Origin of the sequence: Hymenobacter sp. BT18 (assembly GCF_012273015.1) — a bacterium.
GTDB classification, from domain to species: Bacteria; Bacteroidota; Bacteroidia; order Cytophagales; family Hymenobacteraceae; genus Hymenobacter; species Hymenobacter lutimineralis.
Map to the genome: position 1 here is coordinate 1,785,715 of NZ_CP050954.1, position 113,002 is coordinate 1,898,716.

Annotated in this window: 107 protein-coding genes, 4 tRNA genes, 2 pseudogenes and 1 riboswitch (1 of these 114 cut by a window edge); of the genes and pseudogenes, 18 read left to right on the forward strand and 95 right to left on the reverse strand. The window is 57.5% G+C overall.

Annotated elements, in window-relative coordinates:
• The 5 genes from HER32_RS07485 to HER32_RS07505 all read right to left on the reverse strand — a co-directional run.
• Positions 1-2,467 carry the 5' portion of a toxin-antitoxin system YwqK family antitoxin gene (locus tag HER32_RS07485; protein ID WP_168681441.1) on the reverse strand. The gene continues 854 nt to the left of window position 1, outside the view, so the window shows 2,467 of its 3,321 coding nt (coding positions 1-2,467); its start codon is at positions 2,465-2,467; its stop codon lies beyond the left edge, outside the window.
• A gap of 106 nt (positions 2,468-2,573) precedes the next feature.
• The gene (locus tag HER32_RS07490; protein WP_168681442.1) at positions 2,574-3,122 is read right to left on the reverse strand and encodes a PPC domain-containing DNA-binding protein; all 549 of its coding nucleotides are present in this window, start codon (positions 3,120-3,122) and stop codon (positions 2,574-2,576) included.
• 92 nt (positions 3,123-3,214) lie between these two features.
• A complete protein-coding gene (locus tag HER32_RS07495; RefSeq protein WP_168681443.1) occupies positions 3,215-4,438 on the reverse strand; it encodes a hypothetical protein in 1,224 nt (407 codons plus the stop codon).
• Positions 4,435-5,184, reverse strand: a complete 750-nt coding sequence (locus tag HER32_RS07500) for a hypothetical protein (RefSeq protein WP_168681444.1) — start codon at positions 5,182-5,184, stop codon at positions 4,435-4,437. The genes HER32_RS07495 and HER32_RS07500 overlap by 4 nt, the downstream gene beginning before the upstream one ends.
• Before the next feature lie 76 nt (positions 5,185-5,260).
• A complete protein-coding gene (locus tag HER32_RS07505) occupies positions 5,261-5,824 on the reverse strand; it encodes an RNA polymerase sigma factor (protein WP_168681445.1) in 564 nt (187 codons plus the stop codon).
• A gap of 200 nt (positions 5,825-6,024) precedes the next feature.
• On the opposite strand from HER32_RS07505, the gene HER32_RS07510 reads away from it, so the two are divergent.
• Positions 6,025-6,543, forward strand: coding sequence for a hypothetical protein (locus HER32_RS07510; RefSeq protein WP_168681446.1), 519 nt, complete (start codon positions 6,025-6,027; stop codon positions 6,541-6,543).
• A gap of 39 nt (positions 6,544-6,582) precedes the next feature.
• Positions 6,583-8,031 (forward strand): S41 family peptidase, encoded by a 1,449-nt coding sequence (locus tag HER32_RS07515; RefSeq protein ID WP_168681447.1) that lies wholly within the window; start codon positions 6,583-6,585, stop codon positions 8,029-8,031.
• A gap of 122 nt (positions 8,032-8,153) precedes the next feature.
• Here HER32_RS07515 and HER32_RS07520 read toward each other — a convergent pair whose 3' ends face one another.
• The 15 genes from HER32_RS07520 to dapF all read right to left on the reverse strand — a co-directional run bounded on the left by HER32_RS07520 (position 8,154) and on the right by dapF (position 26,076).
• Entirely contained in the window at positions 8,154-9,752 is a 1,599-nt protein-coding gene (locus HER32_RS07520) for an aldehyde dehydrogenase family protein (protein WP_149070972.1), read from the reverse strand.
• A 148-nt stretch (positions 9,753-9,900) separates the two neighbouring features.
• Positions 9,901-11,409 carry a Do family serine endopeptidase gene (locus HER32_RS07525; protein ID WP_232066426.1) on the reverse strand — a complete coding sequence of 503 codons (1,509 nt, stop codon included), beginning with the start codon at positions 11,407-11,409 and terminating at the stop codon, positions 9,901-9,903.
• Positions 11,410-11,607: 198 nt separating this feature from the next.
• Positions 11,608-12,054, reverse strand: a complete 447-nt coding sequence (locus tag HER32_RS07530) for an Hsp20/alpha crystallin family protein (protein ID WP_149070973.1) — start codon at positions 12,052-12,054, stop codon at positions 11,608-11,610.
• A gap of 1,232 nt (positions 12,055-13,286) precedes the next feature.
• The gene (locus HER32_RS07535) at positions 13,287-13,682 is read right to left on the reverse strand and encodes a hypothetical protein (RefSeq protein ID WP_168681448.1); all 396 of its coding nucleotides are present in this window, start codon (positions 13,680-13,682) and stop codon (positions 13,287-13,289) included.
• A gap of 45 nt (positions 13,683-13,727) precedes the next feature.
• A complete protein-coding gene (locus HER32_RS07540) occupies positions 13,728-14,615 on the reverse strand; it encodes a hypothetical protein (RefSeq protein WP_168681449.1) in 888 nt (295 codons plus the stop codon).
• 112 nt (positions 14,616-14,727) lie between these two features.
• Positions 14,728-15,513: a hypothetical protein gene (locus tag HER32_RS07545; protein WP_149069382.1), complete on the reverse strand. Its 786-nt coding sequence runs from the start codon at positions 15,511-15,513 to the stop codon at positions 14,728-14,730.
• Positions 15,506-16,738: a M20 family metallopeptidase gene (locus tag HER32_RS07550; RefSeq protein ID WP_168681450.1), complete on the reverse strand. Its 1,233-nt coding sequence runs from the start codon at positions 16,736-16,738 to the stop codon at positions 15,506-15,508. Before HER32_RS07550 ends, HER32_RS07545 begins: the two co-directional genes overlap by 8 nt.
• 63 nt (positions 16,739-16,801) lie before the next feature.
• The gene (locus tag HER32_RS07555) at positions 16,802-17,197 is read right to left on the reverse strand and encodes a hypothetical protein (RefSeq protein WP_168681451.1); all 396 of its coding nucleotides are present in this window, start codon (positions 17,195-17,197) and stop codon (positions 16,802-16,804) included.
• A 5-nt stretch (positions 17,198-17,202) separates the two neighbouring features.
• Positions 17,203-17,751 carry a sporulation protein gene (locus HER32_RS07560; protein WP_168681452.1) on the reverse strand — a complete coding sequence of 183 codons (549 nt, stop codon included), beginning with the start codon at positions 17,749-17,751 and terminating at the stop codon, positions 17,203-17,205.
• On the reverse strand, positions 17,729-18,415 hold the full coding sequence (gene deoC / locus HER32_RS07565) for a deoxyribose-phosphate aldolase (protein WP_168681453.1): 687 nt from the start codon (positions 18,413-18,415) through the stop codon (positions 17,729-17,731). Before deoC ends, HER32_RS07560 begins: the two co-directional genes overlap by 23 nt.
• A gap of 83 nt (positions 18,416-18,498) precedes the next feature.
• Entirely contained in the window at positions 18,499-21,906 is a 3,408-nt protein-coding gene (gene secA / locus HER32_RS07570; protein ID WP_168681454.1) for a preprotein translocase subunit SecA, read from the reverse strand.
• Positions 21,907-22,142: 236 nt separating this feature from the next.
• Entirely contained in the window at positions 22,143-23,321 is a 1,179-nt protein-coding gene (gene glf / locus HER32_RS20155; protein WP_197748881.1) for a UDP-galactopyranose mutase, read from the reverse strand.
• 54 nt (positions 23,322-23,375) lie between these two features.
• Entirely contained in the window at positions 23,376-24,599 is a 1,224-nt protein-coding gene (locus tag HER32_RS20160; protein WP_197748882.1) for a glycosyltransferase family 1 protein, read from the reverse strand.
• A gap of 121 nt (positions 24,600-24,720) precedes the next feature.
• Positions 24,721-25,278: a GNAT family N-acetyltransferase gene (locus HER32_RS07580; protein ID WP_168681455.1), complete on the reverse strand. Its 558-nt coding sequence runs from the start codon at positions 25,276-25,278 to the stop codon at positions 24,721-24,723.
• Positions 25,279-25,281: 3 nt separating this feature from the next.
• Positions 25,282-26,076: a diaminopimelate epimerase gene (gene dapF / locus HER32_RS07585; protein ID WP_168681456.1), complete on the reverse strand. Its 795-nt coding sequence runs from the start codon at positions 26,074-26,076 to the stop codon at positions 25,282-25,284.
• A 437-nt stretch (positions 26,077-26,513) separates the two neighbouring features.
• Between dapF and HER32_RS07590 the strand changes: the two genes are divergently transcribed.
• The 4 genes from HER32_RS07590 to HER32_RS07605 all read left to right on the forward strand — a co-directional run bounded on the left by HER32_RS07590 (position 26,514) and on the right by HER32_RS07605 (position 30,039).
• Positions 26,514-27,398: a class I SAM-dependent methyltransferase gene (locus HER32_RS07590; RefSeq protein WP_149069391.1), complete on the forward strand. Its 885-nt coding sequence runs from the start codon at positions 26,514-26,516 to the stop codon at positions 27,396-27,398.
• A gap of 105 nt (positions 27,399-27,503) precedes the next feature.
• Entirely contained in the window at positions 27,504-27,929 is a 426-nt protein-coding gene (locus HER32_RS07595) for a GNAT family N-acetyltransferase (protein WP_168681457.1), read from the forward strand.
• Entirely contained in the window at positions 27,926-28,879 is a 954-nt protein-coding gene (locus HER32_RS07600) for a phosphatase (protein ID WP_168681458.1), read from the forward strand. The genes HER32_RS07595 and HER32_RS07600 overlap by 4 nt, the downstream gene beginning before the upstream one ends.
• Before the next feature lie 92 nt (positions 28,880-28,971).
• A complete protein-coding gene (locus HER32_RS07605; protein WP_168681459.1) occupies positions 28,972-30,039 on the forward strand; it encodes an Ldh family oxidoreductase in 1,068 nt (355 codons plus the stop codon).
• Between the two features lie 69 nt (positions 30,040-30,108).
• Here the strand turns inward: HER32_RS07605 and HER32_RS07610 are convergent, their stop codons facing one another.
• Positions 30,109-30,936: a murein L,D-transpeptidase catalytic domain family protein gene (locus HER32_RS07610; RefSeq protein WP_168681460.1), complete on the reverse strand. Its 828-nt coding sequence runs from the start codon at positions 30,934-30,936 to the stop codon at positions 30,109-30,111.
• Between the two features lie 386 nt (positions 30,937-31,322).
• Between HER32_RS07610 and HER32_RS07615 the strand changes: the two genes are divergently transcribed.
• The gene (locus tag HER32_RS07615) at positions 31,323-33,632 is read left to right on the forward strand and encodes a T9SS type A sorting domain-containing protein (protein WP_168681461.1); all 2,310 of its coding nucleotides are present in this window, start codon (positions 31,323-31,325) and stop codon (positions 33,630-33,632) included.
• A gap of 59 nt (positions 33,633-33,691) precedes the next feature.
• Here the strand turns inward: HER32_RS07615 and HER32_RS07620 are convergent, their stop codons facing one another.
• The 7 genes from HER32_RS07620 to HER32_RS07650 form a co-directional block, all read right to left on the reverse strand.
• Complete coding sequence (locus HER32_RS07620; protein WP_168681462.1) at positions 33,692-34,189, reverse strand: SMI1/KNR4 family protein; 498 nt, start codon at positions 34,187-34,189, stop codon at positions 33,692-33,694.
• 18 nt (positions 34,190-34,207) lie between these two features.
• Positions 34,208-35,035, reverse strand: a complete 828-nt coding sequence (locus HER32_RS07625) for a murein L,D-transpeptidase catalytic domain family protein (protein WP_168681463.1) — start codon at positions 35,033-35,035, stop codon at positions 34,208-34,210.
• A gap of 64 nt (positions 35,036-35,099) precedes the next feature.
• Entirely contained in the window at positions 35,100-37,400 is a 2,301-nt protein-coding gene (locus HER32_RS07630) for a TonB-dependent receptor (protein WP_168681464.1), read from the reverse strand.
• A gap of 110 nt (positions 37,401-37,510) precedes the next feature.
• Entirely contained in the window at positions 37,511-37,903 is a 393-nt protein-coding gene (locus HER32_RS07635; RefSeq protein ID WP_149069400.1) for a hypothetical protein, read from the reverse strand.
• A gap of 10 nt (positions 37,904-37,913) precedes the next feature.
• Complete coding sequence (locus HER32_RS07640; RefSeq protein ID WP_232066430.1) at positions 37,914-38,597, reverse strand: HupE/UreJ family protein; 684 nt, start codon at positions 38,595-38,597, stop codon at positions 37,914-37,916.
• A gap of 33 nt (positions 38,598-38,630) precedes the next feature.
• Positions 38,631-39,965 carry a tetratricopeptide repeat protein gene (locus tag HER32_RS07645; protein ID WP_168681465.1) on the reverse strand — a complete coding sequence of 445 codons (1,335 nt, stop codon included), beginning with the start codon at positions 39,963-39,965 and terminating at the stop codon, positions 38,631-38,633.
• A 77-nt stretch (positions 39,966-40,042) separates the two neighbouring features.
• Positions 40,043-42,157 carry a DUF4331 family protein gene (locus HER32_RS07650; protein WP_168681466.1) on the reverse strand — a complete coding sequence of 705 codons (2,115 nt, stop codon included), beginning with the start codon at positions 42,155-42,157 and terminating at the stop codon, positions 40,043-40,045.
• 388 nt (positions 42,158-42,545) lie between these two features.
• Between HER32_RS07650 and hscA the strand changes: the two genes are divergently transcribed.
• The gene (gene hscA, locus HER32_RS07655) at positions 42,546-44,408 is read left to right on the forward strand and encodes a Fe-S protein assembly chaperone HscA (RefSeq protein ID WP_168681467.1); all 1,863 of its coding nucleotides are present in this window, start codon (positions 42,546-42,548) and stop codon (positions 44,406-44,408) included.
• 127 nt (positions 44,409-44,535) lie between these two features.
• Positions 44,536-45,792 (forward strand): anhydro-N-acetylmuramic acid kinase, encoded by a 1,257-nt coding sequence (locus HER32_RS07660; RefSeq protein WP_168681468.1) that lies wholly within the window; start codon positions 44,536-44,538, stop codon positions 45,790-45,792.
• Here HER32_RS07660 and HER32_RS07665 read toward each other — a convergent pair.
• The 57 genes and pseudogenes from HER32_RS07665 to HER32_RS07945 form a co-directional block, all read right to left on the reverse strand.
• Positions 45,789-46,250 carry a hypothetical protein gene (locus tag HER32_RS07665; RefSeq protein ID WP_168681469.1) on the reverse strand — a complete coding sequence of 154 codons (462 nt, stop codon included), beginning with the start codon at positions 46,248-46,250 and terminating at the stop codon, positions 45,789-45,791. The two genes, HER32_RS07660 and HER32_RS07665, sit on opposite strands and share 4 nt — an antisense overlap.
• 149 nt (positions 46,251-46,399) lie before the next feature.
• Positions 46,400-51,136 (reverse strand): CARDB domain-containing protein, encoded by a 4,737-nt coding sequence (locus HER32_RS07670; protein WP_168681470.1) that lies wholly within the window; start codon positions 51,134-51,136, stop codon positions 46,400-46,402.
• A gap of 89 nt (positions 51,137-51,225) precedes the next feature.
• Positions 51,226-51,540, reverse strand: a complete 315-nt coding sequence (locus tag HER32_RS07675) for an FtsB family cell division protein (protein WP_149069407.1) — start codon at positions 51,538-51,540, stop codon at positions 51,226-51,228.
• A gap of 83 nt (positions 51,541-51,623) precedes the next feature.
• Positions 51,624-52,895, reverse strand: a complete 1,272-nt coding sequence (gene eno / locus HER32_RS07680; RefSeq protein WP_168681471.1) for a phosphopyruvate hydratase — start codon at positions 52,893-52,895, stop codon at positions 51,624-51,626.
• Between the two features lie 176 nt (positions 52,896-53,071).
• Positions 53,072-53,854, reverse strand: coding sequence for a LytR/AlgR family response regulator transcription factor (locus HER32_RS07685; protein ID WP_168681472.1), 783 nt, complete (start codon positions 53,852-53,854; stop codon positions 53,072-53,074).
• Positions 53,855-53,869: 15 nt separating this feature from the next.
• Positions 53,870-54,979, reverse strand: a complete 1,110-nt coding sequence (locus HER32_RS07690; protein WP_168681473.1) for a sensor histidine kinase — start codon at positions 54,977-54,979, stop codon at positions 53,870-53,872.
• Positions 54,976-56,283 (reverse strand): erythromycin esterase family protein, encoded by a 1,308-nt coding sequence (locus HER32_RS07695; protein ID WP_168681474.1) that lies wholly within the window; start codon positions 56,281-56,283, stop codon positions 54,976-54,978. Before HER32_RS07695 ends, HER32_RS07690 begins: the two co-directional genes overlap by 4 nt.
• Before the next feature lie 204 nt (positions 56,284-56,487).
• Positions 56,488-57,060 (reverse strand): 50S ribosomal protein L17, encoded by a 573-nt coding sequence (gene rplQ, locus HER32_RS07700; protein WP_149069412.1) that lies wholly within the window; start codon positions 57,058-57,060, stop codon positions 56,488-56,490.
• A 213-nt stretch (positions 57,061-57,273) separates the two neighbouring features.
• Positions 57,274-58,263: a DNA-directed RNA polymerase subunit alpha gene (locus HER32_RS07705; RefSeq protein WP_149069413.1), complete on the reverse strand. Its 990-nt coding sequence runs from the start codon at positions 58,261-58,263 to the stop codon at positions 57,274-57,276.
• Positions 58,264-58,416: 153 nt separating this feature from the next.
• Positions 58,417-59,022 carry a 30S ribosomal protein S4 gene (gene rpsD / locus HER32_RS07710; RefSeq protein ID WP_168681475.1) on the reverse strand — a complete coding sequence of 202 codons (606 nt, stop codon included), beginning with the start codon at positions 59,020-59,022 and terminating at the stop codon, positions 58,417-58,419.
• A gap of 115 nt (positions 59,023-59,137) precedes the next feature.
• Entirely contained in the window at positions 59,138-59,530 is a 393-nt protein-coding gene (gene rpsK, locus HER32_RS07715) for a 30S ribosomal protein S11 (RefSeq protein WP_022822149.1), read from the reverse strand.
• Positions 59,531-59,610: 80 nt separating this feature from the next.
• Positions 59,611-59,988: a 30S ribosomal protein S13 gene (gene rpsM, locus HER32_RS07720; RefSeq protein WP_149069415.1), complete on the reverse strand. Its 378-nt coding sequence runs from the start codon at positions 59,986-59,988 to the stop codon at positions 59,611-59,613.
• 27 nt (positions 59,989-60,015) lie between these two features.
• Positions 60,016-60,132, reverse strand: a complete 117-nt coding sequence (ykgO, locus tag HER32_RS07725) for a type B 50S ribosomal protein L36 (protein WP_034256541.1) — start codon at positions 60,130-60,132, stop codon at positions 60,016-60,018.
• Between the two features lie 68 nt (positions 60,133-60,200).
• A complete protein-coding gene (gene infA, locus HER32_RS07730) occupies positions 60,201-60,419 on the reverse strand; it encodes a translation initiation factor IF-1 (RefSeq protein WP_022822146.1) in 219 nt (72 codons plus the stop codon).
• Positions 60,420-60,423: 4 nt separating this feature from the next.
• The gene (map, locus tag HER32_RS07735; RefSeq protein ID WP_168681476.1) at positions 60,424-61,194 is read right to left on the reverse strand and encodes a type I methionyl aminopeptidase; all 771 of its coding nucleotides are present in this window, start codon (positions 61,192-61,194) and stop codon (positions 60,424-60,426) included.
• 7 nt (positions 61,195-61,201) lie between these two features.
• Positions 61,202-62,518 carry a preprotein translocase subunit SecY gene (gene secY / locus HER32_RS07740; protein WP_149069417.1) on the reverse strand — a complete coding sequence of 439 codons (1,317 nt, stop codon included), beginning with the start codon at positions 62,516-62,518 and terminating at the stop codon, positions 61,202-61,204.
• A 14-nt stretch (positions 62,519-62,532) separates the two neighbouring features.
• On the reverse strand, positions 62,533-62,976 hold the full coding sequence (rplO, locus tag HER32_RS07745; protein WP_149069418.1) for a 50S ribosomal protein L15: 444 nt from the start codon (positions 62,974-62,976) through the stop codon (positions 62,533-62,535).
• Positions 62,977-62,990: 14 nt separating this feature from the next.
• Positions 62,991-63,170: a 50S ribosomal protein L30 gene (gene rpmD, locus HER32_RS07750; RefSeq protein WP_149069419.1), complete on the reverse strand. Its 180-nt coding sequence runs from the start codon at positions 63,168-63,170 to the stop codon at positions 62,991-62,993.
• A 7-nt stretch (positions 63,171-63,177) separates the two neighbouring features.
• The gene (rpsE, locus tag HER32_RS07755; RefSeq protein ID WP_232066431.1) at positions 63,178-63,771 is read right to left on the reverse strand and encodes a 30S ribosomal protein S5; all 594 of its coding nucleotides are present in this window, start codon (positions 63,769-63,771) and stop codon (positions 63,178-63,180) included.
• A gap of 6 nt (positions 63,772-63,777) precedes the next feature.
• Positions 63,778-64,128 (reverse strand): 50S ribosomal protein L18, encoded by a 351-nt coding sequence (rplR, locus tag HER32_RS07760; RefSeq protein WP_168681477.1) that lies wholly within the window; start codon positions 64,126-64,128, stop codon positions 63,778-63,780.
• Between the two features lie 9 nt (positions 64,129-64,137).
• The gene (rplF, locus tag HER32_RS07765) at positions 64,138-64,692 is read right to left on the reverse strand and encodes a 50S ribosomal protein L6 (RefSeq protein ID WP_149069421.1); all 555 of its coding nucleotides are present in this window, start codon (positions 64,690-64,692) and stop codon (positions 64,138-64,140) included.
• 20 nt (positions 64,693-64,712) lie between these two features.
• Positions 64,713-65,111, reverse strand: a complete 399-nt coding sequence (gene rpsH, locus HER32_RS07770) for a 30S ribosomal protein S8 (protein ID WP_149069422.1) — start codon at positions 65,109-65,111, stop codon at positions 64,713-64,715.
• A gap of 197 nt (positions 65,112-65,308) precedes the next feature.
• Entirely contained in the window at positions 65,309-65,578 is a 270-nt protein-coding gene (gene rpsN, locus HER32_RS07775) for a 30S ribosomal protein S14 (RefSeq protein WP_149069423.1), read from the reverse strand.
• A complete protein-coding gene (rplE, locus tag HER32_RS07780) occupies positions 65,571-66,131 on the reverse strand; it encodes a 50S ribosomal protein L5 (protein ID WP_149069424.1) in 561 nt (186 codons plus the stop codon). Before rplE ends, rpsN begins: the two co-directional genes overlap by 8 nt.
• A gap of 29 nt (positions 66,132-66,160) precedes the next feature.
• Positions 66,161-66,409, reverse strand: a pseudogene (gene rplX / locus HER32_RS07785) (50S ribosomal protein L24); the annotation flags it as partial.
• Between the two features lie 3 nt (positions 66,410-66,412).
• Positions 66,413-66,781, reverse strand: coding sequence for a 50S ribosomal protein L14 (rplN, locus tag HER32_RS07790; protein WP_045688459.1), 369 nt, complete (start codon positions 66,779-66,781; stop codon positions 66,413-66,415).
• A 1-nt stretch (position 66,782) separates the two neighbouring features.
• A complete protein-coding gene (gene rpsQ, locus HER32_RS07795; protein WP_168681478.1) occupies positions 66,783-67,073 on the reverse strand; it encodes a 30S ribosomal protein S17 in 291 nt (96 codons plus the stop codon).
• Positions 67,074-67,075: 2 nt separating this feature from the next.
• On the reverse strand, positions 67,076-67,288 hold the full coding sequence (rpmC, locus tag HER32_RS07800) for a 50S ribosomal protein L29 (protein ID WP_149069427.1): 213 nt from the start codon (positions 67,286-67,288) through the stop codon (positions 67,076-67,078).
• A gap of 5 nt (positions 67,289-67,293) precedes the next feature.
• Positions 67,294-67,716, reverse strand: a complete 423-nt coding sequence (gene rplP / locus HER32_RS07805) for a 50S ribosomal protein L16 (protein WP_149069428.1) — start codon at positions 67,714-67,716, stop codon at positions 67,294-67,296.
• Positions 67,717-67,756: 40 nt separating this feature from the next.
• Positions 67,757-68,638, reverse strand: coding sequence for a 30S ribosomal protein S3 (rpsC, locus tag HER32_RS07810; protein WP_168681479.1), 882 nt, complete (start codon positions 68,636-68,638; stop codon positions 67,757-67,759).
• A gap of 95 nt (positions 68,639-68,733) precedes the next feature.
• A pseudogene (rplV, locus tag HER32_RS07815) lies at positions 68,734-69,123 on the reverse strand (50S ribosomal protein L22); the annotation flags it as partial.
• Positions 69,124-69,126: 3 nt separating this feature from the next.
• Positions 69,127-69,405 (reverse strand): 30S ribosomal protein S19, encoded by a 279-nt coding sequence (gene rpsS, locus HER32_RS07820; protein WP_149069431.1) that lies wholly within the window; start codon positions 69,403-69,405, stop codon positions 69,127-69,129.
• A 3-nt stretch (positions 69,406-69,408) separates the two neighbouring features.
• On the reverse strand, positions 69,409-70,236 hold the full coding sequence (gene rplB / locus HER32_RS07825) for a 50S ribosomal protein L2 (RefSeq protein ID WP_149069432.1): 828 nt from the start codon (positions 70,234-70,236) through the stop codon (positions 69,409-69,411).
• A gap of 41 nt (positions 70,237-70,277) precedes the next feature.
• A complete protein-coding gene (gene rplW / locus HER32_RS07830) occupies positions 70,278-70,565 on the reverse strand; it encodes a 50S ribosomal protein L23 (protein ID WP_149069433.1) in 288 nt (95 codons plus the stop codon).
• Positions 70,565-71,203 carry a 50S ribosomal protein L4 gene (gene rplD, locus HER32_RS07835; protein WP_149069434.1) on the reverse strand — a complete coding sequence of 213 codons (639 nt, stop codon included), beginning with the start codon at positions 71,201-71,203 and terminating at the stop codon, positions 70,565-70,567. The genes rplW and rplD overlap by 1 nt, the downstream gene beginning before the upstream one ends.
• 9 nt (positions 71,204-71,212) lie before the next feature.
• Entirely contained in the window at positions 71,213-71,827 is a 615-nt protein-coding gene (rplC, locus tag HER32_RS07840) for a 50S ribosomal protein L3 (protein WP_168681480.1), read from the reverse strand.
• A gap of 267 nt (positions 71,828-72,094) precedes the next feature.
• The gene (locus tag HER32_RS07845; RefSeq protein WP_149069436.1) at positions 72,095-73,375 is read right to left on the reverse strand and encodes an O-antigen ligase family protein; all 1,281 of its coding nucleotides are present in this window, start codon (positions 73,373-73,375) and stop codon (positions 72,095-72,097) included.
• 146 nt (positions 73,376-73,521) lie between these two features.
• Positions 73,522-73,827, reverse strand: coding sequence for a 30S ribosomal protein S10 (gene rpsJ / locus HER32_RS07850; RefSeq protein WP_044016018.1), 306 nt, complete (start codon positions 73,825-73,827; stop codon positions 73,522-73,524).
• A gap of 21 nt (positions 73,828-73,848) precedes the next feature.
• Positions 73,849-75,993: an elongation factor G gene (fusA, locus tag HER32_RS07855; RefSeq protein WP_168681481.1), complete on the reverse strand. Its 2,145-nt coding sequence runs from the start codon at positions 75,991-75,993 to the stop codon at positions 73,849-73,851.
• A gap of 107 nt (positions 75,994-76,100) precedes the next feature.
• On the reverse strand, positions 76,101-76,568 hold the full coding sequence (gene rpsG / locus HER32_RS07860; protein ID WP_149069438.1) for a 30S ribosomal protein S7: 468 nt from the start codon (positions 76,566-76,568) through the stop codon (positions 76,101-76,103).
• A gap of 85 nt (positions 76,569-76,653) precedes the next feature.
• A complete protein-coding gene (rpsL, locus tag HER32_RS07865; RefSeq protein ID WP_054410986.1) occupies positions 76,654-77,082 on the reverse strand; it encodes a 30S ribosomal protein S12 in 429 nt (142 codons plus the stop codon).
• Between the two features lie 215 nt (positions 77,083-77,297).
• Positions 77,298-77,633 carry a DUF3467 domain-containing protein gene (locus tag HER32_RS07870; RefSeq protein ID WP_168681482.1) on the reverse strand — a complete coding sequence of 112 codons (336 nt, stop codon included), beginning with the start codon at positions 77,631-77,633 and terminating at the stop codon, positions 77,298-77,300.
• Between the two features lie 35 nt (positions 77,634-77,668).
• Positions 77,669-77,968: a hypothetical protein gene (locus HER32_RS07875; RefSeq protein ID WP_168681483.1), complete on the reverse strand. Its 300-nt coding sequence runs from the start codon at positions 77,966-77,968 to the stop codon at positions 77,669-77,671.
• Between the two features lie 103 nt (positions 77,969-78,071).
• Positions 78,072-82,418, reverse strand: coding sequence for a DNA-directed RNA polymerase subunit beta' (gene rpoC, locus HER32_RS07880; protein WP_168681484.1), 4,347 nt, complete (start codon positions 82,416-82,418; stop codon positions 78,072-78,074).
• A 323-nt stretch (positions 82,419-82,741) separates the two neighbouring features.
• The gene (gene rpoB / locus HER32_RS07885; protein WP_168681485.1) at positions 82,742-86,608 is read right to left on the reverse strand and encodes a DNA-directed RNA polymerase subunit beta; all 3,867 of its coding nucleotides are present in this window, start codon (positions 86,606-86,608) and stop codon (positions 82,742-82,744) included.
• A gap of 335 nt (positions 86,609-86,943) precedes the next feature.
• The gene (gene rplL / locus HER32_RS07890) at positions 86,944-87,321 is read right to left on the reverse strand and encodes a 50S ribosomal protein L7/L12 (protein WP_149069441.1); all 378 of its coding nucleotides are present in this window, start codon (positions 87,319-87,321) and stop codon (positions 86,944-86,946) included.
• A gap of 64 nt (positions 87,322-87,385) precedes the next feature.
• Entirely contained in the window at positions 87,386-87,940 is a 555-nt protein-coding gene (gene rplJ / locus HER32_RS07895; RefSeq protein WP_149069442.1) for a 50S ribosomal protein L10, read from the reverse strand.
• Between the two features lie 20 nt (positions 87,941-87,960).
• Complete coding sequence (rplA, locus tag HER32_RS07900) at positions 87,961-88,656, reverse strand: 50S ribosomal protein L1 (RefSeq protein WP_149069443.1); 696 nt, start codon at positions 88,654-88,656, stop codon at positions 87,961-87,963.
• Positions 88,657-88,676: 20 nt separating this feature from the next.
• Positions 88,677-89,120, reverse strand: coding sequence for a 50S ribosomal protein L11 (gene rplK, locus HER32_RS07905; RefSeq protein ID WP_149069444.1), 444 nt, complete (start codon positions 89,118-89,120; stop codon positions 88,677-88,679).
• Positions 89,121-89,312: 192 nt separating this feature from the next.
• On the reverse strand, positions 89,313-89,879 hold the full coding sequence (gene nusG, locus HER32_RS07910; protein WP_149069445.1) for a transcription termination/antitermination protein NusG: 567 nt from the start codon (positions 89,877-89,879) through the stop codon (positions 89,313-89,315).
• A gap of 13 nt (positions 89,880-89,892) precedes the next feature.
• Positions 89,893-90,168 (reverse strand): preprotein translocase subunit SecE, encoded by a 276-nt coding sequence (secE, locus tag HER32_RS07915; protein ID WP_232066433.1) that lies wholly within the window; start codon positions 90,166-90,168, stop codon positions 89,893-89,895.
• Positions 90,142-90,212, reverse strand: a tRNA-Trp gene (locus HER32_RS07920). The genes secE and HER32_RS07920 overlap by 27 nt, the downstream gene beginning before the upstream one ends.
• A 117-nt stretch (positions 90,213-90,329) precedes the next feature.
• On the reverse strand, positions 90,330-91,517 hold the full coding sequence (gene tuf / locus HER32_RS07925; protein WP_149069446.1) for an elongation factor Tu: 1,188 nt from the start codon (positions 91,515-91,517) through the stop codon (positions 90,330-90,332).
• A gap of 160 nt (positions 91,518-91,677) precedes the next feature.
• Positions 91,678-91,749 (reverse strand) — tRNA-Thr (locus HER32_RS07930).
• A 68-nt stretch (positions 91,750-91,817) separates the two neighbouring features.
• Positions 91,818-91,890 (reverse strand) — tRNA-Gly (locus tag HER32_RS07935).
• Positions 91,891-91,967: 77 nt separating this feature from the next.
• Positions 91,968-92,047, reverse strand: a tRNA-Tyr gene (locus HER32_RS07940).
• Positions 92,048-92,284: 237 nt separating this feature from the next.
• A complete protein-coding gene (locus tag HER32_RS07945) occupies positions 92,285-94,870 on the reverse strand; it encodes a M1 family aminopeptidase (protein ID WP_149069447.1) in 2,586 nt (861 codons plus the stop codon).
• A gap of 96 nt (positions 94,871-94,966) precedes the next feature.
• Between HER32_RS07945 and HER32_RS07950 the strand changes: the two genes are divergently transcribed.
• The 3 genes from HER32_RS07950 to frr all read left to right on the forward strand — a co-directional run bounded on the left by HER32_RS07950 (position 94,967) and on the right by frr (position 96,968).
• Positions 94,967-95,467 (forward strand): acetyl-CoA carboxylase biotin carboxyl carrier protein subunit, encoded by a 501-nt coding sequence (locus HER32_RS07950; RefSeq protein WP_149069448.1) that lies wholly within the window; start codon positions 94,967-94,969, stop codon positions 95,465-95,467.
• A 55-nt stretch (positions 95,468-95,522) separates the two neighbouring features.
• On the forward strand, positions 95,523-96,293 hold the full coding sequence (gene pyrH, locus HER32_RS07955; protein ID WP_149069449.1) for a UMP kinase: 771 nt from the start codon (positions 95,523-95,525) through the stop codon (positions 96,291-96,293).
• A gap of 111 nt (positions 96,294-96,404) precedes the next feature.
• Complete coding sequence (gene frr / locus HER32_RS07960; RefSeq protein WP_168681486.1) at positions 96,405-96,968, forward strand: ribosome recycling factor; 564 nt, start codon at positions 96,405-96,407, stop codon at positions 96,966-96,968.
• 68 nt (positions 96,969-97,036) lie between these two features.
• Here frr and nadD read toward each other — a convergent pair whose 3' ends face one another.
• From nadD to HER32_RS07995, 7 genes are all read right to left on the reverse strand, one after another.
• A complete protein-coding gene (gene nadD / locus HER32_RS07965; protein WP_149069451.1) occupies positions 97,037-97,624 on the reverse strand; it encodes a nicotinate (nicotinamide) nucleotide adenylyltransferase in 588 nt (195 codons plus the stop codon).
• Positions 97,621-98,205, reverse strand: coding sequence for a guanylate kinase (gene gmk, locus HER32_RS07970; protein ID WP_149069452.1), 585 nt, complete (start codon positions 98,203-98,205; stop codon positions 97,621-97,623). The genes nadD and gmk overlap by 4 nt, the downstream gene beginning before the upstream one ends.
• Before the next feature lie 9 nt (positions 98,206-98,214).
• Complete coding sequence (locus HER32_RS07975; protein ID WP_149069453.1) at positions 98,215-98,499, reverse strand: hypothetical protein; 285 nt, start codon at positions 98,497-98,499, stop codon at positions 98,215-98,217.
• Between the two features lie 20 nt (positions 98,500-98,519).
• A complete protein-coding gene (locus tag HER32_RS07980; protein ID WP_168681487.1) occupies positions 98,520-99,158 on the reverse strand; it encodes a sigma-70 family RNA polymerase sigma factor in 639 nt (212 codons plus the stop codon).
• A gap of 68 nt (positions 99,159-99,226) precedes the next feature.
• Positions 99,227-100,531, reverse strand: coding sequence for an O-antigen ligase family protein (locus tag HER32_RS07985; protein ID WP_168681488.1), 1,305 nt, complete (start codon positions 100,529-100,531; stop codon positions 99,227-99,229).
• On the reverse strand, positions 100,531-101,592 hold the full coding sequence (locus tag HER32_RS07990) for a glycosyltransferase family 9 protein (RefSeq protein WP_168681489.1): 1,062 nt from the start codon (positions 101,590-101,592) through the stop codon (positions 100,531-100,533). The genes HER32_RS07985 and HER32_RS07990 overlap by 1 nt, the downstream gene beginning before the upstream one ends.
• Positions 101,589-102,353 (reverse strand): glycosyltransferase family 2 protein, encoded by a 765-nt coding sequence (locus HER32_RS07995; RefSeq protein WP_168681490.1) that lies wholly within the window; start codon positions 102,351-102,353, stop codon positions 101,589-101,591. Before HER32_RS07995 ends, HER32_RS07990 begins: the two co-directional genes overlap by 4 nt.
• 145 nt (positions 102,354-102,498) lie before the next feature.
• Here HER32_RS07995 and HER32_RS08000 point away from each other — a divergent pair, with 145 nt between their 5' ends.
• Together HER32_RS08000 and HER32_RS08005 are read left to right on the forward strand one after the other, a co-directional pair.
• Entirely contained in the window at positions 102,499-103,293 is a 795-nt protein-coding gene (locus HER32_RS08000; protein WP_168681491.1) for a T9SS type A sorting domain-containing protein, read from the forward strand.
• A gap of 75 nt (positions 103,294-103,368) precedes the next feature.
• Positions 103,369-104,244 carry an SDR family oxidoreductase gene (locus HER32_RS08005; protein ID WP_168681492.1) on the forward strand — a complete coding sequence of 292 codons (876 nt, stop codon included), beginning with the start codon at positions 103,369-103,371 and terminating at the stop codon, positions 104,242-104,244.
• 136 nt (positions 104,245-104,380) lie between these two features.
• Here HER32_RS08005 and ahcY read toward each other — a convergent pair whose 3' ends face one another.
• The gene (gene ahcY / locus HER32_RS08010) at positions 104,381-105,700 is read right to left on the reverse strand and encodes an adenosylhomocysteinase (RefSeq protein WP_149069460.1); all 1,320 of its coding nucleotides are present in this window, start codon (positions 105,698-105,700) and stop codon (positions 104,381-104,383) included.
• A gap of 366 nt (positions 105,701-106,066) precedes the next feature.
• Between ahcY and HER32_RS08015 the strand changes: the two genes are divergently transcribed.
• Both HER32_RS08015 and HER32_RS08020 read left to right on the forward strand, forming a co-directional pair.
• Entirely contained in the window at positions 106,067-106,660 is a 594-nt protein-coding gene (locus tag HER32_RS08015) for a hypothetical protein (protein WP_168681493.1), read from the forward strand.
• 86 nt (positions 106,661-106,746) lie between these two features.
• Complete coding sequence (locus HER32_RS08020; protein WP_232066435.1) at positions 106,747-107,949, forward strand: class I SAM-dependent methyltransferase; 1,203 nt, start codon at positions 106,747-106,749, stop codon at positions 107,947-107,949.
• 31 nt (positions 107,950-107,980) lie between these two features.
• Here HER32_RS08020 and HER32_RS08025 read toward each other — a convergent pair whose 3' ends face one another.
• Entirely contained in the window at positions 107,981-108,580 is a 600-nt protein-coding gene (locus tag HER32_RS08025; RefSeq protein WP_168681494.1) for a DNA-3-methyladenine glycosylase, read from the reverse strand.
• A 53-nt stretch (positions 108,581-108,633) separates the two neighbouring features.
• Positions 108,634-108,862, forward strand: a riboswitch (cobalamin riboswitch).
• 155 nt (positions 108,863-109,017) lie between these two features.
• On the opposite strand from HER32_RS08025, the gene HER32_RS08030 reads away from it, so the two are divergent.
• On the forward strand, positions 109,018-110,973 hold the full coding sequence (locus HER32_RS08030) for a TonB-dependent receptor plug domain-containing protein (protein ID WP_168681495.1): 1,956 nt from the start codon (positions 109,018-109,020) through the stop codon (positions 110,971-110,973).
• 46 nt (positions 110,974-111,019) lie between these two features.
• Entirely contained in the window at positions 111,020-112,117 is a 1,098-nt protein-coding gene (locus tag HER32_RS08035; RefSeq protein ID WP_168681496.1) for a YncE family protein, read from the forward strand.
• A gap of 84 nt (positions 112,118-112,201) precedes the next feature.
• Here the strand turns inward: HER32_RS08035 and HER32_RS08040 are convergent, their stop codons facing one another.
• Positions 112,202-112,471, reverse strand: coding sequence for a hypothetical protein (locus tag HER32_RS08040; protein WP_149069465.1), 270 nt, complete (start codon positions 112,469-112,471; stop codon positions 112,202-112,204).
• Between the last annotated feature and the right edge of the window lie 531 nt (positions 112,472-113,002).

Sequence of the window (113,002 nt, forward strand, 5' to 3'; positions counted from 1 at the left end):
GGTAATGTAACGCGTAGCCCTTGGAATCGGGGCGCAGGACAATGCGGTCCAGCACCTGGCCGGTAGAGTCGAAAGCCACCATCGACTGTAGCCGCCCATTCAGGTTACGGCGCTCTTCCGTGAGCTTGCCCGTGGGCGAATAGCTATGGTCGAACCCCTGGGAGGTACCCTCGTGCAGATTGTATTCCTCGCTGAGTGTGCCATCGGCGTAGAAATCCTGCCACTGGCCTTCCTGCTGGCCGTTGCGGTAGTAGCCGGTGCTCTTGGTCACGCCATCGAGGTAGAACTCCTTGGATGGGCCCTCCAGAGTGCCTTCAACGTATTCCTGACTCGACTCCAACTGGCCATTGCGGTAGAACCCCTCGGAGCGGCCGTGCGCTTTGCCCTCCTGATACTGCCGAACCAGCCGTACGCTGCCGTCGCGGCGCAGCCAGCGCCACTCGCCGCTGCGCTTGCCGTTCAGGTAGGTGCCGGTGTAGGCCACGCTCCCGTTGGGGTAGAGGCCGCGTACGGTGCCGCCGCCTTTCCGGAGCACGGTCCGGCTTAGCTCCTTCCCGGCTTTGTCGAAGTACGTTAGGCTGGTTACCTGGCCGTGGTCGTACTGAAATTCGGCGGCCAGCTTGCCATCGTCTTCGTAATCCTGGTACTGGCCGTGCAGCTGGCCTTCGGCGTCGTAGTTTTCTACTTCGCTCAACTGACCGTTGCGGAAATAGATTTTCCAGGTGCCGGTCTGCTTGCCGTGCTCGTAGGTTCCGGTTTGCGCTACCTTGCCGTTGTCGTGGTACTCGGTGTATTCGCCGTGGAGCTCGTTGAAGTCGTAGCTGCCCTTTTTCTCTGGCTTCTTATCGGCGTAATACACAGTAAACGGCCCCTGCCGGCGACCATCGACGAAGGTATATTCGTATTCCGTCGTACCATCGGGGTAATAGCCGGTTTCCACCCCGTGCTTCTGGTCGTTGCGGAAGCTGCTGCGGGACTCCACTTTGCCGTCGGGGTAAAACGACTCCAGGGGGCCATTCAGCTGACCATCCTTGTAGAGGCGGGCTTCCCGCACGGCTCCGCAGTAGTAGTGCACCTTGGCCGGACCTTCGGGTTTACCAGCCAGGTAAGACCCACTCACCGATAGGGTTCCATTCTCGTGGTAGTCGCGGTATTCGCCCGTGAACAGGCCCTGGGCATCGTAGTTAACTGCTTTTTCGAGCGTCCCATCGGCGTAATAAAAGCGCCAGGGGCCGTTTTTCTCGTGGCTGGCATTAAAGCTTCCTTCCCCGGTAACGGCGCCCCCCTCGCCCACCAGCAGCCAGGCGCCGGTGGGCTTCATGGCTCGGTCGACCACGGTACCGGGTCCCAGACCGAATAACACGCCCTCGTTGGTGAACCAACCGGACATTTGCGCCGGGTAACCCTGGCGGCTCACCGGCTGCTGCTCCCGGAGCTTAAGTAAGGCCGGCTGCACCGCTGCAATCATCTTGTCCACCTTGCTTTTGTTGGACTTCACCCACTTGCGCCCGCCCGCGTCGCCGGCCGATGACAGAATCAGATAAGTGAAAGCCGTGCGCGTTTCGGGGTTGCGCAAGGTCTCCACCATGGGGGAATACATGCGCAACCAAAAGTCAGCGGGCGTGGCGGAAGCCGCCGGGTACTTTTCCACCAGCAACTGTAGCTGCTTTACCACGTTAGCATCAAACTTGACGGGCGTGGTATAGTCCTTACGCAGGGCAATTTTAGCGTCCAGCAGCTGATCCAGCTCCTCAAAGTCGGCGTTGGGGAAGGTAGCCGGCAGCTTTTCCTTTTCTTCGTATTGCGTAGTATGGGAAGCCAGCTGCTCCAGCAGCACCAGCACCTGGTTGCTCTGGGCCCCACCCGGCTCAATGGCCAGGTAGGTAGCCAGGCTGAGCATAGCGTGGGCCGTTTGCTGCTGGCGGGCGGCCAGCTGCCCCAGCAGCAGGTGGCTGCCCGCGTGCATGGGCCGGAGCGTGAGGCTGCGCTGCAGGCTGGCGAAGGCCGCTTCGGGCTGGTTGGCGGCGTTTTGCGTAATGGCCTGATTGTACCACAGCAGCTGGCTGAACGGGTACTGCTGCAAACCGCGCTGGTAGGTTTTCAGGGCAACATCCCGGCCCAGCTCCTCCTCCTGCGCCGAAGCTAGGGTATTGAAAGTCTGGGGTTCCTGATGGCCCAGCAGGATGGCCCGCTCACTGGCGGCAATGGCTTCCTTGTACTGCTTGTTGGCGTAGTAAGAAAGCGCCAGCTCGGCCTGCACCAGAGCGTAGCTCGTGTCGCTGGATGGCACGGCCAGGTAGCTACTGATGGCGGTGGCATACTTGCCTTCATCATGCAGAGCAACACCCTGTTTCAGGGCTTGGGTGGAGCTGACCAGCGGGGCCGGCCCGGTGGCCTGGCCTAACCCAACATGACTGGTGCTCAGCAATGCCCCGAGCAGCACTCCACCAACAGTAATCCGACGCATGATAGTAGGGGTAGCAAAAAACGAATAATAGCCCGCCAAACCAGCGGCCGGGCAGCTTTACAATAGTACCAACTTGCCCGCAAAGGCCCGCGCCGCTTTGGAGCGGCTACTCAGTATTTTTCCGTTTGCCGGTTTTTGGTGCCCGCCGCGGATAAATGGAGAGCTCCTGGTAGGTAGATACGGGGTCGGTTTCGCGGCGGAACTCCAACTCCGGCAGCTCCCCGATAACCAGCTCTGCCGTGGTATACACTTTGTTTCCTTCCAGCAGATGCCCCCCGGTCATCTGCCCCGTAGAGTCGGCCACGGCCAGGTGCAGGTGGCTACCGCTTACCGCCAGCGTGCCCACCAGTGAAACGATTTCGAAATGGCCCTGACGGGTACTGGCCCCCGTTTGGTTAGCGAGACGCAGGCTTACGGTGGTCAGGCTGCCTACGCAGGTCAGCACCGCCGCGGCCCGCAGCTGGTGCTGCTCCACAAACCGCTGAAGCGCAAGGCGTAAATCGTCGCCGGGGTGCAGGCGCAGAGCATAGGTACGCAGGGAGGAAGCGGGAGCAGGCATAGCTACTGGGGCAGGCGTTTGGGCAAGTGCCCCGGTGCTACCCAGCAGTAGCCCACTCAGCAGCCAGGCTGCTGGCTTGCGAAAATAATGAGGCATATGCACAAAGATAACGGCGGGGCTGGGGCATAAGCTACCAACAAAAAGCCGGCTTTGCAGGCCGGCTTTCAGAGTCAAAAGAAAGATACAGGCTACTTGTTGAAGCTCACGTTGGTGTAGCGGGCTTTGATATTGACGCTGCCCGCCTGCCGGGGCGTAGTCCGGCCGTACTGGCCTTGCAAATCACTAGATGCTGAGCTGGACTCCTCAGACCGCACCGTTACTAAGCGCTTGTCTACCAGCAGCTTCCCAAACTGAGTATTTACATCGAAGTTGAAGCCGGTGCCATCGGGGAAATTAAGCAGGATAGTGCTGTAGCCTCCATCCAGGTTAATCTGCCGGAAGTTGGGGCTAGTATTACGCACCTCAAAGGCCGGGCAGTGCTGCACCTTCATATCCAGCCGCTCACTCACCTTGTCTACGCTAAAGCGCCCAAAGCCAGAAGTGCCACTCAGGTTGCGCACGGTGCCCAGGGCCACGTCGCCGTACTTGCTGTGTACCGTGAGGTCCTGCACCGTGCCAATATCAATATCCGAGTAGTTGTTGCGCAGCTCCACTACGTCGCCGGCGTCGAGGCGCAGCTTGGCGTAGCTGGCATCGAGGATGGCGCGGCGCACGTATTCCAGCGTGGCCGAGCCATTCTTGACGTGCACAGCAGTGCTGCTGCCCTCCAGGCGGCCGGCCCGCAGCGTCCCGTATTCCATGCTCAGGTCCACGGGGGCGGTCAGGTCGCCGGTGATGCTTACGTCGCCGAAGGTATTGGCAATGGCCAGCGCCTGGTTTTTGGGCACCCACACGGTGTAGTTCACCTCAAACAGCCGCTGCCGGCTGGCGCACCCGCCGGGTATAGCCCCAAACTTCGACCGCACGCTGATGCCGCCGTTCGTGGCCGGGTCGTTTTCCAGGAGCGTCACCTGAATCATTTCCTGGAGCTGCTGCGCTTTTTCTTCGCTGTCGGCCCGCGTGATGATGTCTACATCCGTGCGGATTTCTTTGCGCGTCCACACGTTCACCTGCACCCGGCCGTAGCGGGTGTTCAGCAGATAGGGGTGCGTTAGCGGGGCCCGAAAGGAGCGGCTCAGCTTGCGGCTTTTTTCAATGGTCGGTGCGCCGGGCTCCGCCTGCGGGCCCTGGGTGGTGGTTTGGGTAGGCTCCTGCTCCGTAGGGGGCTGCCGGTAAAAGTCAGCAGCCGGGGCGGGCAGCACCGAGCCGATGGTTCCCTGATTTTGGGCATAGCCCGGGGCACTAAAGCCCAGCAGCCCAGCCAGTGCCAGTCCCAGCGGCCCGCGGCGCAGCCAAATAGCGGCGAGGTTCATCGGTTATCGGCGTAGAGGGTGGGGGTTTCCTGCGAGTCGTTTATCCGTTCGCGGGTGCGCAGCTGCTGATTGAGGATATCCAGGCGAATCTGCAGGTTCCGGTTCATGGCATCTAGCACCATGTTGGGGTCAGGGTTCCGGGCCAGTTCGCCTTTCAGCTCGTGGTAGGTTGAGTCGAGGCTGGCCAGCTCCCGGCTCCAGTCGGCGGGGCTGTTGGCTACGCTGGCTTCCTGCTCCAACTGGTGCAGCTCGGCCTGGCGCTCCAGGATCTGGGCGGCATAGTAAGCTTCCATCCGCTGCACGGCGCGGGCAATTTCCAGGCGGGGGGAGTCGACGGCGGCCGTGGCTATGGCTGTAGGCTGCCCGCCGGTATAAAAGCTCAGCGCATCGTTGGGCGTTGTCGTTTCAGTTTGCACGGCCCAGGGAGCCAGCGTGGCCTTCTTCCAGGCGGGCGCCGAGGGCGTAGCGGCGGGCCACAAATACCCCAGGCCCAACAACAACAGCAGGGCCACCGCCGCCGCCATGCCGTAGCGGGCCACGGGCAACTGGCGCCCGGGGGCTACGGCCAGTTGGGGCACCTCCAGTTCGGGCAGCAGGCGCAAAACAGGTTCTTCGTCCTCCGCAACTGCCGGGCCAGCCAGCTTTTGCTCAATGCTGGCCCAGAGGTCGGAGCTAGGCTCAAAGGCGTCGAACTCGCCCCGGTGGCGGTCAACAAAGTCTTCGAGTCCGGTTGGTTTCTTTTGCATACAGGTGGTTATTCGCACATTCCAACTTGGGGCCGTTATACGGCCGGCCGGGGCAGGCCGCACAACGCCCGGTGAATTACATTCCGTGTTGCCGGGCCAGCTCCAGCAGCTTCTTACGTGCCCGGCTGTACTGCGATTTCGAGGTAGACTCGGTGATATTGAGAATACCAGCAATTTCGGCGTGGTCGTAGCCTTCCAGCAGGTATAGGGTCAGCACTACCCGGTAGCCGTCGGGCAGCTCCTGCACGCAACGCCGGACGATGTCGGCCCGCCAGCCGGTGGTATCGGTATCCAAGCCTATGGTGGCTTCTTCCGTGCCGATGCCATCGTGCTGCTCGGCCAGGGGCACCAGCTGCAGGCGCCGGTTGCGCAGGCAGTTGATGCTTTTGTTGATGACAATGCGCTTCAGCCAGGAGCCGAAGGACGAGTCGCCCTTGTACGTGTGCAGCTCCCGGAAGGCGCTCAGAAAGGCCTCCTGCAGCACATCTTCGGCCTCGGCATAGTCGCCGGTAATGCGCAGGGAGGCATTAAACATGGCGCGGGAATAGCGCTTGTAGATTTCGGCCTGCGCGCGCCGGTCACCCAGTCGGCACCGCTCCACGAGCGGCGCGTTGATGTCGGTATAGGCTACTGCTTCCATGCGGTATCGGGTTGGCGGAAGTGGAAACGGGTAAAAGGTAAATATCCGACTTTTCGGGCGAAGCTCCCAGCGCGGGCAGGCAAGCAGGGCAAAGACAAGGCACTAGCCCTAGGGTTGCACCGTGCTAGTACAGCTTGGCGGGGCCTTGCTAGCTTTGTTGGGCCGCCTTCATCCCCGATTCCTTAAGTATTTTCGGCGCCATGAAGTTTCGACTGTTTTGCCTTTGTGCTTTGGTCCTTTCGGCCTGCAAGTCCAACGATTCATCTCCGACCATTGACTTCGGCCCGTATGGCGGCATCTCCATGCGCGACGTTAATAACTCTTCCATGTCGACCCCAGACCCCACCGACTGGACGCTGGACGGCCGGTGGAATGCGCAGGAGCGCAGCCTTTTCCACGATCTGGGCATTGACCTGAACGCTACCGCTACCGGCACCGTCCCCTATATGAGTGCTTACCCCAACCCTGCTACTACGCAGACTACCTTTCATTACGGCACGCCAGTGGCCGTTACCTGCAGCTTTGTGGTGGTAGATGAAAAGTACGCCGTGGTAGCACCGCGCCAGGATTTTACAACGCCCAGCCGCAGTTTTTCCACTCAGTTGGATATCAGCGGCAGCGCGTTCCGGCAAGGCCAGCGCTACCGCTTCTACTATGTGTTCCGCAATGGCTCCGCGCTTTATTATAAAGGCCACGGGGACATTCAAATTGGTATGTAACACGCCGCTTTTCCTAGCCCCAACTTCTCTATTACCCGTATGAAGCACGCTTGCTGGTTCCTGCTTTGTCTTCTACTGGCAGCCCCGGCGGTCCGGGGCCAGTCCTGCGCCTGTCCCCAGAGCCTGACGCGCCTGAGCGAGCTGCTCAAGCGCAACTATGCCGGCTACGCCGACAAGCTCACGCCCCGCACCGCAGCCGCACACCAGCAGCTCTTCGAACAGCTGCAGGCCCAGGCCGCCCGGGCAACCGGGGAAGCGGCCTGCGTAGCGGTGCTGAAAAAGTACCTGCGCTTCTGGGCCGACGACCACCTCTACCTCACGGGCGCGGCGGCCGCGCCCGGTGCCGCGCCGCCGGCCGTTTATCCGCTCGACAAGCCCCGAGCTCAAGCCTATTTTGAAGCCAACCAAACCAGACTCCATCCCGTGGAAGGCTTCTGGACCATCGATGATGCCTACCAGCTGGCCATTGTGCGCCGCCCGACTAAACCGCGCAACACGTTTGTGGGCGTGGTGATGGAGGTAAAGAACCCGGCCTGGAAACCCGGCATGGTGAAGCTGACACTCCGCCCCGCGGGGGGTGGCTACTACGACCTGCGCTACACGGCCGGCGACTTTAGCACCGACTCTACCCAGGCTGTGCTACAGGCCAACGTGCTCGACGTTTTCCGCGTCGGGCAGCTGCAGAAAACCTACCCGACGGCCCCGCCCCCATCTGCTGCTGTCCGCTACGTGTCGCCCTTCCCCCAATCAGCCGTGGAATTCCGGTTTCCCGATGACAGTACGGCAGTGCTAATGCTGCAGAGCTTCGACGTTGCCAACAAAACCCTTGTGGATAGCATGCTCACCCACCACCAGGCAGCCCTGCGGGCGCGGCCCAACTGGATTATTGACGTGCGCCACAACGCCGGTGGGGGCACCAGCACATACGCGGGGCTACTCCCTTACCTAGCCACGGGCCCCATCGTGCGCAGCGGCAGCCGCTACCGTCTCTCCCCCGACAACGTGCGCAACTACGAAGGCCTGCTTGCCCTACCCCTGCCCCCACCCGTCAAGGCGTTCTTCGACCGCATGGTTGCGCAGGGCAAGGCCCAGCCCGATACCTGGGCCGAAGAGTCCGGTGACACGCTCCGGTTTGCCACGGTTCAGCCCAATCCCAGGCGCGTGGCCATCCTCGCCAACCGGCAAACGTTCAGCTCGGCCGAAATTCTGCTGCTCGATGCCCGCCAAAGCCGGAAAGTGACCTTATTCGGGGAAAATTCGGGTGGCGTGGTGGACTATGGCGACGGCACCCGCCACGCCCTGTCCTGCGACGGACTGGAAGTATCCATTCCCGTTAGGCGCAGTAACTATCTTGATTCGGTGCGCTACGACGGCGCGGGCATAGCCCCCGACGTGCGCATTCCCGCCACGGAGCGGGACTGGCAGGGATTCGTGCGCCGGTACTGGCACAACATGCCGGGCGCGCGCCCACGGGCTCCTAAACGCTGAGCCAAAACGCCGTTTGGGTGGCGCACAAAAAAGCCCGCGGCCAGCCGCGGGCTTTTTTGTGCGCCACCCAAACGGCGCTTTTCATGTACTCCGACCAACAATGGCGCCCTACATGGCCCCGGCTACACGTCGAATTTAATACCCTGGGCCAGCGGCAGCTGGGTGCTGTAGTTGATGGTGTTGGTCTGGCGGCGCATGTACACGCGCCAGGCATCGGAGCCGGATTCGCGGCCGCCGCCGGTTTCCTTCTCACCACCAAAGGCTCCGCCGATTTCAGCCCCGCTGGTGCCGATGTTCACGTTGGCAATGCCGCAGTCGGACCCGGCGTGGCTGAGGAAGGCCTCGGCTTCGCGCATGTTCACCGTGAAGATGCTCGACGACAGGCCCTGGCGCACGCCATTCTGCGTGTCGATGGCGTTTTCTACGCCGCCGCTGTACTTAATCAGGTACAGAATGGGGGCGAAGGTTTCTTCCTGCACGGTGTGGTATTCGTTGCGGGCTTCTACAATAGCGGGCTTCACGTAGGTACCGGTTTCGTAGCCGGGGCCCGTCAGCACTTCGCCGCCGATGAGCAGCTGGCCACCTTCGGCCTGCACTTCTTCCAGCGCTTTCCGGAAGCTCTGTACGGCGTCCTGGTCAATGAGCGGCCCAACCAGCGTACCTTCCTGCAGCGGGTGGCCGATGGGCAGGTTGGGGTATATTTTGAGCAAACGAGCCTTCACGTCCTCAAAAATCGACTCGTGAATGATGAGACGGCGGGTGGTGGTGCAGCGCTGCCCGGCCGTGCCTACGGCCCCAAACACGATGCCCGGAATGGCAATGCCCAGATCGGCGTGCTCGGTGAGGATGATGGCGTTGTTGCCACCCAGCTCCAGCAGCGCGCGACCCAGACGGGCACCCACCACTTCGCCTACCTTCTTGCCCATGCGGGTGCTGCCCGTGGCCGATACCAGCGGCACGCGCGTGTCAGCCGCCATTTTGGCCCCGATTTCGGCGTCGCCGATGATGAGGTTGAAGATGCCTTCCGGCAGCTCGTTTTCACGGAGTACGTCGCGCAGGATGTGCTGCACGGCTACGGCCGTAAGCGGCGTTTTTTCGGAGGGCTTCCAGATGCAGGTGTCGCCGCACACGGCGGCCAGCATGGCGTTCCAGCTCCACACAGCCACCGGGAAGTTAAAGGCCGAGATGATGCCTACTACGCCCAGCGGGTGGTACTGCTCGTACATGCGGTGCGCAGGCCGCTCGGAGTGCATAGTGAAGCCGTGGAGCTGGCGCGAGAGGCCCACCGCGAAGTCGCAGATATCAATCATTTCCTGCACTTCGCCGAGGCCTTCCTGCAGGATTTTGCCCATTTCGTAGCTCACCAGCTTGCCCAGCGAGTCTTTGTACTCGCGCAGCTTGTTGCCAATCTGGCGCACAATTTCGCCGCGCTTGGGAGCTGGCACCAGCCGCCAGGTTTTAAAGGCTTCCTGGGCTTTCAGCACTACCTGCTCGTAGTCGTCGGTTGTGGCCAGGGCTACGGTCCCGATGGTGCGGCCATCGGCGGTGGAGGTGATGGTGCGGGTGCGGCCGTTTGCGGCGCCGCCCCAGCTCAGGCCGGTGCTCCAGGCAGCGTTGTGGGCTTCAATGCCCAGCTCGCGCAGTACCTGCCGAATGCCGTGGTGGTCGTGGTCCTGCACGTCGGTGCCGGTGGCGGCAGCTTCTTCGAGGGCTTGTTTCATGGGGTGGGAAAGGGATAGGAGTGTTGCAGGCCGGCTGAGCGGGGATTACAAAGAAATCGGGTGATTGTGCAGCCGGGCTTAGGTGGGCAAAGCTACAAAAAAGCCCCCGCCGGACAGGCGGAGGCTTTGAAAATCATCTTGCGCCCGATTACTCGGCCTGGCCGATGGGATAATAGGCTTTCCGCCCGTCGGGGTAGATTCCTTCTACCAAAGCACCCTGGTTGTTTTTGGCCTCTTCGAGGTAGCGTTTCACATCCTGGGGCTTGCTTACCTTGTTCTTGTCGATGCGGGTGATGATGAACCCGTCGCCAATACCGGTTTCGCGGAAGTTAGAGCCGCGCACTCCCGAGATTTTAGCGCCACCTTCCAAGTCAAGCTTGTTCATTTCCTGGCGGCTAAGAGGCATAAACTTGGCCCCTTCGTACTCAATGGAAGCAGAGGTTTCTTCCCGCACCACATCGGTCGTTCCGGTAGCGTTGCGCAGGGTAGCAGAAGCCGTACGCTCTTTCTCATCCCGCAAGTAAGTCACTTTGATTTTGTCGCCGGGGCGGAAACGAGCCACTTGCTCCTGCAGCTGGGAAGACGTGTTCACCTTCACGCCGTTGATTTCGGTGATGATGTCGCCTTCTTTCAGGCCAGCATCGGCAGCGGCGCTGCTTTTGTTCAGGCCCATAATGTATACCCCATTCAGGGTGCTGAGCTTTTTCTCCGAAGCCAGCGTAGCATCTACCTCACGGATGTTTACCCCCAACAGGGCCCGCTGTACTACTTTGTACTTCAGTAGGTCGTCTACCACCTTGCTCACAATGGAGCTTGGCACGGCAAACGAATACCCTTCAAACGAGCCAGACCGCGAAGCAATGGCGGAGTTGATACCAATCAGGTCACCTTTCAGGTTGACCAGGGCCCCACCCGAGTTGCCGGGGTTTACGACGGCATCGGTCTGCAGGAACGACTCCACGCCCATACGGTCCTCACGCTGCAGGATGTTAATGTTGCGGCCCTTAGCGGAGATGATGCCCGCCGTAACGGTTGAGTTTAGGTTGAACGGGTTGCCCACGGCCAGTACCCACTCCCCTACTTTCACGTCGTCGGAGTTGCCATAGCGCACGAAAGGCAGGTTATCGGCCTTCACTTTGAGCAAGGCAAGGTCGGTGGTTGGGTCGGCACCTACCAGCTCCGCCTGGTACTTGCGCTTGTCGTCCAGCACTACCTCAATCTTGTCGGCCTTATCAATCACGTGATTATTCGTGACGATATAGCCATTGGCGGCGATGATAACCCCGGAGCCAGAGCCCATCTGCGGGCCCTGGGAACGGCCGCGCCCCTGGTACTGGTCCAGGTCGTCGCCGAAGAACTGCCGCAGGAACGGGTCCATGCGGATCTGGTCGTTCTGGCTCACTTTGGGGGCGTATTCCGTCATCACGTGCACCACGGCGGGGGTTACGCTGGTAGCCGCCGCCACAAAGTTCAGCCCCTCGGGTACCACGTACTCGGAGCTGCGCAGCTCGCTGGTGTAGCGCACGTTCGGATCAGCTGCCAGGGCCTGGGGGGAGTTCGTCCGTTCGGGCTCCAGGAGCTTATACCCGCCCACGGCCACCGACCCGCCCAGAACGGCGGAAGCCATGAGGCCGAGCATCATTTGTTTGGCTTGCATGGGTTGAAAACTGAGTTTGTTTTATGGAAGAAAAGGAGGTCTAAGATACACATTCCCGCATGAATGCTACATGAACAGCTGCCGCGGCTTTGTAACGTAAGAGGCCGGCTACCTGGTATAAGGTTGCCTACCTATAACCCGTATTTAGCAAAAAAGGCACCAACCAGTAGTGCCTTTTTTGCTAATACTTCAAAAAACCTAGCGCACCTCAATGGTTTGCTTAGTGGTTTTGGCGCTGTCGAAGGGCAATACTACGCGCAGGATGCCGTCGGCCAGCTGGGCATCAATGGCGGCTACGTTCACGGTTTCGGGCAAGCGGAACGTGCGTGAGAACGTGCCGTACCGCGTTTCGATGCGACGCAGCTGCGGGGCGCCTTCCCCTTCCGTAGCCGGCGCTTTCCGCTCCCCACTGATTTCCAGACGGCCTTCCTGAAAGTCTACTTTGAGGTCTTCTTTCGCTACGCCCGGCAAAGCGAGGTGCAGCTCAAAGCCTTGGGCAGTTTCCAGCACGTCGGCCTGCGGGACGAAGGAGGCAGACGGCTTGGCGGCGGGCTGCACACTATCGCGCAGTACTTCGCTGAGCATAGAGTTGAAGGCGCGGGAAGGACGCAGAGCGGGCAGGTTGTTATACAGAATCGTGGCCATGGTGTGGTACGAGAAAAGTTAGGTTATACATGGAAGCATTGAACTGCTCCCTAGCTAGCTTTTTATCGAATTCTATACCAAGGCTGTGCGCGGCAATAACAAGCGCCATTATGGCACCAACGCCAGTATAAATGACAAACAAGAGCCCAAATTTGAATCAATCATAAACATAATACATTGTCTCAAAGCACATTAATAGAAGTACGCAGCTGTGACATAATGTCACAGCTGCGTATCAGTGTCAGCCTATACCCGGTGCCGAACCAAGAACTAACCATTAACGCGTGTTTGGAATTTTGCACCAGCGCCATTTCCCTACTGCTTTATCTGGCGCCCGCCTGCCGAAGCATCTCCACTGCTTCGGTGAAAAGCCTCACACCAAACAGTGGAGATACTGCGGCTGCGCTTAGCAGGACGTTCTAAAAGTAGGCTTTTACAAAAATCAGACATACTCTCAGCAAACAGATAACCGCGCGTGAGACACGTGCCCGTGTGGTGCTATTCGCAGAGCTACTCAGAATCGCGCGAAACCCTTGTGCGCACCTTTTTGAGGAGCATCTTAACAAAGGGAAACACAATTCCTAGAGGTATAGAATATATAAAATATTTGTAATAGTTATCACCAGTTAGATTATCATAGAATATTAACAAAAATGACGTGAATACCAAAGAGAATAATATCGTATTGAATAATAATAAATACAATTTTTCGTCGGTATTTTTTTCTATATAAATTAAACCAGGAATTAGAAAAATGGAAAGAAAAAAAATAATAACAATAATATAAACAGAAGTATAAATGAAGTTAGATAAAAAATTCATTTCATCCACATAAAACTTTAATTTCAAAAACAATGAGCATACGAAGCACCAAAGCACTGCAGAAGAACATAGTACTAGCAGATTTTTTGAAAATTCTTTCATCTCAAGGGCATGTAAGCGTTGAAAGCGGAATTTTATTGTTAATCGCATACATTACTGGGGCATAGTACGGCCTATTCCGAATACTTGGTCGAACTATTGCTTTTACCCCGCTTGCATTCAAACTATTTGCTATCCTATTCATAGTACCATTCCACAAGGCATCTCCTTTAGCAAATTGCAAATATTCACCATTATTGGCTATTTTGACTATATACCCCAGCACAGCATCTAACTCGCCCGTTATTCTATCAGCTCCTTGAGTATAGAATTCGTAGGTACCATCAGCGTTTTTACGGCACCCAAATGTTCTATTTTCCAGTTACGGGATGTTGATAATTATATGGATCTTGGATTGTGGTAAAGGTCCAATAAGCATCGTTTACAGTAGTGTTGTATTCACTGACAATGACTGAACCTCTATCCATGGGGATGCCAATTGACAGTATAGACCCTATAGGATTATTCGCCCATAAGAAAGCATTGTTAGCCGGCGCATAAGGATGAGGCTGGAACACTGTACCGGTATATGTATTCAAATTAGTTCTTACCTCATTCATAAACTGCACCGGCGTCATCATCCGCCCATTTACAATAGGCAGCTTATCCATTTTAACAGAAAATCTATCCAGATTAATTGCCTGACCGCCAGCATTTATTAAATCCTGAACTTTCCAATCAATAATATTTCTGTCAATAGTTGACATAGCCCTCAATTTATCATATACTATCTGAGGAGGGTATAGAGTAATCTATTTTTTCCAAGTATCGTTAAGACCAGGGCAAGGACCGAAAAACGCTGTTCGGTTTGCCATCAATTCAACATAAAGATATTCGCGGTAAGTTGCTACAGGGTCGGGCGCGGGCTGTGACGGAACTCCAGGATTATAAGGATTGGGATTGTATGGATCAGAGGGATATGGATTATATGAACTGGTAGGTGTACATACAGGCTCGATTATCGTTTGAACCTGCGTCCAATGACCGCATATAAACGTATCCTCTGGGTAGTAGCACCCATCCACTCCTGATGTCTGAATATAGTTTGAACCTGTGCCACACGTGCTTTCGTTAGTCCAGTAGCACGTCCAGTTATTTACACAACCAGCTGTTAAGGCTTTTTCTGTATTTTTAACCCTATCTTTTTTTTTACCATTTTCAATTATCTCCACATATAGCTTATCAGTATGTAGCTCTTTAATTAGACGTGTGCCAGAGTATGGCTTACCTTTAATGTACCCTTTCGCATCCAAAAAAGTCTGTACGCTAAATTCCATTGGCGAAACCATTTTAACTGCCAGGAATTTATTGGTTCTGATGAAATTTACTGGCTGCCCTTGCTTCTCTGCTTTGAGAGGAATGTAATAGAATAGTACGGAATCGGGGTAAAGCTTAGCGTACCCTTTATTCCAGACCGGGCGCCAATGAATCCCTAGCGCAGTTGCGTCCTGAATCTTATCATGAAGAGCTGATTCATCAAAAGTTGTCCTAATCAACTCAATTGCTTGGTCATTTTTTGCCTGCTTCGCCAAGCTCAGAGCTTTGTTTACTTGAACATATTGTTCCTGCTCAAATACTTTCTTTTCACAGCTTACTAAGCCTAATAGCAGCACACTGTACGCAAACAGTTTTTTTACCATTTTTTCTATATTTAATAAAATTCGTTACAAATAAACGTTGGGACTGCAACTTATGCAAATGAATACAGCCTAAGCTCTAAAAAAATGTATTTCCCTTAATATCAACCTCTTACTAGTGCTGCGTGGGAAGCTGGCGCCGCTCGAAAACCCGGATTCCCTGGAAAACGGTAAGCCGCAAGTCTAAGCCCAGCACGGGCGTGCGAAAATTGCGGGGGCCGCCGGGAATGGGGTTACCCTCCTCGTCGGTCTGGCCCAATACCAGTTGGTAGGCAGTAGCATAGCCGGCCCAGGGCGTCAAGTCGAGCCAGTCGGTCAGGCGCAGGCCTACTTCGCCGCGCGCCAGGCCAAAATCAATGAAGCGTTCCTTGGGCTCGTCTTCCGCCCGCTGCAGGCGCAGGTAGGCGGTCATTTCGTAGGACAGGCGCGGGCGGATGCGCACACTCCGGCCAATCTGAAAAGCCCGTTCCACGTCGAGACGCAGGCGGGTGCTGGCCCGGTTCTGGTCCGCGGCTTCCGCAAACCGGTACTCCGCGCTCAGGCGCTGGCCCACGGTGAAGCCACCCAGGTCGCCGCGGTGGCGCAGAAACCCTTCCGGGGTGAAGGCGCCGGCATCTTCCACGCGCTGGTAGCGCGCCGTGCCGCCGAGGCTCCACTGAGAATTCCAGAAATGCTCGTAGCCTACCTGCAGCTGTTTGCCATAGAATCCCGCCGGGTTAGCAATGGCGGCATCGGTGGTACGCTGGCCGCGTAAGCCTACAAACGCGTAGTCGCCGCTTTGGAGGGCATATTCTACCTGAGCTTCGGGCCAGAGCTCCAGCTCGTAGCGAATGTGCTTCTGCGCCTGGGCGGTGCCGGCAGCCAGCAGCGTGGTAGCTCCAAGTACAATAGATTTATGCATGGGCGGCTTCGGAATGAGTGACGGTGACGGGTTCCAGCGAGGCTAGCTCCTTTAGGGCCAGCCAGGCCATCAGCCCCGGTCCTACCTCCAGGGCGTGGGCGTCCACGTCGAAGGTAGGTGTGTGCACGGAGGAGGCGTGGCGGCCATCGGCCGCCCGGGTACCCAACCGGTAGAAACAGGCACTGGTGGCTTGGGAGAAATAGGCGAAATCCTCGGCCGCCATCCACTGGTCGAGCTCAATAACGTTTTCCGCGCCCAGATATTCTTCTGCCGCCGCGCGGACGCGGGCCGTGAGCTGGGGCTCGTTTTCCAGGTAGGGGTAGCCCCGGCGGATTTCCAGCTCACAAACGGCCCCCATAGAGTCGGCCAGCCCCTCGCATAGGCGGCGCAGGTGCTGGTGGGCCTCCTCCCGCCACTGCTCATTGAGCGTGCGGAAAGTGCCTTCGATATACACCTCGTTGGGAATGACGTTGGTGGCGCCGTTGGCAATAACCTTCCCAAACGACAGCACAGAAGGCAGCTTCGGATTGGCCCGCCGGCTCACCAGCTGCTGCGCGGCCACAATAAGGTGAGCAGCCACCAGCACCGGGTCGAGGTTCATTTCGGGCATGGCGCCGTGGCCGCCTTTGCCACGCACCGTCAGGTACAACTCGTCGGTGCTGGCCATGTACCGGCCGGGCCGGATGCCAATCTGCCCAGCCGGCAACATCGGGAATACGTGCTGGCCCAGTACGCTGGCGGGCGCCGGGTTTTCCAATACCCCTTCCTGAATCATGAGGGAAGCACCGCCGGGCAGCAATTCCTCGCCGGGCTGAAAGATAAGCTTCACGGTTCCCTCAAACTCGTCGCGCAGCTGGGTGAGCAGGCGCGCCACGCCCAGCAGCGACGAAGTATGCACATCGTGGCCGCAGGCGTGCATGACGCCGGGGTTGGTTGATTTGTAGGACACCTCGTTCTGCTCCTGAATGGGCAGGGCGTCCATGTCGGCGCGCAGGGCTACCACGCGGCTGCCCGGGTTGCGGCCTTCAACCAGTGCCACGACTCCGGTTGTGGCCATGGGCTGCGGATCGAGCCCGAGGCGGCGCAGCTGCTCCGTAACGAAGGCGGCGGTGTTGAACTCCTGAAACGACAGCTCCGGGTGCGCGTGCAGATGCTGACGCAGGGCTACAGTTTCGGCGGCGGCTTCGGCAGCCAGCTCTTTCAGGCGAGGAAGAAGGTGTTGCATAACAATGCAAGGTAAGAAGCGGGCCCACTTGCGCATACCTGCCACCTAAAAAAGCAGCGGTGCTTACTCGAATAATACGCTCAGGTGAGGCTTGACAGTGAGCAACATGGGACGCCCCAGGATGTTCGGACTGAAGGCAGCCTCCAATTGCTCCTCGGTAGCCAACAGGCGGCTTACCACCAGACAATCGGCAAATTCCAGGTACTCGCCTCGCTTATCATTGTTGTAGCGAATCCGACCGCGCACGGCTACCGTCATATCCAGCAGAATGGCTTTGGTCAGGGTGTCGAACAACGTCAGGTCTACCATGCCGTGCTCCGGCCACAACGACACCCGCAGTTGTAGTGCGCCCTGCTGCACCCGGTAGCGGAAGCTGCCGTTCTCGCCAGCGGTGGGTATACCTTCCAGCCCTTGCAACAAGTCCAGCTCATCCCACTGCAATTGCCGCAACGTAGACATCGCGCTTAGAAAGCGGTTTTGTTTAGAAGCACCTGCGCTGGTTGTAGCTCAGCTTTGGGAGCCAGTGGCCGAATACGTAGCATGGCGGCTTCGGCTTCCAACCGGGTAAGGTAGTCGCCAATCCAGAGGCGGTAGAGGGGCTGCTTGAAAGTAATGTAGTCCGTTTCTTCAGGGTAACGGCTGATAACTTCGCGGCGGATGCTCATGGCCTGCTCCCGCTCCATGCCCACGTAGGCTAGGATGCGGAAGCCCTGGGCATATTTCACGTTTTGATTGGTGAAGGCCTGGTCGCGGAGGCGCTGCTCCACTTGGGCATTTACGTGGTTTACCGGCGCCACGGTAGCAGCGGCTTTCGGAGGCAAGGCTGCGGCGGGTTTGGGGGCGTTGAACACGGGCCGGTAGCGGCTTAAGTCCTCCGCGGGCAACGCAGTGGTGGTAGCCTGGCGGGTCGTGTCAGGTACGGTGGTAGAAGCAGCCGGTGCCGAAGCAGCGCAGGCCCCTAACGAGAAAAGAACAGAAAGCAACAGCACGTTACGAAGTAGCAGAAGTTTCATCGGCAGGAAGCAGCAAAGCTATACTATTGGAAGAGCCCAACCGGTCGGCCCCGGCGGCTACTAAGGCCAGGGCCGCCTCGCGTGTGCGGATGCCGCCCGAGGCTTTAATACGGATATGCGCCGGCAGGTGGCGGCGCATCAGCTCAATATCGGCGACGGAAGCACCCCGATTGGCAAAACCCGTGGAGGTTTTCACGAAGTCGGCCCCAGCTTCGGTACACAGCTGGCAGGCCTGAATGATTTCTTCCTCCGTCAGCAGGGCCGTTTCAATAATCACCTTCAGGATAGCCTGCTTGAAGTGACACAGCTCCGCCAACTCCCCTACTTCATCCTCTACCTCACTCAGCCGGCCAGATTTAAAGGCGGCCACATTCAATACCATATCCACTTCCTTGGCCCCGTCGTTTAGGGCTTGGTGGGCTTCAAAGAACTTCACTTTCGCGAGTTGATAGCCTAGCGGAAAACCCACTACAGTACACACGGGCACCCCGGAGCCATGCAGTTCTTCTACGGCCTGACGGACGTAGCAAGGCGGCACACACACCGAGGCAAACTTATACTGGGCCGCTTCGGCGCAAAGCTGGGCAATCTGTTCCCGGGTGGCGTCGGGGCGGAGTAGGGTATGATCGATGCGAGCGGCTAAGTCGGGGGCAGCAGTGGGCATACGCAGCACGGAAAGGGTGGGGAAACAGCAGTGGCAGGCGAAACTCACCTGCCACTGGCTAATACTACAAAGACGCGGGAAGTTTAGTCGATGATGACGGCGCGGTTATTCACCACGTCTTCCTCCACGCTCTTGTATTTCACATCACGCACGATGCGGCCGTCCATGTACTGCACGCTCACCCGGTCGTTGCGGTTGGCTACTTTCTGGGAGCGGGCGGGCGTTTGCTTTTCTAGCACCTGAGGCTGCTGCCCGGCCTGCTCCAGGTCCTCGGGGCCAGCGCCCAGCGAAGCCGACGAAACCTCTTTTTCGGCGCGCAGCTTGGGCTGGGGTGCAGCCTGCGGGATTTCGTCTTCCACATAGAACTCGGGCTCCTCGATACCAGCGTCGCCGGCCTGCATGGGAATATCGGCGCGGAACAGGAAGTGTACCGTTTCCTCGTTCACTTTCGCAATCATGCGCTTGAACAGCTCAAACGACTCGAACTTGTAAATCAGCAGCGGGTCTTTCTGCTCGTACACAGCGTTCTGCACCACCTGCTTCAGGTCGTCCATGGCGCGCAGGTGCTTGGTCCAGGCTTCGTCGATAACGGCAAGCGTCACCACCTTCTCCATGCCCCGGATGAGCTCCTGGCCGTTGGTGGCCTGAGCGCGGCGCAGGTTCACTACCGACTGTACTTGCTTGCGCCCGTCGGTGAAGGGCACGGCAATGTTTTCGAAAGGCGCGTTTTGGGCAATCAGGTCGTTGATGAGCGGCATAGAATGCTCACCAATGACGTTGCTCTTGTCCTCGTAGTAGCCGAGTGCCTCGTCGTAGAGCTTCTGCGTGAGCTGGGGCGCCGGCATGCTGCTCAGCTCCTGGGCCGTGAGGTGGGTATCGTAGCTGAACAAGCGGATAACGGCCAGCTTGAAGTCCTCGAAGTCGTTGGAGGATTTGTGGGCCGCTACGATGTCTTCGCAGACGTCGTAAATCATGTTCCACACGTCCAGCTCCAGCCGCTCGCCAAACAGGGCATTGCGGCGGCGCTTGTACACCACTTCGCGCTGGGCGTTCATTACGTCGTCGTACTCCAGCAGGCGCTTGCGGATGCCGAAGTTGTTTTCCTCGACCTTCTTCTGGGCGCGCTCAATAGAGCTCGTAATCATGGAGTGCTGGATTACTTCCCCTTCTTCCAGACCCATCCGGTCCATCAGCTTGGCAATACGCTCCGAGCCGAACAGACGCATCAGGTTGTCTTCCAAGCTCACGAAGAACTGCGAAGAACCCGGGTCGCCCTGGCGGCCGGCGCGGCCCCGCAGCTGCCGGTCTACGCGGCGGCTTTCGTGGCGCTCCGTGCCAATGATGGCCAGTCCGCCCGATTCTTTGGCGGTGCCGCGCAGCTTGATGTCGGTACCACGACCAGCCATGTTGGTGGCAATGGTCACGGTGCCGGGGTGACCAGCAGCGGCCACAATCTCGGCTTCGCGCTGGTTTTGCTTAGCGTTCAGGACCTGATGCGGGATGTTGCGCAGCTTGAGCATACGGCTCACCAGCTCCGAAATTTCCACCGACGTGGTACCTACCAGCACCGGACGGCCGGCTTTCACCAGCGTCTGGATTTCCTCGGCCACGGCGTTATACTTCTCGCGCACCGTCTTATATACCTTATCGTGCTCGTCCTTGCGCGAAATGCCGCGGTTAGTCGGAATCACGACTACGTCGAGCTTGTAGATTTCCCAGAACTCGCCGGCTTCCGTTTCGGCCGTACCCGTCATGCCGCCCAGCTTGTGGTACATGCGGAAGTAGTTCTGCAGCGTTACGGTAGCGTAGGTCTGGGTGGCGTCTTCCACGCGCACGTTTTCCTTGGCTTCAATAGCCTGGTGCAGTCCGTCGGAATAGCGGCGGCCTTCCATCACACGACCGGTCTGCTCATCCACGATTTTTACCTTGCCGTCATCGGTCAGGATGTACTGGTCGTCGCGCTCAAACAGGGTGTAGGCTTTCAGCAGCTGGTTCACGGTGTGCACCCGCTCCGATTTCTCCTGGTAGTCGTTGATGACCTTTTCCTTCTGGTGCAGCTTATCTTCTTCCGAAATGACGGCGCTTTTCTCAATGGCCGCAATTTCAGACCCAATGTCGGGCATGATGAACAGGTGCGGGTCTTCGCCCTGGGCCGTAATCAGGTCAATGCCTTTTTCAGTCAGCTCAATCTGGTTGTTCTTCTCGTCAATTGTGAAGAACAGGGGCTTGTCGGCCTCCGGCATCTGACGGGAGTTATCCTGCATGTAGTAGTTTTCTACTTTCTGCAGCACGGCGCGCATGCCAGTTTCCGAGAGGAACTTGATGAGCGGCTTGCTCTTGGGCAGGCCGCGGTAGGCGCGGAACAGCATCAGGCCACCCTCCCCTTCTTTGGGGCCGTCGTTGCCTTCTTTAATAAGCTTGCGCGCCTGCACCAGGTAATCCTGTACCTGCTTTTTCTGCTCGTTCACCAGCCGCTCGATGCGGGGCTTCAGGATATGAAACTCATGTACGTCGCCGCGGGGCACCGGGCCCGAGATGATGAGCGGGGTACGGGCGTCATCGATCAGTACGGAGTCCACTTCGTCGACCATGGCGTAGTGGTGCTTGCGCTGCACTAGCTCCCCGGTTTCGCGGGCCATGTTGTCGCGCAGGTAGTCGAAGCCGAATTCGTTGTTGGTGCCGTAGGTGATGTCGGCCAGGTAGGCTTTGCGGCGGGCATCGGTGTTGGGCTGGTGCTTGTCGATGCAGTCAACGGTGATGCCGTGGAACTCGAACAAGGGGGCATTCCACTCGGAGTCACGCTTAGCCAGGTAGTCGTTCACCGTTACCAGGTGCACGCCGCGGCGGGCCAGGGCGTTGAGGAAGGCGGGTAGGGTTGATACCAGCGTCTTACCCTCGCCGGTTGCCATTTCAGCAATTTTGCCCTGGTGCAGCACCACGCCGCCAATCAGCTGCACGTCGTAGTGTACCATGTCCCAGGTGATTTCAGCCCCGCCGGCCAGCCATTTGTTGCTCCAGATAGCCTGGTCGCCCTGAATGGTCACGTTGCTCTTGCGGCGGGCAATTTCCCGGTCAAAATCCGTAGCGGTAACTACCAGCTGGCCGTTTTCCTTGTAGCGGCGGGCGGTTTCCTTCACCGTGGCGAAGGCGGCAGGCAGCACCTCCATCAGCACCACTTCCAGGTCCTTGTTGCGCTGCTTTTCGAGGGTATCAATCTGGTCGAAGATTTTCTCCTTCTCCACAATGTCCAGATTGGGCTCGTCGGTGATGCGCTGGTGCAAGGCGCCCAACTGGTCGTCAATGCCCTTTAGCCGTTCGTCAATGCGGGCACGCACGTCGGCAGAGTGTTGGCGGAGCTGGTCGTCGGTAAGCGGTGCCAGTTTGGCATATTCGGCGTTGATGAGTGCCACATACGGCAGAATCTCTTTCAAATCCCGCTCGGACTTAGAACCGAACACTTTGGCAACTGCCTTCCCTATGAAATCAAACATGCTGGTAGATATTGACTGAAAACGCCGCAGCGTAACTCAAATTTACGGCGTTTTTCGGGAATCCCTTGAAACGACGAAACCCCAACACCTCAAAGAGTGTGCGGGGTTTCGTTTGAACAGACACATTGGCAATCGAAGAAATGGTTAGCCAATGAAATAGCGGATTTTATGCGCAGTCGGCGCTATTCACGCAGACTGCGCATTCTGCACCTCAAACGCTCTGTTTCACCACTTCACTACTCCTTAGCCGGAGTCCGGGGCAGAATTTTCTCCATGATGGAAGCAGAGCCCGTAATGGGCGGCGTCGTAGCGGCCTTTTCGATGGGCTTGTCGGTGAGCTTTTTGTAGAGGGTCAGGGCCTGCGCTACTACCTGGTCCATGTTGTAGTACTTGTAGGTAGCAAGGCGGCCTACGAAGTGAACATTGGGCGTTTCATCGGCCAGCTTCTTGTACTTGTTGTACAGATCAGCATTTTCCAGACGAGGTACGGGGTAGTACGGGTCACCTTCAGCTTTCGGGTATTCATACACCAGCGCCGTTTTGGGGTGCTTCTGGCCGGTGAGGGCCTTGAACTCGGTGATGCGCGTGTACAGGTTGTCGTTGGGGTAGTTCACGACCGGCGCGGCGAGCTGCTGCTCCACGTTCAGGGTTTCGTGCTTGAACTCCAGGGAGCGGTAAGGCAGCTTGCCGAATTTGAAGTCGAAATACTCATCTACCGGGCCCGTGAAAATCATTTCCTTGAAGGGAATGAAGTCTACTACGTCGTGGTAGTCGGTATTCAGCATAATGCTGATGTTGGGGTGGTCGAGCATCCGCTCGAACATGCGGGTATAACCGTGCAGCGGCATAGCCTGGTACGTGTCGGTGAAGTACCGGTCGTCGCGGTTGGTGCGGGTGGGCACGCGCGAGGTCACCGACTTGTCCAGCTCCGAGGGGTCCATGCCCCACTGCTTGCGGGTGTAGTTCTTGAAGAACTTCTCGTACAGTTCGCGCCCTACTTTGCTTACTACCACGTCTTCCGACGTTTTGATAACCGGCACCTGCTCAGCCACCGACTCAAAGAACTGCTCAACCTCAAAGGAGTTCAGCGACAGGCCATAGAGCCTGTTGATGGTATCGAGGTTGATGGGCATGGGCACCAACTGGCCATCTACCGAGGCCAATACGCGGTGTTCGTAAGGGCGCCAGTCGGTGAAGTTGGATAAGTACTCGAATACGTCCTTCGAGTTGGTGTGAAAGATGTGCGGCCCGTACTTATGTACCAGAATACCTTCCTCATTGTAATGGTCGTAAGCGTTGCCGGCAATGTGGTTGCGCTTATCAATAATGAGTACTTTTTTGTTGCTGCGAGTGGCCAGCCGCTCGGCTAGGACGCTACCGGCAAACCCGGCTCCGACGATGAGATAATCAAACATATGCTAGGGCTTGGGTTGTGGGAAACAGGTCGTTATCAGGTACTAGTACGCAGGTTAGGCCGGCTTGTTGGCAAGGCGCTGCGTCATCAGGTCCACCATTTGCTGCCAAGTGAGGTCCCAGCTGATGGTTTTCAGGTATTCATCGGTGCGGTGGCGCCAGTCGGTATCGGTGTTTTGCGCCAGGGCCCGCTCAATGGCGGTACCGAACGCCTCAGCCGTAGCAGCTATCTGCACTAAGTCCAAGTCGCCGTAGGGCCGTACCACGTCGCGGATGGGCGTGCTTACCACGGGCTTGCCAGCGGCCAGGTACTCCGGTGTTTTGGTCGGCGAAATGAATTTTGTGCTTTCGTTATCGGCGAAAAGCAAGGTGGCCACGTCCCAGCCGCGCAGGTAAGCGGGCAGTTCCTGGTAGTCTTTGCCACCGAGGTAGTGGATATTTTCCGTGCGGGGCAGCAGGGCCGGGTCAATCTTGACCACAGGCCCGATGATAACGAACTGCCACTCGGGATGGGCCGCAGCCAACTCCCCCAGCAGGGCAATATCCAGTCGCTCATCTACCACCCCAAAAAAGCCAATGCGCGGGTGCGCAATACCGGCCTGGTCGGCGGGCTCGGGCATTTCCTGACGGGCCTGCCCGAAGTGGTCTTTATCGATGGAACTGGGGAAGGGATGCGCGTCGGCGTGCTGCAGGCTTTTGGCTTCGTAGAGCGTGTGGCCGCCCGTGAACACCAGATCGGCTTTTCGGAACAGCTCCTGCTCACGCTCCCGCAAGGCCGGAGGCGCAAACTTGAAGGCCGCCAGTTCGTCCATGCAGTCGTACACGGTAAGCACTGGTGCCAGATGACGCGACTTGGCCAGGGCCATGGGCGTGTAGTACCAGAAGATATACTTGTTGAGGCTGGTATCGGCGAAAAAGCGCGTCAGTACGTCGGCCTGGGCTGCATCGGCGGCATCTTCCTGCCCCCGCAGGCGCTGGGGCAAGTGGGCCACCACCACTTTCACGCCGTTTTGCCGGTCTTTTACCTCAATATGCGGCTCAATCAGGTCGTCGTTGTGGAAGAAGGGCTCCTCCACGTAGAAAACCCGGCCCACCTGCGCAAAGCGCGACAACAGGTGCTGGGGGCGCTGCCACACAAAATCCCAGTGCAGGTGCGCGAAACAAACTAAATCGGGAAGGGCAGTAGGTGTAGTACTCGTAGAATTCAGCGCGGATTGGTTGGGCGTTGGCGTCGGGTGAGAGGCGCGCACGGGCGCTTCGACCGAGGTCGTGGATGGCATACAGACGATGATAAAAAGTGAACTGCCGCCCGGACTCCCTGGAATACTACAACACGTTCCGGTAAGCCTTCTAGCTTACGCCCAATTCACTTAAAAGGATACGTTGCGGGAGTTGAAATTTTTAACCCGCCCTTAATCCGCCTGAAACAAGCTCATCTATACTGGAAAACACATATTGGTATTCTACAACATCCTGCCAACCATCCGCCATATGGAGCCATTGACGGCGCACTCCTACCCGTGAAAATCCTATTTTCTCAAACAGCTGCTGACTTGCCCGGTTCCGGGTAGCCACCGAGCAGTAGAGCTGGTGCAGGCGTAGCGTATGCCGGGCATAGGGCAGTAGCAGCTGCAAGGCCGCGTGGGCGTAGCCGTGGCGCCGTGCGGCCGCCAGCACCGTGATGCCCACGCCGGCCCGCTGGTGCAGGGGGCTGAAGTCAAACAAATCGACGGTGCCGACCGCCTGGCCCGTGGCCTGGCTACCAATGACCAGCCGCAGCTGGCGTACCTGATGAAAATCGGCGCCGGCGTGCTCTAGGTACTGGCGTAGCAAGTGGCGCGACACGGGCGCCAGCGTATCGGACACGCCCCACAGGTCGGCGTCGTTTTCCAGGGCGTACAGAAAGTCCAGGTCTTCGGCTTCGAGGGCCCGCAGGAACACCACGTCGTTGCCCAGCATACGCTAAATAGTTACGGTGCCCTCAAACACGCGGGTGGCGGGGCCGCTGAGGTACACCTGCGTGAAAGAGCCATCGGGCCGGGTTTCGAAGGTCACGCGCAGGTCGCCGCCCGGGGTGCGCAGGTGCACGGGGCTGCTGGCCCCGCGCCGCGAAGCCGCCAACGCTACGGCCGTGACGCCAGTACCGCAGGAGAAGGTCTCGTTCTCCACGCCCCGCTCATAGGTGCGCACCTGCCAGGGCTGATCGGGAGCGGTAGGCGCTTCTACGAAGTTGACGTTGGTGCCCCGTTCCCGAAACCGGTCATTGTAACGGATGGCGCGGCCTTCGGCAAACACGTTCAGCTCGGCCAGGGTGCTGGCGGGCAGAAAGCGGACCAGGTGGGGGGAGCCGGTATCCAGAAAAACATCTTCTTCCACGGCCTGCTGCCCCAGCACATCCTGCATGCGCAGGTGCACGGTGCCATCGGCCTGGTCGATGCGCGCTTCGTGCGGACCATCGACGGCCAGAAAGGTGGTGGCCTCCCCTATCACGCCCAGCTGTTGGGCAAATGCCACGGTGCAGCGCCCCCCGTTACCGCACATGGAGCCCAGGTACCCATCGGCGTTGAAGTACACCATCTCAAAGTCGTAGCCATCGAGCAGGCGCAGTAAAATGAGCCCATCAGCTCCAATGCCCAGGCGCCGATCGCAGAGGCGGCGTACCAAGGCGTGGTCTTCGGCGGGAAACTGCCGGGCGCGGTCGTCCACCATCACGAAGTCGTTGCCGGTGCCCTGGTATTTATAGAAGTGAAGCGTCATGACGGGGTTGGTTACTGCCAGGGAAGAGCTTGCGTCCAGCAGCGCGCCGGCTCCCTGGGTTGATTTCGGCCGGTCAGCAAAAGTACACCAGGATGCGCTACCCGCACGGTTTCAGGTGAGGCAGGCTGCCGGGCACGGGCGGCAGCTTCCAAAGATACCCCACTGACCTCGGAGGTCAACCAGACCTTCTTTGAAGCCTTCCGTTGGTCCTCGGAAGACCACCCGATGTCCCCCAAGGACCAACGGAGGGCTTCGGGGGACAACCCGATGTTGCCCGAACCTATCCGTCGGTCATCCGGAAACAACCAGATGTCCTCCGAGGACAACCCGATGCCCCGGGAGGACATCTAGTTGTCCTCCGAGGGTAACTTGAGGTCCTGCGGGGACAACCAGCCAATACGGTGGCGTCCGTTCTTCCCTTCGTTACCTTTGCGGGCATGTACTCCTTCCTGACCACCAGCCCCTGGGCCGATTACGAACTGCTGGACGCCGGCAACTTTGAAAAGCTGGAGCGCTTCGGCCGCTACGTGCTGGCCCGCCCCGAGCCCCAGGCCGTGTGGGACCCCAAGCTGCCGGCCAGCGAGTGGCAGCGGGCCCACGCCTCCTTCACCCGCGAAAAAGGCAGCCAGGAACGGGGCCAATGGAAGCTAAAGCCTGGTATGCCCGAGCAGTGGGTAATTGGCTACGAGCGGCCCGACGGCCTGAAGCTGAAGTTCCGGCTGGGGCTGTCCTCGTTTAAGCACGTGGGCTTGTTTCCCGAGCAGGACCCCAACTGGCAGTTCATCTACGAGCAAACGCGCCAGCGCCGGGCAGCCGTACCCCGGGTACTCAACCTGTTTGCCTACACCGGCGCCGCCACCCTAGCCGCCCGCGCCGCCGGGGCCGACGTGACGCACCTCGACTCCGTAAAACAGGTGAACTTCTGGGCCCGCGACAACATGGAAGCCAGTTCCCTCGACGGGGTGCGCTGGCTGGTAGAAGATGCCTGGAAATACGTGCAGCGCGAGGTAAAGCGCGGCAACAAGTACCAGGGGCTGATTCTGGATCCGCCCGCCTATGGCCGTGGCCCGAATGGCGAAAAGTGGCAGCTGGAAGACCAGCTCAATGAAATGCTCAAGCTCTGCCAGCAGCTGCTCGACCCCGAGGACCACTTTTTCCTCATCAACCTCTACTCCCTGGGTTTCTCGGCCCTGATCCTGGACAACCTCGTGACGGACATCTTCCCGAAAACCCACCTCACCCGCGAAATCGGGGAAATCTACCTGCACGACCAAGCTGCCCGCAAGCTACCCCTGGGCACGTTCTGCCGGTTCGCCAACTAATTCCTGACTTACTCTTGCCTGCAATAGTAAGCTGTTCGCCGGTCCTTGTGTAGCCTTATGTCGCTTTTCTCCATTATAACTCGTGTGCGGTTACCCTCAGAGCCCTTGCCTTGGAAGCTTCTGCTCTTAGCCGACCCAGCTGAGGAACTCGTGCATAGCTACATTCAGGAGAGCCAAGTATACCTAGCAGAATCGGGCAATACCGTTGTGGGTATATGCGTGGTGCAGCCGCAGACCCATGTCCGGGCCGAAATACGCAACCTCGCCGTGGCCCCCAACTGTCAAGGCCGGGGCGTAGGCAAAGCTCTGCTCAAGTATGCAGAAGAACAGGCTCAGCAGCAAGGTATCTGTACTTTGCGGGTGTGTACCGGCAACAGCAGTCTAGGGCCATTGGCTTTGTATCAGAAGTCAGGTTTTGCTATGGTGGATTTACAGCGCCATTTCTTTACTCAGCAGTATCCCGAGCCCATCTGGGAAGATGGAATTCTCTGCCAACATTTACTGGTGCTCGAAAAAGACCTATCCGCATGAACGCACCCCGCCACCGCCGCCTGGCCCTGATTGACATGGGCACCAACACCTTTCACCTGCTGATTGTGGAGCTGCCCGAGCCCCGTCACCAGGAACCGGTGGTTCTGCTGCGTACCAAAGTCGGCGTGAAGCTGGGCGAGGGCGGCATCAGCCGCGGCGAAATTGCCCCGGAGCCATACGCCCGGGCATTGCATACGCTGGCCGCTTTCCAGGAAGAAATTGAGCTGCACCAGGTAACCGAAGTGCGTGCTACGGCCACCAGCGCCATGCGCGTAGCCCGCAACGGCCCGGAGCTGGTGCAGGAAATCTTCGAGCAAACCGGCATCCGGGTAGAAGTTATTCCTGGGGACCGGGAGGCCGAGCTCATTGCCAAAGGCATCCGGCAGGCCGTGCCCCTGGGCCCGGCCACGCATTTGCTCATGGATATTGGCGGCGGCTCGGTCGAATTCATCCTGGCCAACGCCGACTCGATTTTCTGGAAGCAGAGCTTTGAAATTGGGGCCCAACGGCTGTTGGACAAGTTTTTCCACCACGACCCGCTTACTGAGGCCGACATCCAAGCCGAAAAAGCCTACTTGGCCGATGTACTGACGCCCTTGAGTGCCGCAATAGCCACGCACGCACCCGTTGCCCTGGTAGGCGCCAGTGGCACCTTCGATACCCTCTGCGACCTGCAGGCGGCTCGCAACGGCCAGCCCGAACTGGTGGGCAAAGCGGCCCCTGCCACGACTATTTCCGGCGCCAGCTTCCGCGCCAGCTACGAGCAGCTCACCTCCCTCGACCACGCCGGCCGCCTGGCCTTGCCCGGCATGACGCCCCTGCGCGCCGACATGATTGTGGTGGCCTGCGTGCTCATCGATTTCGTGCTCGACACTTACCAGCTGTCCGGCATTACGGCTTCCTCCTACGCGCTGAAGGAAGGGCTGCTGGCCGAGCTGCTGGAAGGGTAGTATGGCAGCAAAAACCAACTCCGCTCAGCAGGGTACCCCTTCCCGCCTACCCTGCGCCTGACAGTCTCCTCTTTTGAGCCAACGCCCTTCTCATGACCACTACCTTTTCCTACACGCACCTTTTCTCTTTCACCGAGGCCGTTTTTCGTAGCATGGGCTGCCCGGAGGCCGATGCTACCCTGGCTACCGAAACCCTGCTCTCGGCCGATTTGCGCGGCATCGACTCGCACGGGGTGGCCCGGCTGATTGGGTACGTACGCTTGTGGGAAGCCGGCCGCATCAACCCCACGCCCCGGGTAGGCGTCACCTACGAAACGCCCAGCACGGCCGTAGTAGACGGGGACGGGGGGCTGGGCCTAGTAGTGGGCCCCAAAGCCATGGATGTGGCCCTTGAAAAAGCCCGGCAGGTAGGCACGGGCTGGGTATCGGTGAAAAACTCCAACCACTTCGGCATCGCCGGCTACCACGCCATGAAGGCCCTGGCCCACGACATGATTGGCCTGGCCATGACCAACGCCTCGCCCCTGGTAGCCCCTACGTATTCGCTGGAGCGGCTGCTGGGCACCAACCCCATTGCCGTGGCCGTACCCGCCGGCGAGCAGCCCGACTTTGTGCTGGATATGGCCACAACAACAGCTGCCAATGGCAAGCTCGAAATAGCCCAGCGCAAGCAGCTGCCCATTCCCGAAGGCTGGGCCCAAGACGCCACCGGCGCCGGCTCCTCTGACGCCAATGCTGTGAAGAATGGCGGGGCGCTACTCCCGCTGGGCGGAGCCACCGGCTCGCACAAGGGCTATGGCCTGGGCGCCGTGGTCGATATTTTTTCGGCAGTGCTGAGCGGAGCCAACTACGGGCCCTGGGTGCCCCCGTTTGTAGCCTTCCTGCAGCCCTCGGCCAACCCGGTAGGCCAAGGTCTCGGCCACTTTTTCGGGGCTATGCGCGTCGACGCCTTCCGCCCTGCCGACGAGTTCAAGGCCCACATGGATAACTGGATTACTACTTTCCGGGGTGCCCAGGCTGTGCCGGGCCAGCAGGTACTCATTCCCGGCGACCCGGAGCGTGAAACCTCCGCACAACGGTTGCTCGACGGCATTCCGCTGCTGGAGCCCGTGGTGCGCGACCTGGAAATGCTCGGCGCCAAGTTTGGGGTGAAATTGTAGTCCTGCTGGTTGCACAAAAAAGGCCCGGCCGCAGAATGCGGCCGGGCCTTTTGCTTTTCAAGCAACTGACTATACCAGGGCGCCCGTCTGGAAATAGGTTTGCAGCGCTATATCCTGGTTCAGGTACTTGGATGAATACTGTGCGTCGGCCCCGTTCAGGAACAGACAGGTGCCACCCGTTATGGTGCTGATGATTTCGTTGTACTGGTCCATGGGCAGGGCGGGGCAACCCAGGCTGCGGCCCAGACGGCCAAACTGGTTAATGAAGTCTTGGCTTACGTACTCGGCGCCGTGCATCACCACGGAGCGGCTCATGGCATTGTCGTTATAGCCTTCATCCACGCCTTCCAGCTTGAGCGAGCGGCCATGCTTGCCCTGGTACTCGCCCTGAGTTACGTAGAATCCCAGGCTGCTCATGTTCGACTCATTCTCGTTGGAGAAGCTGGTGGCCAGGTTCTCACCGGAGTTGTGGCCGTGAGCCACTAGCGTGTTGAACAGGATTTGCTTGGTGGCTAGATCCAGCACCCACAGGCGCTTTTCGGTGGATGGCTTTTCGAAATCAATAACCGTCAGGAGGTGCTTGTCTTCGCTCAGGCGGCCATCGTGGCGCAGGTTCAGGTAGCCCATCAGTGCCTTCTGAAAAACCTCGTAGCGCAAGCCGGCTGCCTCCGCTCCCAGCTCAGTAAATAACTGGTGAGCGGTGCTGTTGAAGGCCGAAGTGCGCAGCTCTGTAGCCGTGGGCACCCGATACTCGGCCCCGGTGGCTTTGGCCGAGCCCATAGGCGTGGCCAGGGGTGTAGCCAAAAACAGAGAAGCAACGAACGGCAGGATACGACGAGCCGCCCGACGTGCCCGGCGCTTCAGGCGGTTGCGGCGAATTACACTCGGCTTTTCCATAGGTAAGGACTGATTAGTGCAGGGATTAAAACAGCAGCACAAGTAAAAAAGTGCCTGCCGACTTGCTTTATACGCAAACGCCCACCAGAAGATCTAACCTTTAAAGATGAGCGAACAGCTTTCTTGGCCTGCTCTGTACGGAAGCACTTGTCTTGTCTTCCATGAACGTGAGTAACTACTCACTTGCCCGGAATAACAACATTATGTCATACAGCCATTATGCTATATACACTCTCTATATTTAGTGTCGCAATAGTTAAATACTCCCTGCCTATTGCGAATTTTCGCTCTTTTACCATTTTTCATCACCCAAATTCCCCTTACCTTTCATGCACACTTCTATTAAATGGTTACAAAAACTTGTTCTGGCAGGCGCCGCATTGTGTGTGTTGGGCAGTCAACCGGCCCACGCGCAAAAAGTAGTGCTACAGGGCTTCTGGTGGGACTACTGGAACACCAATTACCCGAACGGCTGGGCTAACTACATTGCCGACCTGGCGCCCCGCCTGAAGGCAATGGGCATCGACGCCGTGTGGATGCCACCTACCATTAAAAATGGTAACCAAGGCAATGGCTATTCGCCCTTCGACAACTACGACCTGGGCGACAAATACCAGAAAGGTTTTGTGGCCACCCGCGTGGGTAATAAGGATGAGTTGCTGCGGGGCGTCGCTATTCTGCACGCAAACGGCATTGATGTAGTGCAGGATGTTGTGCTGAACCACAACGATGGAGCCGGCTCGGCTACCGGCGCGGGCGGGCAGGACCCGGCTGCCTGGGAAGACTACACCACCAGCAAGTACAAGAACTTCCGCTATGTGAGCTACAATAAGCCAGCTACTGACGAAAGCGCCGCCAACTACCTGGCCCGCGACGGGCGCTTTTCGAAAAACTGGCCCAACTTCACGCCTAACGTAGGCAACAACTCTACCAGCGGTGATGAAAACGCTGTGCTCTTCGGGCCCGACATCAGCTACTACTCGGGCTCCTACGGCCAAAGCTCCAATGCCACCTTCAACCCGGTTCAGGGCTCTGACTACATGCGCAATAAGCAGCGCGAATGGCTGATTTGGTACAAAAAGCAGGTAGGCTTTGATGGAGTGCGCCTGGATGCGGTGAAGCACTTTCCAGCCTTTGCCATGGAAGATTTCCTTTATAACCTACAAAGCAACGCTGGCTGGGCCAATGGCGGTGCCACTATGTTTGCCGTGGGCGAATGGGTAGGCGGCTCCAGCCAGCTGGACCAGTGGTGTACCAACGTGCAGGACCGGGCCGGTACCTTTGACTTCTCGCTGCGCAACGGCCTCTACAACATTGTGAGTGGCGGCGGCAACTTCGATATCGGCTCCTTGCCCGGCTACCAGCAAGGCCGCCGCGTGGTGCTTATCAACGGTACGTATGTTCACCGCACCGTGCCCTTCGTGAATAACCACGACACCTTTCGCCCCCAGGTGAGCAGCACCGGTAACTATATCGGCTGGAACACCGGCTCGGAGCTGGCCCCGCACATCGACCCCTTCGACCCGCGCTTGTCGGCCGTGTATGCCGCGGCCCTGGCCGTGGACGGCTCCCCCCAGATTTTCTTTGAAGACCTGTTCAACATCGGCAACACTGGCAAGCGCTACTCACACTCGCCCAAAAGCACCACCGACCTACCCGTGCGCGGCGACCTGGAAAACCTGATCTGGTGCCATCAGAACCTGCAGTTTAAGCAAGGCGCTTACAAAGTGCGCTGGCAGGCCGCCGACCACCTTGTGATTGAGCGTAGCACCAAAGCCATTATCGGCATCAACGACAGCTGGAGCGCCTGGCAGAACAATACCGTGAGCTGTGACTTTGCGCCGGGCACCGTGCTGAAAGACTACTCCGGCGCCAACGGCACCGCTACCGTAACGGTGAGCAGCTCGCAAACGGTAGCCATCAACACGCCCCCCTGCAACGGCACGGCCAACGGTGGCCGCCGCGGCTACTCCGTGTGGGCGCCCGTGAATGCGGCTACCGGCTACAACCTGGTAGGCCGCGCCACCACCCAGGAATGGGAGCTGGCCAACGACCTGGGCGACTCGCACGCTTCTTCCCTAAAGCAGGGTGGGCAGTTACCCGCCGCCTCCACGGCTTATCGTACAGCAGGCCGCATCTATTCGGATGCCGGCAAAACCGTTACCTATACCCTGTTCCCTACCGACGCTACCCGCAGCCTCACCGTGGAGCTGGTGAACGGTAGCGGCACGATTCTGACTAGTCGTACCGGCACTGGCAACCTCACGGGCACCTACACGCCTACGGCTGCGGGCTGGATTACGCTGCGCGCCAAAAATGCCAGCACCGCCAACCCTGCCCAGCGTGCTTTTGTGAAGGTGACCTACACGGCCCCAACGGCGGTAGTGGGCTCCATGACGGCCCGGGGTGGCGCTACCGTAACGGACGTTACCGCCGAAGCCGCGCTGAGCGACGCCCTACACGTGTACCCCAACCCCACCGCCGCCAACCGCATCGACGTGGTGGTAGAGTCGGTAGGACAGCGCACGGCTACTCTGCGCCTCTACGATCTGACCGGCCGCCTCGTGCATCAGCAAACCACCCGCCTCTACCCCGGCACCAACGAGCTGCGCCTGAGCGTGGAAAGCCTGCCAGCTGGCGTGTACCAGCTTTCTTCGCCCGAGCTGAACCGCAGCAGCAAGGTGATGGTGCGGTAGTTTCCGATTGAGTTCATTTGTAAAAAAGAGCCGCTGGAGTTTCCAGTGGCTCTTTTTCGTTACTGCGAAAGTTTTTTCAGTCTTTTCCGCCAGCTGTACAACCCTTCCACTTCCTCTCCTTCGAAAACGCCTTCACGTAAGAACTTATTAATGAATTCGTACAAGGAGTCGGTCAGAACAACCGGCTCCTCGGTATGGTGGTTGGAGTTTACAATGACGTAGCGCGCAGAATTCCCTTCATCGAGAACTACTTCCCATACGTCGCTAAAAATCATGTAGTCAGCAACAGGAAAGTGTCGTTTGGTGTTGGAGCTGGTAGCAGCAGGCACTTCAAGTTCCACCAGTATATCGGCCATTGAAAGAACCCGGAACAGTCCATCGTTCGTCCAAAAGCCCGGGCACTGCGCATAGAAAGCTCGTATTTCCTCGGGCAGACGCCTGTTCAGCCTTGCTTCTACCTCAGCTATGCAGCTTTGGGTTTCATTGAGGTGAAACTCTACATCAAGCCGTTTGCGGGCATCCTGTATTTGCTGAAGTAGCGCTGGCAATGAAAACATCGAAAAGCAGAAAAGAGCCTACATCCACCCCCGTGCTGCTAGCCTCTCGGCAGCCGAAGCACCATCCAGCCAATTGGATTCCAGGCCAGGGCCGCTGAGCAGCAGGCAGCTGCCATCGGCCACGGCGGAAATGATGGCGCGGTACTGCTCGGGAGGCAGGGCGGGGCAGCCGCGACTGTTGCCGGCTTGTCCGTGCCGTTCCAAGTGGCGGCGGCTTACGTAGTCGGCGGCGTGCAGCACCACGTAGCGGCGAAGGGCATTGTCGTTCTGGCCCGCATCAAGACCACGCAGGCGGCGGGAGAGGCCGTGCTTGCCTTCGTAGGTGTCCTGCGTAGCATAAAAGCCCAGGGCCGTGCACGCCGATTTGATGGTGTTGGAAAACCTACGGGCCCGTAGGTGGCCCGAGCCGCGCCCGTGCGCCACGGGGCTGTGCTGCAACACTTCGGCCTTGCGTAGATCTATCACCCACAAGCGTTTTTCCGAGGACGGCAAATCCATGTCGGCCACGGCCAGCACCCCGGCCCGGCGCACCCGCCCGGCCTTGCGCAGGTTGAGGTAGCCTATGCAGGCCCGTTCCAGCACGGCCGGACGTAGCGTTGCCGCCGCCGGCCCCAGGCGCTTATGCAAAACCTGCACAGTTCGCCGCAACGAATCGGGGACGGCAGCCAGGGGTGCTAGGGGCGTCAGCTGCAGGGAGTCTGGCACCAGCACCGTTGCCGCCGGCCTGGGTGGCAGCGGCCCAGCCCGCAGCTCCTGACGCGCAACCTCCGGCGACTGACAAGCGGCTGAAAGGAACAGCAGCCCTAGAAGTAGCCCCAGGCGCCCAGCCCACGCAGCAGAAATCAAGGATTCGAAAAGCAGCACGGCCTAAAGTTCGCAGTTACGGGCCGAATGCAAGCCAACAAGCAGGTTAGAAAAATACGCTGGCGTTCAGCTTCACGAAAAACGGCGTGCCCGGCGTGAAATGTAATTCCGACACTGGCTCGGATTCCGTGCGCAGCTGGCTTTCCGTATCGAACTGGGCTTGGTTCCATGCCACATTCAGCAGGTTTTCGGCGCTGGCTCCCACCTGAAAGCGGGGGCGGGTATAGCTGAGTACCGCATCAAGCAGAAAGTACCCGCGGGCGCGTACTGAGTTGGTTTCGTTGGCAGCCCGGTCGTTGAGGTGCCGATAGCGCAAGCTGCCACTTAGTCCGCCAGAGCGCTGGTAGGTAAGTCCTCCAATACTGGTAAAGCCGGGGGCCAGCGGAATGTAGTTCTCCCCTTTTGGCAGGCCAACGGCCCGGCCGTGGTTGTAATTTAGGTCTACATCGGCGTAAAGGCGTTGGCTAAGCTGGTAGCGCACCGACATATCGGTACCGAAGCGGCGGGTGGGGCCGGCACTTTCCGTCACACCTTCATCACCCACGTACACCAGCTCGTCCTGCAAGTGCAGGGCCCAAAGGGCTATGTTCACCACCAGTGCCGGACGAGGCTTGAACGTGCTACCCACCTCGTAGCCAATGGCCCGTGGCAGCACCTGCGCCGTGCGGTTGGTCACCACGGCCCGGGCATCGTTGGAGTGGAATCCGAAACCGGAGCGCGCAAACAGCTGTACCGTGGGCTTCAGGTCGTAGTAGAAGTTCAGCTTGGGGCTCATGCGCGCTTTACCGGCTCGGCCCGACAGCGCGGCGTCCCGGTCCTCGTGAAACGCAAACCGGAAGTAGTCGAGCCGCAGGCCGGCATTCACCGTTAGCCGGTCATTTAGCAGCAGGTTTTCCTCTACGAAGGCATTGAAGTTCTGCTCGTACACCCGCCCGCTCACGATGGTATCGGTGGTGGTGCGGCGCACGGCGTGGCGCAAAGCCAGGTTTATATCATCGATACGGGTACCAATGCCGGCCAGGGTGCGCAACGTGCGAGCCCCCAGCGCGGTGCTCCGCTCGTAGGTGCCCAGGTAGCCGTACAGGTTGCGGGCCTCGGTCTGGCGGATTCCGTCGCCCTGCGTGGGGTTTTCCTTGAAGAAAGTGAAGTTGGAAAACAGATTGAACTGGTAGCGCGAGTAGTACACCTGCTGCTTGAGCACGGCGTCGTGCGGCAGGGCCACCGTAAGCATGACGTTGGCATTAGCCCGGCTGGTGCTGCCCCCTTCGGAGTCGTCGATGCTGCCGTAGCGCGAAATAAGGCCGCTTTTCACGGCCCGCTCCGGCACCTGCCCCGAGGCATCCCACCGGGAGGCGAAGTGGGAGCCGCTCACCATCAGCGAGGTGCGCTCAGAAAGCAAACCGGTGTATTTTGCTAGCCCATTAAAGCGGTTCAGGTGCTGCTTGGCGTCGAAGTAGGAATTGGTGAAGTAGTATTCGCCGGCAACGTAGGCGCTTTCGGTGCGCTTGCTCAGCAGGTGCTTATCCTTCGGCAGCACATTCAGCAACAGTAATGCCCGCCGCGTATCAAACTGGCCTACTTCCACTTTTGCCTGGCTGCGCTCCAAGGACGTTTTGGTGGTAAACTCTCCCGCGCCGGCCGTGGCAAAATCCCCGAACCGGGCCGAGTAGGGACCTTTGTAGACTTTCAGCTGATCAACGGTTTCGGGAATGACAAAGTGGAAATCGGCGTAGCCCTGGCCGTGGGCGTGGCTTACCATATTCACCGGCAGCCCGTCAATGCTCACATTAAAGTCGGTGCCGTGGTCGATGTCGAAGCCGCGCAGGAAAATTTGTTCCGCCTTGCCCCCACCCGCGTGCTGGGCAATGAATAAGCCGGGCACCAGCGGCAGCAAGTCCTGGGCTGAGTTGAGCGGCCGCAAAGCCCGGTCAATGTGCGAAATGGCCGCCATACTCTGGTTAGGGTCCTGCTGCTGCGCTACCGTCACCTCGCCAATATTAAGCGGCACACTTGGCAGCGTGAATAGAGCCGCTGTGGTTTCGCCGGGCTGCACGGTTAGTTGCTGAGTATGGGGCCGGTAGCCTAGCGCGCCTACTCGCACGGTATGTGAGCCCGGGGCCACGGCTGCTAACCGAAAGCGCCCCAGCGCATCAGTTGTCGAGCCACTCGGCTGCCCATCGAGCCACACACCGGCACCGTTGAGCGGCTGACGGGAGGCAGAATCGGTAGCGGTAGCTAGGATAGTGCCCGCAAGGCCCGGAGTTGGCGTTTGGGCCTGCGCCTGCCAGCAGCAAAAAAGGCACAGAAAGGCAATACGCAGCGGGAAGCTTCGTAAAGAAAGATACATACGAAATAGGGTACTGAGGCTGCATCCCAGCCGCATGACCGGACGGACAACCTCAAGGTTGGGAATAAGACAACGCTGCAACCGGGCTCTACTGAGCGGTTGCGGGTCACTTATCCCCGGCGGGGAGGCGCAAACAGAACGGTGCGCACGCCCGCGGGCACTGCTGCGGCAGGCCAGCATGTAAGGTTTTCTGGCTGCTGGAAGGCCATAAGCGGAGCATCTGGTCGGACTACCGCCGCCAGCAGGTGGGTATCCAAGCCGTGCAGCAAGCTCAGCAAGTGCAGGGGCGAGTCCTGACCGGTGCGCGGGTGCCAGGCGCGCTGATTACCGTTGCAACGCTCAAAACAGTCGAGGCGCAGGTAGTTTTCCTGCTGGCACATGGCGCTGTGGTGATATGGGTGCGCTATCTGCTCCCGCAACAGGCTGTCGGGCCGGTGCACGAGGCCGGCCCCTACCATCAGCAGGTAATTGAGTAGTAGTAATAGCACTAGCCAGGAGCGCATGCAGCAGAAATCAGGCAGTAAAGAAAATCCGTTCCACCGTCCAGTAAGCGGCAATCAGCCCGATGACGACGGAAGCCGGAATAACAATGCGCTGCTTGTACCAGGGCTTGCCCGCAAACCAGCGCCCAACAAGCGCATAGAGCAGTAAAATGACCGTGACCTGACCTAACTCCACTCCCACATTAAACGCCAGTAACGACTCGAGGAAAGAGGTACGAGGCAGCCCCACCGAGGACAGAGCGCTGGCGAAACCCATACCGTGGATAAGACCAAAGCCAAAGACCACAGCCAGCCGCCACGGGTTAAGCCGCTCGGTAATGATGTTTTCAAGCGCCACGAAAAGTATGGAAAGAGCAATAACCGGCTCGACAATGGATGCTGGCGGTGAAATAAACCCATACATCGACAAGCCCAGCGTGATGGAATGGGCCACGGTGAAGGCAGTAGCCTGCCAGAGCACCGAGCGCAGCTTAGGCTCCAGCAAGTACAAGCTCACCACAAACAGGATGTGGTCGAGCCCCAGGGGCAAGATGTGTTTGTAGCCTTCCAGCAGGTAGGTCGATAGCACGTCGGTGCGCGACAGTTTGCTCAGGTCCTGGTCGAGCACGTGCGCCTTAGCCACCTGAGGCAGCAGCCACAGCAGCAAGCCTACCAAAGCCGGCCACCAACGACGAGCAACAGAAAGTCGGTGCATCGCGAGAGTTTCGAAGAGAGTAAGTGGCCTGGCTTAGCGCACGGCCAACAGCTTGCGGCCTTCGTCGGCCAAATCGGCTTCTAGGTACGGGTTAATAGCCAGCGCCTGCTTAATAAGTGCCTGCCCGGCGGAGTCCTGCCCCGTTTTGAGGGCAATGAGGCCGGCGCGGCACAGTTGGGTGGGGTTTTGCGAGTTGGTGCGGCGGGCTTTTTTCATGTATTGCGCGGCGGCGGCATACTCTCCCCGCTTGTAATGCACCCAAGCCATAGTTTCGCACACGTCAATGTTATCGGGCCGGCGCTTGTACTCTATTTGGGCGTGCTTTAGCGCCTTATCCAGCTCATTGGTTTTGAGGTAGGCAAAAGCCAGCTCCCGGTCCACGTAGTGACCTACGTTTTCGTCGGCTTCGGCTGCTTCGGCGCTGGCATCCAGCTGCCGAATGGCGTCACGGGCAGCAGCCTGAGCTTTCTGCGGCTCGCCGTTCAGGCGGTATAGGTCGGTTAGCTCATCCGTGAAAGCATAGTCGGCCACAAGGGTGCGGGCTTTTTCCAGCTGCTTAATAGCAGCCGGGTAGTGCTGGCGGGCCCGCTCCACGCGGCCCAGCCCAGCCAGCGCGTAGGCGTAGGATGGCCGGTACTGCAACGACTGTTGGTAGTTGTTTTCGGCTTGCTCGAGGTTGCCGGTGATTTCGTACAAATGGCCCAGCGTCACGCGGGCCCATTCGGTTTGCTCCATGCCCGGCACGCCGGCCCGCACGGCCATTTGCATAGCTTCTACAGCGCCCGGTAGGTCCCCGTGGATTTCGCGCAGGTAAGACACGCGGGAATAAGCCGTCAGGTCGGGGCGAATCTGGTTCATTTTATCGGCCATGCGCACGGCAGCGGCGTAGCTGCCCAGCTCTACGTTGGCATCGCAGAGTAGCCCGTACACAAAGCCACTGTGCGGATTCACTGCTTGAGCGCGCCGCGCCAGCTCTAGGCCTTCGGAAAAATGGTGCTGGGTGAGGCTAAGGGACGCCTTGCAGCACAGGGCTTCGAAATTGTCGGGCTCAGCGCGTAAGACCCGATCCAGCAGTTGCACAGCTGCGGCATCGTAGTAGGCATGCTCGCCGGTGACACGGCCTTCCTGCATGAACGCCTGGGCGAGCTGTAGCTGGGCCTCGTGGTCATTGGGCTGCTGCCGCAGACGCGCTTGCAAACCTGCTACGGCCTTGCGGGTGTTCAGCCACTCGCCCCCGGCGGCCATGGCACCTTGCCGAATCTTAAGCTGCGGAAGCGGAGCCGTTGGCCGGCGGAGTAGCAAGGCACCTACCGTCGCGATAAAGCCTACGACCAGCAAGGCGTATAAAATGCGTCGAGGTGTTGTCATATGATGAGGTAATGTGGGCACAATGCACACGTCCGGCCGCCTTGCAGCGACCGGACGGTTACATCGTTAATAAACGCTTACTCTTTGTTTTTCAGCAGCTTCACCGACTGCAGCATCGTACGCCCCGTGGAGAGGCGGGCAATATACAAGCCGCTGGCCATGCCGGCGGGAGCCTTCCATTCAAACTCGTACGTACCGGGCTTCACTACTTTGTCGCGCACCGGCGTAGCTATTACGCGGCCGTTGATGTCCACAATGGTGATAGTGATGGGCATACGCTGCGTAATGCGGTAGCTGAACGTAGTCTGCCCTACGAACGGATTGGGGTAGTTCTGCGACAATTCCGCCAGCTGAGGCTGCAGGCCCAGGCCCGATCCGCCACGTTGCGACGTTACGGTAGGCTGCGCTTTGGTGCCCGACCAAGGAGTTTGCTGGTAGGGGAACGTAGCTTTCAGCGTGGTATCGTTCTTTTCTACGCCCGTTGTGAAGGTTAGCACGTTTTGCAGCTGCTGGGTTACGGGGTTCGTAGCGGCGGCGTCAAAGTCGTCGTACCAGAGGCCCACGGCGGCCAGTACGGCTCCGCTCACGGCTTGCAGCTCAATCCGCACTACGTCATCTTCTAAGCGGCGCCCGTTCGGGAAACCGTCCATGTTTGGAATGGCCTGGAGCGTGGCGTTGGCGTTATAGCGCGGGTCCGTCAAACCCAGTACAGCAGCAGCCAGCAGTCCTTCGGAGCTGAAGTCGGCCGATTTACGGTCGGTAACGGGCACGGCCATGTTCAGGCGCAGCATGTCGCCGACTACGGGCAGGAAGTTATTGATGAACGGCTTACCCGCCGTGAGGGGGTTGCCGCCCGTTTTGCCGGTAGCCAGCTGATACGGAATCAGGTTAGGCACGCCGGTCACGAAAATCGGCAATATGTCTACGGAACGCGGATTGTTGGCCTGTAGCAGGATCGGACCAAAGGTGGCATCGGCAAACACGGTTCCGGCGCGCTGGGCCGGCGTCAGCACCGACAGGCCATCGGCACCGTTGCGGAAGTCGAAGCCCGCAGCCGGCAAGCCGGGGCGGCCGGCCAACGACTTCGACTGAATGCGCAGCTTCATAAAGCCGGGCACTGCTTCGCCGTAGTACGTCTGGCCGGCGGGCTTGGGCGCAGCTGGTGCTTTCGGCGCGTCGTCGGCCATGTACAGCGCCAGCTCGGGGTTCACGAAGTTGGCGTTGAAGGCCGCGTTTTCGTTGTAGGGCGTACGGGCGTTAAACTCGTCCTTGTTACCGATGGGGTTAACCACCTCGTTGGTAAGCGGCATGCCCAGGCGCGAAACCTGTACCCAGTCGCCGCTGTGCTCCTGCGTGCCATCGGTTTTCAGGGTGCGAATAGCGCGGCGGCTAGCCGAAGCCCACACCCCAATCACGAAGTCACCGTCGAGAATGTTGGCGGCTTTATCCACGGTTTTGCCATCCTTCTGCAACTCCGAAATCGGGATTTGCAGCGCAATGGTGTTGACGTTCTTATGATACAGTCCGTCGCGGGCATTCTCGGGACGCAGGCCACCCAGGTCTTCAATAGCTCCAATGTCTACGAAAAATGGGTCATCAACGGGGCCGCAGAACACTTTGCTGCCGCCGGCTGTCTCAATGGCGCCGTTCATCAGCGACTCGTAGCTGGCAGCAGCCAGCCCGGCGGCGCCCGTAATGGCGCGGGGGCCTACGTTGTAAGGCGGTACGGTACCTGCGCTAACCAGCGTGGTAGTGGCGCCGCCCTTGATGCGCTCCAGCTTGTAGGTGGTCTTCAGGTTTTCCTTCTTCAGCCGGATGTTGAAGTGCGTAGTCGGGTCTTCGTTGGTCCTGGTAAAGGTAAAGCGGTACGTAATGTCGTCGCCCGTGGTCGTAGCGTCGTTTTTGATGTGGATTTCGTACCGGATGTCTTCCCCGAAGTGGTAGTAGTTGGGTCCGCCCTGCGGCAGCTGGAAGGGAATAAAGTTGGCAATGATGGTTACCAGCTCATCGTTGCTGGGGTCGCGAAAGGCGTACACATCGGTGTTGTCGGCCAGCGGGTCATCCGCAATGAGCGGCGCTTCCCGGTGGCTGGATGCCTCTAGCGGTGTTGTCTGGCTACTCCAGACCGCCAGTCCGGCGGCTCCCAGCGCAGCCAGCGCTACCGATAGAATCGGACGAGTAAATTTCTTCATGCGGAATGATGGGGGTTAAGTGAAAGGATATAGAATAGCCACGTAGCACCCTGAAAGGCAGAAATGCCGGTGGAAAAGAAGCTCAGAAGAGTTGCAGTAGAAAAAACGCCGCTTGAATTAAGACGGACGCAGGCAGCTGGCTAGTAATCAGCTGAAAATAAGAAAGGTAAATCAGTCGGAGGCGGGAACCGTAGACCACATACGGGATAGTGAGCTCGACCGGATTGATTTATTTAAAGTTATTTCAGTACATAATTCCGGCTAACCTCGTCTGTGCGGCCCCCGCGCATTCTTCGCTACTTTTGTAGCCTCCCAAACGGTTTGCCACGCAGGCTGTTCTAGTACTATTTCGCCCCTTGCGCGCCCTCGCGGCGCTTCTTTTTTTGCTATGGCTAAAGTTGCAATCAACCTCTCTACCGGCAGTATTCAGCAGGAAGAAATCATCGTCGGTATCGACCTGGGCACCACCAACTCGCTGGTAGCCTACATTCACCCCGATGGCCGCCACCCCATAGCCATCAACGACCAGGGCCGCGGCACCATCGTGCCCTCGGTAGTGCACTTTCCAGCCGGCGGCGAAACGCCCATTGTGGGCACTGAGGCCAAGGAGTACTTGCTTACCGACCCGCAAAACACCATCTACTCGGTAAAGCGCCTGTTAGGTAAGTCGTATAAGGACCTGGGCCAGCATGCCCGCGACCTAGGCTATAAGGTTATCGACGACAACTCCGAGGGACTGGTGAAAATCCGGGTGGGCGAGAAGTTCTACTCCCCCATCGAGCTGTCGGCCGAAATTCTGAAGGAGTTGCGCGCCCGCGCCGAGCATGCCCTGAAAACGCCCGTCAACAAAGCCGTGATTACGGTGCCGGCCTACTTCAACGATTCCCAGCGCCAAGCCACCCGCGACGCAGGCCGCCTGGCCGGGCTGGAAGTGCTGCGCATCGTGAACGAGCCCACCGCGGCAGCTTTGGCCTACGGCATCGGCCTCGACCCCGAGGAAGAGAAAACCGTGGCCGTGTACGACCTCGGCGGCGGCACCTTCGATATCAGCATCCTGCACCTGCACCAGGGCATTTTCGAGGTGCTCAGCACCAACGGCGACACCTACCTCGGGGGCGACGACCTCGACCGCGCCATTATCAACCACTGGACCCAGCAGCACAACCTAGCCACCACGCTGGCCGACAACGGCCCGCTGCAGCAGGAGCTGCGCCTGCTGGCCGAAGCCGCCAAGCGTTACCTCAGCCAGCACGACGACTTTGGAGCCAACTTCCACGATAACCTGGTGCTGCGCCTCACGCGCCCGGAGTTTGAGGAGCTGATTCGGCCGCTGGTGGAGCGCACGATTGATTCCTGCCGCATCGCCCTGGCCGATGCCAAGCTGCAGGTCCAGGACCTGACGGCCGTGCTACTCGTGGGGGGTTCTACCCGCGTGCCGCTGGTGTACAACGCCGTTTCCGAGTTTTTCAGGCAGCCGGCCAACAACTCCCTGAACCCCGACGAAGTAGTAGCCTTGGGCGCCGCCATTCAGGCCGACATCCTGGGAGGCAACCGCCGCGACGTGCTGCTCCTGGACGTGACGCCCCTCACACTGGGCATTGAAACCCTGGGCGGGCTCATGGACCCCATCATTCCACGCAACTCCAAAATACCCACGAAGGCCGGCCGCCAGTATACCACCTCCGTGGATGGGCAGGTGAACCTGAAGATTTCGGTGTACCAGGGAGAACGGGACTTGGTGAAGGAAAACCGCAAGCTGGCCGAGTTCGACCTGCGCGGTATCCCGGCCATGCCCGCCGGCCTGCCCAAAGTCGACGTCAACTTTATCCTGAATGCCGATGGTATTCTGAAGGTGGAAGCCATAGAGTTGCGCTCCAACACCCGGCAGGCCGTGGAAATCAAGCCCCAGTACGGCCTCACCGACGAGCAGGTGGAGCAGATGCTCATGGACTCGATGACGCACGCCCGGGAGGATATTGCGGCCCGCATGGTGATTGAGGCCCGCACTGTAGCGGAGCAGATGCTCTACCAAGTGGAGCGTTTCGTGGCGAAAAACGGCCAGCACCTCACCGCCGAGGAAATCACGCAGACGACAGCCGGCGTGGCTCAGCTCAAAGCGGCCCTTACCACTCAGGAGAAAGACGTTATTCTAAAGGCCGTAGATGAGCTAGAGGAGCTGACGCGCCCCTTCGCCGAGCGGGTGATGAACATTTCCATCAGCCAAGCCATGGCCGGAAAGAAGATAGACTAGCCGAACAGGGCTTGTCTGTTTGCCCTCCAGAAACTTCTTCAGGAAGTCATCCTGAACCGAACGAAGGACCTATGCACAGCTGCACAACCTTTGCGTGGATGTAGCAAGGTCCTTCGCTCCGTTCAGGATGACATTCTTTGACTTTTGCGCCCATACGTTCACCAAAGCACGTAAGCCCTTGAACCCGCACGTTGCCCGTCTCTACCAGCTTGCCCAGCAGCCCAGCCGCCGCGTGGTGGGGCTGATGTCGGGCACCTCGTTGGATGGGCTGGATGTGGCGTTGTGCTGCCTGCATGGGCACGGCACCAGCACCAAGCTGGAATTGGAGCAGTTTGCTACCGTACCCTACTCTGATGCGGTGCGTCGCCGCATCCGGCAGGTGTTTGCGCAGCCCCAGGTGAGCCTGGAGTATCTTACCCTCCTGCATCCGTGGATAGGTCAGTTACACGCCGATATGGTCCTGGACTGCCTGCGCGCCTGGCAGGTGCCACCCGAGGCGGTAGACCTGCTCGCCAGCCACGGCCAAACCGTATTTCACGCCCCGCACCACCAGCACCAGCAGCCCGACTTTGCGGGGCGCAGCGCTACTCTGCAGCTCGGCGATGGAGACCAGCTGGCCGTGCGCACGGGCATCATTACGGTCAGTGACTTTCGGCAAAAGCACGTAGCCGCGGGCGGCGAAGGGGCTCCACTGGCCACGTACGGCGACTATCTGCTGCTAAGTAGCTCGACGGAAGCCCGCGTCCTGCTCAACCTGGGGGGCATTGCCAACTTCACTTTTCTGCCCCGTCTTGGGGATGCTTCGCTCCTACCCTTCAGCACCGATGCCGGGCCGGGCAATACGCTGCTGGATGCCACGGTTCGACAACGTTTGCCGGAGTTGGCTTATGACGAAGGTGGAAAGCTGGCCGCAGCCGGAAAGGTACACGCCGGGCTTTTGGCCCATTTGCTAAACGCCTCCTTTTTTACGGCTCCGGTTCCCAAAACCACCGGCCCCGAGCTATTCAGCGCTGCTTATGTGCGCCAGGCGCAGGAGCGTACCCAGACGCAGCACTTACCTCTGGAAGATCTGCTGGCTACGCTCACGGAAGTAAGTGCGGCCGGCGTAGCCCTTGCGCTGGAACAAACTTGCGGGAAGCAGCCCGCCCTGGCTATCTACGCTAGTGGAGGCGGCGTGCACAACGCGGCGCTGCTGGCCGCCTTGCAGCGCCGCTTACCAGCCTGCACCTTCGCTACTACCAGCTCGCTGGGGGTGCCGCCCGATGCCAAAGAAGCTATTCTGTTTGCGCTACTCGCTAACGAGACGGTAGCAGGCACCCCGCTGGCGGTTCCGCTGGCGGGCATTCCAGCCGTGCTCTGCGGCAAGATTTCCTTGCCAGCCTAAGGAACAAGCGGCAGGCTTGGCTGATGCGCAGCAGCTGGCACCGGGGTAAAATACAGTATCCGCGTAGCTACCGAGTCGCGAAACGAAACATCCAGCTGCACGTGCGGGGCTCCGGCCAGCGTATCACTTTTGAAGGTGAAAGCGCAAAAGGGCCGAATAGTATTTCCCTCGCCCAGGCGCAAGCCCAATTTGTACAGCGCAAAGTCGGGCCCGAACTGCTGGCCCTGCGCGTACACGGGTTGCATGGCCGCCGCAAACTGCACGGGCGTCAGGCGCTGGGCTACTCCCGCCTCCAGGAAACCGTAGGCCGTTGGGTAGTCGGCCCGCAGGACCGCCAACAGAAACTGCCGGGCCACTTGTACCTGAGACAGGGGCTTGGGCTCCGCTCGCGAATCTGGCTGCAGCAGTGTGCTACTCAACAGCCCCAGGGTAGTCAGCAGCAACTTGGGAAGGCGCATAGATTTGGGAAGGTCAGATTAGGTGCCCTTCCAACACTACTGTTGCTAAAATAACTCAGTCATCCGCAAAGAAAAACCGGCGGCACCCAGCTGGCCGGAGCCTGAACTGGATACCGCCGGTTGTACACCTGGCGAAGAAGGCAAGTTTATTACTCGACGACCACGCGCTTCACTACGTGCAGGTTGTTGCCGGTGATGTGCAGCAGGTACACGCCTTGGCTCAGCTCACGCGTGGAGAAGGTAGCCACGCCGGTTCTACCCGGCAGGGTGCGTTGCTCCAGGCGCTGTCCAATGCTGTTGAACAGCGTGAGCGTAGCCTCCTCGGCCGAAGCCGTGGCGCCCTGCAGCGAAACCCGGAAGTAGCCCGCCGAAGCCGGATTCGGATACACTCCAATGGTTAAGCCGGCGGTCTGCTCCTGCTGGGCCGTGGCCACGGTTACCGTGAAGGCTACCCGGGCCAGGTTGTTGGTGGTGCTGCTTTCCGCTACCGTATTATCCGGGTTGAGCACTACCAGCAAATAGTAGTTGCCCGCCGTGGTGGTGGCTGGCACCGTCACCGTCAGCTGCTGCTGGCTGGAAGCTCCGCTGGCCAGGGTAGTGCCTGCGGCGCCGCCCAGACTGATATCCGCGGCATCAAAGTTTTCATCAGCCGACAGGTACACGGCGAAGGGCGTGCTGCTGGCTGAACCCGTGCCGGCGTTGGTGAACGTGCTGCTCACCGTAAGGGAGCTGCCGGCCGCCCCCGCCGAAGCCGACAGCGTGGTGGATGAAGCCAGGAAAGTGAGGTCCGGCATGAGGGTTACCACCGGGTCAGTAACCGCCAGCGCAACGGTAGCTACGTTGTTGGTTTCATTGCTTTCCGTCACCGCGCTCTGCGCATCGGCCACGAACAGCACGTAGTAGCCGCCCGCCACGGTAGCGGCCGGGATGGTGAGCGTCGCCGTACGGGTAGCACTGGCATTGGCACCCAAGGCACCACCTGTTGTCTGGCCCAGGCTTACGTCGGTGGCGTCCAGCGTGGTGTTTTTGGAGAGGTAGTAGCCCACGGTACTGGCCGATGCAGCTGCATTGCCGGAGTTGCTGATTTGCACGCTGGATGATACGGTGCTGCCCTTTACAACCGTTGCGGCCTGCAACGTAGCTGAGGCCAGGGAAAGGTCAGCCACTGCTGGAGCGGTAACCGCCAAGCTAGCCGAGGCTACGTTGTTGGTTTCGTCGCCTTCCGTTACGCTGCTCTGAGGGTCGGCCACAAACAGGACGTAGTAGCTGCCGGCCGCTGTGGTGGCCGGAATCGTGAGGGAGTTGGTGCGCGTATCGGAAGCCGCTGCGGCCAGACTGGCACCCGTCACGGTTTTCAGCAACACGTCGTTGCCATCCCAAGTCGTGTTGGCTGAGAGGTAGTAGCCGATGGTGCTGCTGGCGGCCGAAGCCGAGCCTTGGTTTTTGATGCTGACCGAAGTCGTAACAGTATTGCCCGTTACAACCGTGCTGCTGCCCAGGGTAGCCGAAGCCAGAGTTAGGTCAGCCTGGGTGGCTTTCACCGTCAGGGCCACGCTCAATACGTTGTCGGTTTCGTTGCTTTCCATGATGGTGCCCTGCGCATCGGCCACAAACAGCACGTAGTAGCTGCCGGCCGTAGTAGCCGCTGGAATACTGAACGAGCCCGTGCGCGTAGCGCTGCCCGAAGCCGCCAGGGTTCCGCCCGTGGTTTGGCCCATGCTCACGTCAGCGGCATCGTAGACAGCATCTTTGGACAGATAGTAGCCCACGGTGCTGGCCGTGGCACTGGCCGTGCCCGTATTCTTGATGGTAACGCTGCTGGTAAGCGCCGCCCCGGGCAGCCCGGAGGCAGCCGACAGCGTAGCCGACGCCAGCTCCAGGTTGGGCTGGGGCCGGGTTACCTTCAGGCTCACCGACGTCACGTTGTTGGTTTCGTTGGTTTCCGTGACCTGCTCCGAGGGGTCAGCCACGAAGAGCACATAGTACGAGCCCGCAGCCGTGCCCGACGGAATAGCCAGCGTAGCACTCCGGGTAGCCGATGCACCGGCAGCCAGAGAAGCGCCCGTAGTCGTAGCCAAGGGCACGTCACTGGTGCTGAAAACGTTGTCGGTGGACAGGTAGTAGCCCACGGTGCTGGCACTGGCGCTGGCTTTGCCCGAGTTCGTCACCTTCACCGAGGCCGACAATGAGCTACCTGCATTAATGCTGGTGCTGCCCAACGTGGCGGCGGAAAGAGCCAGGTCAGGGTTTTCGGTGGCGCCGATGCAGGAAACCGTCGCTTCGAAGCCCGTGGAAACGTAGTAGTCGGTGCTGAAGACCACCGTGATGGCCCCGGTGCTGTTGGTGGCTTTGAGGGTACCCGGCGCTACGTTGTAGTAGGTGTAGGAGCCCAGCAGCGGCGACGAGGTGTCGGGGCCGTCGTAGATGTACAGGTAGGAGTAGTAGTTCAGCGAAAACTGCGTGAAATCCAGTTGCACTTTGGCCCCGGCGGTCGATGGGTAGATAGTCAGCGTGCCGCTGGTATAGGACGCGTAGTTTTCCGTGCCGCCGTTGTCGTAGATCTTGGTGCCGCAGGTGGTAACGCTCGTTTTCCCGGAGGTGGGCACCACTGTACCATTGAAGGGCTCCGCTACGGTGAAGCTGATGGCCGTGGTGTTGTTCTGCTCGTTGGTTTCGGATACCGCGTTGGTGGCATCGGCTACCAGCAGGACGTAATAGGCCCCCGGCGTGGTGGTGCTGGGAATGGTGGTGCTGAAGGAGCGGTACGAGTAGTCGTAGGCCGAGAGGTAGCCGCCGGTGGAAGTGGTCAGCAGCTCATCGTTGTTGTCTAGGGTGACATCTTTGGAGAGGTACACCTGCGCGTTGCTGGAAGCCGAGTACGTATTGCCGCTGTTGTACACGTAGAACGAGGAGGTTACGCTGCCGCCGGCCGCCACCGAAGTGCGTGACAGCGAAGCCGAGTAGATCGACAGGTCGATGCCCGGCGTGATAACGGTGAGGGCATAAGAGGCTACGTTATTCTGCTCGTTGCTTTCGCTCAGGGAGTTTTCGTAGTCGGCCACAAACAGGATGTAGTACGAGCCGGCGGCCGTGGTCGATGGAATCTGCACGGTTGTGTAGGGGTATGCGTAGTTGCCCGCGCTGATACCGCTCACCGAACTCGACTGCAGCAGTACATCGTTGCCGTCGAGGGAAGTGTTCTTGGAAAGGTAGAAGCCTACTTTCGAAGCGCTGGCCGTAGAGTTGCCCAGGTTGTACACGTAGGCCGAAACCGACACGCTGCTGCCACTGGCTACCGAGGTAGTGCCCAAGGATGGGTATTGCACGTTCAGGTCCACGTAGGGGTCCTCAATCTTCAGCGTGAGGCTGGCCACGTTATTCGTCTCGTTGGACTCGGTTACCTTGTCCTGGTAGTCGGCGGCAATGAGAAGATAGTAGGTGCCCGAGGCCGTGGTAGCCGGAATCGTGAGATAGGCACCGCGGTAGCTGCTTACGTTAGCCGCCAGCGAAGAGCCGGTCACCGAATTCAGGAGCACATCTTTGGAATCCAGCTTGTTATCCGTCGACAAATAAAAGCCCACGCTGGAAGTACCCGCCGTGGTATTGCCCTGGTTGTAGATGTAGGTCGCCGCCGAAATGGTAGTGCCGGCCGTAGTAGTCGAAGTGCTGATCTGCGACTGGGTCGGAACCAGGTCGATGCTGGCTTTGGCCACCGTAATAGCCACGGCCGTTACGTTGTTGTCTTCATTGGATTCCTCCACCAGTCCCTGGTAGTCGGCGGCAAACAGCACGTAGTAAGATCCCGGCGTAACCGAGGTCGGAATGTTGGTGTAGGCGTTGGCGTAGTTGGAGTAGCCCGCGTACAAGCTGCTGCCGTAGGTAGAGGTCAGCAGCTGGTCGTTGCCATCGAGCTTATTGTCGGAAGACAGGTAGTAGCCGATGCTACTGGAGCTGGAGGCAGTGTTGCCGTTGTTCTTGATGTACGAAGTCAGGCTGATGGCATTACCAGGGGCCGTAGAAATAGGCGACACGCTGGCCTGGAGCATAACCAGGTCTACGGAAGCGGGTATCACGTTCAGCGAGACGCTGGCAATGTTGTTCTCCTCGTTGCTTTCCGCTACGCTATTCAGGTAGTCGCCCACAAACAGCATGTAGTAACTGCCCGTGGTAGTGGTGGCCGGAATCTGCACGGAGGCCTCGCGGTAGCTGGAGCTGCCCACGGCCAGGCTGCTGCCGGTCGAGTTGCCCACCAGAATGTCGCTGTCGTCCAACTTAGAGTCGGCAGATAGGTAGTAGCCCACCGAGCTGCTGGTGGCCGTGGTACCCGTCAGGTTGTAGATAGACGACGTCACGTACACGTTGTTGCCCGCTACCACCGACAGCGGCTGCACGGAGGCTCCCTGCACCGCCAGGTCTGGCTTGGGCACCGTGGTCACGCAGCTGATGCTGGCGGCAAACCCCGAGTAGCTGTAGTAGCTGGTGGCAAAGCGCACCGTCAGGGCCCCCGTGCTGTTGGTGGCGTACACCGTGCCGGGGTTCGCCGAGTTGGTGAACGTGCCAATCACCGCGCCCGAGGTAGAGTTGCCATCGTAGATGGTTATCTCATCGTAGTAGTAGGTGGAGACGGAGCTGAACTCCAGCTTGATTTTGCTGCCGCTGGTACCCGGGTTGATGGTGATGACCCCATTGGCATACGCCGTATAGTTGCCATTAGCGCCACCATCGTCGTAGAGGGTGCCTTCGCACGTGGTAATGGAAGCCGTGCCCGAGGCCGGAATGTTGTAGTTCTGCGCGGTAGCCGTGGAGCTAAACCAGGTACATGCCAGCAGCAGCACACTAAGGGCAGCCCATTTAGGGCAGGTAAATAAACGGTACAGTTTCATCATAGAAGCAGTAAAAGGGCAAAACAAGCGGGGATAATACACGCACCGCCCCCCTCCGCGGCGGCAAACCAGGCGGCCAATAAGAGTGGATTTTATTCTTCGGTCTGAGGAACAAGCAGGAAGACGTCCTCACCGGGGCGCTTCATAATGTACTTCTCCCGGGCAAACTTTTCCAGTAGCTCCGGGCTGCTCAGCAGCTCTGCGCGGTCTTTTTTCACTTTCTCAATTTCACTTAGATAGTATTCTTTTTCCGTGTTCAGTTCCCGCCACTTGGCGTACACTTCATACTGCTTGATAAAGTCGTTGGCATCGAACAGGAACATCCAGCCCAGGAACAAGGCCCCGGCCAGGAAATAAAAGCTCCGCAGGAAACCGGGCACGCGCTCCAGCATCGTATTCAAATACATAGAAGTCAAAGGTAAAGCAAAGGAGCCGATCTGTACAGATCGGCTCCTTAAAATTTTACAACTCTGAAGTAAAATTACTGCTACTACATTTTGCGACCGGGGAAGTACGCTACTTCGCCCAGTTCCTCCTCAATGCGGAGCAGCTGGTTGTACTTAGCCATGCGGTCGGAGCGGGAAGCCGAGCCGGTTTTGATCTGGCCGGTATTCAGGGCCACGGCCAGGTCGGCAATGGTGTTGTCTTCCGTCTCGCCCGAGCGGTGGCTCATGATGCTCTTGTAGCCGTTGCGGCGGCCCAGGTTGATGGCGTCGATGGTTTCCGACAACGTACCAATCTGATTTACCTTGATGAGAATGGCGTTGGCAATCTGCTCATCAATGCCGCGCTGCAGGCGGTTTACGTTGGTCACGAACAAGTCGTCACCCACCAGCTGCGTGGTGCTGCTGATGCTGTTGGTCAGGTTTTTCCAGCCCGTCCAGTCGTCCTCGTCCATGCCATCTTCGATGCTGATGATGGGGTACTTCTTGGTCCAGTCGGTCCAGTAGCTTACCATTTCCGAGGAAGTGAGCTTGTCGCCGGTGCTCTTCTTGAAGTGGTAGTGACCATCGGAGTAGAATTCGGAAGCCGCCGCATCCATGGCAATCATCACGTCGTCGCCGGGCTTGTAGCCCGCCGTTTCAATGGCTTGCAGTACTACCTTAATGGCGTCTTCGTTGGATTTGATGTTGGGAGCAAAGCCGCCTTCGTCGCCTACGTTGGTGCTCAGACCTTGCTTTTTGAGCACGTTCTTCAGGTGGTGGAAGATTTCCGTGCCCCAGCGCAGCGCCTCGGCAAACGTGGGGGCGCCCACGGGCATGATCATAAACTCCTGGAAGTCGATGCTGTTGTCGGCGTGGGAGCCGCCGTTCAGGATGTTCATCATGGGTACGGGCAGCGTGGTGGCATTCACGCCGCCCACGTAGCGGTACAGGGGCATGCCGGCTTCGGCAGCGGCAGCGCGGGCAGCAGCCAGCGAAACTCCCAGAATGGCGTTGGCACCCAGGTTGGCTTTGTTTGGCGTGCCGTCCAGCTCCAGCATGATTTTGTCGAGCAGGCCCTGCTCAAACACCGAGAAGCCCACCAGCTCTTCGGCAATTTTGCTGTTCACATTCTCTACCGCCTTCAGCACGCCCTTGCCCATGTACTTGGCTTTGTCGTCGTCGCGCAGCTCCACGGCTTCGTGCTTGCCGGTGCTGGCACCCGAGGGCACCGCGGCGCGGCCTACCGTACCACTTTCGGTAGTCACATCTACCTCCACGGTGGGATTACCGCGTGAATCAAAAATCTGACGGGCGTGGATTTCGGTGATAATGCTCATGAGAAAAAGGTTGGGTTGATAAGTGAATGCGCTTGGGCCGCCCGGGCTTCCGGCCCACAGGCCAAGTTGCTGAGTTGCGGCAGCAAGGTACTCAATTGGTACTTTTAGCCCAGCCCTAAATCAGCATATGCTAAGGCAGCACCGAAAAAAGCGTGTGCAAGCGTAGCCGCCTGCCCCTACCCTTCCAGCCACCGGCGGAACTCGGGCGTCTGGGCGGCGCTGGTGGTCAGGATTACTTCGTTTTTGCCGCGCAGCTTCACGGCCAGCCGGTTGTTGAAATACGGCTCGACTTTCTCCACAAAGGCAATGTTGACCAGCTCAGAGCGGTTTAGGCGCCCGAAGTGCGCGGGGTTCAACTGCCGCTCTACTTCCGTGAGAGTGCCGCTGAGCGGGTAGCGGGTACCTGCCGCATCCACGGCGAAGGTTACGCCTTCGTCGGCCTGCACGTAGGCTATGTCCTCGATCTGCAGAATGAAGAGGCCGTTGCGCATCCGCACGGAGAAGCGCTGTTTGTACGTGGGCTGGTTGCTTTGGCGCAGAGCTTGGCTTAGCTCACGCACCACTTCTGGGCTGAGCGCCGGGGTGGCCGGCTGGGCAAAGCTGCCTTGCAGTAAGTGGTACTTGGCCAAGGCTTCCTGAAACTGTTCGTAGGTGAAGGGCTTGAGCAGGTAGGCAATGCCATTGCCCCGGAAGGCGGGCAGCAGGAATTGGTCGTAAGCCGTGGTGAAGATGATGGGGCACGTAACGCGAAACCGCTCATAGAGCGAAAACACGTTGCCGTCGAGCAGCTCGATATCCGAGAAAAGCAAATCCGGCATGGGGTTAGCCTGGAGCCACTCCAAGGCTTTCGCCACACTGCGCACAATGGGCGGAGCAGTAGCGCACAGACCGGCCTGCTGCAGGAACTGCACTGTTTGCCGGGCGGCTGGCTCTTCGTCTTCCAGAATCAGTATGGTCATCGGCTCTTCTTCCGCTTAGGCAGCATGGTAGACCTGAGCAGCAGCCACCAGCGGCACGGCCACGGCGAAGGTAGTGGCTGTAGCCGTTACCGTGATTTCCCGATTACCCAGCAGCCGGTACCGCTCGCGCAGGTTAGCTAGGCCGGTGCCAGTCGAGTCAACCGGCGTCAGCTTGGGGCGGCGCGAGTGGGTGACGGCCAAGGTGGTTTCCGTAACGCTGATAGTAATCAGTAGGGGCTCATCGTCGTTGCCGGCATTGTGCTTGATGGCGTTTTCAACCAGCAGCTGCAGCGTGCCCGGAACGATTAGCAGCCGGTCTAGGTCAATGCCTTCGGGGAACGTCTGCCGGAAGTCGTAAGCCGTACCAAAGCGGTGCCGGAGCAGGTAGATGTATTCCTCCACGAAACGCAGCTCCTCCGTCAGCGGCACGAAGTCCTCGTCCTTGTAGCGAATGAGAAAGCGGTAGAGGGCCGCAAAACGATTGAGGAACTCGTTGGCCTCGGCTGGGTCGTGCTGGATAAGAGCGCGCAGCACGTTGAGGTTGTTGAAGAGGAAATGTGGGTCGAGTTGGGCTTTGAGGTTGCGCAGCTCACTTTCCGTCTGGGCCTGGCGCACCTGCAGGAGCTTTTGCTGCAGGTCGAAGTAGCGCTTGGCCGTGAGCAGTACCGCCAGTAGCCCGTAGCTTTTGGCATGGGCCACCGCCCCCAGCACAATGCGCATGCCCGACAAATCGATGCGGTGCCCGAGCAGGCTGCCGTACACAATCAGGTACAATCCTCCACTTACCAGCAAGAACACCGGCACCTGCCCCAGCCGCGACCAGTGCTTGCGTTCCAGAAAAAGCGGCAGAAACTGACTGACGATTACCGCTACCGTGACGGTATCGAACAACACTGTTACCAAGACTACCGGCAGGGCCCGCCACCCGCTCCACCCGGTATCCGATACGTACTGGAGCAGTAGCACGGGCGCTACCACGGCCCAATAGGCCAGAACCAGCCGGGCATCGGAGCGCGTGAGGCAGTGCTTGAGCAGAAACGAGGTCATGGTGCGAATGTAAGGCAAGCGGCGGGCCGGACAAGTACGCTTTTCGGCTACTAGGTGCCGGGATTGGAGCGTGCTCACGGCTGCAGGGCCTGCACAGCGGCCGAGTTGCGCACCAGAATCAGGTATTGCACATAAGCCGTGGCCGGCAGCTCCGGCCGAAAGTGAATCTGCTGCCCCTTGGGTACGCCCGCGGCGTAGCTTACCCGAATAGGCTGTTGGTTGGTCACGGCCGTGGGGGCGTTCAACTGAAACACGGTAGTACTACCTGGTTGGGTTTGCGCTTTCAGTTCGGGCATACCATCGATGAGCGTGAGCGGGCCATCGTGGTTGAACTTGTCGAATTGAACATAGCGCGGGGCCGGACCAGCCGAGGGCAAGAAGTTGCCCGGCAGCAGCATCTGGCAATCGGCAAATACGCACATCAACGACACCACCTTGTCGTGCACCGGCAGGGTGCTCTGGCGCACCAGCCCGGCAAACAAGGTAGCGCCGCTTTGCAGGGGACTTTGCAGCACGTGCGCCAGTCCCCAGAAGCCGTACAGCTTCTGTCCGGCCAAGTGCTGAGCCTCATACAGAGCCTGAAAGTTGGCGAAGATATTCTTTTCCCGCACCAGCATGTTGCTGCGGTTCTGCGTAGCGCCTACCAGCAGGTGCCGTACCTCCTCATACCGCTGGCCAAGCGTGGCGCGGTGGTGGGCTTCCGGCTGCTGCAGGGCAAGTAAGGTACGCTGAGCCACGCCCGCCAGCACAGCTCCACCTGGCGGCGGTTGCCGAAGCAGCACCGTTACCGAGTCCAGCTGGGTGCGCAAGTCCGGTGCTAACCCTTTTTGTGGCAGCAGCGCTGTAAGGTAATCCGCTGCCAAAGGCAAATCCTGGAGCTGGTCAAGCCCCAGAAAACGAATCTGGCGCTTTTTTGGCAGTGTCTGGTTCCAGCTGCGCAGCTGCTGGAATTTTGCCTTTAGCGCCTGGTTGGCCCACTGCGAGGTTTCGGCGTTCCAACTGCGGAAGATCAGGTCCAGCGTAGCCTCTTGCCCTGTGCGCAGGTATTCGTTCAGGTAGTAGGCTTTAGCGCAGTCCACTTCAGCCACGTAGGTTCGTACGCCGGCCCGCTCGTTCAGGTGCTTGAGCAGGGCCAGGTCTATTTCTTGGGGGCGTTGTACCCCATGGGCTTCACCCAGCAGAAACAGCTCGTTCTGATAGAAGGCCTCGTCGAAAGCCGGAAACGCCTCTTTTCTCCCCAGCTGTATAGCCGATGCGGGTACACCCACGAAGCGCGCCGCAGATGGCACGGCTTCGGCCGATTGCGCGTGGGTTTGCGTGGCCCCCCACCAGAAGGTAGCGGCACAAAGCAGGGTTTTCAGAGAAAAGGCGTTGGTAGTCATTGTAGCGAAAGGAGTAGCGTGAAAGAATGACTCAAAGCACGCCGTTTAGGCCCCTCCTCCCGCTGCCTATCCTACCAAGCCGCTAAAACTCCTGGTGAACTGTAGGAAAAATCCATCGAACAACCGTGCGACCTGGGCAAGAAAAAAGGGACGCACCTTGCGGTACGTCCCTTTTCGGGTTGTAAGCTCAGCTTACGAAACCAACTACTCGGCGGCTTTCTCCTCGCGGGTTTCGCCTTCTTTCAGGGTTTCCGTAGCCGTGTCTTCCGGAGCCGATACCTCGGTAGCAGCAGCGGCAACTGGAGCAGCCTCAGCAGCCGGAGCGGCTACTTCAGCACCAGCGGCTTTCTTCTTGCCACGCGAACGACGGGTAGTCGTTTTGGCCTCGCCGGCCGACTTGGCTTCCAGTAGGGTTTCGTTGTAGTCAACCAGCTCGATTACGCACATTTCGGCGTTGTCGCCCAAACGGGAGTCGCTCAGCTTAATAATGCGGGTATAGCCACCGGGGCGGTTCGCAATTTTGCCAGCTACAACGTCGAACAGCTCCTTGATGGACTCTTTGTTCTGCAGCGTAGCGAATACGGTACGACGTGAGTGCGTTGTGTCGCTCTTCGACTTGGTCAGCAGGGGCTCGATAAACTTGCGCAGTGCTTTGGCTTTAGCTACCGTGGTGGTGATACGCTTGCTCACGATCAGCGACGATGCCATGTTGGAGAGCATCGCGTTGCGGTGAGAGGCCGTGCGGCCGAGGTGGTTGATGGTTTTACCGTGACGCATAAAAAAAAGAAAGTGTAGGCTTGCGAGCAACGACCACGGCGGAAAGCAAGTGCAGCTCTCTCATTAGAACCGTTGTTCCTTGGGCCTACTAGTGAAAAAAGGAAACGTGAAAATTGAGTTTACTATTCGGAAGGCGTTAAATGAAAAATGTGCTGATGTAGTCACTGTGCTTTTCACACATCTGACACATTCAGCACATTTTCACATTAACACCTATTCTTCGTCGAGCTTGTACTTGCCCAGGTCCATCCCGAAGGTCAGACCTTTTTCCTCTACGAGGTTTTCCAGCTCGGTCAGCGACTTCTTACCGAAGTTGCGGAACTTCATCATGTCTGCCATATCCAGCTGCACCAAGTCACCAAGGGTTTTGATGTCGGCCGCTTTCAGGCAGTTGTAAGCGCGCACGCTCAGGTCCATGTCCGCCAGCGGCGTTTTCAGGACTTTGCGCATGTGCAGGGTTTCTTCATCTACCGTCTCCTCTTCCTCGGCTTTGGCCGTTTCGAAGGTCATGGTGCTGTCGGAGAACAGCATGAAGTGTTGAATCAGGATATGAGCGGCACCTTTCAGTGCGTCCTCGGGGTGAATAGAGCCGTCCGTGTGAATCTCGATGAGGAGCTTCTCGTAGTCGGTCTTTTGCTCTACCCGGGTGTTTTCGATGCTGTACTTCACGTTCTTGATAGGCGTGAAGATGGCGTCGATGGCAATCTGACCAAATACCTGATCGGCGGGCTTGTTTTCCTCAGCGGGAACGTAGCCACGGCCTTTCTGAATGGTGAACTCAAACTCCAGCTCGGTAGCGGGGTCTACGTTGCAGATCACCAAATCCGGGTTCAGCACCTGGAAACCGTTGGTAAACTTGCTGATGTCGCCGGCCGTGAAGGTTTCTTGGTTTTTGATCCGAACCGTGATTTTGTCCTCGATAGCGTCGCTCACCTTTTTGAAGCGGACCTGCTTCAGGTTGAGGATGATTTCGGACATGTCCTCAATCACACCTTCGATGGTCATGAACTCGTGCAGTACGCTGCTGGTCCGAACCGACGTAATAGCGTAGCCCTCCAGCGACGACAGCAGGATACGGCGCAATGCGTTGCCGATCGTGACGCCGTAGCCTTTCTCAAGCGGTTTAAATTCAAACGTTCCGTAGAAGTCGTCGGATTTCTCCATCACTACCTTCTCCGGCATTTGAAAAGCTAAGATTGACATAAGTGGGGCGTTTTTTAGTATTGAGCAATGGGTATTAAGTAGAAAGCGCCTCTAGTTAGCTGCTTCGTACTCAATACCCAAACTCAGTTCCAATTTGTAACAAGGAAAAAAATCGAAGCAACAGCAGGCCCAGCCGAAGCCGGGCCGCCAAGATTACTTCGAGTACAACTCGACGATGAGCTGCTCCGTGATTTTCTCCGGAATCAGGTCACGCGAGGGGGCGCTGATGAACTTGCCCACCATTTCCTTGCCGTCCCACTCCAGCCACGAGAAAGCACGGGCGTTGCGGGCGCTGAGGCTGGTCGTAATGGCTTCCAGCGACTTCGATTTTTCACGTACGGCAACAACGTCGCCGGCACGCAGCTTGTAGGAAGCAATGTTTACTACTTCACCGTTCACCGTGATGTGCTTGTGCAGGACGAGCTGACGAGCAGCCCGGCGCGTGGGCGCAATGCCCAAACGGTACACCGTGTTGTCGAGGCGCGACTCCAGCAAAGCCAGCAGGTTGTCACCGGTGATGCCGGGCAGCGTAGCCGCTTTGTGGAACAGGTTCTCGAACTGCTTTTCTAGGACGCCGTACATGTACTTCACTTTCTGCTTCTCCATCAGCTGGACAGCGTACTCGCTTTGCTTCTTACGACGACCACGGCCATGCTGGCCGGGGGGGTATGCTTTCTTGGTGAGTGCCTTGCTTGGGCCGAAGATCGGCTCATTGAAGCGACGGGCAATCTTGGTTTTAGGACCAGTATAACGTGCCATTTCGGGGTTGTTGTGTGTTGAGGGGGTTGAACCGCGTGCATTGGATAACTAGTGCAGCCCTGCGGGCCAGAACCATCTTCCAATACCGCTGGCCAATGAAGGCCAGTTCGCTAAATCAAACGCGACGACGTTTGGGAGGACGGCAGCCGTTGTGGGGCAGCGGCGTCACGTCCTTAATGGTCGTTACCTCAATACCCACGTTACCCAGCGTGCGGATAGCCGATTCACGGCCAGCACCCGGACCCTTTACGAACACCTCGGCTTTGCGCATGCCCAGGTCGTGAGCTACTTTGCCGCAATCCGTGGCAGCCATCTGAGCTGCGTAGGGGGTGTTCTTTTTAGAACCCCGGAAGCCCATCTTACCAGCCGACGCCCAGGAAATAACCTGGCCGTTGTTGTTGGTGATGGAGATGATGATGTTGTTGAACGAGGCTTTGATGTGTACCTGGCCTACGGGCTCAACAACAACAACGCGCTTCTTGGCTTTGTCTTTTCTTTTTTGTGCCATTTGGTTATCGCGAAAAACTGCGGAAGGTGTTGAAGCCGGCTATCCAGTCCGGAAAGCCGGGCTTCGATTCCCGCTACAGATTATTTAGTAGCCTTCTTCTTGCCAGCAACGGTCTTGCGCTTGCCCTTGCGGGTACGCGAGTTGTTCTTGGTACGCTGACCACGAACCGGCAGACCTTTGCGGTGACGCAGACCCCGGTAGCAACCGATGTCCATCAGGCGCTTAATGTTCAGCTGCACTTCTGAGCGCAGCACACCTTCGGTTTTGAACTCAGCAGCAATGATGCTACGAATTTCACCAGCCTCAGCTTCCGTCCAGTCTTTCACCTTCTTGTTCAGGTCGATGCCTGCTTTGGTAAGGATCTGCTGGGCCGAAGGACGACCGATGCCGAAAATGTAGGTCAGCGCGATTTCACCGCGCTTGTTGTCTGGGATATCTACCCCTGCAATACGAGCCATGTGCTTTTTTAAAAAAGTCTGGTGCTACTACCCTTGACGCTGTTTGTAGCGGGGGTTCTTTTTGTTGATGACGTAAAGCTTGCCTTTGCGGCGAATTACCTTACAGTCGGCGCTGCGCTTCTTAACGGACGCTTTGACTTTCATGTGGATGGAGTTGTTAGGAGCTTAGGGTCTTGGGGTCTTGGTACAGGAACCGAAGTCCCTAAGACCCGCTACTTGTAACGGTACACAATTCGTCCCTTCGACAAGTCGTAGGGCGACATTTCCAGCTTTACCTTATCTCCCGGCAGGATCTTGATGTAGTGCATCCGCATCTTGCCCGAAATGTGGGCAATCAACTGGTGACCGTTCTCCAGCTCCACTCGGAACATGGCGTTGGAAAGGGCTTCCAGGATGACTCCGTCCTGCTCAATGGAAGTTTGTTTGGCCATAAGGCTACTGTAAGGCTTTTTCTATGTATTCGAAGGAGGTAAGAATTTCCGCCTTGTCTTTTCTGACTACCACGGTATGCTCGAAGTGCGCCGAAGGCTTGAGGTCTTTGGTGCGGATGGTCCAACCATCTTTCTCCTGAACCACACTCTTGGTACCAAGGTTTACCATAGGCTCAATGGCTAGCACCAAACCCGTTTGCAGCTTCAATCCCGAACCACGTTTTCCATAGTTGGGTACTTCCGGCCGCTCGTGCAGCTTCTGGCCGATACCATGACCAACCAACTCCCGAACTACACCGTACCCACGCTTTTCCACGTGATTTTGAATAGCAAAGCTGACGTCGCCCATCCGGTTACCCGCCACTGCCTGCTCGATACCGAGGTACAGTGACTTCTTGGTTTCTTCGAGCAGCTCCAGTACCTCTGGCGCCACCTCCCCTACTGGGTAAGTATAGGCGCTATCGGCGTGGTAGCCATTCAGCAGTACGCCGCAGTCTACCGAGATGATATCCCCGCTTTTCAGGGTGTAGTCACTTGGGAAACCGTGCACCACCACCGAGTTGGGCGAGATGCAAAGGCTGAAGGGGAAATCATTGTAGCCTTTAAACGAAGGCTGCCCGCCATGATCCCTGATGAACTCTTCCGCGCGAAGGTCTAGTTCCCGCGTAGTCACTCCTTCCCGGATCATGCCCGCGACTTCGCCGTGAGCCTGAGCCAGCACCTTCGCGCTGGCTCGCATTAGTTCAATTTCTTCCTCGGTCTTGTAGAAGATCATGACCGAATTAGGATGCCATAGCAATTGGCGTCGAACGCCCCCGCACTTTACCCGACTTCATCATGCCGTCGTAGTGACGCATCAGCAGGTAGCTCTGTACCTGGTTAAGCGTATCCAGTACCACGCCTACCATAATGATGAGCGAAGTTCCGCCGTAAAAAGCTGAGAACGGACGCGTCACCCCGAATAGCAGGGCAATAGCCGGGAAGATGGCAATCAGGGCCAGGGCCAGCGCCCCGGGCAGGGTAATACGGGTGAGTACCTCATCAATGTATTCGGAAGTATCAGCTCCAGGCTTGACGCCGGGAACGAAACCGCCGCTGCGCTTCAGGTCGTCGGCAATCTGGTTGGGGTTCACGCTGATGGCCGTATAGAAATACGTGAACAACAGAATGAGCGTCCCGAATACTAAGTTGTACTCCCAGGAAGTGTAATCCGAGAACTTAACGCCAATGGTGTTGGCTAGGTCGCTGTCGTTCTGCCATACCGAGGCCACAATGGCAGGCACAAACATGAGCGACTGGGCAAAAATGATTGGCATCACCCCCGCTGCGTTCACCTTCATAGGGATGAACTGACGCTGGGAGTTAAGCTGAGCGGTACCGCCTATCTGCTTGGCATATTGCACTGGAATCTGGCGCACAGCCTGAGTCAATACAATCACCGCCATGACTACGAAGAAGAGCACCACCAGTTCCAACAGGAAAATGAGTGCGCCATTCAATCCTTTAGCAGCTGCTTCACCGATAATGGCGCCGGGAAAACGTGATACAATCCCGATCATGATGATCATGGAAATACCGTTGCCGATGCCTTTATCAGTAATTTTCTCACCAAGCCACATGCAGAACAGCGTACCAGCGGTGATGATAATCATCGATGATACCGTGAACAGCACGCCCGGATTGATAATGGCATCAGCATTAATGGTAGCAATAAAGCCGACCGACTGAGCCAGAACAATGGGAATGGTGAGAATACGGGTGTACTGGTTGATTTTCTTGCGTCCCGACTCACCCTCTTTCTGCAGCTTCTGGAAGTACGGCACCGCAATCGTCAGCAGTTGCAATACAATGGAAGCCGAGATATAGGGCATGATGCCCAGTGCAAAAATCGATGCGTTGCTGAAAGCGCCCCCGAGGAGCGTATCCAGAATACCGAAAATGCCTGCGGCGCCTTGTTTCAGACGGGTAGCATCAACTCCGGGCAGCACCACGAAGGAGCCTAGCCGATAGATGGCAATGAAAAAAAGCGTATTGAAGATCCGCGTACGCAGATCTTCAATCGCAAAAATGTTCTTTATCGTTTCGATAAACTTTTTCATCGCCGATTATGACTTTACAGCGTCACAGCTTTACCACCGGCTTTCTCAATGGCTTCTACAGCCGATTTTGAGAAGGCGTGGGCGTGTACTTCCACCGCCGTAGCAATTTCGCCACGACCCAGAATTTTAATCTTGGCGTTTTTCGAGGCCAGACCAGCATTTACGAAGAAAGCCGAATCCAAGGTAGTAACGCCACCCTCAGTGAGGCTAGCCAGTACGTCCAAGTTGATGGCTTTGTACTCCACGCGGTTCAGGCTCTTGAAGCCGAACTTAGGCACGCGGCGCTGCAGGGGCATCTGGCCACCTTCGAAGCCGGACTTTTTGGAGTAGCCCGAGCGGGACTTGGCACCTTTATGACCGCGCGTTGAAGTGCCGCCACGGCCGGAACCCGTACCACGGCCTACACGCTTCTCATTGCGGGTAGCACCAACGGCGGGTTTGAGATTGCTGAGATTCATGATCGAGATACTTCCTACAGTTCGGTTACTTCCAACAGGTGTTTCACGGCGTTTACCATGCCAGCAACCTGAGGCGTGTTCTCCACGCTCTTGGTGCTACCCATTTTGCCGAGGCCAAGGGCCTTCACCGTGCGTTTCTGACGCTCTGGGCGGTCGATAACGCTTTTCACGAGTTTAATTTGGATCTGCGCCATCTGACTCTTAACCGTTAAATACTTGGGCGAGTGTGATACCGCGAGCCTGTGCAATTTGCATGGGGTCACGCATTTTCAGCAGCGCGTCGAAGGTTGCCTTCACCACGTTGTGGGGGTTAGACGAGCCTTTCGACTTGGCCAGTACATCTTTGATGCCGGCGCTTTCGAACACAGCACGCATAGCACCACCAGCAATTACGCCGGTACCGGCAGCAGCTGGCTGAACCAGTACGAAACCACCGGAGTACTTGCCTTCCATCACGTGAGGAACAGTGTGCTTGTACAGCGGCACTTTCACCAAGTTCTTCTTCGCGTCGTCAATGCCTTTAGCAATGGCGTCCGTTACTTCGTTGGCTTTGCCGAGGCCGTAGCCTACGGTGCCGTTGCCGTCACCTACTACCACGATGGCGGAGAAGCTGAAGCGACGACCGCCCTTTACTACTTTCGCTACGCGGTTGATAGCAACCACTTTTTCTTTCAGATCGGACTCGGCCGCGCGGGGAGCCTGGTCACGGTTACCGCCTCGGTCGTTTCCACCACCACGACGGTCGTTGCCGCCCCGGTCATTACCGCCACCACGGTTGTTGTTGAATTCTGCCATGATGCGTTAGAAATTAAGGCCGCCTTCGCGGGCACCTTCTGCCAATGATTTTACACGGCCGTGGTAGAGGTAACCCGAACGGTCAAATACCACTTTCGTAATGCCTTTTTCCTGAGCACGGGCGGCAAGCTCTTTGCCGACTGCGGCGGCGAGGGCGACTCCGTTGCCCCCTTCCACCGAAACGTGCTTCGAGGAAGCAGCTGCCAGCGTGCGGCCGATGGTGTCGTCAATAATCTGAGCGTAGATGCCCGTATTGCTGCGAAACACCGACAAACGCGGGCGCTCGGACGTGCCAGCCACCTTAGTGCGGATGATGCGCTGGATCCGTTTTCTTCTAGTTGCTTTATCGAAAGCCATGGTGTGATGTTATTTCGAAGCCGTTTTACCAGCCTTACGACGAATCTGCTCGCCCACGAAGCGTACGCCTTTGCCTTTGTAAGGCTCAACTTTACGCAGGGAACGAATTTTAGCAGCTACTTGACCCAGCAGTTGCTTATCGATGCTGGTGAGGGTAACGATAGGGTTCTTACCCTTTTCAGTTACCGCCGTTGCAGTTACCTCTTTCGGCAGTGCCAGGAAGATGTTGTGCGAATAGCCCAGCGCAAGTTCCAGGGTGTTACCAGCCATCGAGGCTTTGTAACCTACACCTACCAGCTCCAGCTTCTCTTCCAGACCGTTGCTAACGCCGCTGATGGCGTTGTTCAGCAGCGAGCGGTAGAGACCGTGCATAGCCTTGTGGCGCTTCTGTTCCGTCGGACGGGAAACAACCAGCTGGCCGTCTTCCTGGGCCACGATGATGTCGCGGTCCACCGGAACCACCAAAGTGCCTTTCGGGCCCTTTACGGTTACCGTATTTTCGTTGCTCACTTCAACCTGCACGTTGGCGGGCAGGCTGATGGGCAGTTTACCAATGCGTGACATAGTCTCGTTTTCCTTTCAGATTAGTAGACGTAGCACAGCACTTCGCCGCCCACGTTTTCGGCTTTCGCCTCTTTCTCCGTCATCACGCCCTTGGACGTCGACAGAATTGCAATACCCAAGCCGCTCAGTACGCGGGGCAGGTTTTCTACGTGAGCATACGTGCGCAGACCAGGCGAGCTGATGCGCTCCAACTTGGTGATGGCAGGAGCCTTGGTAGTGGGGTTGTACTTCAGCGCGATTTTGATCGTGCCTTGTACTGCGGCATCATCAAAACGGTAGCTCTGAATGTACCCTTTTTTGTAGAGCACTTTCGTGATTTCCTTTTTGATGTTGCTGGCCGGAATCTCTACTACCCGGTGGTTTGCCTTGATGGCATTGCGTACCCGGGTCAGGTAGTCGGCAATTGGATCTGTATTCATTGAGAATGTAGAAAAGAAGCTCCTAATTCTAGGGGCCGCAAAGATAGGAAAATTTCGCCGCCACAGAAAGGGGCGACGAAATTTTCGGTTAAGACTACTCGGCTCGGCTTATGAAGGCTCGGCCAATGGTTTCTTTTGGCAACCTGCCATGTAATGTTGTCTTGCTCAAAAAACGAAGGAAGACAACAGCAGTGGTACTACCAGCTAGACTTGGTCACGCCAGGAATCTTGCCGGCCAGCGCCATTTCGCGGAAGCGCACCCGGCTGATGCCGAACTTGCGCATATAGCCACGGGGGCGGCCGTCAATTTTGTCGCGGTTGTGCAAACGCACGGGCGAAGCATTGCGGGGCAGTTTGTCCAGACCTTCGTAGTCGCCAGCCGCTTTCAGGGCCTTGCGCTTCTCGGCATAACGGGCTACGACAGCAACGCGCTTCCGCTCCCGGGCTTTCATCGATTCCTTAGCCATTGTTTTGTTTCTTGGCGTTAGCGAACGGCATTCCGAAGGCGCGCAGCAGCTCGTAGCTCTGTTCGTCGTTTTCGGCCGTCGTTACGAAGGTAATATCCATACCGGCAATCGACTTGATTTTGTCAATCGAAATTTCCGGGAAGATGATTTGCTCCTTGATGCCTAGGGTATAGTTACCACGGCCATCGAAGCCTTTGTCGTTGATGCCTTTGAAGTCACGCACGCGGGGCAGCGCTACAGTCAGCAGACGGTCGAGGAACTCGTACATCTGATTGCCGCGGAGCGTTACACGCGCACCGATAGGCATGCCTTCACGCAGTTTGAAGTTCGACACTGAGCGCTTGGCGATGGTAGGAACGGCTTTCTGACCGGTGATGATGGTCAGCTCGTCCACTCCGTTGTCGACCAGCTTCTTGTCGGCTACGGCTGCGCCGATACCGCGGTTGATGCAGATCTTGGTGATGCGTGGTACCTGCATGATGCTCTTGAACTGGAATTTCTCCTGGAGCGCCGGTACTACTTCTTTTTGGTATTTCTCTTTGAGTCGAGCCATTGTGGTAGGGCAGGTTAGCGGTTGGTCGATTCCACCGCCTTCACGTTGCTCACGTGAATGCCGGCTTCAATCTTCGTAATGCCGCCCTGGGGGTTCTTTGCACTGGGTTTGTTGTGCTTAGTCACCAGGTTCAGGCCTTCCACGATAACACGCTGCGTCGAGCGGTTCACCGATTTGATAACACCGGTTTTGCCTTTCTCGTCACCAGCAATTACCAGAACGGTATCACCGGTTTTCACATGCAGTTTCGCGGGCGTTGCTTTCGTTTTCGTTGCCATTGCTTAGAGAACTTCAGGGGCCAGCGAAACAATCTTCATGAACTGCTTCTCGCGCAGTTCGCGGGCCACGGGGCCGAAGATGCGGGTACCGCGGGGCTCGTCGTTGTTGTTGAGCAGTACGGCTGCGTTGTCGTCGAAGCGGATATAAGAACCGTCCTTGCGGCGGATTTCTTTCTTCGTGCGCACTACTACAGCTTTCGATACAGCGCCTTTTTTGGCGTTGCCAGACGGAATAGCCGACTTGATGGCTACTACGATCTTGTCGCCTACGCTGGCGTATTTCTTGCCCGTGCCACCGAGGACACGGATGCAGAGAACTTCTTTGGCGCCGCTGTTATCAGCGACGGTCAGACGGGATTCTTGCTGTATCATCTTACTTGGCGCGTTCTACGATTTCTACCAATCTCCAGCGTTTGTTCTTGCTCAGCGGACGGGTCGACATGATGCGAACCGTATCCCCTTCGCCACATTCGTTGTTCTCGTCGTGGGCCATGAATTTGGTCGACTTGGTAACGAACTTGCCGTAGATCGGGTGTTTCATTTTGCTTTCCACAACTACCGTGATGGATTTGTCCATCTTGGAGGAGGAAACGCGCCCGATGATTTCTTTGCGCAGGTTCCGCTCGGGGGCGGTAGTTGCCTGCTGTTCTTCGTTGCTTGCCATCGTTAGTTAGCAGGGTTAGTAGTCTGCTCGTTCTCGCGACGCTTCAACTCGGTCAGCAGACGGGCAACATTCTTGCGGCTTTGCTTCAGACGGATCGGGTTTTCCAGGGGCGAAATAGCGTGCGCGAAGCGCAGGCTCTGGCCATTGGTCTGTTCGGTCTTGATCTGGTTTTTCAGGTCCTCAACGGAGAGGGCACGGATATCAGCGTTCTTCATCTTGATTATGCTTCTTGAAAGTCGCGACGAACAACAAATTGCGTACGTACCGGCAGTTTTTGCGCGGCCAGACGCAGCGACTCCTGCGCCACCTCCAGGGTAACTCCATCCGATTCAAACATGATGGTGCCGGGCTTCACTACGGCTACCCAGTACTCGGGGGAACCTTTACCCTTACCCATCCGCACTTCGGCTGGTTTCTTGGTGATTGGCTTATCGGGGAAAATCCGGATCCACACTTGGCCTTCACGCTTCATTGCGCGGGTCATGGCGATACGGGCCGCTTCGATCTGTCGTGCCGTGATCCAAGCCGTTTCGAGCGACTTGATGGCAAACGAACCGAAGTCAATGGAGCTGCCGCGGTAGGCTAGGCCATGCACGCGACCCTTTTGCATCTTGCGATACTTGGTCCTTTTCGGCTGTAACATGAGTTATTCTTGAATTGAGATTCGAGAGAAAGGAAAAGGACTAGCGACGAGGGCCGCCACCTTGACCGCCACGATTCTGGCCACCGGGGCCACCACCGCTGCGGCGCTGTCCGCCGCCGGCACCCTGACCACCGCGGTTGTCACCGCCACGGCCTTCGCCACCCCGGTCATTCCGGTCGCGACGTGGGCCACGGTCGCCGCCACGGTCGCCACGCTCACCACGCGGGCCACGGTCGTTACCACCACGGGTATCGTTGCCTTGGTTAGCAGGAACTTGGTTGGGCGACAAATCGGGCTTGCCGAATACCTCACCGCGCATGATCCATACCTTGATACCAATTTTGCCATATACCGTCTGAGCTTCAGACAGCGCATAGTCGATATCGGCACGCAGCGTGTGCAGCGGAGTGCGGCCTTCCTTGTATTGCTCGGAGCGAGCAATTTCAGCACCACCTAAACGGCCACCGCACTGAATTTTGATGCCTTCGGCACCAACGCGGATAGCTGCCTGGATGCTCATCTTCATAGCGCGGCGGAACGAGATACGCGCCTGCAGCTGCTGGGCAATGCTCTCCCCTACCAGCTTGGCGTCGAGTTCCGGACGCTTAATTTCGAAGATGTTGATCTGAACGTCTTTGCCGGTAATCTGCTTCAGTTCGTCCTTGATCTTATCAACTTCCTGACCGCCTTTACCGATTACCACCCCCGGGCGAGCCGTGTTGATGGTAATGGTGATACGCTTCAGGGTACGCTCAATCACGATGCGGCTAATGCCACCTTTCGGGATACGAGCCATGATGTATTTGCGGATTTTCTCGTCCTCCACCAGCTTGTCGGCAAAATCCTTGCCGCCGTACCAGTTCGAGTCCCATCCTTTGATGACGCCCAGACGGAAGCCAACCGGATTTACTTTCTGTCCCATAGTGCTTATGCGGTGGCTTCTGCCGTGGTTTCAGTGGATTTCTTGGCCGAGCTGCGACGAGTGGTTTTCTTCGGAGCGGCGGCGTTATCGGCAGACTTGGTTTCGGCAGCCTGCTGAGCGGCAGCTTTGCTACCGAGCGGTTCTACTTTCGAATCCAGAATCAGCGTCACGTGGTTGCTGCGCTTGCGGATGCGGTGGCCACGGCCCTGGGGGGCGGGGCGCAGACGCTTCAGCTGGCGGCCTTCATCCACGAAAATCTCTTTGATGTAGAGGTTAGCATCTTCGATACGCTCGTCCTCGTTCTTCTGCTGCCAGTTGGCCAAAGCCGACAGGAGCAGTTTCTCGACGCGGGCAGCACCAGAGTTTGCCTCGAATTTCAGCAGGCCCAAAGCACGGGTCACTTTCTGACCGCGTACCAGGTTGGCCACCAAGCGCATTTTGCGCGGCGAGGTGGGCACATTACGGAGTTTAGCTACTGCTTCCATCGATTAGCGCTTGCCTTTATCTTTCTTGGCAATGTGACCACGGAAGTTGCGGGTGGGAGCAAACTCACCGAGTTTGTGTCCTACCATGTTTTCCGTCACATAAACCGGGATGAACTTATTGCCGTTGTGAACGGCGAAGGTGTGGCCAACGAAGTCAGGCGAAATCATCGAGCGGCGAGACCAAGTCTTCACCACCGACTTTTTGCCGGAGTCTTCCATTGCCGAAACTTTCTTCTCGAGCCGGAAGTCAATGTACGGCCCTTTTTTTAGCGAACGTGCCATTGCTTACTTCTTGCCTTTACGGTTAACGATGAGCTGCTCAGAGTACTTGTTCTTGTTGCGCGTCTTCTGACCCTTAGCGAAGATGCCGTTACGGCTGCGTGGGTGACCACCCGACGAACGACCTTCACCACCACCCATGGGGTGATCTACAGGGTTCATAGCTACACCACGTACGCGTGGACGACGGCCCAACCAACGGTTACGACCGGCTTTGCCGAGACGTACGTTCATGTGGTCACCGTTCGAAACAGTTCCTACGGTAGCCATGCAGGTAACGAGTACCATGCGCATCTCACCGGAAGGCAGTTTCAGGGTAGCATACCGATCTTCACGAGCCACCAACTGGGCGTACGTGCCGGCCGAACGAGCCATAGCAGCGCCGCTGCCGGGAATCAGTTCGATGTTGTGCACGATGGTACCCAGGGGGATTTCGCGCAACGGAAGGGCGTTGCCTACTTCCGGAGCTGCACCTGTACCCGACACCACGGTAGCGCCTACCTCAACACCCGCGGGGGCGATGATGTAACGCTTCTCACCGTCGGCATAGTTCAGCAGGGCAATGCGCGCCGTCCGATTCGGATCGTATTCAATCGTCTTCACGGTAGCTGGAACACCAGCCTTATCCCGCTTGAAGTCGATAACACGATATTTTTGTTTGTGACCACCACCGATGTAACGGTTGGTCATTTTACCCGCACCATTGCGGCCACCGGATTTTTTCAGGGGTGCCAACAGCGACTTCTCCGGCTCCGACGTCGTAATCTCGTCGAAGGCCGGGGCGATGCGGAAGCGCTGACCCGGTGATGTTGGTCTTAGTTTTTTGAGTGCCATTACGCTAGCTTAGAAATGCTCTATTGCAGGAAGGCGAAGCCTTAGATGCCGTTGTAGAAGTCGATAACGTCGCCTTCCTTCACGGTAACAATGGCTTTTTTGCCATGTGCCCGGCGGCCTGCTACGGCGCCGGTCTTCGTGAACTTGGACTTGAGCTTACCGTTGGTGCGGATCGTGCTGATGCCCGTTACCGTCACGCCGTACAGCTGCTCGATGTCCTTTTTGATCTGAACCTTATTGGCTGTGCGCTCTACTTGGAAAACGTACTGCCCTTTTTCGTTCAGGCCCGTGGCCTTCTCGGTCACGATGGGTTTTTTCAGCGTGCTCATTATTCAGCGGAGGTATAGAGTTGTTCCAGAGCCGTGAGACCAGCCTCCGACAGCAGCAGCGTGTCGGTGTTCAGCAGGTCGTGCGTGTTCAGCGCCACCGGCGTTGCCACTTTCACTTTCTGCACGTTGCGAGCCGACAGAACCACGTTCTTATCAACTTCGCCCGTTACCAGCAGGGTCTTCTTGCCGTTGTTCAGCTTCAGACCAGCCAGGATGTTCACAAACTCTTTGGTTTTGGGAGCGTCCAGCAGAATGTTTTCCACCAGCGCGATTTTGCCATCCTGAGCCAGCGTCGACAGAGCCGACAGACGGGCCAAACGCTTGGTCTTTTTGTTCAGCTTGAAGCCGTAGTCACGGGGCTGAGGACCGAATACCCGGCCACCACCAATGAAAACAGGCGACTTCATGCTACCAGCGCGGGCACCGCCCGTACCTTTCTGCTTTTTCAGCTTCTTGGTAGTGCCGCTTACTTCGTTCCGCTCCTTCGACTTGTGCGTGCCTTGGCGCTGGTTGGCCAAGTACTGCTTTACGTCGAGGTACATTACGTGCTCGTTGGGCTCGATGCCGAAAATGGCATCCGACAGCGTTACCTTACGGCCGGTGTCCTCACCCTTGATATTTAATACTGACAGTTCCATCTCTCGGGGTTATTTTTCAAGTACCACGTAAGAGTTCCGGGAGCCGGGAACCGAACCGCTTACTACGATTAGGTTTTTGTCGGCTACTACGCGCAGCACCTTTAGGTTCTGAATTTTCACCCGGTCGCCGCCCATACGACCCGCCATGCGCATTCCTTTGAATACGCGTGAGGGCCAGGAGCAGGCACCGATAGAACCGGGGTGACGCAGACGGTTGTGCTGACCGTGGGTCTGCCCGCCTACACCAGCGAAGTTGTAACGCTTCACTACGCCCTGGAAACCTTTGCCCTTGGAGGTACCTACCACGTCAACGAATTCGCCTTCCTCAAAGAGGGTAGCGTTGATTTCGCTGCCAGCTGCGTATACCTCGTCGGTGCGGAACTCAACGAGTTTGTGTTTGGGCGTAGTGCCCGCTTTGGCGAAGTGCCCAGCCAGGGGCTTGTTGGTGTTCTTGGCTTTTTTCTCGCCGTAGCCGAGTTGGATGGCTGCGTAGCCGTCCGTTTCGATGGTCTTAACCTGCGTCACTACGCACGGACCCGCCTCGATGAGCGTGCAGGGAATGTTCTTCCCGTCCGGAGTGAAGAGGCTTGTCATACCGATTTTTTTACCGATGATGCCAGGCATTCGTTTGGGGTTTATAAAATGACACAGCGAAAACGCCCGAACGGCGTTTTCGGAATGGGAGTGCAAAGCTAGGGAATTGTTGGCGCATTTTCCAACCCCTTTCTAAAATATTTTCAGGGAGTTAGCAATAGTCACCTATGTGTTCTAGTCGTTCAGTGTCAGGCTATTTCTCGCAACGGACGGCATCATTTGGTATTCGGTTACCTAAGCTACGAGCCTCCTCCGTTGCCTATCGGGTATTCCAATAGTACAATCTGTTAATGGGAGCTAGCGAGGCCGCCACTGTTGCTCCGGCTCGACTGGCATCTCCTGCCCGTTTAAAGCCAGTAATATAAACAGCAGGGCAAATGTGAGCCCAACCTGAGCTTCCAGGGTGTACTCCACTAGGAAGGATAAGGTGATGATCAGGTACTGGGCTAACAGCAACGGCGAATAATGGGGCCAGATGCGAATACCCGGGAAATAGAAGAACAGCGTAAACAACAGTACGCCCAGCCCACCATAGGCAACTAGGTAATAGAGAAACTGATTGTGCGGTAAGATATATGCCTCCTCGGAGATAGAGGGGAACTGCTGGCGGTACTGTTGGGCAATGGCCGGCTTCATGTTGGCCCGGCCAACGCCAAGCACTGGATGCTCTTCAAAGATTTCCAAGGCTACCTTATAGGAATAAAACCGCCCTACCAGGGAGTAATTATTGGCCGAGGTACTTTGCCGTACGCGCCCCACGTCGTCCTGGGTATTAAGAAACTTGTTGCGAAAGGTTGGAAAGACCCCGTAGCTCACCATAGGGGTAAGCAGCATCAGGGAAGCAATGAGCCCGGCGAGCCGCACATTACGCCGCCATAGCAGCAACCAGCCAATGGCAACACCCGCCAGTGCATACAGCGTTAGCAAGCCGCTGCGCACGGCCAGCATATGCTGATACAAAACCAGGAAGGCAATAATCACCAGCAAATACCGACGCCACGGCCCGTCTACCACCTTCCGTCCTACAAGTACCGTTGCGGCTGCTACCGCATACGTCACCATTAAACTAAACCGGATATGGTCCGGAGCCGTTGGCATGATTTGCGACTCTAGGTACCGCTGGTTGATTTCGACGAAATGACTTAGATAATAACCCGCACTGCCCAGAGCAGACAAAGTGACGAGTGTGATAAAAAACACGTTCAACCTCACTAGGTAACGTCCCGGCAGACCAGGCAACCACAGAAACGCAAGGGGAAGCACTAGGAAAGGCAACTGCAGCGTGACGCCCCGCCAGAACTCAGCGGCATTCCCAACCTGTGTTTGTAGTCCGGATAATAGTACTAAGCCAAATACCCCTAACAGGCTGTAGTAAACGGCCGAGAACTTGCTACGATAGGTAGCAGAGCAAGTAAGCCGGTAGAAAAGCGCCACAATAAAAAGAGCAACGATGCCAATGCTCGTCAGGACGCGAAAAAAATTCACCGTGAATAGCCCAACCATAATGATTCCGCAGCTCAGCGCAGCTAGCCGCAACAGCACAGTAGAGTCTTTTAAATAACCAGGCAAAAAACGCATATGCACTTGAAGAGCCGGAAGCAGGTGCGTGGCGTTGCATGCTTCGACGAAGAGGGTATTGAGACTGCTAAGTTGAGGATAAAAAAAGAACACCCCGCAGAGGTGGCTCTACGGGGTGTTCCTTACTTAATCAAAGAAACCAGTCCTCAGACTTTGATTTCAACGTCTACGCCACTAGGCAGCTCAAGCTTCATCAGGGCATCTACCGTCTTCGACGAAGTCGAGTAGATATCCACGAGGCGCTTGTAGGTGCAGAGCTGGAACTGCTCACGCGACTTCTTGTTCACGTGGGGCGAACGAAGTACGGTGAACTTCTCCTTAATGGTCGGCAATGGAATCGGACCGCTTACGATAGCGCCCGTAGCCTTCACCGCCTTCACGATCTTCTCCGACGATTTGTCCACCAGGTTGTGGTCGTAGGATTTGAGTTTGATGCGAATTTTCTGGTTCATGTCTGTTGAATGAAAGCGGTATTAGCGAATGGCGTTACCCTTTTGCTTGGCGATGATAGCTTCCGCAAGGTTGTTGGGCACCTGATCGTAGTGCGAGAACGTCAGCGAGGCGGAAGCGCGACCCGAAGAGATGGTACGCAGCGACGTTACGTAACCAAACAGTTCCGACAGCGGAACGTCAGCTTTGATAACGTTAGCGCCACCTTTCGTGTCCATGCCCTTCATGATGCCGCGGCGACGGTTCAGGTCACCCGTTACGGAACCCGTGTACTCGTCCGGCGAAACTACCTCTACGGCCATAATAGGCTCGAGCAGTTTCGGACCGGCCAGCTTACCAGCTTCGCGGAAACCACCGCGGGCAGCCAGTTCGAACGACAGCGCGTCCGAGTCAACATCGTGGTACGAGCCGAAGAACAGACGCACGCGCATGCCTTCGATGGGGAAGCCCGCCAGCGGACCGTTCTTCATGGCTTCTTCGAAACCTTTCTGAACCGGCGCGATGAATTCGCGGGGGATAACACCACCCGTGATGTCGTTTACGAACTCCAGACCGGGTTTCTCCGGATCGACCAGTTTGGGGCCGAGTTCGAATACGATGTCACCGAATTTACCACGGCCACCCGTCTGCTTCTTGTAGGTTTCGCGGTGTTCAACCGTTTTGGTCAATACCTCCTTGTACGCAACCTGTGGAGCACCCTGGTTGATTTCCACCTTGAACTCCCGACGCATACGGTCGATGATGATTTCAAGGTGAAGCTCGCCCATGCCTTTCAGTACGGTCTGGCCCGTCTCAGGATCAGTCTGTACCACCAGCGTGGGGTCTTCTTCCACGAGTTTGGCAATAGCCATACCCATCTTATCCACGTCGGCCTGAGTTTTGGGCTCAATGGCGTAACCGATTACCGGCTCAGGGAACGACATCGACTCGAGTACGATGCGCGACTTTTCGTCGGTCAGCGTGTCACCGGTCTTGATGTCTTTGAAACCCACACCGGCGGCAATGTCACCAGCCTGGATTTTGTCGATCGGGTTCTGCTTGTTGGAGTGCATCTGCATGAGACGCGAGATACGCTCCTTCTTGTTCGTGCGGTTGTTGTGCACGTACGAGCCAGCGTCCAGCACGCCGCTGTAGCAGCGGAAGAAGCACAGACGGCCCACGAAGGGGTCAGTAGCAATTTTGAACGCCAGGGCCGTGAAAGGCTCGGCATTGTCGGGGTGACGCTCGATTTCCTCGCCGGTATCGGGGTTGGTACCGATGATGGCGGGCATGTCCAGCGGCGAAGGCAGGTAGGCCATTACGCCGTCCAGCATCGACTGCACACCTTTGTTCTTGAAGGCCGAACCGCACATTACGGGCGAGAACTTCATGTCGATAACCGCTTTGCGGATTACCACCATCATTTCTTCGCGGGTGATGCTCTCCGGATCTTCGAAAAACTTCTCCATCAGCGTGTCGTCGTACTCGGCTACGCTTTCGATGAGCTTCTCGCGCCACTCGGCTACCGTTTCCACCAGATCCTCGGGAACCGGGATTTCGTGGTACGATTTGCCTTGGGTAGCGTCGTCCCATACAATGGCTTTGCCCGTCAGTAGGTCAACTACGCCTTTGAAGGTGTCTTCGGCGCCAATCGGGATTTGCAGCGGCACGGGGTTAGCGCCCAGTTTCTCCTTAATCTCGTTAACCGCCTTGAAGAAGTCGGCACCGGCACGGTCCATCTTGTTGACGAAGCAGATGCGGGGCACCTTGTACTTGTCAGCCTGGCGCCATACAGTTTCCGACTGGGGCTCTACGCCCGAAACAGCGCAGAACAACGCAACAGCACCGTCGAGTACGCGCAGCGAGCGTTCAACTTCTACCGTGAAGTCAACGTGGCCGGGAGTATCGATGAGGTTGATTTTGTACTGCTTGGTTTCCGGCGTCGGGTCGCCGTTGGCGTCGGTCGGGTAGTTCCAGAAAGTGGTAGTAGCAGCCGACGTGATGGTGATACCACGCTCCTGCTCCTGCTCCATCCAGTCCATCGTAGCAGCACCTTCGTGCACTTCCCCGATTTTGTGGGTCTTACCGGTATAGTAGAGAATGCGCTCCGAGGTCGTGGTCTTACCGGCGTCGATGTGCGCCATAATCCCAATGTTCCGGAGGTATTGCAGGTCTTTATTAACAGCCATGATTTTTGTTGGGGTCTTAGGGTCTTAGGGTCTTAGGGTCTTGGTTGTCGTTCGGTTTGTACCAGAACAAAACCAAGACCCCAAGACCCTAAAACCCCAACAACTGATTAGAAGCGGAAGTGCGAGAAGGCCTTGTTAGCTTCGGCCATCCGGTGCGTGTCGTCCTTTTTCTTCACGGCAGCACCTTCACCTTTGGCAGCGGCAATGATTTCGCCAGCCAGCTTGTCTTTCATGGTTTTCTCACCACGACGACGCGCGTATTGAATCAGCCACTTCGAACCAACGGCGATGCGACGGTCGGCGCGAACTTCAATCGGCACCTGGAAGGTAGCACCACCTACGCGGCGGCTCTTCACTTCTACGGTCGGCATTACGTTGTTGAGGGCTTTGCGCCACATCTCCAGGCCGCTTTCCTTGGTGCGCTGCTCAACCAGTTCGCAGGCATCGTAGAAAATTCCGTAGGCCAGGTTTTTCTTCCCGTCGTACATCATGTAGTTGACGAAACGGGTTACCAGCGTCTCCTTAAACTTGGGGTCGGGCAGGAGGATGCGCTTTTTCGGTTTTGACTTTCTCATGGGTTCAGATGTGAGTAGGTAGTAGCCACGAGTGGGATAAGAACCATATGCTATCCAGCACTTCGGGCTACCACACTCGTATCAATTACTTTTTCTTGCCGGGTGCGGGTTTGCCGCCTTTACCCGTAGCCACGGGCTGACCGGGCTTCGGACGCTTGGCGCCATATTTCGAGCGACGCTGCAGACGGCCGTTTACGCCGGCGGTGTCCAGGGCGCCCCGGATGATGTGGTAGCGTACGCCGGGAAGGTCCTTTACGCGGCCGCCACGAATCAGCACGATGCTGTGCTCCTGCAGGTTGTGGCCTTCACCAGGGATGTAGGCGTTAACTTCTTTGCCGTTGGTGAGACGCACGCGGGCCACTTTGCGCATAGCCGAGTTCGGCTTCTTAGGCGTGGTAGTGTACACACGGGTGCAAACGCCACGGCGCTGCGGGCACGAGTCAAGAGCCGGCGACTTCGACTTGGTCGTCAGCTTCTCGCGGCCTTTTCGTACTAACTGGTTGATGGTAGGCATTTACGGAATGGTTTGTCTAGGGGGGTTCACTCCCAAAAAATTAGGCTTGCAAAGGTATCGACTTGCTTTTGAAATAGCAAACAGGTTGAAATAGTTAATTTTAGGATTTCAGCACAGCGCAGCTACAGCCCGTAAACCGCCCTGTTTTCGCTTGCTGACAGCAACAAAAAAGGCTTCTGCACCCAGCAGAAGCCCTTCCCATTGGTACGTTCAGGCTAAGCCTCCCCTACCGCTCCGCCGAAGCCCATCGGGTAGCTCGGCGAATCATTCTGCACTTTCACCGGCCCGAACGTCTGCTCGAACCGCTCAATGTTTTCCTGCAACGCCGACAGCAGCCGCTTGGCGTGCTCCGGCGTAAGGATGACGCGGGACTTTACCTTGGCCTTCGGCAGCCCGGGCATCAGCCGGATAAAGTCGATGACGAACTCGCTGCTGCTGTGCGCAATCATGGCCAAGTTGGCGTACTCGCCCTCGGCAATAGCTTCCGACAGTTCAATGTTGATGGCGTTCGGGTCCTGGGGTATGTTGGGGTCGGTTGGTTGCTGGGCCATGTTGACTTAGGTTGAGGACTTACCAAAGAAGCAAGTCATTTTTTGTGTGAAAGATATTCGGTGAATAAACCGATTACGAATGGAACAAACAGAAAGGCAGTCACCATGCTGAACTCATTACCATCATTCTTAATACGTAGCAACGCAACAATTACAAACAAAAAGGCCAGCACTAGCGCGAGCATCCGTCTGTAAAAAAACTGACTTCTCACAAAAACAAAGAAGATAATCAGCCCTACATATAAGCTAAAAGCCAAAATACCCATTCCAAATAGAAAGGGCAGTGCATTGCTGATAGCTTCTTGTACAGTTAACTCATTTAATAATATCGTCATAAGCATGGGTTAAGCAGGGTATTTATAGTAACAGTTTCAAAGCTAAAAGGCAAAGCCGGCCGAATTGCTTCGACCGGCTTTGCCTTTACTTACACCTTAACGCTTACACCGACTCGCGGCGGGCGGCGCGGGCGGGACGCTTAGCCGGAGCTACCACGTCGTCGGCTTTGGGCGCTTGCAGCGCTTCCAGCTCGTCCTTCGAGCCCACAATCTGACGCGTGTACTCGCGCAGACCCGTACCAGCCGGGATGAGGTGACCTACGATTACGTTCTCCTTCAAGCCCAGCAGTTCGTCGGCCTTGCCACGGATGGCAGCTTCCGACAGCACCTTGGTCGTTTCCTGGAAGGAAGCGGCCGAGATGAACGACTGCGTACCCAGCGAAGCCTGCGTGATACCCTGCAGCGTGGGACGAGATACGGCCGGCTGAGCGTCGCGTACTTCTACCAGTTGCAGGTCGCGGCGGCGCAGGCTGCTATTCTCGTCGCGCAGGCGACGAGCCGTTACAATCTGGCCGGGCTTCAGGTTCGTGGAGTCGCCCGCGTTGGTTACCACCTTCATGTCGATGATGGTATCGTTTTCCTCCATGAAGATAATCTTGTCGATTACCTGGTGCTCCAAGAAGGTCGTATCACCGGCGTCGAGGATAACCACTTTCTGCATCATCTGGCGAACGACCACCTCGATGTGCTTATCGTTGATTTTTACCCCCTGCAGGCGGTACACTTCCTGAATCTCGTTCACGAGGTATTCCTGCACGGCGCCCGGACCCTGAATGCTCAGGATGTCGGACGGGGTGATGGCACCATCGGAAAGCGGCGAACCCGCGCGGATGAAGTCGTTGTCCTGCACCAGAATGTGCTTGGACAGCGGTACCATGTATTTTTTCTTCACGCCGTCTTTCGACTCCACGAAGATTTCACGGTTACCACGCTTCACCGTACCGTAGGTTACTACACCGTCGATTTCGGCCACAACGGCCGGGTTCGAGGGGTTACGGGCTTCGAAGAGCTCCGTAACGCGGGGCAGACCACCGGTGATGTCGCGGGTTTTGCCCACGGCACGCGGAATCTTAGCCAGGATCTGACCAGCCTTGATTTTCTCCCCATTCTCCACGTTCAAGTGCGAGCCAACCGGGATAGAGTAGGCCTTGTGACCTTCCATGTCGCCTTTCTTGCCAGGACGAATGATGATGGCCGGGTTCTGGTCCTTAGCCTTCGATTCGATAATCACTTTCTCGCGGTGACCAGTCTGTTCGTCTGACTCCTCGCGGTAGGTGATGCCTTCGGTGATGGCGTCGTACTGAACGGTACCATCGAACTCGGCCAGGATAACGGCGTTGTACGGGTCCCAGTTGTTCAGCTCGGTGCCTTTCTCTACCTCCTGGCCTTCTTCAACCAGCAGGAACGAGCCGTAAGGAACGTGGTTGGAGATGAACACCTTGCCGGTGCCTTTCTCCACGATGCGGATTTCGCCCGAGCGACCCATTACCACTTTCACTGGCTCCCCGTCGGGGTTGGCAGTTTCTACGGTCCGGATGTCTTCGAACTCTACCACACCGGCGAACTTGGCCTTCAGGCTGGCTTCTACGGCAATGTTAGAGGCCGTACCACCTACGTGGAAAGTACGCAGCGTGAGCTGGGTGCCGGGTTCACCGATGGACTGGGCAGCAATTACGCCGACAGCCTCACCTTTCTGCACCATGCGGCCCGATGACAGGTTACGGCCGTAGCACTTGCCGCAAATACCACGCTTGGATTCGCAAGTCAGTACCGAGCGGATTTCCACCGATTCGATGCTAGTAGCATCAATACGGCGGGTAACCTCTTCCGTGATTTCATCACCCGCAGTGAGGATGATTTCGTCGGTCAGGGGGTCGATGATATCGTGTACCGCTACGCGGCCCAGGATACGCTCGGCCAGCGGCTCTACTACGTCCTCGTTATCCTTCAGGGCGAAGGTTTCGATGCCACGCAGGGTACCGCAGTCCACTTCGTTTACGATTACGTCCTGCGATACGTCTACCAGACGACGGGTCAGGTAGCCGGCGTCAGCCGTTTTTAGAGCCGTGTCGGCCAGACCTTTACGAGCACCGTGGGTTGAGATGAAGTACTCGATTACGTCGAGGCCTTCTTTGAAGTTCGACAGAATCGGGTTTTCGATAATCTCGCCTACCGAACCCTGCAGCGACTTCTGCGGCTTAGCCATCAGACCCCGCATACCGCCGAGCTGACGAATCTGCTCGCGCGAACCACGGGCGCCGGAGTGCATCATCATGTAAATCGAGTTGAAGCCCTGGTTCTCCTTTTCGAGGCGACCCATGAGGGTTTCAGTGATTTGGTTGTTGATGCGAGTCCAGATGTCGATAACCTGGTTGTACCGTTCGTTGTCGGTAATCAGACCCATCTGGTAGTTCTGCGTTACGGCAGCTACGTCGGCTTGAGCCTGCGCAATAAGGGCGTCTTTCTCTTTCGGGATGTTGATGTCACCCAGACCCATCGACAGACCACCTTTGTAAGCCGACTGGAAGCCCAGCGTCTTGATGTCGTCGAGGAACTGCGCGGTGCGGGCCATGCCGGTCCGCTTAAACACCATCGAAATGATTTGCTGCAGCTTTTTCTTGGTCAGCAGCTCATCTACGAAACCTACTTCGGCGGGCACCAGCTGATTGAACAGCACGCGGCCGGCAACCGTCTCAATAATCTTCGTTACGAGGTTGTCGTCTTCGTCCCGAACCTGCGTGCGCACCTTAATGTAAGCGTGCTTCGACAGAATGCCTTCGTTGATGGCAATAACTACTTCCTCATCGGAGTAGAACATCATGCCCTCCCCGTCGATTTTCTCGTCTTCGGTGCTGCGCTTGCCTTTGGTCACGTAGTACAGCCCGAGTACCATGTCCTGCGACGGTACCGCGATGGGCGCGCCGTTGGCGGGGTTCAGGATGTTGTGCGAAGCCAGCATGAGCATAGAGGCTTCCAGGATAGCGGCCGGTCCCAGGGGAACGTGCACAGCCATCTGGTCACCGTCAAAGTCAGCGTTGAAGGCCGTACAAACCAGCGGGTGCAACTGGATAGCCTTACCCTCGATGAGGCGGGGCTGGAACGCCTGGATACCCAAGCGGTGCAGGGTTGGAGCCCGGTTCAGGAGCACTGGGTGGCCTTTCAGCACGTTCTCCAGGATGTCCCATACTACGGCGTCCTTGCGGTCGACAATCTTCTTGGCCGACTTCACCGTCTTCACGATGCCGCGCTCGATGAGCTTGCGGATGATGAACGGCTTGAACAACTCGGCCGCCATGTTCTTGGGCAGACCGCACTCGTGCAGCTTCAGCTCAGGACCAACGACGATTACCGAACGACCCGAATAGTCAACACGCTTACCGAGCAGGTTCTGACGGAAGCGGCCCTGCTTGCCTTTCAGCATATCGGACAGCGACTTCAGAGCGCGGTTGCCTTCAGCGCGCACGGCATTCACCTTACGCGAGTTGTCGAACAGCGAATCCACGGCTTCCTGCAGCATGCGCTTCTCATTCCGCAAAATCACCTCGGGAGCCTTGATTTCGATCAGGCGCTTGAGGCGGTTGTTGCGGATGATAACGCGACGGTACAGGTCGTTCAAGTCGGACGTGGCGAAACGGCCACCATCCAGCGGAACGAGGGGACGCAACTCCGGGGGAATAACGGGCACCATGCGGATAACCATCCACTCGGGCTTGTTTTCCACGCGGGTAGCGGCGTCGCGGAAGGCTTCTACTACGCGAAGCCGCTTCAGAGCCTCAGCCTTACGCTGCTGCGAAGTTTCGTGGGCGGCAGAGTCCCGCAGCGAGTACGACAGCTCGTCCAGGTTGATGCGCTCCAACAGGAGTTGCAAGGCATCAGCACCCATGCGGGCAATGAACTTGTTGGGGTCCTCGTTCGGCAGCATCTGATTCTCACGGGGGAGCTTGTCGATGATGTCGAGGTATTCGTCTTCGGTGAGGAAGTCGAGCTGCTGCACGCCTTCTTCACCCAGCACGCCCGGCTGTACGACTACATACCGCTCGTAATAAATGATTTGGTCGAGCTTCTTGGTGGGCAGGCCCAGCAAGTAGCCGATTTTATTGGGCAGGGACTTGAAGTACCAGATGTGCGCTACGGGCACCACCAGTTCGATGTGGCCCATCCGCTCCCGGCGTACTTTCTTCTCGGTCACCTCCACGCCGCAACGGTCGCAGATAATGCCTTTGTAGCGAATCCGCTTGTATTTGCCGCAGTGGCATTCCCAGTCCTTCACGGGACCGAAAATCCGCTCGCAAAACAGGCCGCCCATCTCGGGCTTGTACGTCCGGTAGTTGATCGTCTCGGGCTTTACTACTTCACCGTTCGACCGCTCCAGAATGGATTCGGGGGAGGCCAGCGAAATGGTAACTTTCGAGAAGTCCTGTACCAGTTTCTTGTTTTTTGCAAACGCCATGTAGGGTAGCTGTTGTTAGCTGGTGGCTTTTATCTGTTGGTTGGTTCCGCCAGTCTTAAGAATGGTCGGAAAGAACAAAACAGGTTGACTCTGCGAAAAGTGCTCTGCGGGTCGGATAGGTACGCCGCGCAGTAGTTTTCCGCCAGGTCGGGTACTTGAGGTTGCGGCCAATTACTATCGGAGGTTGAGGCCGTTCTGACCTTATCTCGGAACGACGCCGGCAGTAAGTGTTATCGGTTTCCCGAACCGCGGGTACTCTATATAATAAGTCTTGAAAGAGGTGGCTGCCGATACTTGCGCACCAGCAGCCACCCCTTCAAACCTTAGTCAAGCGTGATTTCCAGGGCCAGACCGCGCAACTCGTGGATGAGTACGTTGAATGACTCGGGGATATTGGGCTTGGGCAGTACGTCGCCTTTTACAATGGCTTCGTACGCTTTGGCCCGACCTACCACGTCATCCGACTTCACGGTGAGGATTTCCTGCAGCACGTTGGAAGCACCGAAGGCTTCCAGCGCCCACACTTCCATTTCCCCGAAGCGCTGACCACCGAACTGCGCCTTACCACCCAGCGGCTGCTGCGTAATGAGCGAGTACGGCCCGATGGAACGAGCGTGCATCTTGTCGTCAACCAAGTGACCGAGCTTGAGCATGTAAATCACGCCCACGGTTACCGGCTGGTCGAAGCGCTGACCCGTCAGACCATCGTGCAGGTAAGCACGGCCGAAGTGCGGCAGCCCGGCTTCCGTCAGTTCGCGGGATACTTCCTCTTCGGTAGCACCGTCGAAAATCGGGGTAGCGTAGGTGCGGCCCAGCTTCAGGCCAGCCCAGCCCAGTACGGTCTCGTAAATCTGACCGATGTTCATCCGGCTTGGTACCCCCAGCGGGTTAAGCACGATGTCCATCGGGGTGCCGTCGGGCAGGAAGGGCATGTCCTCATCGCGCACGATGCGGGCCACTACCCCTTTGTTACCGTGACGACCAGCCATCTTGTCACCCACCTTCAGCTTGCGCTTCTTGGCGATGTACACTTTGGCCAGCTGCACGATACCAGCGGGCAGTTCGTCCCCTACTTCCAGCGTGAACCGGTCGCGCTTGAAGCGGGCCGTGATGGTGTTACGCTTCTTGGCGTAGTTTTTCACCAGCTCGGTTACCATGCTGTTCACGCGGGCATCGGCCGTCCAGCCTTCCAGCACGAGGTCCTTAAACATGTTCACCTCTTCGGGAACCGCGTAGTTGCTCTCGTCCTTGTAGGGGTTCTTGTCGGGGAACAGGTTTTCGGCAATGTTCTTCTTGCCGAATTTTACGCCCTTCGAGATGATTTCGTCGCCGAACTTGTGCTTCACGCCCTGGGAGGTTTTGCCTTCCAACAGCTGCACCAGCTTGTCGATCATAACGGCTTTGATGCCGCGCAGCTCGCGAGCGTACGAATCCTTCAGCTCTTCGACTTCCTTCTTCGACTTGGCCCGCAGGTTTTTGTCTTTCTTCGGACGCGAGAACAGCTTAGTGCCGATAACTACCCCGTTCAGGGAAGGTGGCGCCTTAAGGGAGGCATCCTTCACGTCGCCGGCTTTGTCGCCGAAGATGGCGCGGAGCAGCTTCTCCTCCGGGGTCGGGTCGGTTTCGCCCTTAGGCGTAATCTTACCGATCAGGATGTCGCCTTCGCGAACCTCCGCGCCCAGGCGGATGATGCCGTTGTCGTCGAGGTTACGCACAGCTTCTTCGCTTACGTTCGGAATTTCCGAAGTCAGCTCTTCTTCGCCGCGCTTGGTCTCGCGAACTTCCAGCTCAAACTCCTCAATGTGAATCGAGGTGAAGATGTCGTCGCGAACTACCTTCTCCGAAATAACGATGGCGTCCTCGAAGTTGTAGCCCTGCCACGGCATGAAGGCCACCTGCATGTTGCGGCCCAGGGCCAGTTCACCTTTGTTCGTGCCGTAGCCTTCGCAGAGGGGCTGTCCTTTGGTCACCCGCTCACCCTTCTTCACGAGGGGCGTCAGGTTTATACAGGTATCCTGGTTGGTGCGACGGAACTTGATCAGGTCGTACGAAATCTTCTCAGCGTCGAAGCTTACGAGGATATCATCTTCCGTCAGGTCGTACTTCACCACGATGCGGTTAGCATCTACGTAGTCAATTACGCCGTCGCCCTCGGCCACTACCAGCGTACGGGAGTCAATAGCCACGCGGCCTTCCAGACCGGTGCCCACTATGGGAGCTTCGGCTTTCAGCAGCGGTACGGCCTGACGTTGCATGTTCGAGCCCATCAGAGCGCGGTTAGCATCGTCGTGCTCCAGGAACGGAATCAGCGAAGCTGCCACCGACACAATCTGGTTCGGGGCCACGTCCATGTAGCTGTACTCTGTGGGGCCTACTACGGGGAAGTCACCTTCGAAGCGGCCTTTTACTAGGTCGTTGATGAAGTTGCCCTGCTCATCAATGCGGGCGTTGGCCTGCGCAATGTGGTGGGTATCCTCTTCTTCGGCCGTCAGGTACTTCACGTTCTCCGTGGTGTCTACCTTACCGTTTTCCACGGTGCGGTAGGGAGTTTCGATGAAGCCCATGGAGTTCACGCGGGCGTGCACGCACAGCGACGAAATCAGACCGATGTTCGGTCCTTCCGGCGTTTCGATGGTGCAGAGGCGGCCGTAGTGCGTGTAATGAACGTCACGTACTTCGAAACCAGCTCGCTCGCGCGACAGACCTCCCGGCCCGAGCGCCGATACGCGACGCTTGTGCGTCACCTCGGCCAGCGGGTTGGTTTGGTCCATGAACTGCGACAACTGGTTGGTGCCGAAGAACGAGTTGATTACCGACGACAGCGTGCGGGCGTTGATCAGGTCAACGGGCTTAAAGTCCTCGTTGTCGCGCACGTTCATGCGCTCCTTGATGGTACGCGCCATCCGGGCCAGGCCCACGCCGAACTGAGCGTACAACTGCTCCCCTACCGTACGCACGCGGCGGTTACTCAAGTGGTCAATGTCATCGACAATGGCCTTCGAGTTGATCAGACCGATCAGGTACTTCACGATGAGCACGATGTCCTCGTTCGTGAGTACGCGGGCGTCCCAACCGGTGTCGATGCCGAGCTTCTTGTTGATGCGGTAACGGCCTACGTCGCCGAGGTCGTAACGCTTATCCGAGAAAAACAGCTTTTGGATGATGTCACGGGCAGTTTCTTCGTCGGGCGCTTCGGTATTCCGCAGCTGACGGTAGATTTGCTCTACAGCTTCCTTCTCCGAGTTGGAGTTGTCCTTCTGCAGCGTGTTGTAGATGATGGCGAAGTCGGCGATGTTGACGTTTTCGCGGTGCAGGATAACCGACTTGGCTCCGGCATTCAGGATGGTGTCAATATCTTCTTCCTCGATGGTCGAGTCGCGCTCCAGGAGCACCTCATTCCGGTCGATGGAAACTACCTCGCCGGTATCCTCGTCAACGAAGTCTTCCGTCCAGGTGCGCAGCACCCGGGCAGCCAGCTTGCGGCCTACGGCTTTCTTCAGGATTTTCTTGTCGGCTTTCACCTCTTCCGACAGCCCGAACAGGTCGAGAATGTCTTTGTCGGTGCCGTAGCCGATGGCACGCAGCAGCGTGGTAACCGGGAATTTCTTCTTCCGGTCGATATAGGCGTACATCACGTTGTTTACGTCCGTGGCAAATTCAATCCACGAGCCTTTGAACGGAATAATACGCGCCGAATACAGCTTGGTACCGTTGGTGTGCTTGCTCTGGGCAAAGAACACGCCCGGCGAGCGGTGCAGCTGCGACACAATAACGCGCTCCGCACCGTTGATAACGAAGGAGCCTTTTTCGGTCATGTAGGGAATATTTCCCAGGAACACTTCCTGCTCAATCGTTTCGAAATCCTCGTTGTCCGAGTCGTTGCAGACCAGGCGCAACTTAGCTTTCAGTGGTACGGAGTACGTCAGGCCCCGGTCGATGCACTCGTCTACGGAGTACTTCGGCGGATCCACGTGGTAATCCATGAAGGTCAGCACGAAGTTTTCGCGCGAGTCCGAAATCGGAAAGTTCTCGGCAAACACTTTGAAAAGGCCCTCATCGGTCCGGTTCTCGGCAGCCGTTTCCAACTGGAAGAAGTCCATGAACGAGCGAACCTGCACGTCCAGGAAATCCGGGTACTCAATAACCTTTTTAATCTTGGCGAAGTTGATCCGCTCGTCAGCAGCTTGCAATTTTTGCAGGCCTGTCTGTGCTTTCGGTGTAGCCAATGTATGTGGGGTTAGGAAATGGACACTGAGAGAATCCAACCCAGCGTAGCGGTAAAACCGTTACCTTGGGCCTGTCAGGAAGCTGCTGCGGGCCACCCTCGCGTGAGCGGAGCGGCTACCCTTCCGGGCGCACGAAAGCGCAAAGCATAACCTTGCGCTTCTGGCAGCCGTAGGCACAAAAAGCCGCAAAGCGGCGTGCAAACGAACTTCCTTGCTGGTTGTTGCCTACAAACAGGAAAAGACCTGGCTTAGTTGCCAGGCCTCTCCATATTTGCTGGTGTCAGAGCAGGCAGCAGAAATTACTTAACTTCTACTTCAGCGCCGGCTTCTTCCAGTTGCTTCTTCAGGCCTTCAGCCTCGTCTTTGGTTACACCTTCTTTCAAAGGCTTAGGAGCACCGTCAACGAGTTCTTTGGCTTCTTTCAGGCCCAGACCGGTCAGGTCTTTCACCAGTTTCACAACAGCCAGTTTAGCAGCGCCAGCCGACTTCAGGATTACGTCGAACGAAGTCTTCTCCTCGGGAGCTTCAGCAGCTGCGCCACCGCCACCAGCTACCATTACGGGAGCAGCAGCAGCAGGCTCAATGCCATACTCGTCTTTCAGGATACCAGCCAGTTCGTTTACTTCTTTTACCGTCAGGCTAACGAGCTGCTCGGCGAATGCTTTCAAATCTGCCATTTCTGTAGATTGTTAAAAAGGGGGGTTGTTGAAGGAAATTGAAAGGGAAAAAGATGAGCAGCGGTTAGCCTGCAACCTCTTCTTTTTCGGAAAGTGTTTTGAGGATACCAGCCAGCTTGTTGCCACCGCTCGACAGAGCAGAAATAACATTCTTCGCAGGCGACTGAAGCAGACCGATAACATCACCGATGAGTTCGTTCTTGCCTTTCAGCGTGCTCAGCGTCTCCAGCTGAGTAGAACCCAGGTAGATGCTGGCGTCGATGTAAGCACCTTTCAGAACGGGCTTGGGCTCTACGCCACGCGCATAGTTCTGCGACTTGTAGAAGTCTTTCAGGAGCTTGGCCGGAGCATTGCCCGACTCGCGCGAGAACAGCACGCCCGACTGGCCTTTCAGCGCCGCGTCCATCTCCGCCGTGTCGCCACCGAGGGTATCGAGGGCTTTGCGGATGAACGTGTTTTTGTAGACTTTGAACTCCAGGCCGCGGTTAAAGCACAGGCGACGGAATTCGTTGATTTTCGCCACTGACATCCCCGAAGCATCGGTGATGTAGAACGCGTTGTGCGATTGGAACTTCTCGCTCAACTCGTCGACGAGGGCTTGTTTTTCTTCCCGGATCATATCGTCGTGTTGATTAAAACTTAGGCGGAAGTTACTTGCGTGTCAACCGGTACAGCAGGCGACATCGTGCTCGAAAGCGTGATGCTCTTGATGTAGGTGCCTTTTGCCGACGAAGGCTTCAGACGGTTCAGCGTCTGGATTACTTCGATGGCGTTTTCGGCCAGCTTCTGCGGGTCGAACGACACTTTACCAACCGAGCAGTGGATGATACCGGTTTTGTCAACTTTAAAGTCGATTTTACCAGCTTTCACTTCCTGCACAGCCTTGGCTACGTCGGTGGTTACGGTGCCCGACTTAGGGTTTGGCATCAGGCCCCGGGGACCCAATACGCGGCCCAAGCGGCCTACCTTAGCCATTACAGCCGGCATCGTGATGATAACGTCGATGTCCGTCCAGCCTTTCTCGATTTTCGAGATGTAGTCGTCTAGACCAACAAAGTCAGCGCCAGCAGCAGTAGCCTCAGCTTCTTTGTCGGGGGTTACGAGGGCCAGAACACGAACCGTTTTGCCGGTACCGTGGGGCAGCGTAGCTACGCCACGCACCATTTGGTCGGCTTTGCGGGGGTCTACACCCAAACGAACGTCGATATCAACCGAGGCATCGAACTTGGTGTAGGTGATGTCCTTTACCACAGTAGCGGCCTCTACGAGGTTACGCACCTGGGTCAGGTCGTGCTTAGCAAGGGCTTCCTTGCGCTTTTTGCTTACTTGTGCCATCTGATTCTTCTCCGTTAAGATTATTCAGCGAAAGGAGAATCTCCCTTGATGGTGATACCCATGCTGCGGGCCGTACCAGCTACCAGCTTCATGGCCGACTCGATTTTGAACGCGTTCAAATCGGGCATTTTCACTTCGGCAATAGTGCGGATCTGGTCCCACGTTACCGACCCTACCTTGTTCCGGTTAGGCTCTTTCGAACCGCTCTGAATTTTAGCGGCTTCCTTCAGCATTACCGGCGCTGGGGGGGTCTTCACCACGAAGTCAAACGACTTATCGGTGTACATGGTGATGAGAACAGGACAAACTTGGCCGGCCTTATCTTGGGTGCGCGCATTGAACTGCTTGCAGAACTCCATGATGTTAAGGCCTTTGCTACCAAGTGCAGGTCCAACCGGCGGCGCGGGGTTCGCGGCGCCTCCCTTTATCTGAAGCTTCAGATAACCTCTAATTTCCTTGGCCATTTGGATTGAAAGGCTGCGGACGACACGACGTAACTCGTATCCTCCTCAGATGAATGTATTTGCTCCTGGTGGAAGCCCCGCTGGCCCGGAGCGAATGGCCTGCGACGATATTGAAAAGAGAACTTAGAAATCAGAGCTTAGAACTTAGAGGCGTGGGCTGCTAAGTTCTAAGCTCTCCTGATCTAAGCTCTGTTATGACTCTTTCTCGACCTGGGTATAGCTGAGCTCCATGGGAGTGCTACGACCGAAGATCTTGACAATGACGTTTAGCTTCTTGCGCTCTTCGAAAACTTCCGAAACAGTGCCCGACATACCGGCAAATCCACCATCCACAATTTTCACCAGCTCGCCAGCCACGAAAGGCGTTTCCAGCGTTGCGGTCTGCTCTTCGGCTTCATCCACGATGCCGAGGATACGGTTTACTTCCGAAATGTGCAGCGGAACTGGTTTGGTGTTCTGGTTAGCCGCTTTGCCTTCTTTGTCACTCAGGAAGCCGATAACACCCGGGGTACTGGTGATGATGTGGTCAACTTCGCCGTGGGTCAAATCGGCGTGAATGATGATGTAACCGGGATACAGGTTCCGCTCACGCACGCGCTTCTTGCCGTTGCGCATTTCGAATACCTTCTCTACCGGAATCAGCACCTGCGGTACCAAGTCGGAAAGACCGTGACGCCCAATCTCAGTTTCGAGGTAGGTCTTAGCCTTTTTTTCCTGCCCGCTGACCGAACGGACAACGTACCATTTCAACTCTCCCATCAGTAATTAACGCTTAGCGGAAAGAGTTATAGAATGCTTCCAGCCCGGTCTTGAAGATGATGTCCATGATGCCAACGACAGCCGCAAATACCAGCGAACCGATGAGCACTAGGCCAGCACTCTTCTGTAGCTCTTCGAAAGACGGCCACGTTACCTTGTAGCGCATCTCCTCGGTCGTCTCGCGGAAATAGTTCGTCAGCTTGCTCATGATGTCGCCGATTTGGCTGGTGGTACTTTTGGTGCTGCCGCAGCAGCTTACTTGCACGGGCGGAGAGATTCGAACTCCCATCAAAGGTTTTGGAGACCTCTATTCTACCCTTGAACTACGCCCGTGGATGCGTCTCAAAACAGCCTGTAGCCGGATTGGGACTGCAAATGTACTGAACTGCTTGGACAAAACAAATCCGCCCCCGAAAAAATCGAGGGCGGATTGTATTGATCTAGTGGAAACTAGTCGAGGATTTCAGTAACCTGACCAGCACCTACGGTACGACCACCTTCGCGGATAGCGAAACGCAGGCCTTTTTCCATAGCTACTTTGTTGATCAACTCCACCGTGATGGTGATGTTGTCGCCAGGCATTACCATTTCAACACCTTCGGGCAGGGTGATGATACCCGTTACGTCGGTGGTGCGCAGGTAGAACTGCGGACGGTAGTTGTTGAAGAACGGCGTGTGACGGCCACCTTCTTCTTTCGACAGTACGTACACCTCAGCTTTGAACTTTTTGTGAGGCGTTACCGAGCCGGGCTTGCAGATAACCATACCACGACGGATGGCTTCTTTTTCAATACCACGAAGCAGCAGACCTACGTTGTCGCCAGCTTCGCCACGGTCGAGGATCTTGCGGAACATCTCAACACCGGTTACGGTCGACTTCAGACCTTCAGCACCCATGCCGAGGATGTCAACTTGCTCACCCGAGTTGATGATACCACGCTCGATACGGCCGGTAGCAACCGTTCCACGACCCGTGATAGAGAATACGTCCTCTACGGGCATCAGGAAGGGCAGGTCGGTCAGACGAGCAGGAATTGGAATGTAGCTATCAACAGCAGCCATCAGCTCCTCAATCTTGGGAACCCAGTTGGCGTCGCCGTTCAGGCCACCCAGTGCCGAGCCTTGGATTACGGGGATGTTGTCACCGTCGAAGTCATAGAACGACAGCAGCTCACGGATTTCCATTTCCACCAGCTCGAGGAGCTCGGGGTCATCTACCATGTCTACTTTGTTCATGAACACCACCAGCTGAGGAACACCTACCTGGCGAGCGAGCAGGATGTGCTCACGCGTCTGGGGCATTGGGCCGTCGGTAGCAGCTACTACGAGGATAGCGCCGTCCATCTGAGCAGCACCCGTTACCATGTTCTTCACATAGTCAGCGTGACCAGGGCAGTCAACGTGAGCGTAGTGACGGTTTTCGGTAGCGTACTCTACGTGAGCGGTGTTGATAGTGATACCACGCTCTTTTTCCTCAGGAGCATTGTCGATCGAGGAGAAGTCGCGCTTGGCGGCCAGACCTTTGTTCGCCAGTACCGTGGTGATAGCAGCGGTCAGGGTGGTTTTGCCGTGGTCGACGTGCCCGATCGTACCGATGTTCACGTGCGGCTTGGAACGATCAAAATTTTCTTTGGCCATTGTAAAGGAGATTAAAGGAACTTTGTGGTGAGGAGGAAAACGCGACTTGCTTATACTGAAAGAAAGCGAAACGCAGCTCCGCTTAGTGGGGACTGCACGTCGCTTTTCTTTTCAGACTGTCCAAACAGTGCAGCCGCGCTGCGCCGTCGGGTAATACGTGAGCCATTTATGGGATTTGAACCCATGACCTCTTCCTTACCAAGGAAGTGCTCTACCACTGAGCTAAAACGGCTTATTAGGTGCATGCAAAGTTACAACGAAAGTCGGACAGATTATGTGCTGCTTTCTTTAGCTGTACTGAGCGGGAGACGAGGTTCGAACCCGCGACCTGCAGCTTGGAAGGCTGCCGCTCTACCAACTGAGCTACTCCCGCATGAAGACTAAGTTTCCTAATAAAGGCCAAACTGCTATAAAGCCTTGGCTGTTGCCAGATAACTTGGTCTCAAACTGTGGGGGCGAAAGGACTCGAACCTTTGAACCCGAAGGAGGTGAGTTACAGTCACCCGCAATTGCCGCTATGCGACGCCCCCAGTTTGCGTGGTTTCTGCCGGCTGCAGAAACTATTTCTCCTCCCCTGCTTAGCCGCTATAAGTGGTAGGCCTTGGAAAGGAGTTGCAAAATTAATGGCTTTCAGATGCAAGTCAAGCCATACCGACTAATTGCTGCAATATTTTTTCCCGTCAGACTTCCTGTTTAGGGGTATTCCGCTACGTCTCAATTGCTTAGGCACAGCAGTTATTTTGAAGGAAATTCTTCCTATCGAAATGTTACAGCAAGTTGTACATGCCTTTCAGCCCTTCGTCTTTTTCCTTGGCCCGAATATCCTGTAACACTGTTTTTAGCTCCTGGCTACGCTCGGCCAGGGCACTCAAGCCTTTGTATGCGCCCAGACGCACCAAGTAGGAAGGAGCGTTTCGAGCCAGCATTTCCAGCTTCTTCACCCCTTTCTCACGCTCAATAGGCGGCATACGCTGCATGAACTGCCCGAAGTTAGGCAGGAAGGTATAGAGTTCAGCTTCCTGCAAGGTTTCCACGTGGCTCAGAAACCAGTCATATTGATCCAAGTGCCCATTCAGTGCGTAGTATCCCCCCAGGGCCGTTATTACCCGGGTATTGGGCGTTTCCTGGAGTGAGGAAATTTTCGCTTGGGAGTTGACCGTGGGGTTGCGGGTAAGCGCGCCCAGGGCAGCACTAATCACCACGTACGAACTGTCATTTAGAGCGGCTTCGTACACGCTGCCAAAATCCTCATTACTGAATGAGTTGAGGGTTGTGATGGCAGCGGCACGGACCTCGCTGCGGGTATCGGTGGTGGCAACGCGCTGAATTTCCTTTCTCACAGCGCCGCCTTCTGCTCCTTTATAGCGTTTCAGCGCTTCTACGGCCGCTACCCGTACCCCCCAGAACTTATCGTTGAGGGCGTTACGCAGCATGGCCGAAACGGTAAGGTCCCCTACTTTGGTGCGTAAGCCATCTATTGCTTGGTATTTCTGCAAATAATTTCGGGCGTGTTGAAATTGGTAAAGCAACTCTTCCTGGGAGAGTTCCTCATCAATTTTGGCCAATAGTTGTGCTTCATCATCGAACTTAACCAGGTTTGGTCGCTGCGAGGAAGAAAACACAAATTGCTGATCGGCTTTGGTGACGGTAATGTTATGAATCGTTGGCTGATTACTGTTACCCCACACAGCCACCGCCACCGGCAACCGGTACACAGGAGTATAAACAGTGTCCTGCTGCTGCTGCACCCGCAAACTCACTTGGCCATTGTTGTAGCTGTGCGTGATGCGCAGTTCCGGATGGCCACGCTGCAGAAACCACTGGTCGAAAAACCACTTCAGGTCCTCGCCGGTCACTTCCTCAAATACCATACGCAACTCGTCTACCTCCACGGCCGTGTACTTATTGCGGGTTAGATACTGATTCAGGGCTAAGTAGAAAGCTTCGTCACCAACGTATTTCCGCAGCATATGCAACACGCGCCCCCCTTTCTGATAGGAGTGGCGGTCGAACATATCCTCCTTGTCCCGGTAGGTGTAGCGAATCAGGGGTACGCGCTTATCTTCCGCCTCCTGGAGGTAGTGGTTGAGGGAAGTCTGCTGCACCATAGCCGCCGCATCGGCCCCATACTTATATTCCGTCCAGAGAAACTCCCCGTAGTCAGCAAAAGACTCGTTCAGCGGCAGATTGGCCCAGGACTCGCACGTCACGTAGTTGCCGAACCAGTGGTGCACTACCTCATGCGCAATTACCCAGTCAAAGTTCTGATCGAGCAGTTCCCGGCGGGTAGCCTGTATTCCCTCACCGTGTACTACGGCCGAGGTATTCTCCATAGCACCCGAAACATAGTCCCGTACGGCAATCTGCGCGTACTTTTCCCAGGGATATTCCACCCCGAATTTTTTGGAGAAGAAGTCCAGCATCTGTGGGGTGTTGCCAAACACCGCCTTCGCAGTACCAGCAAACTTGGGCTCCACGTAGTAGTCCACCGCTTTACCCCGCCACGTGTCTTTCACCACGGCAAAGTCGCCCACGGCAATCATAGTCAGGTAAGGAGCCGCCGGCAAGGCCTGCTTCCACGTGTCGGTGCGCGTGCCATCGGCATTATTTTTCGACGCTACCAACAACCCGTTTGAGAGGGTCTTGTACTGCCCATCCACCGTCAGCCGTATTTCCTGCGTCATGCGCTGGTTGGGCTTATCAATGGTCGGAAACCAAGCGGAGTTGTTTTCCGTCTCGCCCTGGGTCCAGATCTGGCGGGGCTTACCTTTCTCCGTACCCAGCGGGTTGATAAAAAACAAACCCTTGTCGCTGGTTATGGCCGCTGATCCACCCGCGGGCAGCTCATTGGGCTTGGCTACGTAAGCAATGCGCACCTGATAGGTTTCGGTGCGGGCGTAGCTCCGGTCTAGGTTTACGACGAGCTGCCGTTTGTCGTAACCGTAGGTGAGGGCCTTTTCTTTACCATTGCCCAGCAGCAGGCGAATGTTGCGGATATCGAAGCCTTTGGCATCGAGTACCAGCTGACTTTGCGACTGGAAGTGCGGACGTACCGTTAGCGTAGCAGTGCCAATTACTTGCTGCTTGGCCCAGTCAAACCGCAAATCAAGTACAGTATGCTGCAAGTCGTGCAGCAGGGTGGCAGCCGGCTGCTGGGGACCCGAGGATGGGAGCCACGACGGAATAACTACGGTCGAGGTTTCGGTAGCTGTAACGGACTCCGAGCTAGCCGGGGCTTTTTTGCGCGTACTGGCTTTTGGTACCGTCCCTTGGCTTGGCCTGACGTTCTGGGCCAGTGCCCCCACCTGCAGTGCGAGTAGTAAAGTAAGGGTGCCGAGAACCGGGTATTTCATGCGGGTGGCAATAGGGTAATGTGGCTCAATTTCAGAAATTAGTTTGAGATTTGGCCTATCTTTAGGCCCCTTTCCGCCCGTCTCACCCCGCCCAAGATGCTTCAAATTACTGCCAATTCTGGCCAGGTATGGGAGGTTGATTTCCGCCCCGACGCCATTACTGTTCAAGATCAGCCGTTTACCTGGGATATTACTACGCTGGGCAACGGGCAGTATCATCTCCTGCACGAAGGACGTTCTTTTTCGGCGGAGGTTGTACATATCGACTACACAAACAAGCTAGTTGAGCTGAAGATCAACGGTCAGCCGATGCAACTGCAAGCCAAAGACCGGTTTCAGCTTTTGCTGGACAAGCTGGGCTTGGGTGCGGCGGCAGCGCAGAAAATAAACCAACTGAAGGCGCCCATGCCGGGTCTCATCGTAGACATCCGGGTGCAGCCCGGCCAAGCCGTACAGAAGGGAGACGCACTGCTGGTACTGGAAGCCATGAAGATGGAGAACATTTTGAAGTCGCCGGCTGATGGGGTAGTAACGGATGTGAAAGTGCAGCTGCGCGACAACGTCACCAAAGGTCAGATTCTTATCCAATTCAGCTAGCGCACCAACCATCTGGTTTTGCGGCTGTCTTTTTCTCACGCAAATTTCTTCCGTTTTGAAGTATACCCGAATCCTTCTCAAGCTCAGTGGCGAGGCGCTGATGGGCAATCAGCAGTATGGTATTGATGCCGAGCGGTTGATGCAGTACGCTGAGGAAATTAAGGCCGCGGCCGCCACGGGCACGCAGGTGGCCGTGGTGATTGGCGGCGGCAATATTTTTCGGGGAGTACAGGCCGAAGCCTTTGGCCTTGACCGGGTGCAGGGCGACTATATGGGCATGCTGGCTACCGTCATCAACTCCATGGCCCTACAGAGCGCTCTGGAAAAGCTCAACGTAAACACCCGTTTGCTATCCGGGGTTACCATTCAGCGGGTTTGCGAGCCGTACATTCGTCGCCGGGCCCTCCGCCACCTGGAAAAGGGCCGCGTTGTGATTTTTGGGGCCGGCATCGGTTCCCCTTACTTCACTACCGACTCGGCAGCCTCGCTGCGAGCTATTGAGATTGAAGCCGACGTCGTCCTGAAAGGCACCCGCGTGGATGGTATTTATACCGCCGACCCGGAGAAAGACCCCACGGCCGTGCGCTACCCCGAAATTACCTTCGAGGAGGTAATGGAGAAGAACCTGAACGTGATGGACATGACGGCCTTCACGCTTTGCAAGGAGAATAACCTGCCCATTATCGTATTTGATATGAACAAGGGAGGTAACCTGCAGCGCCTGATTGCGGGTGAAACGGTGGGCACGCTGGTGAAGATGGGTACGGCCCCAGCCCCTAAATTTGACGCTCAACCCAGCACGTTGCAACCTACCACCGAGGCCTAAGCTGCTACCAGCTACATGGCTGAATGGTTAAATGGTTGCCATGTAGCTTTCCTTCCGGAAATTCAACCAACTTTCTCACTTAGCCATTTAACCATTCAGCTAACAGATCAAATGGACGAAGAAATTAAATTCTACCTGGACGAAGCAGAGGAGTCCATGGGCAAAGCCCTCCAGCACACAAGCCTGGAACTAAGCCGTATCCGCGCGGGCAAGGCCTCACCGGCCATGCTTGAAGGCCTGCGCGTAGATTACTATGGCACGCCCACTCCCGTAAGCCAGGTAGCCAACATTGCCACCCCCGATGCCCGCACGCTGTTCATCAAGCCGTGGGAAAAGAATATGCTGGGGGAGATTGTGAAGGCCATTAAAAACAGTGACCTGGGCCTGAACCCGCAGTCGGATGCCGAAGGGGTGCGCCTCAACATTCCGCCCATGACGGAAGAGCGCCGCCGCGACCTGGTAAAGCAAGTGAAGTCCGAATCGGAAAGCGGGAAGGTGCGGATTCGCGGCATTCGGAAGGATGTCAACGATGCGCTCCGCAAGCTGCTGAAAGACGGCGCTTCGGAAGATGCTATCAAGGACGCCGAAGCCAAGGTACAGAAAGCAACCGACAGCTACATTGTGAAAGTAGATGATCTGGTCAGCAAGAAAGAAGCTGAAATTATGACCATCTGATGGTGCTCCGTGTACCAAACAAATGTCCCCACCAAGCGCGCTTGGTGGGGACATTTGTTTGGTACGGGTTACTGGCTTTGCTGCCAGTAACGGTTGTTGCGTATGATTTCTTCAACGGCAGCGGGCACCAAGTACCGGATAGACTTGCCCGAACGCACGGAAGCGCGAATGAAAGTGGCTGAAATGTCCAGCAGTGGCGCTTCTACAATCGTGACGGCGGTAGGCACATCTGCCGGCGCTGGGCTCCCCGGGCGGGGATAAACGTAAAGAGCATACTCGGTCAGAATTCGGTTTGCGTCTTTCCAGCGCGGCAGCCCCGGGAGGTTGTCTCCGCCCATTAGCACCACAAACTCATACGATGGATATTGCTTAGCCAGCACATCTAGGGTATGAATGGTAAAATTGGGCTTGGGCAGCCCAAACTCAACATCCAACACCCGCAGCCGGTCATTCCCAGCAATAGCGGCTTCCACCAGTGCATAGCGGTCCGCTTCTGGTAAGAGGTCTTCGCCTACCTTAAAGGGGCTCTGCGGCGACACCACAAGCCAAACCGCGTCCAGATCGGTACGGGTGGCCATGTGCTCGGCCAAGATGAGGTGGCCGGTATGAATCGGGTTGAAAGAACCGAAAAGCAAGCCAATTTTCTGTCGACTCACAGAATCTCCGCGTCAGCTTGGATGAAGTCCCGTACGAGCTTTTCGGCCTGTGCCGTAGCCGTATCTAAGTCGTCGTTCACAATAACCTCATCAAACCGGTCTTCAAATGCCAGCTCGAAATTGGCCTTATAAAGCCGAGACGATATGCTAGCGGCCGAGTCGGTAGCCCGGGCCCGCAGGCGCTGTTCGAGTATTTCCAGTGAAGGAGGCTTCACAAATACAGCTAGCGCCCGGTCTTTGTAGAACTCCTTAATGCTGAGCCCGCCTTTCACATCTACGTCCAGCACAGCGTGTTTGCCGCTTTCCCAGATGCGCTCTATCTCCGACTTAAGCGTACCATAAAAGGCTCCCTCGTACACTTCCTCCCATTCCACGAATTCGTCGTGACGGATTTTGTCCTGAAACTCTTGTACGGAGATGAAGTGATAATCTTTTCCATTGGTCTCACTGCGGCCGCGCCGGTCACGCGTACACGCTGAAATAGAAAAGCTTAGCTCCGGAATGCGTTCCAGCATTCGGTGCACAATGGTGGTTTTACCGGCGCCAGAAGGCGCGGAAAAGGCTATAATTTTCCCCTGCATGGGGCAAAATTAGGCCATTTCTACATTCAAACGCGCCAAGATGTGATGCGAAAGGGCTGAAGGAGCCTCTTTGCGGCCCACATGCTGCCCCAAGAAGTGAATAAACACCTGCTGCTTTTCGATGGTATCGAAGCAAGGAGAGCAATCCTCGGCATGGTTTATGAAGTATTCCTCGTCCTCCACGCTGGGAGCACGGCCTTCAACTAGTTGGTCCAGTATGGTATTCACACGTTCACAGTCGGCGCCGTTAGCGTCAGCGGCCGGTTGGTCTTTTTTTGTAGAGGTTAGGTCCATAGTCGGTAGGCGGGAGAGGGTTAATCGTGGTCTTCAGCATCTTCCTCAGCTTCAGCACTATTGCCGTAGCCGATAGATTGCGCGTATTTCTCTAGTTTGTCTTTCAAAAAGTTACGAGCTCGGTGCAGGCGCGAACGAACCGTACCGATGGGAATATCCAGCACCTTAGCCATTTCCTCGTACGTGAATCCTTCCAGATCACACAGGATAATGACGGTGCGGAAATCCACCGGCAGCGAGTTCAGGGCGCTGGCCACTTCGTCGCCGATGAGGTCACGTACAGACTGCTGCCGCATGTCCGACGACGTGCTTCCCACGTCGCCCTCAGCCTCCACGTCTTCCGTATTGTAGTAGCCTTCAATTTCGCTGTAGTCGACTTTGGCGGGCTGTTTACTTTTTTTACGGAAGTCGTTGATGAATGAGTTTTTCAGGATGCGAAACAGCCAGGCTTTGGCGTTGGTTCCCGGCTCAAAGTATTCGAAGAAGCGGTAAGCCTTCATATACGTCTCTTGCACCAAGTCATTTGCGTCGTCCTCATCGAGCGTGAGCCGGTACGCAAAGTTGTACAAAGAGTCTATTACCGGCATCAGTTCAGCCTGGAACCGGCGGTCTTTCTCTTCTTTCGATAATTTGGAAACGCGTTCGGGAGAATCGCTCATGGGGTGCTAAGAAGTTACAGTAGCCGGTGGATGGTGGCACCGACACGGGTAGCAGCTAAATGTACGGATTATGACGATTCCAGCATGTAGGACTCGGCAAGAGAATCTGTCAGCCACCGTCTTTCGGCAGCCACCAACAGAAATCCATAGCAAAAAACAAAAAGGTTAAAACTAATCTGAAGCTCCAGCAACGAATCGGCCAAGATGGCTACCGCGTGCAGCAGCAGGAAATGATACACGTACGCGTTTTGCCACCGCCCGGGTTGCAACAGCGGACCAAAGAGCACCAGGAGCCACAAACTCAGGCCCAGCACTCCTCCCCCAACCAGCTGATGCAGGTATTGGTTATGAATCATCACCCGGTTGGCGGGCAACAGGCCAAAGCTGTGTTGGGCATACTGCGCCATCATGGCTGAGCGCACATCGGCCGGGGCCACGCCCACCCACGGCTGCTGCCGTACCAGGGCCAGAGCCGTGTGCCAGGCGGCCAGCCGCTTCGACAAGGAATAGTTGTTGATATCGTGGTGGAGCGTAAACTGCTCGATATCGAAGAGCGTAGCCGCTACCCGGTTGCGCACGGCAGGCAGCGTATGATAGGCTGCTGGCGGCCCCAGCAATAGCAGCAGCAGTAACCCTAAGCCCAATACCCACCGCCGCCGGAACAGCAGTACTACCAATGTATCGATGCACAGGATGGCGTAGAAAACCAGCAGGCCCGTACGGTACGCGAGGATGTGCAAAGCTCCAACACAGATTAGCACGGCACCGGCCGCCAGCAGGCGCTGGAAGTCGGGTGCCGACTTACGGGTATACAGGAACACCCCGCCCACCAAGGCAGCCAGGGCCAGCATCAGGCTGAAGTGAATGTGAAAAATGCCCGTGATGGACGGCAGGCTCGGGCCCAGCCCAAAGGTGTCATTCGTGAATGTGTGCTGCTGCGCGTACCGCGCTATAGTGCCTAGTGCAACAAGCGCTGTCCCCCCCAGAAAGCCCCCGGCTACCCATTTCCGCTGCCGCGCGGACAAGGGTACGCTCAGGCCAAAAGCCAGCGGCACCCCCAACAAGGGCAACTGCCGGTAAACCTCGTGGCGCCACACGGTCCAATCGGAGGTGTACACAGCACTTACCCACCAGAACCCGTAGAGCAGCGCCGGAAACCAAACGGTACGAAGCTTTTTGTAACGGGCCCACTGCCGGCGCAGATCGGGATTAGTCAGTGCCGCTGCCACGCCCACCAGCGGACTAAGGGCTATCAGAGCCCGCGAAGCCAGCAGCCCGGTGACGCCCGCCAGGCAGGCGAGCAGCAGCAGATACTGCGACAGGCGTCCCTGCCGGTATAGCTTGGCCGCAGCAGCGAATCGGGTAGTAACCATCAGCAGACGTTAGAGCTGGGGGAGCCGGCGGCCTCAGATGTAACCCAGCGCACTACTTGGGTCAATACGGCTGATGGCTCCACCGCCTTGATGCAGACGCAGCTGGCGGGCTGCGTCCGGCAGTCCTGGCAATTCGGTTTATCGTGCACCAAATAGTGGGCGTATGGGCCCAGCGGCGCCCAGCGGCCGGGGTGCATGGGCCGGATGGGCGGGTATAGCCCCAGCGCGTGCCGGCCCAGCGCGGCGGCCAAGTGGAGCGGGCCGGTACTACCCGCCACCAGCCCATCGGCGGCGGCAATGAAGGCCAGGAACTCCGGTAGGCCAAGCTGCCCCGTCAGGTTGGCGGCCAGGTAAGCCGCATGTGTCTGGAGCCAGGCCTGCAGCTCCTCACCCTCGGCGGCGGTACCGGTAATAAATACCCGGTGGCCAGCCTGGTGCAGCAACCGCGCCAGTACGCCAAAATGGGGCAAGCCCCACTCCCGGGCACTGCCTCGGCTGCGGGGATGCAGAATAAGGTTGAGCTGCCCGGGCTGGCGCGCTTCCAACAGTTGCTGCAGTTCAGGCCGGAGCGGAACAGTTGGCGTTAGCCGGACGAGGGAAGCAACTTCGGGCAGTGGCACTACGCGCGTTGGGTCGAGGGGGCGCAGCAGCTGTAGGTTCAGCTGGGCTTCGTGCAGGGGTGAGTGGCGGCGGCTGAGCGCCACCAGGCTAGTACAGGTAAGCCAGTGAAACCACCGGTTCCGGGTGCCGATGCGGTTCCGAATGCCCGCTTTGCGAGCCAGCCAGGCAAGTTGCTGGTTGGGAAAGACGTGCAGTACCGTATCGGCCTGAGTATTTCGCAGGGCCGCTACCTGGGCGACCGGGGTGAGCTGCTGCAGCGCGTCGAAGTTCACGAAGGCATCTATCCAGGGGCATGCCTCGGCTACGGCCTGGGTATAGGTGCGGCCCAGCAGCAGCACCCGGCACCCCGGAAACAACTGCTTCAGGCGGCCGGCCACGGGCAGGGTCAGCACCACGTCCCCAATGGCATCAGTGCGACTGATCAGGAAAGTGCGGCTCATGCGGAAGCTTTGGTTTTGAGCTTGGCAAATTTGAGGAACACGCCCCAGGCTGAAATCATGGCAATGCTCAGACCCGCAAACCCATCGAGGAAGCCGCGCCGCAAAAAGTACCCGTGCACGAACTTCCACCAGGGTTTGAGCAGCAAATGAAACACCGATACCTGGCGCCGACCACGCAGCCACAGTTCATCAGCCGCAATGCTGGTAAAGCGGTTAAGCTGCTGCACGTGCTGCTCCACCGAGTTATAAGAGTAGTGCAGCACGTCGCCGACCAGAGGAACGGGCGCGGGCTGACCAATAGCCAGCTCATACCGCTCGTGCAGCAGCAGGCCCTCCCATTGCCCCAAGCGCCGGTCGTAGAGGCGTAGTTTGCGGTCGGGGTACCAGCCGCCGTGGCGCACCCAGGTGCCGCAGTAGTTGGTGAGACGCGCCACGGTGTAGCCGGCCCCGTGCCAGTGCTGCTTGGCCTGACGGATGCTTTGGCGCAGCTCCTCCGTCAGCACTTCATCAGCGTCGAGTTGTAGCACATGATCGTAGCGGGCCTGGGCGGTAGCAAAGTTCTTCTGCTGCACGTAGCCCTCGAAAGCGTGCTGCACCACGCGTGCGCCCCACTGCCGGCTGATTTCCACGGTGGCATCGGTGGAAAAGCTGTCGACCACCACCACCTCATCCGCCACCGCGCGCACGGCTTCCAGGCAGCGGGCAATGTTGGCTTCTTCATTGAAGGTGATGATGACGACGGACAGCGGTACAGCAGGCATAGGCAAGCAAATATCGGGGTTTTGCCGGGGAGGTAGCGCATAGACTTGCCCCGCCTTGGCTGGCCCGGCTCCGCCTTCGCCGTCAGGTTACCTTACGCGGGACACAGGTATTAGCAGTATCTGCTGCTTTATTTAACCGTTACGTATGCGTGTTCTGCTGTTGCTTCCGCTGGCGGCGGTTCTGACGGGCTGTGAAGAGCCCGTGGCCGTGTTTGAAGCCTTTGAGCTACCCCGCCCGGTGAACATGGCCCGTGTACTGGGGCCAGCCCCACTGCTGCTGGGCCAAGATACCCTGGCGCTACGGCTGCGCTACGCACCGGCTACCGGGGTCACTACCTTTTGGGTGCAAACCGACTCCTCCGACCACAGCTGGTTTGCGGCCCGGGCTTTCCGATACCGGGGCTTATACTACCTGGTGGAAAACCAGCCCGAGGACGGCTACCGGATCCACGCCGTGCGCATCGGGCGGGGCCAGGTGCAGGGCCTGGGCACCGGCTACCGGCAGATGCGCGCCCTAAGCGAGGCAGTATGGCAGGGCCGCTTCCCGCAGCTGCTTTCGCCCGCTGGCGACAGTATGCGCCTGCGCTACGACCGGCAGCGGCTTCGGGCGTTCTATACCGCACAGGTTGAGAGCTTCGCGCCCTATGCGGTGGTGGACGAATCGACTGCTTCTCTTCGCTCCGACCTCATAGAAGCTCAAGCCGCCGCGCCCGGCCTGTACCCCAATCCAGCCAGCACCACCGCTACACTTACTCTGGCTGAAAGCGGCGCCCGAGAGGTAAGCCTCTACACGAAACAAGGCCAACTTCTTCGCTCCTACCTTGTTTTCACTGCGTCCCTGGCCCTGCCGGTGGATGATTTACCTAATGGTCTTTACCTGGTGCGCGTAAAACAAGCCGGTAAAGCATCCGCTACCCTGCGCCTGCAAGTAAGCCACTGACCGAGGCTATTTTTAACGCTGCCCTGCCGCCTTCGTATAGCGGTTCGTCTGTCAGCTCTTACTTCTGAATTACGCATGAGCGAAGTTTCTCCTCCCATTGCCCTTGTTACCGGTGCTACCTCAGGTATCGGCGAAGTAACTGCCCGGGCGCTGATCCGGCAGGGCTACCACGTAGTGCTGCTGGCCCGCAACGCCACCAAAGCCGCCCGCACCCAGCAGCAGCTACAAGAAATTGCGCCCCCGGGTAGCCGCACCGACGTACTGCTTTGCGACCTATCGGACCTGGCACAGGTGCGGCGGGCGGCCGCAGAGTTCAACCAGCGATACGCCCGCCTGGATGTGCTGGTAAACAACGCCGGGCTGGTGTTCGGCGCAGAGCGCGAAACCTCCGCCGATGGGTACGAAATGACGCTGGCTACCAACCACCTGGGGCCGTTTTTGCTCACCAGTCTGCTCCTCGATAAGCTTCGTCAGAGCCCGGCGGCGCGCATCGTCAACGTGGCCTCCGTGGCGCACCAGTTTGCCCGCCCCAACCTGGACGACCTGAATGCCACCCGGCAGTACTCACCTATGCGGGCTTACGCCAACTCTAAGCTGTTTAACATCCTGTTTACCCAGGAGCTGGCTCGGCAGCTGCGGCAGCGCGGTATTACCAACGTGAGCACCAACAGCCTGCACCCGGGCGTAGTGGCCAGCAACTTCGGCAGCAACTCTACCTGGCTTACGCGGGCATTCTACAAGGTGGCGTCCCCGTTCATGACGACTTCTGAGGACGGAGCTCAAACCAGCATTTACCTGGCCACGGCGCCGGAAGTGGCCGGCACCAGTGGGGGCTATTTTGTAAAAAAGCGGCCGGCGCCCGTAAAGTCGGCCTTCAATACTCCGGCAAATGTGCAACGGCTCTGGCAAGAGTCAGAACGGATGGTGGGCCAGCCGTTTTTTGCGGCTTGACTTATTGTCTCACGCAGCGTACACGCGTAGTTTTTCCCTAGCCGCCTGAGTATTCCTTGGTTTTCGGTTGAACAATAAAAACCCGCCCGGCACAGTGCCGGGCGGGTTTTCACGTTAGGCCAGATGGCGTAGTCGCTTAGTAGCGGTACAGGTCCGATTTGAAAGGACCCTGCGCGTCTACCCCGATGTAGCTGGCTTGCTTGGGCTTCAGCTCATCCAGCTCCACCCCAATTTTGGCGAGGTGCAGGCGGGCTACCTTTTCGTCGAGGTGCTTGGGCAGGGTGTACACCTGGTTTTCGTACTTATCGGCGTTCTGCCACAGCTCCAGCTGAGCCAGCGTCTGGTTGGTGAAGGAGTTCGACATCACAAACGAGGGGTGGCCGGTGGCGCAGCCCAAGTTCACGAGGCGACCCTCCGCCAGGATAATCACCTCTTTGCCCTCAATGGTGTAGAGGTCAACCTGGGGCTTCACGGTGTCCTTGGTATGGCCGTAGTTCTTGTTGAGCCAAGCCATGTCAATTTCATCGTCGAAGTGGCCGATGTTGCAGACAATGGCTTTGTCCTTCAGAGCACGGAAGTGCTCCTCCGTGATGATGTCGCAGTTGCCGGTGGCCGTTACCACGATGTCGGCTTCTTTGATAGCGTTTTCCATCTTCTTCACGGCGTAGCCATCCATGGCAGCCTGCAGAGCGCAGATGGGGTCAATTTCCGTAACGATAACGCGGGCACCGGCCCCACGCAGGGAAGCAGCCGTGCCTTTTCCTACGTCGCCGTAACCGGCTACCACGGCAATTTTACCGGCCATCATTACGTCGGTAGCGCGGCGGATAGCATCTACTGCCGACTCTTTGCAGCCGTACTTGTTGTCGAACTTCGACTTAGTCACGGAGTCGTTGATGTTGAAGGCAGGCATGGGCAACGTGCCGGCTTTCACACGGTCCAGCAGGCGCAGCACGCCCGTGGTGGTTTCCTCGGAAATGCCTTTGATGCCGGGAGCCAGCTCGGGGTACTGGTTCAGCACCATGTTGGTGAGGTCTCCGCCATCGTCCAGAATCATGTTCAGGGGCTGACGCTCCGGACCAAACCACAGGGTTTGCTCAATGCACCAGTTGAACTCTTCCTCGTTCATGCCTTTCCAGGCATACACAGGAATACCGGCGGCGGCAATGGCGGCGGCGGCATGGTCCTGGGTGGAGAAAATATTGCACGACGACCACGTAACATCGGCGCCGAGCTCTTTGAGCGTCTCGATGAGGACGGCCGTTTGAATGGTCATGTGCAGACAGCCGGCAATGCGCGCTCCGGCCAGCGGCTTGCTGGCGCCATACTCGGCGCGCAAGGCCATCAGACCAGGCATTTCAGCTTCGGCCAAACGGATTTCCTTGCGGCCCCATTCGGCCAGCGACATGTCTTTTACTTTGTACGGAACGAAAGCCGTGGTTTTGGTATCCACCATGATGCAGAGAAAGTTTGCGAATCAACCGCAAAGGTAACCAAATTGTTAGGGAGTTGTGCGGCGAAACCAGAACCAGCAGCTAGTAGTCGAAGCGGTATTTTGGTCAACTTTCGGGCTGCCTACACTTTTTCCGGCGCGTAGCCGTTAGCACGTCGGCAATCAGCCGCCTTATTATGGAGCGTATGCTGGTGGCTATGCCTACCGTTCACCGAAAAGTATAATAATAGCGTAAATAAATTTTATTATATTTTTCTAAAATATTTTTCATGCATTGAACGCAAGTGAATGAGCAGCTGTTGGCGTCGAAACAAATATTTAACGGCGGCACAGTATACATAGTCTTGTGCTTATTCTTAAATTTGTACCATGCTCTCCACAACCACACACACCTCGCGCTTCCTCACGGCTTTGTTTCTGTTGCTTGCCTTGTCGGTTTCCGGCGTGTGGGCACAGTCGGGCACTCCCCTGCAGCTCAGCCCTGAAGACCAGGACCGGGAGTACAATGGTCCCCAGAAAAACTTTTTCTTTCAGGTAGAAGGCGAAAAGGAGTACCGGGATGCCGGTTTCTTCGGCCAGCGGCTGCGTCCTTACCTGGCTGGCAACGCCCAGGCCGAAGAGTACCTGAACAACTACCGCCGGCAAAAGTGGCTGTACCTAGGTGAGCGGGCGGTGCTTTTGGGAGCTATTGGGGTATATGGTCAGCAAGTACTGGCCAAGGATGAGCAGCAGTACTTCAATGACACGCAGAAAGGCGCTATCGGCGTAGCTGCCGTCAGCCTGCTGGCCAATATCCTGATCAACCGCAACACCAACTGGCACTTTCGGCGGGCCCTGGAGGCGCACAATGCTAACCTGCCCTCGGCGCATGCGCAGTCCTGGCAACAGGTATTGCCCACAAACGTAGGAGTAGCGGCACTAGGTGGCCGACCGCAGCTGGTGCTGCGCTGGTCGCTGCAGTAACGTAACTTAGCCGCCGAGTTTTCTGCGAATCAGGCAGAAACCTTGGTCTGGTGCCCACCCCAGCCGGGTGGGCTATTTTTTTGCCTGTGAATATTACACCCGATTTTGCGGGGTTGTCGGATGCAGCCCGCACCTATATAGCCCGGCACCTGCACGACGACCCGGCTCAGCTGGCTCTGCAGGCCCGTCGTCACCCCAGCCTGCCCGTCCCGGAACTGGTCCGCCAGATCCAGGCCCGGCAAAAGGCCCGCACCAAGCTCCCAGCCTGGGCCGACGATATTGACCTGATCTTTCCGCCCGCCCTATCGGTAGAGCAGGCCTCCTCCGACCGTACAGCGGCTTTCAAGGCCTCCCTGGTCAGCGGTGAAAGGTTGGCCGATCTTACGGGCGGCTTCGGCGTGGACACGAGCTTCTTTGCCCGGCAAATAGCCGAGGTGCATTACGTGGAGCGCAGTGCCCAGCTGGCAGGGGTGGTTGAGTACAACCTGCGACACTTAGGCATTGACAACGTTCGGATACATGCCACGGATGCCGTCAGCTTCCTGAAAAATACGGACCTGACGTTTGACTGGCTGTACCTGGACCCTGCCCGCCGCGACAATGCGGCCCGCAAAATCTACCGGCTGCAGGACTGTGAGCCCGACGTAGTACGAATTCTGCCCCTGCTTTTGCACAAAAGCAAACGGGTGCTCCTGAAAACCTCCCCCATGCTTGATATTGAGCAGGCCGTGCAGGAGCTCAAGCACGTGCGGCGGCTGTGGGTACTGGCCGTCGACAACGAATGTAAGGAAGTGCTCTACGAACTGGGCCAGGAGGCGGCTGTTGACCCGGAGCGGCTGACCATCAACCTGAAGCGCGACGGAACCCAGCAGGAGTTTCGCCTGAATCGGGCCCGCGAGGCCCGGGCCATACCGCGTTACGCCGAGCCTCAGCAGTACCTGTACGAGCCAAACAGCGCCGTGCTGAAGGCTGGCGGCTTCCGGAGCGTGGGCACCGCCTTCGAGCTGCTCAAGCTGCAGCAGCATAGCCACCTGTATACCTCCGACGTGTTGCGCGCCGACTTCCCCGGCCGCATCTTCCGGATTCGGGCCGTAGAAAAGTATGAGGCAGCAGCCCTGAAAGCCCATCTGGGCTCTGATGGCCGCGCCCACGTGACTACCCGCAACTTCCCCGACTCCGTGGCGGATTTCCGGCAGCGCACGGGCATCCGGGAGGGTGGTGATTTGTACCTGTTTGCTACCACCAACCTGGAAGGGCGGCTCATGGTACTCGTGTGCGAAAAGCTGTGAACCGGGCTGCACGCCCTATTTTTCGCCCAGCTTACTTCGCCGGGCTAGTCCAGGCGCTGCCGCGCAGGCGAAACCGCCAGGGCAGCGCAGCATCCTCGCCGGCATAGTCGATGCCCACCCGGGGGGAAGCCACTACCTGCTCGTCGGCCACTAACTCGGCCCGGTCTTCCAGCCAGATGTTGGGGCCGGTGAGCGGCAGGCCGTAGTGCTTGGTGCTGATGCCCAGTGCCTGGGTGAGCAGGCCCGGCCCGCCGGTCAGGTTGCGCTGTACAGCGGCCAGCCCCCGCCGTAGCAGCATTTCCGGCACTCCCTCCGTGGGCTCAATTCCCCGAATCAGCACGGCATCGGCCTTGCCGGCTACGTTGGTTACGAGGTTAAACAAGACATAGCGGCCGTAAATCAGGTACACGTAGGCGACGCCGCCGGCCTCATACATGATGCGCGTGCGGGAAGTGAAGCGCCCCAGGTGCGAATGACAGGCCTGGTCATTTACGTGAGCATAGGCCTCCGTCTCTACAATGCGGCCGCCCGTCAGTTGCCCGTCAAAACAAGTGAAAACGTACTTGCCGATCAGGTCACGGGCCAAGGCTACGACGTCGGGCTGCTGGTAGTAAGACAGGGGTAGGATCATGCCTGCCTATACGAGACCAAAGCGGGTTGGCTGTGGCTATTCAGAATAGGCGCGTATCTTTGCCCCGTAACGGTGGCCGAACCTCTTTGTACAAGGAGCAAGGCTGAAAAGGGAATCCGGTTCAATTCCGGAGCTGTCCCCGCAACTGTACGCTTCACGAGTTGGGTGCGCCACTAGGCCACTGTTCTCAGGCTGACTGCTTTTCAGGCGGCAGCCAAAGGAATGGGAAGGCGGTGCCCCCAGAAGCAAGCCAGGAGACCTGCCATTACATTTTCCTTGTTCAGCGCCCTCGGAGGAAGGGCGGAGAATGATTGCAGTGGCTGCTTTGGCAGCTGTTTTCTGTTTTCGGCCTCGGCTTTGGGTAGCAGTGAAGCATGTGCTTCCGGCCCGCCCAAAGTTTTGAACTGACTTTTCCTAATCCGGAAATTTTGGTTCGAATGTCATGTGCTACAAATCCCCGGTGGCGGCTCTACCGGGTTGGCCTGGCCCTGGGCAGCGGGCTTTTCGCGCTGCCGGCGGCGTTGGCGCAACAGCCCCTGTCCCCCGACTCGGTGCAGGTGCTGCCCATGGTGCGGGTAGAAGTAGAGCGCCCACGCCAGTACGCCGTCGGCACCCGCGTACTCACCCTCGATTCGACCACATTGGCGCTGTATCGTTCGGGCAGCCTGGCCGATGTCTTGGCCGCCCGAACACCGCTTTACCTGAAAAGCTACGGCCCCGGGCAGCTGAGCTCCAGCACCATGCGGGGCACCTCGGCCCAGCATACGGCTATCCTTTGGAACGGCTTTAATGTGATGCTGCCCACGCTGGGGCAGAACGATTTTACCCTGCTGCCCCTCAGTGGGGTACAGCAGGTAGAAGTGCAGCCCGGCCCAGCCAGTGGTCTGTATGGCTCCGGAGCTATTGGCGGTACCGTGCTGCTCTCGTCGCCGGTGAGCTGGCGGCAGGGTTTTCGCGGGGCAGCGCAGATAGAAGTCGGCAGCTTTGGCCTGGGTGCCGGCAGCTTGCAGGCCGGGTTCAGCAATCAACGGCTGGCCCTGCGCATCAGCGCCTCCTACCGCGCCGCCCAAAACAACTTTCCGTATGATTTCCCCGGCGGAGGCCGGCCGCGCCAAACCAATGCCGCTTTCTGGCAGGGCAGCCTTGCCCAGGATATTGCCTGGCGCGTAGGCCAAAACGGCCAGGTGCAGGCAGCGGCGTGGCTCACCAAAGCCGACCGCCAGATCCAGCCGGCCATTGGGACCCAAAACGACCACGCCCGTCAACTCGACCAGAGCACCCGCCTGCTCCTGGGATACGAACACACGGGTATGCGCCAGCAGTCCAGCGTGCGGGTGGCTTGGTTTGAGGACATTCTGAACTACGCTACGGATGCTTTCCGCAGTGATTCCCGCGTGCATACCACGCAGGCTCAAGCCAGCCACACGGTGCGTCTGGGCACATCGGCAAGCCTGCGCCTGGGGGCCGAAGCTCAGCACTTTGCGGTGCGCATGACGGACTACGGAGGCTTTGTGAGCGAAAACCGTTTTGCCGGATTTGGCTTGCTGCGCTATGACCCCACGGCCCGGCTGCGGCTGTCGGCTACGGTACGGCAAGCAATGCTACCCGGGCGCCAGGTGCCACTCACGCCGGTACTGGGACTGGAGTGGCAAACCCTGCGCACCAGCACCCAGCAGCTGCTCGTGAAAGTAAGCGCGGCCCGCGGGTACCGCGCTCCTACCCTCAATGAACGCTACTACCAGCCCGGCGGCGACCCAAACCTCCGCCCCGAAACCAGCCAGGGCTACGAGCTGGGCCTGCACCATAGCTGGCAGGCCCCTACCCAACCAAAGCTAACCTGGCACACCGAGCTGACTGCCTACCGCCAGCGCGTGGACAACTGGGTGATGTGGTGGCCCAAGCCGGGAGAATCGTTTGTGAGTCCCCGCAACCTGCGGCAAGTAAAAACCCAGGGCCTGGAGGCATCGTCCTCGCTGCAGTGGCGCGCCACCGCTACCTTCTGGCAAGCCCGCGCAGCGTATGCCTACACCCGCGCCTACAAATCCCAGGACGACGTGAGCGGCGCCACGATAACGGACCGCCAACTGCTCTATGTGCCCTTGCACACGGCTGCCCTGAGTGCTGATGGCCGATGGCACCGCTGGCAGGCCGGCGGTACAGCTACGTTCACCGGCTACCGCTACACCGAGGACACGGGTCCCAGCTTCCTGCCTTCCTACACTCTACTCGACGCCAACCTAGGCTATACCTGGCCCCAACTGGCGGGGCAGCCCGCGGCTCTCACCCTGCTGGCTCAGGTTCGCAACCTCACCAACCAATCCTACCAAAGCTACCTGTACCGCGCCCAGCCCCCGCGTGCAGTGCAAATCAGCCTGCGCCTGACGTGGCGCTAAAGGCAATGCTTCCCTCGTCTTTAATCTTTCACTTTTTTCTTACTCTATGTTTTCTTCTCTCCTTAACCAGCTTTTTCGGCGACGTATCGTAGCCCTGGCTTTCGGCTCAGCCCTGCTTTTCTCGGCCTGCGACCCCGACTCCAAGCAGGATCCGGTGCCGGATGGCCGGAACACCAATGTGTACATCGTCAATGAAGGCAACTTCAATACGCCCAATGGCAGCGTGAGCCTGTACGATAAGATCAGCGGCGAAATCAAGGCCCTGGATGTATTTAAAGCCGCCAACGGCCGGGAGCTGCTGGCAGATGTAGCTACGTCGATGACCATTGTGGGAGAGCGGGGCTACATCGTGGCCAACAACAACAGCAAGATTGAAGTGGTGTCGCTGCCCGATTTTAAGAGCGTAGGTACCATTGCCGAGCCCCTGCAGCAACCACGCTACCTGCTGGCCGCTTCTGCCGACAAAGCCTACGTGACGGAGTGGGTGGCCTCGCCCTTCCCGGCGGCAGTTCTTGGCCGGGTGGCCGTGGTAGATTTGAAAACCAATAAGGTCACGAAAACCATACCTGTGGGCAAGCTCCCTGAGGAAATGCTCCTGGTAAACGGCCGCCTCTTCGTGGCCAATTCGGAGGGCAACACCCTGACGGTTATCAATACGGCGACCGATGAAGTGGAAACCACCATATCAGTAGGCGTAAACCCGGCCAGCCTGGTGCTGGGCGCCGATGGCCACGTGTGGGTACTCGCCAATGGGCAGACGGACTATACCGATCCTGCACTTTCGGTGAAGGGCAGCGTAAGTGACTTTGCACCTACTGCGCCCTACACGGTACGTAAGCGGGAACTCGGTTTCACGCCGGGGTACGGCAGCCGCATCCGGCGCAATGCCAACGGTACGGCACTCTACCTGAAAACGGGAAACGGCGTGTTCCGCTTGGCTCCCACTGATGCGGCGCTGCCCACCACGCCCTTTATCAACCGCGACTTCTACAGCCTGGAGGTGGACCCCGACAGCGACGTTCTCTACACCGGGGTGGCACTGTCGTTCAACGGCCCGGGCCGCATGGTGACCTACCAGAAAGGCGGCGCCCCACTCGACTCGGCCGAGGTGGGCATTCTGCCGAGCGGCTTTGCTTTTTATTAAGCCGGCCCGATTTTAATCGGCCACAAAGAAGGGCCGCTCACACTGTGGGCGGCCCTTCTTTGTGGTTGAAACCAGCACCGGATGCTAATCGGCTATGCCATCGTTGTTGCGGTCTTTGGAGTCGCCGGCCTGCTCGTAAACCTGGCGGCCGGTGGGGTTATGCGTGGTATCACTCTGCAGCCCGGCCGCGGCCGAGTCGGAGGCCTGCGGGTTTAGAGCGGCGGGGTCAGTGTTTTTGTCAGCTCCGCGCTCCACGTTGGTTTCGCCGGAGCCATTGCCGGTATTGCAGCCCGCCAGGGCAGCCGTGAAGGTCAGAGCCAATAAACCAGTGCGAAGAAAGTGAGCAGCCGTCATGGGGAAAGCAGAGCGTTGAGTGAAAGAATAAGGAAGGATCTTAGGAGTCAGCAGTTCCTACGTGCAGGCGCCGCTGAGGTTGGGCCAGGTCCTGCGTCAACCTTCGCGCCCGCGCGTCCGTATCCAAGGCAGTCGAATCCGGTATATTTGCCCGCATGGCTGCCCGACGTTCTGCTTCTGCCCGTTTTTCTCCCTTCCTACGCCGCGCCGGCCTAGTGGCCGGCATCAGCCTGGGCCTGGCTTTTTTGCTGATTGGTTATCTATACGGATTTTCTAATGAGTTCTTGGCCAGATTATTTGGCGCTTTTTTCGTACTTTTCTGCCTGCTAGCCGTCACCTTTCTCGGCGTAGTGCCCTTTGTTAGCTGGGCTGCTACGCACTGGTTTGGTCCCGGCTGGGAGGATTCCGTTCTGAACACCACCCCGCCCCGGAAAAAGGCCTCTCCTGCTCCTTCCGGGAAACCATTGCGACAACGCGTGCGGTCCAATCCTTAACCTCTCATTTCAGTAACCATCGTGAAAACAACCCGCT

Excerpts from the sequence above, each read along its gene's own strand:
- HER32_RS07490 (WP_168681442.1), bottom strand. The coding sequence starts at position 3,122 with ATGCCTCATTATTTTCGCAAGCCAGCAGCCTGGCTGCTGAGTGGGCTA.
- HER32_RS07495 (WP_168681443.1), bottom strand. The coding sequence starts at position 4,438 with ATGAACCTCGCCGCTATTTGGCTGCGCCGCGGGCCGCTGGGACTGGCA.
- HER32_RS07500 (WP_168681444.1), bottom strand. The coding sequence starts at position 5,184 with ATGCAAAAGAAACCAACCGGACTCGAAGACTTTGTTGACCGCCACCGG.
- HER32_RS07505 (WP_168681445.1), bottom strand. The coding sequence starts at position 5,824 with ATGGAAGCAGTAGCCTATACCGACATCAACGCGCCGCTCGTGGAGCGG.
- HER32_RS07510 (WP_168681446.1), top strand. The coding sequence starts at position 6,025 with ATGAAGTTTCGACTGTTTTGCCTTTGTGCTTTGGTCCTTTCGGCCTGC.
- HER32_RS07515 (WP_168681447.1), top strand. The coding sequence starts at position 6,583 with ATGAAGCACGCTTGCTGGTTCCTGCTTTGTCTTCTACTGGCAGCCCCG.
- HER32_RS07520 (WP_149070972.1), bottom strand. The coding sequence starts at position 9,752 with ATGAAACAAGCCCTCGAAGAAGCTGCCGCCACCGGCACCGACGTGCAG.
- HER32_RS07525 (WP_232066426.1), bottom strand. The coding sequence starts at position 11,409 with ATGCAAGCCAAACAAATGATGCTCGGCCTCATGGCTTCCGCCGTTCTG.
- HER32_RS07530 (WP_149070973.1), bottom strand. The coding sequence starts at position 12,054 with ATGGCCACGATTCTGTATAACAACCTGCCCGCTCTGCGTCCTTCCCGC.
- HER32_RS07535 (WP_168681448.1), bottom strand. The coding sequence starts at position 13,682 with ATGTCAACTATTGACAGAAATATTATTGATTGGAAAGTTCAGGATTTA.
- HER32_RS07540 (WP_168681449.1), bottom strand. The coding sequence starts at position 14,615 with ATGGTAAAAAAACTGTTTGCGTACAGTGTGCTGCTATTAGGCTTAGTA.
- HER32_RS07545 (WP_149069382.1), bottom strand. The coding sequence starts at position 15,513 with ATGCATAAATCTATTGTACTTGGAGCTACCACGCTGCTGGCTGCCGGC.
- HER32_RS07550 (WP_168681450.1), bottom strand. The coding sequence starts at position 16,738 with ATGCAACACCTTCTTCCTCGCCTGAAAGAGCTGGCTGCCGAAGCCGCC.
- HER32_RS07555 (WP_168681451.1), bottom strand. The coding sequence starts at position 17,197 with ATGTCTACGTTGCGGCAATTGCAGTGGGATGAGCTGGACTTGTTGCAA.
- HER32_RS07560 (WP_168681452.1), bottom strand. The coding sequence starts at position 17,751 with ATGAAACTTCTGCTACTTCGTAACGTGCTGTTGCTTTCTGTTCTTTTC.
- deoC (WP_168681453.1), bottom strand. The coding sequence starts at position 18,415 with ATGCCCACTGCTGCCCCCGACTTAGCCGCTCGCATCGATCATACCCTA.
- secA (WP_168681454.1), bottom strand. The coding sequence starts at position 21,906 with ATGTTTGATTTCATAGGGAAGGCAGTTGCCAAAGTGTTCGGTTCTAAG.
- glf (WP_197748881.1), bottom strand. The coding sequence starts at position 23,321 with ATGTTTGATTATCTCATCGTCGGAGCCGGGTTTGCCGGTAGCGTCCTA.
- HER32_RS20160 (WP_197748882.1), bottom strand. The coding sequence starts at position 24,599 with ATGCCATCCACGACCTCGGTCGAAGCGCCCGTGCGCGCCTCTCACCCG.
- HER32_RS07580 (WP_168681455.1), bottom strand. The coding sequence starts at position 25,278 with ATGCTGGGCAACGACGTGGTGTTCCTGCGGGCCCTCGAAGCCGAAGAC.
- dapF (WP_168681456.1), bottom strand. The coding sequence starts at position 26,076 with ATGACGCTTCACTTCTATAAATACCAGGGCACCGGCAACGACTTCGTG.
- HER32_RS07590 (WP_149069391.1), top strand. The coding sequence starts at position 26,514 with ATGTACTCCTTCCTGACCACCAGCCCCTGGGCCGATTACGAACTGCTG.
- HER32_RS07600 (WP_168681458.1), top strand. The coding sequence starts at position 27,926 with ATGAACGCACCCCGCCACCGCCGCCTGGCCCTGATTGACATGGGCACC.
- HER32_RS07605 (WP_168681459.1), top strand. The coding sequence starts at position 28,972 with ATGACCACTACCTTTTCCTACACGCACCTTTTCTCTTTCACCGAGGCC.
- HER32_RS07610 (WP_168681460.1), bottom strand. The coding sequence starts at position 30,936 with ATGGAAAAGCCGAGTGTAATTCGCCGCAACCGCCTGAAGCGCCGGGCA.
- HER32_RS07620 (WP_168681462.1), bottom strand. The coding sequence starts at position 34,189 with ATGTTTTCATTGCCAGCGCTACTTCAGCAAATACAGGATGCCCGCAAA.
- HER32_RS07630 (WP_168681464.1), bottom strand. The coding sequence starts at position 37,400 with ATGTATCTTTCTTTACGAAGCTTCCCGCTGCGTATTGCCTTTCTGTGC.
- HER32_RS07635 (WP_149069400.1), bottom strand. The coding sequence starts at position 37,903 with ATGCGCTCCTGGCTAGTGCTATTACTACTACTCAATTACCTGCTGATG.
- HER32_RS07640 (WP_232066430.1), bottom strand. The coding sequence starts at position 38,597 with ATGCACCGACTTTCTGTTGCTCGTCGTTGGTGGCCGGCTTTGGTAGGC.
- HER32_RS07645 (WP_168681465.1), bottom strand. The coding sequence starts at position 39,965 with ATGACAACACCTCGACGCATTTTATACGCCTTGCTGGTCGTAGGCTTT.
- HER32_RS07650 (WP_168681466.1), bottom strand. The coding sequence starts at position 42,157 with ATGAAGAAATTTACTCGTCCGATTCTATCGGTAGCGCTGGCTGCGCTG.
- hscA (WP_168681467.1), top strand. The coding sequence starts at position 42,546 with ATGGCTAAAGTTGCAATCAACCTCTCTACCGGCAGTATTCAGCAGGAA.
- HER32_RS07660 (WP_168681468.1), top strand. The coding sequence starts at position 44,536 with ATGACATTCTTTGACTTTTGCGCCCATACGTTCACCAAAGCACGTAAG.
- HER32_RS07665 (WP_168681469.1), bottom strand. The coding sequence starts at position 46,250 with ATGCGCCTTCCCAAGTTGCTGCTGACTACCCTGGGGCTGTTGAGTAGC.
- HER32_RS07670 (WP_168681470.1), bottom strand. The coding sequence starts at position 51,136 with ATGATGAAACTGTACCGTTTATTTACCTGCCCTAAATGGGCTGCCCTT.
- HER32_RS07675 (WP_149069407.1), bottom strand. The coding sequence starts at position 51,540 with ATGTATTTGAATACGATGCTGGAGCGCGTGCCCGGTTTCCTGCGGAGC.
- eno (WP_168681471.1), bottom strand. The coding sequence starts at position 52,895 with ATGAGCATTATCACCGAAATCCACGCCCGTCAGATTTTTGATTCACGC.
- HER32_RS07685 (WP_168681472.1), bottom strand. The coding sequence starts at position 53,854 with ATGACCATACTGATTCTGGAAGACGAAGAGCCAGCCGCCCGGCAAACA.
- HER32_RS07695 (WP_168681474.1), bottom strand. The coding sequence starts at position 56,283 with ATGACTACCAACGCCTTTTCTCTGAAAACCCTGCTTTGTGCCGCTACC.
- rplQ (WP_149069412.1), bottom strand. The coding sequence starts at position 57,060 with ATGCGTCACGGTAAAACCATCAACCACCTCGGCCGCACGGCCTCTCAC.
- HER32_RS07705 (WP_149069413.1), bottom strand. The coding sequence starts at position 58,263 with ATGTCAATCTTAGCTTTTCAAATGCCGGAGAAGGTAGTGATGGAGAAA.
- rpsD (WP_168681475.1), bottom strand. The coding sequence starts at position 59,022 with ATGGCACGTTATACTGGTCCTAAAACCAAGATTGCCCGTCGCTTCAAT.
- rpsK (WP_022822149.1), bottom strand. The coding sequence starts at position 59,530 with ATGGCACAAAAAAGAAAAGACAAAGCCAAGAAGCGCGTTGTTGTTGTT.
- rpsM (WP_149069415.1), bottom strand. The coding sequence starts at position 59,988 with ATGGCTCGTATTGCAGGGGTAGATATCCCAGACAACAAGCGCGGTGAA.
- ykgO (WP_034256541.1), bottom strand. The coding sequence starts at position 60,132 with ATGAAAGTCAAAGCGTCCGTTAAGAAGCGCAGCGCCGACTGTAAGGTA.
- infA (WP_022822146.1), bottom strand. The coding sequence starts at position 60,419 with ATGGCCAAACAAACTTCCATTGAGCAGGACGGAGTCATCCTGGAAGCC.
- map (WP_168681476.1), bottom strand. The coding sequence starts at position 61,194 with ATGATCTTCTACAAGACCGAGGAAGAAATTGAACTAATGCGAGCCAGC.
- secY (WP_149069417.1), bottom strand. The coding sequence starts at position 62,518 with ATGAAAAAGTTTATCGAAACGATAAAGAACATTTTTGCGATTGAAGAT.
- rplO (WP_149069418.1), bottom strand. The coding sequence starts at position 62,976 with ATGAATCTCAGCAATCTCAAACCCGCCGTTGGTGCTACCCGCAATGAG.
- rpmD (WP_149069419.1), bottom strand. The coding sequence starts at position 63,170 with ATGGCGCAGATCCAAATTAAACTCGTGAAAAGCGTTATCGACCGCCCA.
- rpsE (WP_232066431.1), bottom strand. The coding sequence starts at position 63,771 with ATGGCAGAATTCAACAACAACCGTGGTGGCGGTAATGACCGGGGCGGC.
- rplR (WP_168681477.1), bottom strand. The coding sequence starts at position 64,128 with ATGGCTTTCGATAAAGCAACTAGAAGAAAACGGATCCAGCGCATCATC.
- rplF (WP_149069421.1), bottom strand. The coding sequence starts at position 64,692 with ATGTCACGCATTGGTAAACTGCCCATCAGCCTGCCCGCCAACGTGCAG.
- rpsH (WP_149069422.1), bottom strand. The coding sequence starts at position 65,111 with ATGAATACAGATCCAATTGCCGACTACCTGACCCGGGTACGCAATGCC.
- rpsN (WP_149069423.1), bottom strand. The coding sequence starts at position 65,578 with ATGGCTAAGGAATCGATGAAAGCCCGGGAGCGGAAGCGCGTTGCTGTC.
- rplE (WP_149069424.1), bottom strand. The coding sequence starts at position 66,131 with ATGGCTCGACTCAAAGAGAAATACCAAAAAGAAGTAGTACCGGCGCTC.
- rplN (WP_045688459.1), bottom strand. The coding sequence starts at position 66,781 with ATGATACAGCAAGAATCCCGTCTGACCGTCGCTGATAACAGCGGCGCC.
- rpsQ (WP_168681478.1), bottom strand. The coding sequence starts at position 67,073 with ATGGCAAGCAACGAAGAACAGCAGGCAACTACCGCCCCCGAGCGGAAC.
- rpmC (WP_149069427.1), bottom strand. The coding sequence starts at position 67,288 with ATGAAGAACGCTGATATCCGTGCCCTCTCCGTTGAGGACCTGAAAAAC.
- rplP (WP_149069428.1), bottom strand. The coding sequence starts at position 67,716 with ATGTTACAGCCGAAAAGGACCAAGTATCGCAAGATGCAAAAGGGTCGC.
- rpsC (WP_168681479.1), bottom strand. The coding sequence starts at position 68,638 with ATGGGACAGAAAGTAAATCCGGTTGGCTTCCGTCTGGGCGTCATCAAA.
- rpsS (WP_149069431.1), bottom strand. The coding sequence starts at position 69,405 with ATGGCACGTTCGCTAAAAAAAGGGCCGTACATTGACTTCCGGCTCGAG.
- rplB (WP_149069432.1), bottom strand. The coding sequence starts at position 70,236 with ATGGCACTCAAAAAACTAAGACCAACATCACCGGGTCAGCGCTTCCGC.
- rplW (WP_149069433.1), bottom strand. The coding sequence starts at position 70,565 with ATGAGCACGCTGAAAAAACCCATCGTGACCGAGAAGGCCACGGGCCTG.
- rplD (WP_149069434.1), bottom strand. The coding sequence starts at position 71,203 with ATGGAACTGTCAGTATTAAATATCAAGGGTGAGGACACCGGCCGTAAG.
- rplC (WP_168681480.1), bottom strand. The coding sequence starts at position 71,827 with ATGCCTGGCATCATCGGTAAAAAAATCGGTATGACAAGCCTCTTCACT.
- HER32_RS07845 (WP_149069436.1), bottom strand. The coding sequence starts at position 73,375 with ATGCGTTTTTTGCCTGGTTATTTAAAAGACTCTACTGTGCTGTTGCGG.
- rpsJ (WP_044016018.1), bottom strand. The coding sequence starts at position 73,827 with ATGAACCAGAAAATTCGCATCAAACTCAAATCCTACGACCACAACCTG.
- fusA (WP_168681481.1), bottom strand. The coding sequence starts at position 75,993 with ATGGCTGTTAATAAAGACCTGCAATACCTCCGGAACATTGGGATTATG.
- rpsG (WP_149069438.1), bottom strand. The coding sequence starts at position 76,568 with ATGAGAAAGTCAAAACCGAAAAAGCGCATCCTCCTGCCCGACCCCAAG.
- rpsL (WP_054410986.1), bottom strand. The coding sequence starts at position 77,082 with ATGCCTACCATCAACCAGTTAGTACGAAAAGGCCGCGAGAAGCTGACG.
- HER32_RS07870 (WP_168681482.1), bottom strand. The coding sequence starts at position 77,633 with ATGGCCCAGCAACCAACCGACCCCAACATACCCCAGGACCCGAACGCC.
- HER32_RS07875 (WP_168681483.1), bottom strand. The coding sequence starts at position 77,968 with ATGACGATATTATTAAATGAGTTAACTGTACAAGAAGCTATCAGCAAT.
- rpoC (WP_168681484.1), bottom strand. The coding sequence starts at position 82,418 with ATGGCGTTTGCAAAAAACAAGAAACTGGTACAGGACTTCTCGAAAGTT.
- rplL (WP_149069441.1), bottom strand. The coding sequence starts at position 87,321 with ATGGCAGATTTGAAAGCATTCGCCGAGCAGCTCGTTAGCCTGACGGTA.
- rplJ (WP_149069442.1), bottom strand. The coding sequence starts at position 87,940 with ATGATCCGGGAAGAAAAACAAGCCCTCGTCGACGAGTTGAGCGAGAAG.
- rplA (WP_149069443.1), bottom strand. The coding sequence starts at position 88,656 with ATGGCACAAGTAAGCAAAAAGCGCAAGGAAGCCCTTGCTAAGCACGAC.
- rplK (WP_149069444.1), bottom strand. The coding sequence starts at position 89,120 with ATGGCCAAGGAAATTAGAGGTTATCTGAAGCTTCAGATAAAGGGAGGC.
- nusG (WP_149069445.1), bottom strand. The coding sequence starts at position 89,879 with ATGGGAGAGTTGAAATGGTACGTTGTCCGTTCGGTCAGCGGGCAGGAA.
- secE (WP_232066433.1), bottom strand. The coding sequence starts at position 90,168 with ATGGGAGTTCGAATCTCTCCGCCCGTGCAAGTAAGCTGCTGCGGCAGC.
- tuf (WP_149069446.1), bottom strand. The coding sequence starts at position 91,517 with ATGGCCAAAGAAAATTTTGATCGTTCCAAGCCGCACGTGAACATCGGT.
- HER32_RS07945 (WP_149069447.1), bottom strand. The coding sequence starts at position 94,870 with ATGAAATACCCGGTTCTCGGCACCCTTACTTTACTACTCGCACTGCAG.
- HER32_RS07950 (WP_149069448.1), top strand. The coding sequence starts at position 94,967 with ATGCTTCAAATTACTGCCAATTCTGGCCAGGTATGGGAGGTTGATTTC.
- frr (WP_168681486.1), top strand. The coding sequence starts at position 96,405 with ATGGACGAAGAAATTAAATTCTACCTGGACGAAGCAGAGGAGTCCATG.
- gmk (WP_149069452.1), bottom strand. The coding sequence starts at position 98,205 with ATGCAGGGGAAAATTATAGCCTTTTCCGCGCCTTCTGGCGCCGGTAAA.
- HER32_RS07975 (WP_149069453.1), bottom strand. The coding sequence starts at position 98,499 with ATGGACCTAACCTCTACAAAAAAAGACCAACCGGCCGCTGACGCTAAC.
- HER32_RS07980 (WP_168681487.1), bottom strand. The coding sequence starts at position 99,158 with ATGAGCGATTCTCCCGAACGCGTTTCCAAATTATCGAAAGAAGAGAAA.
- HER32_RS07985 (WP_168681488.1), bottom strand. The coding sequence starts at position 100,531 with ATGGTTACTACCCGATTCGCTGCTGCGGCCAAGCTATACCGGCAGGGA.
- HER32_RS07990 (WP_168681489.1), bottom strand. The coding sequence starts at position 101,592 with ATGAGCCGCACTTTCCTGATCAGTCGCACTGATGCCATTGGGGACGTG.
- HER32_RS07995 (WP_168681490.1), bottom strand. The coding sequence starts at position 102,353 with ATGCCTGCTGTACCGCTGTCCGTCGTCATCATCACCTTCAATGAAGAA.
- HER32_RS08000 (WP_168681491.1), top strand. The coding sequence starts at position 102,499 with ATGCGTGTTCTGCTGTTGCTTCCGCTGGCGGCGGTTCTGACGGGCTGT.
- HER32_RS08005 (WP_168681492.1), top strand. The coding sequence starts at position 103,369 with ATGAGCGAAGTTTCTCCTCCCATTGCCCTTGTTACCGGTGCTACCTCA.
- ahcY (WP_149069460.1), bottom strand. The coding sequence starts at position 105,700 with ATGGTGGATACCAAAACCACGGCTTTCGTTCCGTACAAAGTAAAAGAC.
- HER32_RS08015 (WP_168681493.1), top strand. The coding sequence starts at position 106,067 with ATGCTCTCCACAACCACACACACCTCGCGCTTCCTCACGGCTTTGTTT.
- HER32_RS08025 (WP_168681494.1), bottom strand. The coding sequence starts at position 108,580 with ATGATCCTACCCCTGTCTTACTACCAGCAGCCCGACGTCGTAGCCTTG.
- HER32_RS08030 (WP_168681495.1), top strand. The coding sequence starts at position 109,018 with ATGTCATGTGCTACAAATCCCCGGTGGCGGCTCTACCGGGTTGGCCTG.
- HER32_RS08035 (WP_168681496.1), top strand. The coding sequence starts at position 111,020 with ATGTTTTCTTCTCTCCTTAACCAGCTTTTTCGGCGACGTATCGTAGCC.
- HER32_RS08040 (WP_149069465.1), bottom strand. The coding sequence starts at position 112,471 with ATGACGGCTGCTCACTTTCTTCGCACTGGTTTATTGGCTCTGACCTTC.